This window comes from Flavobacterium sp. RHBU_24 (assembly GCF_046613695.1).
Lineage (GTDB): Bacteria > Bacteroidota > Bacteroidia > Flavobacteriales > Flavobacteriaceae > Flavobacterium.
Genome location: NZ_JBKJHD010000011.1, coordinates 57,672 through 144,604 on the forward strand (window position 1 = coordinate 57,672; position 86,933 = coordinate 144,604).

At 41.7% G+C, this 86,933-nt stretch carries 73 protein-coding genes, 1 tRNA gene and 1 pseudogene; 33 read left to right on the plus strand and 42 right to left on the minus strand.

Going from position 1 to position 86,933, the window contains the following annotated elements:
* Nucleotides 1-198: 198 nt before the first annotated feature.
* On the minus strand, nucleotides 199-2,997 hold the full coding sequence (locus ACLI09_RS11945; RefSeq protein ID WP_411419857.1) for a triple tyrosine motif-containing protein: 2,799 nt from the start codon (nucleotides 2,995-2,997) through the stop codon (nucleotides 199-201).
* Between the two features lie 124 nt (nucleotides 2,998-3,121).
* The gene (locus ACLI09_RS11950; RefSeq protein WP_411419858.1) at nucleotides 3,122-4,570 is read right to left on the minus strand and encodes a T9SS type A sorting domain-containing protein; all 1,449 of its coding nucleotides are present in this window, start codon (nucleotides 4,568-4,570) and stop codon (nucleotides 3,122-3,124) included.
* Nucleotides 4,571-5,122: 552 nt separating this feature from the next.
* Here ACLI09_RS11950 and ACLI09_RS11955 point away from each other — a divergent pair.
* The gene (locus tag ACLI09_RS11955) at nucleotides 5,123-5,653 is read left to right on the plus strand and encodes a hypothetical protein (RefSeq protein ID WP_411419859.1); all 531 of its coding nucleotides are present in this window, start codon (nucleotides 5,123-5,125) and stop codon (nucleotides 5,651-5,653) included.
* 46 nt (nucleotides 5,654-5,699) lie between these two features.
* On the opposite strand, the gene ACLI09_RS11960 is transcribed toward ACLI09_RS11955, so the two are convergent.
* Entirely contained in the window at nucleotides 5,700-5,969 is a 270-nt protein-coding gene (locus ACLI09_RS11960; protein WP_411419860.1) for an ATP-dependent Clp protease adaptor ClpS, read from the minus strand.
* An 18-nt stretch (nucleotides 5,970-5,987) separates the two neighbouring features.
* Nucleotides 5,988-6,824 (minus strand): 50S ribosomal protein L11 methyltransferase, encoded by an 837-nt coding sequence (gene prmA, locus ACLI09_RS11965; RefSeq protein ID WP_411419861.1) that lies wholly within the window; start codon nucleotides 6,822-6,824, stop codon nucleotides 5,988-5,990.
* A 154-nt stretch (nucleotides 6,825-6,978) separates the two neighbouring features.
* Here prmA and ACLI09_RS11970 point away from each other — a divergent pair, with 154 nt between their 5' ends.
* The 3 genes from ACLI09_RS11970 to ettA all read left to right on the plus strand — a co-directional run bounded on the left by ACLI09_RS11970 (nucleotide 6,979) and on the right by ettA (nucleotide 9,839).
* On the plus strand, nucleotides 6,979-7,812 hold the full coding sequence (locus tag ACLI09_RS11970; protein WP_411419862.1) for a S1 RNA-binding domain-containing protein: 834 nt from the start codon (nucleotides 6,979-6,981) through the stop codon (nucleotides 7,810-7,812).
* 68 nt (nucleotides 7,813-7,880) lie between these two features.
* Nucleotides 7,881-8,057, plus strand: coding sequence for a CAL67264 family membrane protein (locus tag ACLI09_RS11975; RefSeq protein WP_411419929.1), 177 nt, complete (start codon nucleotides 7,881-7,883; stop codon nucleotides 8,055-8,057).
* Between the two features lie 90 nt (nucleotides 8,058-8,147).
* The gene (ettA, locus tag ACLI09_RS11980) at nucleotides 8,148-9,839 is read left to right on the plus strand and encodes an energy-dependent translational throttle protein EttA (RefSeq protein WP_411419863.1); all 1,692 of its coding nucleotides are present in this window, start codon (nucleotides 8,148-8,150) and stop codon (nucleotides 9,837-9,839) included.
* A 106-nt stretch (nucleotides 9,840-9,945) separates the two neighbouring features.
* Here the strand turns inward: ettA and ACLI09_RS11985 are convergent, their stop codons facing one another.
* The 4 genes from ACLI09_RS11985 to ACLI09_RS12000 form a co-directional block, all read right to left on the minus strand.
* Nucleotides 9,946-10,551, minus strand: coding sequence for a hypothetical protein (locus ACLI09_RS11985; RefSeq protein ID WP_411419864.1), 606 nt, complete (start codon nucleotides 10,549-10,551; stop codon nucleotides 9,946-9,948).
* Between the two features lies 1 nt (nucleotide 10,552).
* Nucleotides 10,553-11,233 carry an FRG domain-containing protein gene (locus tag ACLI09_RS11990; RefSeq protein WP_411419865.1) on the minus strand — a complete coding sequence of 227 codons (681 nt, stop codon included), beginning with the start codon at nucleotides 11,231-11,233 and terminating at the stop codon, nucleotides 10,553-10,555.
* A gap of 76 nt (nucleotides 11,234-11,309) precedes the next feature.
* Nucleotides 11,310-11,906, minus strand: a complete 597-nt coding sequence (rsmD, locus tag ACLI09_RS11995) for a 16S rRNA (guanine(966)-N(2))-methyltransferase RsmD (RefSeq protein WP_411419866.1) — start codon at nucleotides 11,904-11,906, stop codon at nucleotides 11,310-11,312.
* On the minus strand, nucleotides 11,903-12,706 hold the full coding sequence (locus ACLI09_RS12000; RefSeq protein ID WP_411419867.1) for a DUF3822 family protein: 804 nt from the start codon (nucleotides 12,704-12,706) through the stop codon (nucleotides 11,903-11,905). The genes rsmD and ACLI09_RS12000 overlap by 4 nt, the downstream gene beginning before the upstream one ends.
* 208 nt (nucleotides 12,707-12,914) lie before the next feature.
* Here ACLI09_RS12000 and ACLI09_RS12005 point away from each other — a divergent pair, with 208 nt between their 5' ends.
* Nucleotides 12,915-14,339, plus strand: coding sequence for an ATP-dependent RecD-like DNA helicase (locus ACLI09_RS12005; RefSeq protein ID WP_411419868.1), 1,425 nt, complete (start codon nucleotides 12,915-12,917; stop codon nucleotides 14,337-14,339).
* A 36-nt stretch (nucleotides 14,340-14,375) separates the two neighbouring features.
* On the opposite strand, the gene ACLI09_RS12010 is transcribed toward ACLI09_RS12005, so the two are convergent.
* Both ACLI09_RS12010 and ACLI09_RS12015 read right to left on the minus strand, forming a co-directional pair.
* Complete coding sequence (locus ACLI09_RS12010) at nucleotides 14,376-15,080, minus strand: LytR/AlgR family response regulator transcription factor (protein WP_411419869.1); 705 nt, start codon at nucleotides 15,078-15,080, stop codon at nucleotides 14,376-14,378.
* On the minus strand, nucleotides 15,077-16,105 hold the full coding sequence (locus ACLI09_RS12015; RefSeq protein ID WP_411419870.1) for a sensor histidine kinase: 1,029 nt from the start codon (nucleotides 16,103-16,105) through the stop codon (nucleotides 15,077-15,079). Before ACLI09_RS12015 ends, ACLI09_RS12010 begins: the two co-directional genes overlap by 4 nt.
* 150 nt (nucleotides 16,106-16,255) lie before the next feature.
* Here ACLI09_RS12015 and ACLI09_RS12020 point away from each other — a divergent pair, with 150 nt between their 5' ends.
* From ACLI09_RS12020 to ACLI09_RS12030, 3 genes are read left to right on the plus strand one after another with little or no spacing between them, the layout of a single operon-like run.
* A complete protein-coding gene (locus ACLI09_RS12020) occupies nucleotides 16,256-17,638 on the plus strand; it encodes a TolC family protein (protein ID WP_411419871.1) in 1,383 nt (460 codons plus the stop codon).
* A gap of 13 nt (nucleotides 17,639-17,651) precedes the next feature.
* Complete coding sequence (locus ACLI09_RS12025) at nucleotides 17,652-20,888, plus strand: efflux RND transporter permease subunit (RefSeq protein ID WP_411419872.1); 3,237 nt, start codon at nucleotides 17,652-17,654, stop codon at nucleotides 20,886-20,888.
* 1 nt (nucleotide 20,889) lies between these two features.
* Nucleotides 20,890-21,975 (plus strand): efflux RND transporter periplasmic adaptor subunit, encoded by a 1,086-nt coding sequence (locus ACLI09_RS12030; protein ID WP_411419873.1) that lies wholly within the window; start codon nucleotides 20,890-20,892, stop codon nucleotides 21,973-21,975.
* A 107-nt stretch (nucleotides 21,976-22,082) separates the two neighbouring features.
* Here ACLI09_RS12030 and ACLI09_RS12035 read toward each other — a convergent pair whose 3' ends face one another.
* The 4 genes from ACLI09_RS12035 to ACLI09_RS12050 all read right to left on the minus strand — a co-directional run bounded on the left by ACLI09_RS12035 (nucleotide 22,083) and on the right by ACLI09_RS12050 (nucleotide 26,314).
* Nucleotides 22,083-24,353 (minus strand): cation:proton antiporter, encoded by a 2,271-nt coding sequence (locus tag ACLI09_RS12035; protein WP_411419874.1) that lies wholly within the window; start codon nucleotides 24,351-24,353, stop codon nucleotides 22,083-22,085.
* A 129-nt stretch (nucleotides 24,354-24,482) separates the two neighbouring features.
* Complete coding sequence (locus ACLI09_RS12040) at nucleotides 24,483-25,211, minus strand: LytR/AlgR family response regulator transcription factor (RefSeq protein WP_411419875.1); 729 nt, start codon at nucleotides 25,209-25,211, stop codon at nucleotides 24,483-24,485.
* Complete coding sequence (locus ACLI09_RS12045) at nucleotides 25,180-25,926, minus strand: sensor histidine kinase (protein ID WP_411419876.1); 747 nt, start codon at nucleotides 25,924-25,926, stop codon at nucleotides 25,180-25,182. The genes ACLI09_RS12040 and ACLI09_RS12045 overlap by 32 nt, the downstream gene beginning before the upstream one ends.
* A gap of 1 nt (nucleotide 25,927) precedes the next feature.
* A complete protein-coding gene (locus ACLI09_RS12050) occupies nucleotides 25,928-26,314 on the minus strand; it encodes a rhodanese-like domain-containing protein (protein ID WP_411419877.1) in 387 nt (128 codons plus the stop codon).
* Between the two features lie 173 nt (nucleotides 26,315-26,487).
* On the opposite strand from ACLI09_RS12050, the gene ACLI09_RS12055 reads away from it, so the two are divergent.
* The gene (locus tag ACLI09_RS12055; RefSeq protein WP_411419878.1) at nucleotides 26,488-26,919 is read left to right on the plus strand and encodes a response regulator; all 432 of its coding nucleotides are present in this window, start codon (nucleotides 26,488-26,490) and stop codon (nucleotides 26,917-26,919) included.
* A 7-nt stretch (nucleotides 26,920-26,926) separates the two neighbouring features.
* Here the strand turns inward: ACLI09_RS12055 and ACLI09_RS12060 are convergent, their stop codons facing one another.
* From ACLI09_RS12060 to ACLI09_RS12080, 5 genes are all read right to left on the minus strand, one after another.
* Nucleotides 26,927-27,715 carry an alpha/beta hydrolase gene (locus tag ACLI09_RS12060; RefSeq protein WP_411419879.1) on the minus strand — a complete coding sequence of 263 codons (789 nt, stop codon included), beginning with the start codon at nucleotides 27,713-27,715 and terminating at the stop codon, nucleotides 26,927-26,929.
* Between the two features lie 32 nt (nucleotides 27,716-27,747).
* Nucleotides 27,748-28,029 (minus strand): GNAT family N-acetyltransferase, encoded by a 282-nt coding sequence (locus tag ACLI09_RS12065; RefSeq protein WP_411419880.1) that lies wholly within the window; start codon nucleotides 28,027-28,029, stop codon nucleotides 27,748-27,750.
* Between the two features lies 1 nt (nucleotide 28,030).
* Entirely contained in the window at nucleotides 28,031-28,933 is a 903-nt protein-coding gene (locus ACLI09_RS12070; RefSeq protein WP_411419881.1) for a pirin family protein, read from the minus strand.
* Between the two features lie 87 nt (nucleotides 28,934-29,020).
* Nucleotides 29,021-29,644 carry an alpha/beta hydrolase gene (locus ACLI09_RS12075; RefSeq protein WP_411419882.1) on the minus strand — a complete coding sequence of 208 codons (624 nt, stop codon included), beginning with the start codon at nucleotides 29,642-29,644 and terminating at the stop codon, nucleotides 29,021-29,023.
* A gap of 72 nt (nucleotides 29,645-29,716) precedes the next feature.
* On the minus strand, nucleotides 29,717-30,652 hold the full coding sequence (locus ACLI09_RS12080; RefSeq protein WP_411419883.1) for a ring-cleaving dioxygenase: 936 nt from the start codon (nucleotides 30,650-30,652) through the stop codon (nucleotides 29,717-29,719).
* A 135-nt stretch (nucleotides 30,653-30,787) separates the two neighbouring features.
* Between ACLI09_RS12080 and ACLI09_RS12085 the strand changes: the two genes are divergently transcribed.
* From ACLI09_RS12085 to ACLI09_RS12105, 5 genes are all read left to right on the plus strand, one after another.
* Complete coding sequence (locus ACLI09_RS12085) at nucleotides 30,788-31,357, plus strand: Crp/Fnr family transcriptional regulator (protein ID WP_411419884.1); 570 nt, start codon at nucleotides 30,788-30,790, stop codon at nucleotides 31,355-31,357.
* A gap of 195 nt (nucleotides 31,358-31,552) precedes the next feature.
* The gene (locus tag ACLI09_RS12090) at nucleotides 31,553-32,293 is read left to right on the plus strand and encodes a 3-oxoacyl-ACP reductase family protein (protein ID WP_411419885.1); all 741 of its coding nucleotides are present in this window, start codon (nucleotides 31,553-31,555) and stop codon (nucleotides 32,291-32,293) included.
* 130 nt (nucleotides 32,294-32,423) lie between these two features.
* Entirely contained in the window at nucleotides 32,424-32,660 is a 237-nt protein-coding gene (locus ACLI09_RS12095) for a hypothetical protein (RefSeq protein WP_411419886.1), read from the plus strand.
* An 89-nt stretch (nucleotides 32,661-32,749) separates the two neighbouring features.
* A complete protein-coding gene (locus tag ACLI09_RS12100) occupies nucleotides 32,750-32,953 on the plus strand; it encodes a hypothetical protein (protein WP_411419887.1) in 204 nt (67 codons plus the stop codon).
* Between the two features lie 102 nt (nucleotides 32,954-33,055).
* The gene (locus ACLI09_RS12105; RefSeq protein ID WP_411419888.1) at nucleotides 33,056-33,301 is read left to right on the plus strand and encodes a hypothetical protein; all 246 of its coding nucleotides are present in this window, start codon (nucleotides 33,056-33,058) and stop codon (nucleotides 33,299-33,301) included.
* Nucleotides 33,302-33,363: 62 nt separating this feature from the next.
* Here ACLI09_RS12105 and ACLI09_RS12110 read toward each other — a convergent pair whose 3' ends face one another.
* From ACLI09_RS12110 to ACLI09_RS12130, 5 genes are all read right to left on the minus strand, one after another.
* Complete coding sequence (locus tag ACLI09_RS12110; protein WP_411419889.1) at nucleotides 33,364-34,068, minus strand: carboxypeptidase-like regulatory domain-containing protein; 705 nt, start codon at nucleotides 34,066-34,068, stop codon at nucleotides 33,364-33,366.
* 43 nt (nucleotides 34,069-34,111) lie between these two features.
* Nucleotides 34,112-34,960 carry an alpha/beta hydrolase fold domain-containing protein gene (locus ACLI09_RS12115; protein ID WP_411419890.1) on the minus strand — a complete coding sequence of 283 codons (849 nt, stop codon included), beginning with the start codon at nucleotides 34,958-34,960 and terminating at the stop codon, nucleotides 34,112-34,114.
* 73 nt (nucleotides 34,961-35,033) lie between these two features.
* A complete protein-coding gene (locus ACLI09_RS12120) occupies nucleotides 35,034-35,795 on the minus strand; it encodes an NlpC/P60 family protein (RefSeq protein ID WP_411419891.1) in 762 nt (253 codons plus the stop codon).
* A 143-nt stretch (nucleotides 35,796-35,938) separates the two neighbouring features.
* Nucleotides 35,939-36,187: a four helix bundle protein gene (locus ACLI09_RS12125; RefSeq protein WP_411419892.1), complete on the minus strand. Its 249-nt coding sequence runs from the start codon at nucleotides 36,185-36,187 to the stop codon at nucleotides 35,939-35,941.
* A gap of 80 nt (nucleotides 36,188-36,267) precedes the next feature.
* Nucleotides 36,268-37,446 (minus strand): acetyl-CoA C-acyltransferase, encoded by a 1,179-nt coding sequence (locus ACLI09_RS12130; protein WP_411419893.1) that lies wholly within the window; start codon nucleotides 37,444-37,446, stop codon nucleotides 36,268-36,270.
* Nucleotides 37,447-37,640: 194 nt separating this feature from the next.
* Here ACLI09_RS12130 and ACLI09_RS12135 point away from each other — a divergent pair, with 194 nt between their 5' ends.
* From ACLI09_RS12135 to ACLI09_RS12145, 3 genes are all read left to right on the plus strand, one after another.
* Nucleotides 37,641-38,003 carry a hypothetical protein gene (locus ACLI09_RS12135; RefSeq protein WP_411419894.1) on the plus strand — a complete coding sequence of 121 codons (363 nt, stop codon included), beginning with the start codon at nucleotides 37,641-37,643 and terminating at the stop codon, nucleotides 38,001-38,003.
* 226 nt (nucleotides 38,004-38,229) lie between these two features.
* On the plus strand, nucleotides 38,230-38,481 hold the full coding sequence (locus ACLI09_RS12140) for a hypothetical protein (RefSeq protein ID WP_411419895.1): 252 nt from the start codon (nucleotides 38,230-38,232) through the stop codon (nucleotides 38,479-38,481).
* Nucleotides 38,482-38,485: 4 nt separating this feature from the next.
* The gene (locus ACLI09_RS12145; RefSeq protein WP_411419896.1) at nucleotides 38,486-38,833 is read left to right on the plus strand and encodes a hypothetical protein; all 348 of its coding nucleotides are present in this window, start codon (nucleotides 38,486-38,488) and stop codon (nucleotides 38,831-38,833) included.
* Between the two features lie 78 nt (nucleotides 38,834-38,911).
* Here the strand turns inward: ACLI09_RS12145 and ACLI09_RS12150 are convergent, their stop codons facing one another.
* Nucleotides 38,912-39,334: an OsmC family protein gene (locus ACLI09_RS12150; RefSeq protein ID WP_411419897.1), complete on the minus strand. Its 423-nt coding sequence runs from the start codon at nucleotides 39,332-39,334 to the stop codon at nucleotides 38,912-38,914.
* A 130-nt stretch (nucleotides 39,335-39,464) separates the two neighbouring features.
* Nucleotides 39,465-40,493: an alpha/beta hydrolase gene (locus tag ACLI09_RS12155; protein WP_411419898.1), complete on the minus strand. Its 1,029-nt coding sequence runs from the start codon at nucleotides 40,491-40,493 to the stop codon at nucleotides 39,465-39,467.
* A 146-nt stretch (nucleotides 40,494-40,639) separates the two neighbouring features.
* Here ACLI09_RS12155 and ACLI09_RS12160 point away from each other — a divergent pair, with 146 nt between their 5' ends.
* Nucleotides 40,640-41,620: a hydrogen peroxide-inducible genes activator gene (locus ACLI09_RS12160; protein ID WP_411419899.1), complete on the plus strand. Its 981-nt coding sequence runs from the start codon at nucleotides 40,640-40,642 to the stop codon at nucleotides 41,618-41,620.
* Nucleotides 41,621-41,684: 64 nt separating this feature from the next.
* Here the strand turns inward: ACLI09_RS12160 and ACLI09_RS12165 are convergent, their stop codons facing one another.
* The 4 genes from ACLI09_RS12165 to rpsF form a co-directional block, all read right to left on the minus strand.
* Entirely contained in the window at nucleotides 41,685-42,152 is a 468-nt protein-coding gene (locus ACLI09_RS12165) for a DUF6495 family protein (RefSeq protein WP_411419900.1), read from the minus strand.
* Between the two features lie 408 nt (nucleotides 42,153-42,560).
* A complete protein-coding gene (gene rplI, locus ACLI09_RS12170; protein WP_411419901.1) occupies nucleotides 42,561-43,022 on the minus strand; it encodes a 50S ribosomal protein L9 in 462 nt (153 codons plus the stop codon).
* 15 nt (nucleotides 43,023-43,037) lie between these two features.
* Nucleotides 43,038-43,334: a 30S ribosomal protein S18 gene (gene rpsR, locus ACLI09_RS12175; protein ID WP_116787420.1), complete on the minus strand. Its 297-nt coding sequence runs from the start codon at nucleotides 43,332-43,334 to the stop codon at nucleotides 43,038-43,040.
* Between the two features lie 2 nt (nucleotides 43,335-43,336).
* Entirely contained in the window at nucleotides 43,337-43,681 is a 345-nt protein-coding gene (gene rpsF / locus ACLI09_RS12180; protein ID WP_411419902.1) for a 30S ribosomal protein S6, read from the minus strand.
* A gap of 179 nt (nucleotides 43,682-43,860) precedes the next feature.
* On the opposite strand from rpsF, the gene ACLI09_RS12185 reads away from it, so the two are divergent.
* Nucleotides 43,861-44,559 (plus strand): LytR/AlgR family response regulator transcription factor, encoded by a 699-nt coding sequence (locus tag ACLI09_RS12185; protein WP_411419903.1) that lies wholly within the window; start codon nucleotides 43,861-43,863, stop codon nucleotides 44,557-44,559.
* A gap of 241 nt (nucleotides 44,560-44,800) precedes the next feature.
* Here the strand turns inward: ACLI09_RS12185 and priA are convergent, their stop codons facing one another.
* The 5 genes from priA to prfB form a co-directional block, all read right to left on the minus strand.
* Nucleotides 44,801-47,254 carry a primosomal protein N' gene (priA, locus tag ACLI09_RS12190; RefSeq protein ID WP_411419904.1) on the minus strand — a complete coding sequence of 818 codons (2,454 nt, stop codon included), beginning with the start codon at nucleotides 47,252-47,254 and terminating at the stop codon, nucleotides 44,801-44,803.
* A gap of 71 nt (nucleotides 47,255-47,325) precedes the next feature.
* A complete protein-coding gene (locus ACLI09_RS12195; RefSeq protein ID WP_411419905.1) occupies nucleotides 47,326-47,781 on the minus strand; it encodes a hypothetical protein in 456 nt (151 codons plus the stop codon).
* 117 nt (nucleotides 47,782-47,898) lie between these two features.
* Entirely contained in the window at nucleotides 47,899-48,084 is a 186-nt protein-coding gene (locus ACLI09_RS12200; protein ID WP_411419906.1) for a hypothetical protein, read from the minus strand.
* A 10-nt stretch (nucleotides 48,085-48,094) separates the two neighbouring features.
* Nucleotides 48,095-48,547, minus strand: coding sequence for a group I intron-associated PD-(D/E)XK endonuclease (locus tag ACLI09_RS12205; RefSeq protein WP_411419907.1), 453 nt, complete (start codon nucleotides 48,545-48,547; stop codon nucleotides 48,095-48,097).
* A 91-nt stretch (nucleotides 48,548-48,638) separates the two neighbouring features.
* Nucleotides 48,639-49,737 (minus strand): peptide chain release factor 2 gene (gene prfB, locus ACLI09_RS12210; RefSeq protein WP_411419908.1). Its coding sequence is split into 2 segments (ribosomal slippage): nucleotides 48,639-49,673 and nucleotides 49,675-49,737, totalling 1,098 coding nucleotides; the frame shifts between segments, so codons are not numbered across the junction.
* A gap of 55 nt (nucleotides 49,738-49,792) precedes the next feature.
* Between prfB and ACLI09_RS12215 the strand changes: the two genes are divergently transcribed.
* Entirely contained in the window at nucleotides 49,793-50,815 is a 1,023-nt protein-coding gene (locus tag ACLI09_RS12215) for a threonine aldolase family protein (protein WP_411419909.1), read from the plus strand.
* 88 nt (nucleotides 50,816-50,903) lie between these two features.
* On the opposite strand, the gene ACLI09_RS12220 is transcribed toward ACLI09_RS12215, so the two are convergent.
* The 3 genes from ACLI09_RS12220 to ACLI09_RS12230 all read right to left on the minus strand — a co-directional run bounded on the left by ACLI09_RS12220 (nucleotide 50,904) and on the right by ACLI09_RS12230 (nucleotide 53,053).
* Nucleotides 50,904-51,458, minus strand: a complete 555-nt coding sequence (locus ACLI09_RS12220) for a DUF4274 domain-containing protein (protein WP_411419910.1) — start codon at nucleotides 51,456-51,458, stop codon at nucleotides 50,904-50,906.
* Nucleotides 51,459-51,845: 387 nt separating this feature from the next.
* Nucleotides 51,846-52,520 (minus strand): tRNA (guanosine(37)-N1)-methyltransferase TrmD, encoded by a 675-nt coding sequence (trmD, locus tag ACLI09_RS12225; RefSeq protein ID WP_411419911.1) that lies wholly within the window; start codon nucleotides 52,518-52,520, stop codon nucleotides 51,846-51,848.
* A gap of 80 nt (nucleotides 52,521-52,600) precedes the next feature.
* On the minus strand, nucleotides 52,601-53,053 hold the full coding sequence (locus ACLI09_RS12230) for a DUF1569 domain-containing protein (RefSeq protein ID WP_411419912.1): 453 nt from the start codon (nucleotides 53,051-53,053) through the stop codon (nucleotides 52,601-52,603).
* Between the two features lie 161 nt (nucleotides 53,054-53,214).
* Here ACLI09_RS12230 and ACLI09_RS12235 point away from each other — a divergent pair, with 161 nt between their 5' ends.
* Nucleotides 53,215-54,144 (plus strand): peptidylprolyl isomerase, encoded by a 930-nt coding sequence (locus ACLI09_RS12235; protein WP_411419913.1) that lies wholly within the window; start codon nucleotides 53,215-53,217, stop codon nucleotides 54,142-54,144.
* A gap of 120 nt (nucleotides 54,145-54,264) precedes the next feature.
* Here ACLI09_RS12235 and ACLI09_RS12240 read toward each other — a convergent pair whose 3' ends face one another.
* A complete protein-coding gene (locus ACLI09_RS12240) occupies nucleotides 54,265-54,444 on the minus strand; it encodes a hypothetical protein (RefSeq protein ID WP_411419914.1) in 180 nt (59 codons plus the stop codon).
* A 208-nt stretch (nucleotides 54,445-54,652) separates the two neighbouring features.
* Here ACLI09_RS12240 and ACLI09_RS12245 point away from each other — a divergent pair, with 208 nt between their 5' ends.
* From ACLI09_RS12245 to ACLI09_RS12265, 5 genes are all read left to right on the plus strand, one after another.
* Nucleotides 54,653-55,192 (plus strand): AAA family ATPase, encoded by a 540-nt coding sequence (locus ACLI09_RS12245; RefSeq protein ID WP_411419915.1) that lies wholly within the window; start codon nucleotides 54,653-54,655, stop codon nucleotides 55,190-55,192.
* Nucleotide 55,193: 1 nt separating this feature from the next.
* Nucleotides 55,194-57,086 (plus strand): ATP-dependent DNA helicase RecQ, encoded by a 1,893-nt coding sequence (locus ACLI09_RS12250; protein ID WP_411419916.1) that lies wholly within the window; start codon nucleotides 55,194-55,196, stop codon nucleotides 57,084-57,086.
* A complete protein-coding gene (gene fmt, locus ACLI09_RS12255; RefSeq protein WP_411419917.1) occupies nucleotides 57,086-58,033 on the plus strand; it encodes a methionyl-tRNA formyltransferase in 948 nt (315 codons plus the stop codon). The genes ACLI09_RS12250 and fmt overlap by 1 nt, the downstream gene beginning before the upstream one ends.
* Before the next feature lie 188 nt (nucleotides 58,034-58,221).
* Entirely contained in the window at nucleotides 58,222-58,497 is a 276-nt protein-coding gene (locus ACLI09_RS12260) for an HU family DNA-binding protein (RefSeq protein ID WP_411419918.1), read from the plus strand.
* Nucleotides 58,498-58,617: 120 nt separating this feature from the next.
* The gene (locus ACLI09_RS12265) at nucleotides 58,618-59,178 is read left to right on the plus strand and encodes a YqgE/AlgH family protein (RefSeq protein ID WP_411419919.1); all 561 of its coding nucleotides are present in this window, start codon (nucleotides 58,618-58,620) and stop codon (nucleotides 59,176-59,178) included.
* Here the strand turns inward: ACLI09_RS12265 and ACLI09_RS12270 are convergent.
* On the minus strand, nucleotides 59,175-60,014 hold the full coding sequence (locus tag ACLI09_RS12270) for an aminotransferase class IV (protein ID WP_411419920.1): 840 nt from the start codon (nucleotides 60,012-60,014) through the stop codon (nucleotides 59,175-59,177). The two genes, ACLI09_RS12265 and ACLI09_RS12270, sit on opposite strands and share 4 nt — an antisense overlap.
* 51 nt (nucleotides 60,015-60,065) lie before the next feature.
* The gene (locus ACLI09_RS12275) at nucleotides 60,066-60,458 is read right to left on the minus strand and encodes an START-like domain-containing protein (protein ID WP_411419921.1); all 393 of its coding nucleotides are present in this window, start codon (nucleotides 60,456-60,458) and stop codon (nucleotides 60,066-60,068) included.
* A 148-nt stretch (nucleotides 60,459-60,606) separates the two neighbouring features.
* Here ACLI09_RS12275 and ACLI09_RS12280 point away from each other — a divergent pair.
* Nucleotides 60,607-60,680: transfer RNA gene (locus tag ACLI09_RS12280), tRNA-Met, on the plus strand.
* Nucleotides 60,681-60,945: 265 nt separating this feature from the next.
* Here ACLI09_RS12280 and ACLI09_RS12285 read toward each other — a convergent pair.
* A complete protein-coding gene (locus ACLI09_RS12285) occupies nucleotides 60,946-61,131 on the minus strand; it encodes a recombinase family protein (RefSeq protein ID WP_411419922.1) in 186 nt (61 codons plus the stop codon).
* A gap of 358 nt (nucleotides 61,132-61,489) precedes the next feature.
* On the opposite strand from ACLI09_RS12285, the gene ACLI09_RS12290 reads away from it, so the two are divergent.
* The 6 genes and pseudogenes from ACLI09_RS12290 to ACLI09_RS12315 all read left to right on the plus strand — a co-directional run.
* Nucleotides 61,490-61,846, plus strand: coding sequence for a hypothetical protein (locus ACLI09_RS12290; RefSeq protein WP_411419923.1), 357 nt, complete (start codon nucleotides 61,490-61,492; stop codon nucleotides 61,844-61,846).
* Nucleotides 61,830-62,435, plus strand: coding sequence for a hypothetical protein (locus tag ACLI09_RS12295; protein WP_411419924.1), 606 nt, complete (start codon nucleotides 61,830-61,832; stop codon nucleotides 62,433-62,435). Before ACLI09_RS12290 ends, ACLI09_RS12295 begins: the two co-directional genes overlap by 17 nt.
* Entirely contained in the window at nucleotides 62,432-68,077 is a 5,646-nt protein-coding gene (locus ACLI09_RS12300; RefSeq protein WP_411419925.1) for a hypothetical protein, read from the plus strand. The genes ACLI09_RS12295 and ACLI09_RS12300 overlap by 4 nt, the downstream gene beginning before the upstream one ends.
* Before the next feature lie 136 nt (nucleotides 68,078-68,213).
* A complete protein-coding gene (locus ACLI09_RS12305; RefSeq protein WP_411419930.1) occupies nucleotides 68,214-75,641 on the plus strand; it encodes a PKD domain-containing protein in 7,428 nt (2,475 codons plus the stop codon).
* A gap of 3 nt (nucleotides 75,642-75,644) precedes the next feature.
* Nucleotides 75,645-76,358 (plus strand): LolA family protein, encoded by a 714-nt coding sequence (locus ACLI09_RS12310; protein WP_411419926.1) that lies wholly within the window; start codon nucleotides 75,645-75,647, stop codon nucleotides 76,356-76,358.
* A gap of 181 nt (nucleotides 76,359-76,539) precedes the next feature.
* Nucleotides 76,540-86,933, plus strand: a pseudogene (locus tag ACLI09_RS12315) (hypothetical protein); the annotation flags it as partial.

Below are 86,933 nucleotides of genomic sequence, written 5' to 3' on the forward strand. Positions count from 1 at the left end.
TAGTAATATCAAAATTAACCCCTACAAAAAATATACAATCTGTAATTTTTAATGAATAAGTAGCAGAAAAGCCTGTTAACGCACTGTTAACAGACTTTTACATAAATTTTAATGTTCTCAATATCGAAGCGAAAACCTTGTAATTATACAATCTGTATAGGTGTTGTATAGGTAAAATGCAATACTGTTGAGTTTTTGTCAAATTGACAATATATACTCAACAAGCCCCAGTTCGTGCGCTAAATCCATTTTTTTCCTCAAACGATATCGCTTTATCTCAACACTACGCACTGAAATGTTTAGTAAAGGGGCTATTTCCTTAGACGAAAGGTTAAGCCTGAGGTAAGCACACAGCCTTAAGTCATTTGGTGTAAGTGCGGCATGTTCTTTTTTAATCTTCTTTAAAAAGTCTTTATCGGCGTTATTAAATGCCTCTTTAAACATATCCCATGTATCATCTTCATTAATATTTTTATTAATGGTTGTGATAACTGATTTTAGGCTACGGTCGCCCTCGGTAGTTTTTTTAAGGTCGTCTTTTATGGCACTGAGCAACTCATTTTTCTTTATAAGGTTCATGGTGCTTACTGCAAGCTCGCGGTTTTTGTTTTCAAATTCCTGCTGTAGCTGTTCATTTTTAAGTCGCATGAGTTCCTGGTCATTCTCAAGCTCTTTAATTTCCAGTAGGCGATTGTTTTCTTCAATCAGTTTTTCACGCTGCTGCTGATAATAGTTTTTATATGCCCGGTTAACCATGTAGGCGGCAATAAGCGCAATAATAAGGTAAATTATGAGCGCCACGGTTGTAGCATACCAAGGTTTTTGGATATAAAACGCATATGCTGCGGTATTTACCGACTGGGAATTACCTGTTTTTGCACGCACTTTAAACACGTAGTAGCCTGACGAAAGGTTTTTAAAGTTCACGGTAGAGCGGCCATTCCATTCGCTCCAGTCCTCCTGCAATCCCTCCAGCTTATACTGAAATTCTGCATTTACATACTTACTGTATTCCGGCAGCGTAAAGGCGAAAGTAAGGTTGTTTTCGCCATGTTTAAGGTTGCCTTCTTCGGCTACATTTACGTTAAAAGCGTTTTTGTTTACCGCATTGGCCGTGATGTTAGTAATATAAACCGAATATTTTTTAAATTTAATGTCTTTAATATTAATGGTATAGTAACCGTCTGTAGTGCCTATAAGGTATACACTTGGCGACACCTGCGTTATGTTTTCATAGCCCAGCATAGAGTTTGTAATGGATGAAGGTATGGGTATAACGCTGTGCTTAAGATCTGAATTTAATTTACCACAGGACAGGTAATTGATGTAGTTTTTTGTAAAGAACCACAGTTTGTTGGAGTTATCCGGTATCAGTTTCCCGGAAGTATATTCATCATTACCAAAGATTTTTGACAGCTGCTCCTGTTTTTCAAACTTTTTAGTAGTATCATTAAGTTTGTAAATACCTTCTTTACCGGCATAATATACGCTGCCGTTAAAACTGGCCAGGCTTACATTACGCCCTTTAACAGGTTCTTTATATGCGGTTATCTTTTTGGCTTTGGTAAAACCGTCGTTCACATCTACACGGTAAATGCCCTTATACTCATGGCTTACGTAGATTTCGTTGTTTCTGCGTATCGCAAAGAACCGGCTCGATTTGTCAAAACCATCAATACGATTGCGGTATTTCCAGCCTTCGGGCGTTTTCTCCAGTACTGATAACCCCAGGTAATTGCCCTGTACAATAAGGTTTTTATTAGTAGGGTGTGGTTCAAATTTCCATGTACCTATATTAGAATAAATAGATTTGGAAACCATGCCGTTTATTATAAACGTGCCATAATCATGGCCGCAAAAAAGCGTATCGTCATACAAAAAAAGCGACCATACCTGCCCTTTGGTGCCAGCTACAAATTTAAAATCCTCAGATGACTGGTAAGGTTTGCAAAAAAGCCCCTGGTTTGTGCCTATATACATTATGCCGTGGTAAAGCATGGCGGTGTATACCGTGCCTAAAAAACCCGAATCGTCTACATAGCCATGCACCGCGCTTTGCATATTGATGCAGTTGATGCCATTATCTAACCCCAGCCAAAGGTTATTGTCAGAATCTTCAAACATTGAAAGTGCCGTGTTGTTGCTAAGTCCCTTGCTTTGGGTAATGTGATATTTAACCGCACCCTGCGGCGAAAGTATAAATATGCCATTGCTTACGGTGCCCATTGCAAAACTGCCGTCGCTAAGCAGTTGGCTGCTGTATATGCTGGTATTTTTAAGTTCGGCATCGGCGGATATTTCCCACCGTGTAAGCACGCCGTTCTTTAGCTCGTAAAAGCCTTCATATTGTGTGATTATAAGGTAACTATCGTCTTTCCCGAAAATGTTTACCACTTTGCTGTTTAAAAAGAGTGGAGCTTTACTGAGCAGTTTACTTTGCCCGTTCTCAATTTCATATAGGCCGGAGTTAAACGTTTGGTACAATATGGTATTGTTTACGGTAAAGACCTTGTTCATGCCCGTATCAGAACTGATAATATTAAACTCACCTGATTTTGTGTCATAAATAAAAATCTGCGAAAGGCTTTGAAACATTACCCAACGGTCGTATTGTGCTATATTCCAAAACTGTTCATCGTCTATGATGCGGTTCCTGATTTTTTTTGTTAGCGAAGTATAGGCCAGAGTACCGTCGGCTTTACGGGTCCAGTAGCCAAAATCCATGTAAAACCCGCAATAAATTTTATTACCTATAACCTTGACCGACCTCATTATGGTTTCATTTGGCGTAGGGTAAAGGCTCCAGGCGGTGCCGTTATATTCCAGCAGGCCCTCATTATTGGCAAAATACAGGTAGCCGTTAGTATCCTGGCTTACCATCCAGTTCTGGTTACCGGCGCCATAGGTTGTCGTGCTGTATTTTATAATGGGAGGGAGGTCTTGCCCTAAAGCCGTAACAAATGAAAAAATGATTAAAATAAGGGTAATCTTTTTCAAAATATATATTTATTGAGATTTGGTTGTACGAATATACAAGAAAAAGCAAATAAAAAACCGCACCGCTGGTGGCGGTGCGGTCATAAAAACTATCGACTTTCAGAAAACTAATATGGATATCAAACTATTGTTTGATGAATTTTGAAGTACTCGTTTTGCCGTTTACCGTAGTGTTTACCATGTACACCCCGGCTTTCAGGGCGCTAACATTTACAGTTGCAAGGGTAGTATTAGGTGTTACATTAATAACCTGCTGGCCTATAAGGTTGTATACTTGTATAGTGCTTATTGCATCGTTTTGAGATGCTACATTAAGCACATCGGTAGCCGGGTTAGGGTAAACCGATATTGCTTTTTTGTTAAAATCCTGTACTGATGCAGCCTGTTGGCCAATAACAACATTTCCGTTTTGCGCCATGAAGGCCGGGTTAGCATTTAAGCCTCTTACCATAAAGCCATATTGTAAGTGTGCAGCATTTGGGAACGCGGTAGCGTCATAATTTACAGCAAAATCGCCCGTTGTTGTAAGGTCTGTCGTTTGCTCGTTTATAAGCCCGTAGCCCGCATCCAGTACTTTTACAAATGCCTTTGCCGTGTATCCGCTCGCAAGCGTATAGCTTGATACGTTGCCGTTAAAGTTAACTTTTTGGTTCAGTAGTGTGTCATCTAATATATAGCTGATTGCAAGCATTATTTTATTTCCTTGATCACCATTGGTCCAGTAGGTTGGGTCATCGCCTGTGCCGTAAACATTATAGTTAGGGTATAAGGTTACCGTGTTAGCCTCGGTATTTCTTACAGTTTTAATATCATCAATACCCCAGTCGCTATACCATAGGTAGGGTTGTTCCGGAGTGTTCTCATAAACAAGCATGGCACCCAGCCATGTTGCATTTGCATCTACCGGTACGTCAACACTGTCTCCGCCGGGGTTTGTTACTTCTGGCTCATCAGCTCCCACCACTACATTTCCGTTAGCTTCCATAGCTGCGGGGTTACCATTTAGGCCTTTTATAGAAAAGCCGTACTGAATGTGTGCCGCGCCCGGGTACTGAGCTGCGTTGTACGATATAGTAAAGTTTCCAGGATCAAGAACCGCAGTAGTTTCATTTATAAGCCCCCAGCTAGCGTCAAGTGCCTTTACAAACGCGGTAGCCGTATAGCCCGAAACCAGGGTATTGCTCAATACATTACCGCTAAAAGTAAACTGCTGGCCTACAAGCGCATCGTTAATAACAAGACTCATTCCCTGCATTATTTTATTGCCCATTTCTCCGTTAGCCCAGTAAGTAGGGTCATCGCCCGTACCATATACATTATAATTTGGGTAAAGAATTAACGTATTATCAGTTGTATTTCTTACAGTTTTAATATCGTCTATACCCCAGTCGCTATACCATAAATAAGGTTGTTGGGGCGTGTTGTCATATACAAGCATTCCGCCTACCCAGGTAGCACTCGCGTCAACAGTAACGTTTGTTTGCGCCTGTGCATTAGTAAATGATAACAATGATAAGCCAGCTAAAGCTATTCCTTTGCACAACTTATTATTAAGTAATTTTTCTAAATTCATAAAAAGTAAAATTAAGGTTCGTAGGGTAAAAGTAGTCAAACTACGAAAACGATATAATTTTAATGCCTATATAGAAACTATACATTAATAAAGGTTTGTTTATGAATGGTGCCAAGCCTTGAATTTACTATAGATTATTTAAGGGTCATAACGACAATAAGCCACATAGTGCAACGTTATAGTTTTGCAATTGTATAGGTAATGTATAGTTGTATTACTAAATTTTAGAGAAATGTTGTAGTGTGTTTTTTAATGCTACAATTGCGAAATTGCCTGGTTTTATAAATATAAAATTTGAAAACTTAATATTAGGATGAAACTAACTTAAAACATTATTGTGTTATGCCAGGTTAAATTTATTGTTAATTTTGATTGGTATTGTTATAAAATTAAAACTTGATAGTTTATGGAGTATGGTGCTGAAGTTGAATATTTTGCAATATAATTTAACTTTTTTAATGAGTTAAAGTTTTTTTAAAGTCAATTTGTTGTGATTGTTGATGATAATTCATTTATAGTTTTGGGGTACTAACACACAAAATTTTAATTGAAATGAAAAAGATGCATTATTTATTAGGCGCACTGGCACTGGGTGCTATTACATTAACTTCATGCAGTGATGATGACAACGAAAGTAACGATGTAGGTATTGCCGGTACCTATGAGCTTGAAGCGGTTAATACTGAAACCGCAACTGATTTTAACGATGATGGTACAGAGCATAGTAACCAGATGGAGGAATCTGGCTGTTATGATGCAGGGAGGATAAAGCTAAACAGCGACAGCACATTTACCTATACCATTACGGGTATCCTTATTGATACTTCAGATGGATCGGTAGGGTGTAAGGAGTCGTTTCAGGCATCTGGTACATGGGAGATACAAACCGGTACCAGTAACAATGCTGTAATATCTGCAGCCTATGAAGACCAGAATGGCGACGACCAGGTAATAACATTAGTAAAAGCGGGAAACCAGCTTACCTATACCGAGGATAATATTTTATCAACATACCCTGACAGGAATGATGATGGTGAAGCTTTTTATAATTCAGGAAGCACTACTTATGTGTTTGAGAAATAATAGCGAAGGGCGCTATAATAAAAAGGGATGCAACTGCATCCCTTTTTTATATTATCTCCGCGCTAAGCCCGGCCTGAAGCAGCGAACTGCATTGTGGCTCTAAATCGGCTATTGCACCGGTTTTTACGGTGCATTTGCCCTTATAGTGTACCAGTAAGGCACACTGCTCTGCCTGTTCTGCGGTATGGCTGCAAACCCGTATAAGGGTTTCTATAACATGGTCAAATGTATTTACATCATCATTAAACAACACAATTTCGTTGTTAGTAGATACGGCTTCTTCAACCTGTACTTCTTCTAATACTTTAGTGCTCATCTTCAATTATTTAAAATGCTAATTTACATATTTTAGCGCAACCCAATTATTTTTTTGCAGCTTTTTTACAAACGTAAGCCCCTTTTCGGTACACGATGCATCTATAAAAGGGATGTCTTCTTCATAAAAACCGCTCAGTAATAATATGCCGTCTTTGTTAAGGCAGTCCACATACTGCTGCATATCGTTAAGCAGAATGTTACGGTTTATGTTGGCTATTATCACATCATAATTTTTACCTTTAAGTAATGCTGCGTCACCTTCATATACGGTAATGTGTTTACAGTTGTTACGCTCGGCGTTCTCTATCGAGTTCAGGTAGCACCAGTTGTCAATGTCTATGGCATCAATGGGCTGGGCACCCTTCATTTCGGCAAGTATGGCGAGTATGGCGGTACCACAGCCCATATCAAGCGTTTTTTTACCGGTAACATCGGTTTCAAGCAGGTGCTGCGCCATCATAAAGGTGGTTTCATGGTGGCCTGTGCCAAAGCTCATCTTAGGCTCTATAACAATATCATATTGCACGTCCTTATATTCGTGGAAGGGAGCACGTATGCGGCAGGCATTGCTTACCTCTATCGGCTCAAAATTCTTTTCCCACTCTTCGTTCCAGTTTACCTGCTCGATATCCTCAACAGTATACGTAATTTTAAACTCCGGCGACTGTAATATATAAATGTCGTTAAGCACATCCTCCGTCCAGAACTGTTTTTGTATGTAGGCGCTCAGGCCGGTTTCGGTTTCCTCAAAGCTTTCAAACGGGGTTTCGCCCAGTTCGGCCATCAGTATCTCGGCGGCAGGGTCTTTGGGTTCGATGGTAAAATGGTAACCTATATATGCTAATTCAGCCATGGGGTAAAAAAATTTGGGCAAAGTTACGAAGTAATTTATCAATGTAGCAATTGTTTAATGGATCAATTCTCGTGAGTTTTCCGGCCTTCAATTTTTAAATCTTTCAATCTTCAATAGTTAAATCATTACCTTTGCGCCTTATAATGATTTTTGGATGATTGAGATAGGAAAATTTAATACTCTTACCATAGCCCGGGGTACCAGCGTAGGGCTTTACCTTACCGATGGCACTACCGATGTGCTGTTGCCTAACAAATATGTGCCTGAACAATGGCAGGAGGGCGAAGCATTTACCGCCTTTGTATACCTTGACCAGGAGGAACGTCCTGTAGCTACTACATTAGAGCCTTATATAAAGCTGAACGACTTTGCATTGCTTCGCGTAAGCTATGTAAACAACGTGGGCGCGTTTATGAACTGGGGCCTTGAGAAAGACCTTTTTGTGCCTTTCCGTGAGCAGGCCAGGCCCATGGAGCAGGGCAAACGCTACCTGGTGCATATGCATATCGACGAAAAAAGCAACCGCCTGGTGGGCAGCAGCAAGCTGAACCAGTTTATTAAAAACGAAAACCTTGATGTAACCGAAGGCGAGGAGGTAGACCTTATCGTGTCGCATTTTACCGACCTTGGTATTAACGTAATCATCAACGGAAAGTATAAGGGCCTGCTGTACCAGAGCGAGGTGTATGACGATCTTCGCCTGGGTGACCGCATAGTGGGTTATGTAAAAACCATACGCCCTGATAATAAGATAGACGTTACCCTGCAAAAACCCGGCTTTGAAAGCATAGAGCCTAATGCTGAAAAAATACTCGACGAACTGCGCGCCAGCCGCGGCTTCCTCCGCCTTACGGACGACAGCCACCCTGAGGATATAAAGACCGTGCTTAAAATGAGTAAGAAGTCGTTCAAAAAAGCGATTGGAACACTATACAGGCAAAGGCTTATCGAAATAAAAGAAGACGGTATATACCTGGTTAAGTCTTAAAATAAGCGCCATTTTCAAAATAATTAAACTTTACCGATATTTGCTTTTTAAATAGATAGAACAGGATGATGAACAAGAATACAGTATTGGGTTGGGCTACATTTATAATGATGGTGATGGGGGTATTGCTTATTGGCCTGGGCGCATTTAGATATGATGACATAGCCGGTTATGGCTTCGGGGCCGTGGGCATAGGCTTTTTCGCCATTGCCTGGGTGTTTAACGCTCTTAAGGGGCGCGTGTGACCGACCGATTAAGCAACCTTACCCGAGGCCTTTGCCGAACTGGCGAAGCAAATCTGAAACTTTAAACCAAAAAACAATCAAACATAACATATGAGCGACGATAAGAAAGTAATATTCTCCATGTCCCGCGTTAATAAAACGTATCAGGGGGCACAGAAACCCGTGCTTAAGGACATTTACCTTAGCTTTTTTTACGGGGCAAAAATAGGCATCCTGGGCCTTAACGGTTCAGGTAAATCATCACTGCTAAAGATTATTGCCGGGGTAGACAAAAGCTACCAGGGCGATGTGGTATTTTCTCCCGGGTATACCGTGGGCTACCTGGAGCAGGAACCGCAGCTTGACGAAAACAAAACCGTTATTGAGGTAGTGCGCGAAGGCGTGGCCGAAACGGTAGCGTTGCTGGATGAGTTCAACAAGATAAACGACAGCTTTGGCGACCCGGAGGTATATGAAGACCCCGATAAGATGGATAAGCTGATGGAACGCCAGGCACTCCTTCAGGATAAGATAGACGCCAGCGGCGCGTGGGAGCTCGACACCAAGCTTGAAATAGCTATGGATGCACTGCGCACACCAGAGCCCGATACCCCTATAAAGGTGCTTTCGGGTGGTGAAAAGAGGCGTGTGGCCCTGTGCCGCCTGCTGCTTCAGCAGCCGGATGTGTTATTATTAGATGAGCCTACCAACCACCTTGACGCCGAGAGCGTACTGTGGCTGGAGCAACACTTGTCGCAATATGCGGGTACGGTTATCGCCGTAACACACGACCGTTATTTCCTTGATAACGTAGCCGGATGGATTCTTGAACTTGACCGTGGCGAGGGCATCCCGTGGAAGGGTAACTACTCTTCATGGCTTGACCAGAAAGCCAAACGCCTGGAGCAGGAGGAGAAAACCGCCTCTAAGCGCCGCAAGACCCTTGAGCGTGAGCTTGACTGGGTGCGCCAGGGCGCTAAAGGCCGCCAGACCAAGCAAAAAGCGCGTTTGCAAAACTACGACCGACTATTAAATGAAGACCAGAAAGAACTGGACGAGAAACTGGAAATATATATACCGAACGGGCCAAGGTTGGGTACGAATGTTATCGAAGCTAAAGGCGTTGCCAAAGGTTTTGGCGACAGGCTGTTGTATGACGACCTTAACTTTACGCTGCCGCAGGCGGGTATTGTGGGCATCATCGGGCCAAACGGTGCGGGTAAAACTACCATCTTTAAAATGATAATGGGCGAGCTGGAGCCTGATAACGGCGAGTTTGTTGTAGGCGAAACCGTGAAGATTGCCTATGTAGACCAAAGCCATTCTAACATCGACCCTAACAAGTCGATATGGGAGAACTTTGCCGACGGGCAGGAGCTGGTAATGATGGGGGGCAGGCAGGTTAACAGCCGCGCGTATTTGAGCCGCTTTAACTTTGGCGGCAGCGACCAGAACAAAAAGGTGAACACCCTTTCGGGTGGGGAGCGCAACAGGCTGCACCTTGCCATGACGCTTAAGGAAGAAGGCAACGTGCTCCTGCTGGATGAGCCTACCAACGACCTTGACATCAACACACTGCGCGCGCTTGAAGAGGGCCTTGAAAACTTTGCCGGCTGTGCCGTGGTTATCAGCCACGACCGCTGGTTCCTGGATAGGGTGTGTACCCACATACTGGCGTTTGAAAACAACTCGGAGATCTACTTTTTTGAAGGCAGCTTCTCTGAATATGAGGAGAACCGCAAAAAACGCCTTGGCGGAGATTTAACACCGAAGCGTATTAAGTATAAAAAGCTTATTCGATAAGTCTAAAGTTTTAAGGTCGTGAAGTCGAAAGGCATGACCGACCGGATAATTATAGAGAACCCCGCTCGTGAAGAGTGGGGTTTTGTATTTGATAAATATAAATTTGTTAAATCCTAAAAGTTATCGAAGCTGAACTACCAATGAATTCGCCTGTAATTTCTAGTAAAGATTTACCTAGGCTTGATATATCAACCCATTTTATCGCATGTGGACAACTAATTTTTATGTTTTTTGGATTTATGTCAATTTCTGATGTTGTCACAAGCAAGTCAAAACTATAATAATCTTTTCTATTAAACGGGAGTAAGCTTACATCAAAATTTTCTATTTGATTATTTAGAGATGGCTTATTGCTAAAATTGATTTGATGATGTCTGTCTTTGGAATTTCCTTTTATAGATATAAATTTGGCATCTTTTGCTCCCGTTATACCAAAACTAAATTTTTCAAAATCATGTAATCCTGAATTAATAATTTTTATACTACAAATAAAAATTCTTTCGAACTTATAATCGTCACTTCCATCGGATAGTACAATACTAGAATTAAAAATTTCATTATTAGAAGAATCGTAAAATGGTTTTATTTCAACAGATTTCGCAATGGGTTGAAGTCTATTTCTTCTGTTATCAAAAAATTGTTTTATTAAAGCTCCAAAAGCTCCTCCACTTAAAAAGCCTAAACCTAATTGTATCCAATTAATTTTTTCCATATTAATGTATATCGGTTCTTAACCATTTTATATGTTTAGCAACTCCATCTAAGTCAGGATAAACTGTTCCTGGATTTATTCCAAATCTATTCAATGTAATCTTAATAGATTTTCGTATATCTTTATGAATAAGTATTTTTTGTAAATCCTTTGGAACCCATTCATCGTAAGGGTTATTGTGTACTGTGAAAAGTCCACCTTGAGAAATAATTCTGTTATCCCAATGTTTAGGAACATATCGTGTAACATTTTTAATGTCAAATGGATCAAAATTTTGGCTTAATTTAACGAGAGTATCGGTCTTGTGTATATATACACAACTATAGTCAGTTTCCTCATTATTTATAAATGGCTCTTCGACAGCAAAATATATTGCGATTAAAGGGTTTTTTGTCCAATCAAGTAATCTTGTGGGCAATCCGTGATGTTGTGCAATTGACAGTATTTCTAAATCATCATCTTTATAATCTTTAAGGTACGGATAGGCTCTATGTTTGAAAATATCAAGCATTCTTTTTTCGGCTATAACATCTAAAGCCTTTCCTTTTTGACTTTTCAGTCTTCCAATGGATGGAATTAATTTGAAATTTGAACTTTGAACACCTCTGTATATTAAGTTGTCCTTTGTTTCTGTATAGGTTTTTAGAAAGATATAAAAATCTTCAATAGTGTAGACTTGCATTCAAAATTTTAAAATTGGTTCCTTCAAATCTAACAAAAATATCCCCACAAAAAAAATACGGCCCTAAAGCCGCATCTTAGATCTCATCCTCTTCGGTATCAGTATCTTTATAGGAGGGTTCCTCGCTTACATCCTGGTCAAACTCATAAAACGTAAACACGCTGCCGCCGTATTTCTTTTCGAACGAAAAATTCATCAGGTGGTTCATTTTAGTATGCTTGCTGTGCTCTATAATCATCATGCCATCTTCGTTAAGGAGCTCACTCTCAAATACCAGCGTAACAATATCTTCAAACTGCTGCTGGGTAAAGTTGTAGGGTGGGTCTACCACAATAATATCGTATACGGCCTTGTGCCCTTTCAGGAATTTATACACGTCATTTTTTACGGCCGAGATGTTGAACCCAAAGCCCGCCGCCGTTTGCTTAATGAATTTTATACAACCAAAGTCGGCATCTACAGCCGTAATGGCCACAGCCCCGCGGGAAGCGAACTCATAGCTTAGGTTGCCCGTGCCGCTAAAAAGGTCGAGCACCTTAAGGCCTTCAAAGTCAAAGCGGTTGCCCAGTATGTTAAACAAGCTCTCCTTGCTCATGTCGGTAGTGGGGCGCACCGGCAGGTTTTTGGGTGCCATGATGCGGTGCCCCTTATATTTTCCGGAAATAATCCTCATGCGTTCAGTAAGATAAAGTTGGTTAGGGCTTCCTCGGGGGTAAGCTGCCATTTGGCTGCCAGCGCCGATGCATCATATAACGCCAGGTTGCGAATGTAGGTATACGCCAGTGCATACAGCGTGCTTTCGGCAGAAATGTTGCCCAGCAGCCAAACACTTACCGTTTCGGGGTTTAGCGCAAGCTGCTCCATGGTAAAGAGCAGGTAGTATAAAAAATCTTCGGGGCTTGCATATTCAAACGAGTTGAAGAGCAACAGCTTTTGCCCGTGGGTAATTACAATTTCAAAATGGCCGGGCTGTATGTGTACAAATACCTGTTTTTCAACTGCGTTTGCCGAGGCATCCAGTAGCTTTTCAATAAGGATGCTGTTGGTATTTTTATACTCAAAAGCGCCGAGGCGGTCAATTAGGTAGTTGTTGATGTTCATGAGCGGCACATACACATTGGTAATGTCATAGCTGCCCAAGGCATCCCAGGCATATACGTCGGCCTCAAACACGCGGGTGCTGTATTGCAGGTAACTGCCGGGATAGGCTTCGTCAAACAGTGCGGTAGGTACAGCGGTATTAAAGGCATTGTCGTGCAATACTATGATTTCGTCATACCGCAGGCGCATTTCGGGGAACTTCATAAACAGCCGCCACAGCTCATCGTCAATTGGCGCGGTTTTTATAAAGGGGAAGTGCTCCAGCTGCTTTACCTCATGGTTAAGGGTATCGAGCACACAAAATGACACACCCGATGCCGCAGCCTGCAGCACGAGTTTTTTGTAATTTTTTGTGGTAATGCCGTTATCCATAAGTAAGCGCGATTGGTTGCAAATTTACATTCTTTTTAGTTTAAGGAGCAGATTATTTTGCCACGAATTGCACGAACTGCACTAATTTATAGAGGATGGCTAAATTCGTTAAATTAGTGCAATTCGTGGCTTATCAAAACAATTCGGCAAACGGCAATTCCGAAATATAACCCTATCTTTGGGCTACAAAATATAACACTTCCTATTAATGAACGATGCGCTGTTTTATAAGATACTGAGGCAAAACTTCCCGTTTAGCCCCACGGTAAAACAGGACATTTTCTTTCAGCAGATTGCCCATTTTGTGGTGAGCGGCAACCGCGATAACCTATTTGTGCTTAAGGGTTATGCCGGTACGGGCAAGACTACCATAATTGCCACGGTGGTAAACCACCTTATAGATGCCGGTAAAAAATATGTGCTCCTCGCGCCTACGGGCCGTGCAGCTAAGGTAATAGCGGGCTACTCTAACAAGCCTGCATATACCATACACAAGCGCATCTATTTTCCCAAGAAAGGCAATGGTGGCACCATGGGTTTTACCATGCAGCAAAATAAGTTTAAGGACACCATTTTTATTGTCGATGAGGCCTCTATGATATCTGACACGCCTACCGATTCTAAGATGTTTGAAAGCAACTCGCTTTTGGACGACCTGATGAGCTATGTATACAACGGACAGAACTGCAAGATGATTTTTGTGGGCGATACGGCACAGCTGCCCCCGGTAAACTCCGACCTTAGCCCAGCACTCGACGAACGCCAGCTGGCACAAACGTATTTTAAAGATGTACAGCATATTGAATTGGACGAAGTTATGCGACAGGGTGAGAAGTCGGGTATATTATACAATGCCACCGAACTGCGGGAACTGCTCAAGACCGCTTTTTTTGACACGTTTAAATTCAACCTGCGCGGGTTTAAGGATATTGTGCGCCTTAGCGACGGTTACGATATTCAGGATGCCATACACAGCGCCTACAGCAATTACAGCATAGAAGATACTGCGTTCATAGTGCGGTCTAACAAGCGCGCCAATGCCTACAACCAGCAGATACGCACCCGAATACTTGACCGTGAGAACGAACTTTCTACCGGAGATTTTTTGATGGTGGTAAAGAATAACTATTTCTGGCTTGATGAAAAGAGCGAAGCCGGCTTTATTGCCAATGGCGACATTATAGAAGTGCTGGAGATTTTCCGCATGGAGGAGCTGTACGGCTTTAAGTTTGCAAGAGTGAAAGTCCGCCTTGTAGATTACCCCAGCCAGCCTCCGCTGGAAACCTACCTGCTGCTGGACACGCTTACGAGCGAGTCGCCCTCGCTAACCTATGAAGACAGCAACCGCCTGTACCAGGAGGTGCTGGCCGATTTTGCCGATGAGCCTACCCAGTTCAAACGTTTTTTAAAGATAAAGGCCAATCCGCATTTTAATGCGCTCCAAGTAAAATTCAGTTATGCCATTACCTGCCACAAAAGCCAGGGTGGGCAGTGGAACACGGTGTTTATAGAGCAGCCCTACCTGCCGGAGGGTATTGACCGGGATTATATCCGCTGGCTGTACACTGCGATTACAAGGGCTAAAGACAGGCTGTACCTGATAGGGTTTAAGGATGAGAGTTTTGAGGAGTAGCAATGCGCTCCATTCACCATTCAAAATTTAAAATAATTACTTAAGCCTCTCAATAAGTTCCCTCCTGTAGGTTATACCTATGGGCACTTCGGTACGGCGGATAACAAGGTGGTCTTTATGCACCTCGTCTACTTTGTCAAGCGCGACTATGTATGATTTATGCGCCCTCATAAAATGGGCAGAGGGGAGTAAACGTTCCAGTTCATTTGTGGTTATGGTAGCCAGGTAGTAGCGGCGTGGGGTAAATATCTTTACATAATTGCCAAAACTCTGCGCATAAAGTACCTGTTCAAGCTCTATTTCAATAATGTCGCTGTCTACCTTTACCGAAATTCCTCCGGTTGCAGGTGTATCATCTACAACTTCATGCTGCGTAGTAAGTTCAAAAAAGCGTTTCAGGCTTTTTACAAACCTGGGATAATAAATAGGTTTCAGCAGGTAGTCCATCACGCCATAGTCATAACTTTCAAGGGCAAACTCGCTGTAGGCCGTGGTAAGTACAGTGCGTGGCGGGTTGTTTAGCTTTTTAAGCAATTCCATACCGCTCAGGCCCGGCATATCTATATCTAAAAACATTAACTGCGGGTTATGGCTTTCAAGGTATTGTAATGCTTCGAGGCCATTATATGCCTCAAATACTAATTCCAGCTCTTGATTTTGCTTAATATAATTTGCGAGCACATAATGTGCAGCAGGCTCATCGTCTACAATAATGCACTGTATTTTAGCGGCACTGCTCATAGGCGTTTTAGCTGTAATTGTAAATGTACTTCAAATGTTCTGCCCTCCTTTATGTCCAGCGAATAGTTGCTGCCATATTGCAGGTTAAGGCGCTCTGTAGTATTGCGGATGCCTATTTTTGTAGATACCACTTCACTTTTATTTTCAGGTACCGAGTTTTTAACCACAAGGTTCAGTTTGCCGTCTTTCACCATGATATTAATATCCACAAAACACTTTTCTATAGTGCAGGCTCCGTGCTTAAAGGCGTTTTCAATAAAACATATCAGCAGCATCGGCGGTATTTTGTAGGCGCCTTCATCGTCAACATCAGTGTTCATGGTAATAGCGCAGCGGTAGCCTACACGTTCTTTTTCAAGCTGCACGTAGCTGCTTATAAAGTTAATTTCGTCTTCCAGGGGTACACACTGCCTCTCGTTGCTTTCCAGCTGGTAGCGCATCAGCTGCGATACGTGCATAATAAGCTCGGGCGTGCGTTCAGGGTATTGCAGGCTTATGCCGTATAGGGTATTAAACGTATTAAATAAAAAGTGTGGGTTAAGCTGCTCCTTAAGCGAGTTAATCTGTGCCTGGTTGTACAGCAGTTTTTCGCTGTCGAGCTTTTTGCGGTCCCTGTAGAATTTTAAAATTATAAGCACAGAAAGTATGCAGATTAGCGTAGCCACAAGTGTAGCAGACTGGAAAAAGTAACTTTGCTGCTCACTCGATTTGTAGAGGAAACAGTTTTTATAAATCCACAGGTTAGTAACCTGGTACATTAACAGCGAAAATACAAATACCAGCCCGGCACTTGCCATAGCATACAGCAGCGGCTTATGCTTTTTAAGCAATATGGGCAAAAGCAGCCAGCGGTTAAGCTGCGCATGGCCGTACAACAGCAAGAAGTATAAAAACCCGCTCCATACGCCTTTCCAGGATTTTATCAAAATCCAGTCGTTTAGCGTAAAGAGTATAAAGCTGAATACAAGTATAAGCACTTCCTGCCACCACTTGTTATCTATAATATTCTTAAATGTTAGCTTCATAAGTATATTAATACACTACAAAGTAAATACTTATTGCACTAACAGTACTAAAATGTGTGATGAATTGCATTCATCACTTTAAACGTTTGTTTAAATATTTGCTGTTATACCTTTGTACTACAAAAAAATTGTTTACTTAAAATAATTTACATGCGCCTTACGAGAATTATGTTGCTTCTTTTAATCGTCGCCGTGCAGGGCTATAGCCAGAACCTTTCCCTTAAGGACGCTATAGCTACCGGTATGGCAAACTACGGTTTGGTAAAAGCTAAAGGAAAATATGCCGAAGCCGCTGCCGAAACCGTAAAACAAACCCGGCGTGAGTACCTGCCGAACCTTAACCTTGCTGCCCAGCAGGATTATGGTACTGTAAATGGGCAAAATGGCCCGCTTTATGGTTTTGGCGGCCTCGGCGTCGCCTCATCAGGATTGCCGCTGCCGGAGCAAAACTGGAACGCCGCATTTGGTGCCCTGTACCTCGCTAACGTAAACTGGGACTTTTTTACTTTCGGGCGGATGAAACAACGCATTAACCTGGCTAAGGCCGATGTAGAGCGCCAGACGAAGGATTTTGAGCAGGAACAATTTCAGCAAAAGGTGCGCATTGCTGCCGCCTACCTTAACCTGCTTGCGAGCCAGAGGTTGTTGATTTCCCAGCAAAAAAACCTGGACCGCACCACAGTAATACTTAACAATGCCGCGGTGCGTGTACGCACAGGCCTGTTACCGGGCGTAGACTCCACACTCGCTTCCGCTGAGGTATCCCGCGCCAGGATAGCCCTGAACCAGCTTCGCGAACAGGTAAAAATGCAAAATGCCGAATTGGTGCGCCTCATGGGAGTAGCCCCGGCCGATTTTACTGCCGATACCACACTTGTGGCACGCGTGCCTAAGGCTACGCTGACAGGGGAGGAGCTGCCTGCCGAAAACAACCCGATTCGACAGTTTTATAAAAGCCGTATAAATTACAGCAACCAGCAGGAAAAGCTGTTCCGCCGTGAATACTGGCCCACCATGAGCCTGTTTGGCGTGTTCCAGACAAGGGCATCAGGGTTTAACGCGGATTATGCTTCTAATCAAAATTCATACACTCAAAATTACTTTGACGGTATAAATCCTACCCGCCAAAACTACCTTATGGGCGTTGGCATTACCTGGAACCTTACCACCATAGCCCGCTCGTCTAAAAAAGTGAGCGCCCAAAAGCTGATATCCGAAGGGCTTGAAGAAGAATATAAGGCCATAGACACCCAGCTTGCCGCGCAGCTTGATGCCGCCAATGCACGCTTTGGCTTCGCGCTCGAAAATTATGCCGAAGCACCACGACAGGTACGCGCCGCGCAACAGGCCTACCTGCAACGCACCACCTTATATAAAAACGGGCTAACCAATCTGGTAGATGTTACCCAGGCGCTCTATACGCTAAACCGTGCGGAGACTGACCGTGATGTTATTTATACCAATGTGTGGCAGGCATTGCTGATGAAGGCGGCTGCGTCGGGTGATATCAACCTGTTTATAAACGAACTATAATTACCTTACTGAAATGAATTTAATACGTTTTGCACTACGCAAACCCATATCAATACTGGTGCTGGTGGCCGGGCTCTTTTTCTTCGGGATAAGCGCCGTACGCACCATCAAGGTAGATATCTTGCCGCAGATGAACCTGCCGGTTATATACCTTGCCCACCCGTTTAGCGGCTATACGCCAGACCAGATGGAGTCGTACTTTGCTAAGAACTATATTAACATCATGCTTTTTGCCAATGGCGTTAAAAGCATAGAGACAAAAAACATACAGGGCCTTACCCTGATGAAGGTAAGCTACTATGAAGGCACAAATATGGCACAGGCTGCCGCTGAGCTTTCGGCATTAAGTAACCGTATTCAGGCCGCTTTCCCGCCGGGGTCGCAGCCGCCGTTTGTCATCCGTTTTGATGCCTCATCATTACCGGTTGGGCAGTTGGTACTCAGCAGTAAGATACGTACCAATAATGAGTTGCAGGATTTGGCTAACGTATATGTGCGTGCCAGTTTTACCAGCATACCCGGCCTGCTTTCGCCGCCACCGTTTGGGGGCAGCCCGCGTACTATTGAAATAAACGTAGACCCCGCCAAGCTAAACTCTTTTAACCTCACACCCGACCAGATTGTGGAAGCGCTGCGTTTGAATAACCAGACCGCCCCCTCGGGCAACGTGCGCATAGGCGATAAAAACTACCTTACCCCCACAAACAATACCATACATACCATTAAGGATTTTGAAAAAGTGCCTATTTTTAAGGGCGCGGTGCAAAACCTTTACCTGGGTGATGTAGCCACCGTTAAAGACGGTGCCGACGTTACTAACGGCTATGCCCTGATTAATGGCAAGCGGTCGGTGTATGTAAGTATTGCCAAAGCCGGCGATGCCTCAACCTGGGATGTGGTAAAAAACCTTAAGGCCAGCCTGCCGAAAATACAGAGCACCTTACCTCCGGACGTAACCATTTCGTATGAATTTGACCAGTCGGTTTACGTTATCAACTCAGTTAAAAGCCTCATTACCGAAGGTGCAATAGGGGCGGTGCTTACCGGGCTTATGGTTATCCTGTTTTTGGGCGACCGCCGTGCCGCGCTTATCGTTATCCTAACCATACCTATCTCGGTAATATCAGGGGTATTGTTCCTTAAATTGTTCGGGCAAACCATCAACCTTATGTCGCTGTCGGGCCTTGCGCTTGCCATAGGCATACTGGTAGATGAAAGTACCGTAACAATAGAGAACATCCACCAGCACCTGGATATGGGCAAGCCCAAGGCGCTCGCCATCTGGGAGGCCTGTAAGGAAATTGCACTTCCTAAATTGCTAATCTTACTCTGTATACTTGCTGTGTTTGCCCCGGCCTTTACCATGGGCGGCATACCGGGCGCGCTGTTTCTGCCATTGGCACTGGCTATTGGGTTTAGTATGATCATCTCGTTTTTGCTTTCGCAGACGTTTGTGCCTGTTATGGCCAACTGGGTAATGAAATCGCACCACGACAAAAAACATCACAACAAAGAACTTACCGTTCCTGCCGAAGAGGTATATGTGCATAAAGATGCGCTTTCCGAAAGGGAAGATTATGACAACAACGGCAAGGTAAGCGGTTTCGAAAAATTCCGTATCCGTTTCATGAGGCTTATCGACCGATTGCTGCCAAAGCGTAAATTCATCGGCATAGCTTATTTAATAGGTATTACCGGTATTGCGGTACTGCTTATAAACGTAATAGGCCGCGATGTGTTCCCTAAGGTAAACAGCAGCCAGTTCCAGCTGCGCATCCGTGCGCCCTACGGTACCCGTATGGAGCGCACCGAAGAAAAAGCCCTCAAGGTGCTTAAAGAAATTGAGAACACGGTAGGCAAGGAGCACGTGGGCATATCATCGGTATATGTGGGTATGCACCCGTCGCTATACTCGGTTTCGCCTATATATTTATTCATGTCGGGCCCTCATGAAGCGGTGTTTCAGGTGGCGCTAAAAGACTACCACCATGATATGGATGAGTTTAAAGACGAGCTCCGCAAAAGGATAGCCAAAGTAGCTCCGGACCTTAAAGTATCATTCGAGCCGATAGAGCTAACCGATAAGGTACTGAGCCAGGGTTCGCCCACTCCAATAGAGGTGCGCTTTGCCGGCAAGAATAAGGCAACCAACGAGCAATATGCCAATAAGCTGATTGCCGAACTGAAACAGAAACCATATTTCCGGGATATACAGATAGCGCAGCCCATACATTATCCGGCCCTTAATATAGAGATAGACCGTGTGCGTGCGGCACAGCTGGGTGTGGATATGAGCGACATTTCGCGCTCGCTGATTGCCAGTACGTCTTCATCGCGCTATACCGAGAAAAATACCTGGATTGACGAAAAAGCCGGCCTGTCGTATAATGTGCAGGTGCAGGTGCCGCTCGACCAGATGAGTACTGAAGAAGATATCAAAAATATTCCGCTGCTTAAAAACCAGCTGCGTCCCGTACTGGGCGATGTAGCTACCATAACACACGTAGATACGCACGGCGAAAATGACAACGTAGGTGCCATGCCCTACATTTCGGTAACGGCGAACATCGACCACACCGACCTTGGCACCGCATCTAACGACGTAAAGAAAGCCATTGGCGGCCTGGGTGAACTGCCACGAGGCCTGTTTGTAAACCCCATCGGATTGGGCGTAGTGCTCGAAGAAACCATGGGCAGCCTGGAAACGGGGCTACTTGTGGCGGTTATTGTTATCTTCCTGATGCTGGCCGCTAATTTCCAGTCGTTCCGTGTGTCGCTGGTTATCCTTACGGCTGTTCCGGCGGTGGTGCTGGGGTCGTTGCTGTTATTACTGGCAACCGGCTCTACGCTAAACCTGCAATCGTATATGGGTATCATTATGTCCGTTGGAGTATCTATTGCCAACGCGGTATTGCTGATTACCAATGCCGAACACCTCCGAAAGGAGAATGGCGGTGATGCCCTTAAAGCAGCACGGGAGGCTGCCTCTATACGTCTGCGCCCCATCATCATGACATCAGTAGCCATGATAGCCGGTATGTTACCAATGGCCATAGGCCACGGCGAGAGCGGCGAGCAGGTATCGCCACTGGGCCGTGCGGTTATCGGTGGACTATTATTCTCTACCATAACCGTACTGGTCATACTGCCCGTTATTTTTGCATGGGCGCAAGGCAAGGCCAGCACACAATCACCATCATTAGACCCGGAAGACGAAGAAAGTAAACATTATATACCCTCACACCAATAATATGAAAAAGTTCACCCTACTTTCATCTGCAGCCTTAGCACTGCTTTTATTATACAGCTGCGGCGAAGAAAAGAAAGAAGCCGCACCTGCACCTGAAACACCAACAGAAACATTTAGCCTTCAAAAACAAAAAATGTCGAGTGAGGTACGCCTTCCGGCAGAATTACAGGGCTTTCGCCAAACGGATATTTATGCTAAAGTAAGCAGCTTTGTAAAAGAGCTTAAGGTAGACATAGGCAGCCAGGTTAAGGCCGGGCAGTTGCTTATTGTGCTCGAAGCGCCGGAGGTAAGTTCGCAGCTTGCCGCCGCCGAAAGCCGCCTGCACGCTGCCGAAGCTGTTTATACAGCCAGTAATGCCACCTACAACCGCGTTTTAGAAACCAGTAAGGTAGAGGGTACCATATCTAAAAACGACCTTGATGTTTCGCTTTCACGCAAAAGCAGCGACTATGCCCAGCTACAGGCCGCTAAAGCCGCTTATAAAGAGATACAGGTAATGCAAAGCTACCTGCAGATACGCGCGCCTTTTGATGGGGTAATATCAGCCCGTAATGTAAATACGGGTGCTTATGTAGGCCCTGCCGGCGCCGGAAGTACAGCGCCATTGCTTACCATACAGGATCAGCAAAAACTGAGGCTGGCGGTATCGGTACCGGAAATGTATACCGCTTACCTGGGCGACAACGACGCGGTACAGTTTAAGGTAATTCCGTTGCCTAACGAAACCTTTACTGCCAAGATTGCCCGCCGTAGCGGTGCATTAGACCAAAAATTACGCAGCGAGCGTGTGGAGATGGACGTTATAAATAAAGACAAAAAGCTGTTGCCGGGTATGGTGGCCGAGGTTATACTGCCGCTTAACGCTAAAGACAGCACCTTTGTAGTGCCTAAAACAGCCGTGGTTAGCAGCAGTGAGCGTACCTATGTGGTAACGGTAGACGGCGACAAGCTGCACCGCACCGGGATAGTTAAAGGCCGCGAGTATGGCGACAATATAGAAATATACAGTGACAGCCTTACTGTAAACCAAAAGCTGGTAAAAGCCGCAAGTGAGGAAATGCGAGATGGCGACACGGTTATTAAGTAAAGATTTTTAGGATTTTACTTCATAGTAATTTTTGTTTGGTGAGGAGTCCCGCAGGGTGAGTGCGGGGCTCCTCTTTTTTAGTCAGGATTAAGAATTTTTAATCCCTGCTACTTTTTAATGATGAGCAGCGATGGTGTATCATTTAACCAGGGGCTGCGGGTATCTACCAGTTTCTTCCAGCTTTCTACACTTATCATCATGAGGCCCTGGCTTTGCAGGAAGTTTTTATCCAGCTTTTTCTGGTTGAGCAGTTGTATGTGGTTAGGCACTACATGCTCTATGCTACGGATAGTTTCCTTTATTTGAGGATTGTTTTTTACACGCCCGGAGGCATCAAGAATGGTTACCTGCGACCCGGCGTTTACAATCAGTTTTTGTGCGTATTCAATCAGGAAAGCATCATCTTCATCAAAAATTGAAACAAAAACCCGTTCAGTATTTTTAAAGTCCTTGTCTACAAGAATCCCTACCGGTGTATGGGTTTTGGTAAGTACCTGCTGGGTTTTTTCGTCAAAAGGCGAATTTTCAAACAGTTTTTCCTTACCGGTAAAGGTATTAAGCAGGTTTTCGGGGTTGATAATACGCGTAGTAAATCCCAGTATTTTGCCCAGCAACGTACCCTCAAATATCGACTGGCCTATGTCTATCAGCACCAGGTCAAATTCGCCTTTGTTTGCTACCGTGGGTATGTCGCTGTCTACATCACTGGTAGCCTTAAACAATGTGGTAACCTTTTGCCCAAGTAGTTCGGCTTCAGCTAAAACGGGCTTAAAGCTTTCTTTTTCATACTCCTGAAGGTTAAAGGTATGTATCTCGCTGCTTGGCGATACGTGCATTGCCGTAACCATGGCATTGCCCTTCATTTTTGCCACAAAGGCATTGGCCAGCCGCAACAGGCTTTTTCCGCCGTCGGGGCTGTCAAAAGATACCAGTACCTTATAGCGGCTTGCCTGGCGTATTTCCGAGGGGATGTAGTTTTTACCCCGGTTAAATATAAATCCTATCAGGTCGAGCGCAGGGCCGGTCATAAATGTGGTTGCCAGCGCCATAATAACCATCATAGAAAATATTTCGGTAGAAAGTACCTTGAGTTCCAGCCCGATATTAAGCACGATGAGCTCCATAAGCCCACGCGTATTCATCAGCGCGCCAATAGTAAGGCTATCGCGCCAGTTTTGGCCTACATACCGTGCTGTTATGGCACTGCCTATAAATTTACCCATTACAGCTACCAGGATAATAAGCCCGCATATTTGCCACATATATGGCTCGTTTAATAAGCCTATATTTGTGTTAAGGCCCGTAAATACAAAAAACAGCGGCAGCAGCATAACCTGGCTCACATCTTCTACCTTCTCAATAAAAATACTGCGGAAACGCATGTTTTCCGGCATTATGGCACCTGCCATAAACGCACCAAACAGTGCATGGATACCTATTATTTCGGTGGTATAAGCAGATATTAACAGCGTGAGGAAGAATATGCCTATTACAGGCTTTGTAATATTTTCGCGTTGCGAATACAAGTCGCCGATGCGCTTAAGAAACGGACGGACCACAACCAGCATGAGCAGTACATATATTATAGACAGCCCGATGATGTATAACGAACTTACAAATGAACCCGCCTTTACAATAGCTATAACCGCTGCAAGTATGCACCATGCGGTAATATCATCTGCGGCGGCGCAGGTTATTACCATGGCGCCTATACGGGTGCGGTGCAGGCCACGCTCCTGAACAATGCGTGCCAGTACCGGAAATGCTGTAATGCTCATGGCAATGCCCAGGAACAGGCCAAACGAACTAAAGGCTACCCCTGGCGGTGCAAATTGGGCATATATAAAATAGGCAAGGATAAGCCCCAGGGTAAAGGGTATGATAATGCTTGCATGGCTTATGATAACCGCATCTTTCGCCTTGTTCTTAAGTACGCTGAGGTCGAGTTCCATACCTACCACATACATAAAGAGGATAAGGCCAAGCTGGCTAAAATATTTAAGGTTAGTAAGCGAGCCTTTGGGAAACAGCAAACCTGAATATTCCGGGAAATAATGCCCTACGAGCGACGGCCCCAGCACAATACCGGCTATCATCTCGCCTATTACACTTGGCTGGCCCAGCTTGCGGCATATCCACCCGAAAAACCGGGCCACAAAAATTATAGTTATAATTTGCACAAGTAGCAGTGCAAGCGGATCGGCAAGGTTATCAAATAGCGAATTTGTAAAGTCGTTCCATTGCCCGTTACCGGTGGTTTTGGTTACAACGTTCCTCCCGGCTTCAAGCGATTTACCGTTTTTTAGCGCCCAGTAAATAAGCCCCGAAAATACGGCTATTACCAAGACGTAAAAGATACTGTTCCTAAACTTTTTCATTTAGCGTTTATTTAAGGCAGCACAATATTACTCTGTTTTTTTACAGTAAAAGGTAGGTGTATCGGGTTTTGCGCCAAGCACGGGTAAAATTGTAACAAAACATTAAATTAAATAAAAAGCTAATAGGTGCTACATTTTTACTTTTTTTATAAAATCGCTTCGGTATATTTCGCTCAGCGGAAAGGTATAGTGGCTGCCATCAGGCTGTAGCATATCGGCGGTAATGATGTCGTGTGTATAAAACTGCACATGCTTAAGCGCAATGATTGCTTTTTTATTGATGCGGCAAAAGTGGGTTTGCGGCAGCAATTCCAGCAGCTTTTCAAAAGGGCAGTTCTTTACGGTAACCTTAGTGTTGTCGTTAAGGAACAGTATTTTATCGCGGCTGTCTATCTTGCTGGGTACCACTACAAATATTTTTTCTACCGCTATAAGGGCCTTGCCCTTGTCAGTATTAAGCTGTATTTGTTTTGGCGCGGCTACCGGTTGGGGCAGGGCGGCCAGTTTTTCGGCTACCTTTTCTACGGCTTGTTTAAGCCTTTCCGGGCGTATAGGCTTCACAACATAGTCTACTGCATTACGGTCAAATGCATCTACGGCAAAGTTTTTATAAGCGGTAGTAAATATAACGGCTTTGCCTTTTAGGGCATCGGCAACCTGCAAGCCGTTCATATCCGGCATTTCTATGTCGGTTATCAGCAGGTCAAAATCCAGCGACGGCGCTTCTTCAAGCAATGTAATGGGGCTGTTAAAGGCTTTAATAACCTCAAGTTCCGGCATTTGTTCACAAAGCATTTTAAGCAGTGCCAGTCCGGGCAACTCGTCATCAAGCAGTAAGCATTTTATTTTTGTGTTCAAGCAGGTTAATTTTTAGTTGTGCTACATAAACCTCGTCTTCGGCATAGCGTTCCAGCTTGTAGCACTGGTTGTAAAGTATTTTAAGGCGCTGGTCGAGTGTAGTGGCGCCTATACCACTGTTTTCTTTAAGAAATGCTGATTTTCCCGAAATTTTGTTATGAACAATAAGGGTAAAAATACCGTCTTTAAATTCAATAACTATCGATATAAACGCGTCGGCACTTTGCAGGTCTGCGTGCTTAAAGGCATTTTCAATCAGGTCTATGGAGATAAGCGGCGCCAGTATCTTTTGCTCATAAAGCCCATCGGTTTCATCTATCTTTTTCTTTACCGATATTGAAAAAAGCGGGCTTAGCTTTATTTTGTTTATTTCGATAAGGTTGAGGGCAAAGTCTATTTCTTCCCTTGGGCTAACATAGCGGTTCTGGCTTTCGTAGAGTATATAATCAAGCACATTGCTAAGCTTATCCATAGCAAAATAGGTTTGGTAAGCATGGCTTTGTATACTGTTCAATATGTTCTTAAAAAGGTGTGGGTTAAGCCGGGACTCCAGCGTTTGTAACTGCAGGGTGTTGTTGCGGGTTTCCAGTTCCATAAAGCGGCCTTCAAGTTCCTTCCTTACCTTTTCTGTCCTGCGCATGCGCACAAAAAGCCAGCCGACTATACCGAGCAGCAGCAGGGCAATACTAAGTAAAATGATTATGGCCGGGCTCATTTTATTCAGTTACAGGTTTTCCGGCGCCGTTCCACGCATCAAGGCCTCCTTCAAGTTCTACAATATGCTTAAAGCCTTTTTGTTCCAGCGTCTCTACGGCTTCGGCACTGCGGCCGCCGGCTTTACAGTATACATATACTGTTTCATTTTTATCAAGGCTATCCAGCCGCGCACCAAAATCCTGGTCGTATATGTGCAGGTTTTTTGCGCTCTCAATGTGCCCTGAAGTAAACTCCTTCGGCGTGCGCACGTCTATAACCTGCCCCGGGTTATCAATCATTTCCTTTTCAAAGGCAGCAGGCGGAATTTGCTCAACGCCCGTTTTTTGCTCTTTTTTGCACGAAAAAAGTGCAGTTGAAAATAGTAGGGCTATGAATAATTTTTTCATTTCTCAGTATTTTGCTTTATTTTGCATGCAAGTTACTAAAAAGTATCCTGACAGTAGCAACCAAACTTTTGGTTTGAATTAACAGGATTTTGTAACTATTTTGTAATATATAATAACATAATTTATATTTTTAAAACGTTATTTGCACTCGATAATCAGAACCATAGCCAAATATGAAAATGCACAGGGATATCCTTGTTATAGAGGATGATGAAGATGACAGGGACATATTAAAAGAGATTTTCAGAGACCTGGGTTACCGTAATAATATTGTTTTTTTCTCTGATAGCACAGAGGCCCTGGCATACATCCGTAAGCCGGGTATAGAGCCCTTTATTATTATATCAGATATCAACATGCCAAAACTCGGCGGTTTTGAGCTGCGTAACATTATCCTGGAGGAAGAATTGCTGAGTGATAAAAATATACCTTATGTTTTTATAAGTAATGCCCAGGACGACTACTCTGTAAAACAGGCTAATAAACTTGCTATACAGGGATACATACACAAAGGCACTGATTACAACGTGTATAAGGGCAAAATTAAAAACCTTATTGATTTTTGGAAAGAAAATATTAACTCGTTCAGTTTTAAAAGGGATTAATTTCAGGTTAATTATCGCTTATAATATCAATCCACGATACTATGTAGTCTGCCTCATCATGCCAGGTGGGCAGGCCGAGTACAAAATGGTTTTTGCCTTTAAATTCTTTATAATCAGTTACCGAATGATTCTTGTTGTATTTAAGGTAATTTTCATACACAAGTGAATTTGGCGTTATATGGTCGGTCGTGCCGGTTATAAAGAGCAGGGGCGGATGAGGTTTCATAAAGTCGACCATAGCCATACTGGTAAGCGCGTCTCTTAGCACCTGCTTGCTTTCCGGTATGCAGTATGTCTCATAGCCTGACACCTGTTGGGCTTCATCCATACCATTAGTAAAGGCATATTTCCATTCCCTAAGGCTCATAAGATGTGTTTTTTTTACGGATGAAAAAAAGCCTAACGGTTTCCAGATTGATTTAAGGAATGACCATTCAAACGAAAAAACACCTTTTGGCGGTACGCTGTGTATGGCTACACCTGCGGCGGCAAATTCACGATTTACCAATATCTGCGCAATGAGCCCGCCAAGCGAATGTCCTATAACTAAAGGCTTTTCGGCTAAATCAGCCACTATTTTTATATAATGGTCTGTAAGCTCAGATAGCCTTAGCTTGGCCAGGGCAGTATCGTTAGGCTGCCTGTTGCGTAGTTCCTGTACAGAGGCATCTTTATAGGGCCATGGCGGAGCGAGGGTTGTAAAACCCTTATCTTCAAAATAACGTTTCCAGTTATCCCAAACATGGTGCGATACAAAAGCGCCGGTTATAAATACTATTGTTGTGGGTTTTTTCATGGGGGTGTTTGTGTGTCCTGTTTTTCAGTACGCTAATAATGTGCAAGCACATCGCCAAGTTCAGGCTTGCGCTCAAACATTTTTTTTGCAAAGGGGCATTGGGGAATTATTTTTAATCCTTTATCCCGCGCAAAGCTTACAGCCTGGTCTAAAAGTTTTATACCCACTCCTTTAAAATCAGGGTTACCTATAGTGTGTTCTATGGTAAAGGTGTGTGCATCGTTCCGGGTATAGGTCATTATACCTGCTTCAACTTCGCCTTCCATAGCCCTGAAAGTTCCTTTTGTGCCGTTGTCGATTTGTGTAATTTCCATCTCAGGGTTTATTTTTAATGTTAAAGTTGTGGTGTTGTTCTGGCAGGGGAACAAACCCGGTTTCTCCTTCTATTTTTGGGAACTCCTGCCTAAGCCAGCGCTCTTTAGCTTCCTCAATACGTTCGGCACTTGTGGCTACAAAGTTCCAGTATATGTGCCTTGGCTCTGCAAAGGGTTCACCACCAAAAATGTATACCGTAGTATTTTCATTTATGGTAAATTCGCACAGTGAGCTGTCTTTGGCCACCATAAGTTGGCGCGGCTCAAAGGTATGGCCTTCGGTTTCTATACTCCCGTCAAGTATATAAAGGCCGCTCTCGCCATACAACCCGCTGCCTAAGGTTACTTTTTGCCGCACAGTACTCTTTAACTCTAAAAAATAAAGCGGGCTATGTACCGGCACCGGCGATTTTTTGCCAAATGCCTCGCCGGCTATAAGCTTTATGGTTATGCCACCTTCCTGCCACACCGGAAGTTCATTTTCATTAGTGTGGGAAAATGAGGGTTCCATTTGCTCCAGGTGTTTAGGTAATGCCACCCATATTTGTAATCCATGAAGCTTCTTGTCTGATGTGCGCAGCCTTTCGGGCGTACGCTCAGAGTGTACTATGCCGCTGCCGGCTGTCATCCAGTTTACCTGCCCCGGTACTATTTCTACTTCAGTGCCCAGGCTGTCTCTGTGTATAATATTTCCCTCAAAAAGATAGGTAAGTGTAGATAGCCCGATGTGCGGGTGCGGGCCCACATCCAGGTTTTCATGGTCGCTAAGCGCTGCCGGACCCATATGGTCTATAAACGCAAAAGGCCCCACCGTACGCTTTTCGCGAAACGGCAGTAGCCGCCCGACAAGAAAATTGCCAATACTGGCGGGCCTTTCTTCAATAATCAGGTTAATATTTGACATATTATGGTTTAAGGAACTAAAATACGTAAAAATATAAAGCACTAACGATTGCGTGATGTTAAATCGATAAAATGAATGTTATTTGTCTTACAAAATAGTACTAAGCCATTCTGCGGCAAGGCTTATATCCTGTTGTACAAGGTTATGCCCTGTAGGCAGGTTATTGAAGCTTACCTTAAATCCTGCTTTTTCAAGGCTTGTAATGTAATTTTGTATTTCTATTGAATTCACTGTGGGGTCTGCGCTGCCGGAGCTTATAAAAACCGGGACCGCACGCTTAACCGAAAATTCAGGAAGCTGCCTGTAAGGCTGCATGGGCCTGTACAATATGGCCCCGGCCAAAAAATCAGGATACTGTACCAGCGTTGCGCCGGCAATATTAGCTCCGTTTGAATAACCAAGTGCTATCAGCTTTTTAATGTCAAAACCTTCGGTGTCAGCTATGCTTTGTATAAAATGCACCAGCTCATTGGTACGGAAGCGAAGGTCGTCTTCATCGAAGATGCCCATACCCAAACGCTTAAAAAAGCGGGGCATTCCGTTTTCACTTACGTTACCGCGAACACTAAGGATGTTGTAGCCGTCGCCAAAGTTTTTAGCCAAAGGGATAAGGTCATTTTCATTGCCTCCGGTGCCATGTAATAATAGTAGGGTATGAGCACCCGGTGTAGCCAATGGCGTATAAATGTATTTTAAGGCAGAATATTCCATAAATATAGCTTTTAATTAGCCTGCCGCAATTGTTACGGCAGGCAGTAGTTGTGTTATTTAGTTGAGCAGTAATTAATTTAGCGGTGCAAGGTGTGCCTCAATGTCTTCGCGGATGTTCTCATATTTTGCAGGCAGTTTCAGCCCTTTGCCCAGGTCTTCAAGTGCTTCATCTATCATAAAGCCGGGATTATCGGTAGCAATTTCAAACAACACGCCTCCCGGTTCCCTAAAGTAGAGGCTGTGAAAGTAGTTACGGTCTATCTGGGGTGTAATGTTAAGCCCGGCAGCTACCACTTTCTCACGGAGGTACATTAGAGATTCGTCATCAATAACCCTGAAGGCCACGTGGTGCACGGTACCGTTGGCTACATGGCCCAGTTTTTCATCTTTCAGTTCTACGAGGTCTACAAGTGCAGCCTGGTCTACGGTATCTACGGCATAGCGGTAGCGGTTGCCATCCTGGCCTATAAGTGTATAGCCAAATATATCGGTCAGTACGCCGGCGGTGCCTTTAATGTTATTCAGCGTAATAGTGACGTTATGAAAACCCCTTGTAGCAATATCTGCTTTTACCTCGTCGGTTTCCCAAGGTTTGCGGGTGTCGTTCTCAACTTCGTAAAATTCAAGTTTTAAACCATCCGGGTCAAGGAAGGTAAGGTAACGCTGGCCAAAACGTTCAGACGGTTTGTTGTATATCACGTTATATTTTTCAAACCGCTCTACCCATTTTTCAAGGCTGCCTTTAGGCACTGAGTAGCCTATTTCGGTAGCCATACCGCTGCCCCTCCGGCCTTGTGGTATGCCTGCCCCCCACGGGAAAAAGGTAAGTATGGTACCTGCGCTGCCTACCTCGTCGCCAAAATAAAAATGGTAGGTACCGGGATCATCAAAATTCACGGTTTTTTTAATAAAGCGTAAGCCAAGTACGTTAGAATAAAAATCGAAGTTGCGTTTGGCATCCCCTGCTATTGCAGTAATGTGGTGCATGCCTAAAATTGTATTTTTCATGGTGTAATTATTTTTAATTTCTATGATGTAAAGGTATAACCCATTTATAATGCGGGCATTGAACTAAGACAAGAAAATCATTTACCAGTTTTTTTAAAATTTTATATAGTTCAGGATTTTAATACCTTTATACCGATGGTAGAAAACCTTATAAAATACCTGCAGGATAAAATAGTTATTACCGATGCGGAAATAGCCATAATAAAAAGCGTATGCCGTGTAAAGAAATTGCGTAAGAGGCAGTACCTTTTGCAGGAAGGCGATATGTGGCGCTACAATGCGTTTGTATCATCTGGCCTGGTGCGTACGTATAGGGTAGACGACAAAGGGCAGGAGCACATTATACAGTTCTCACCGGAAGACTGGTGGTGCGGCGACCGTTACAGCTATGTATATGATGCCCCGGCACGCAGTAATATAGATGCGCTTGAAGATAGCGAAGTAGTATTGATATCTAAAGGCGATTTTGAAATGCTGTACCGCGCCGTACCTAACCTGAGTATTTTTATGCTTAACCTTGTAGAGCGCAGCTTTATAGCCTCACAAGATCGTATACATGCGGGCATAAGCCTTTCGGCAGAAGAAAAGTATATTGGCTTTGTAAAGACCTACCCATCAATATTAAGCCGTGTGCCCCAGCACATGATAGCCTCCTTTCTGGGCATTAGCCCTGAAACCCTTAGCCGCATCCGGGCCAGAAAATAGGCATAGTCTACTATCTTACGTTTTTCGGTCGAACAACCGAAAAATCTATGTATTAAAAAATCCCTTGACAAATATCAAGAGTTTTTTCTGCGTTTTATCAATGTTTTGAGGTGTGTTATGGGTGCAACTTTGTAACATCAAAACGGATTAATTGTTTTGGTAAAAAACAAAGTTTAATACATAACATATTTTATCATGAACACTTTAGTAAATAAAACTGCATTAGTAACCGGAGGCAGCCGCGGAATAGGCGCGGCAATTGTAAAACGCCTTGCGGCAGAAGGGGCAGATGTGGCCTTTACCTACGTTAGCGCAAAAGATGAAGCCGAAGCACTTGTAAAAGAAGTTGAATCAACAGGCAGAAAAGCGCTTGCCCTACAAGCCAATGCCGCCGATGCCGATGCCGTAAAAGGTGCGGTAGATGCCACCGCAGCGAAATTTGGCAAAATAGATATATTGGTAAACAACGCCGGCATAGGTATTATGGGCGCACTGGACCAGCTAACTCTTGACGATTTCGACAAAACATTCAACATTAATGTACGTGCGTTGTTTGTAGGCATAAAACAGGCAGTGAAATACATGGCAACCGGCGGACGCATTATAAACATTGGCAGCACTAACGCTACCCGAATGCCTTTTGAGGGTGGTGCAATTTATGCGGCCAGCAAAGCAGCGGTGCAGGGGCTTACCCTGGGCTTATCACGCGATTTTGGCCCACAGGGCATTACTATAAATAACCTGCAGCCTGGCCCTATTAATACCGATATGAACCCTGAAAACGGCCCGTTTGCTGATTTTTTAAGGACACAACTACCGGTAGGGCGCTATGCACAGCCCGATGAGGTGGCTGCCTTTACAGCTTTCCTGGCAGGGCCTGAAGCCGGGTATATTACCGGGGCAAGCCTTAATATAGATGGCGGATTTAAAGGCTGATTCTTTAAAACTTTCAGACACTGAACACAAAAGGCGGGATTTTCTGCCTTTTGTGTTTTCTTTAAGGGTAATTTGGTAAAACGCTAACACTACTGTGTAACTGTACGGCGTACCTTTAATAAAAAAAAGCATGAAAACAACAGTTACATTCATAGCTATAGCGATGGCGGCGCTCACGCTACAGGTTTCATGTATGGCCGGCCAATCCGGCACCGGTGAGGGCGAAGCAATTACTACCGGTGCGCCGGAAGGCATACGCACCTCAAGCGATATGAATATATCGCCGTCTAACATGACTACAAGCGAACCTGCGATACGCTATGCGGATACCACTAAAACACCTAAACCGGCGGTGAATGTGGAGTAATAATTTATGATTTTTTTAATAAAAACAGCGAGCATTATCTTACTATATAGATTTACATTTGAACAAAAACAAGTAAAACCAGTAAGTTTATGAAAAAAGTAATTTTAGCAGCAGTGCTGCTTGCAGGATTAAGCATTACATCATGCAAAACGACAACCGATACCGAAACAGTGGTAACGCCTATTGATGGTGATACGGTAGTAACAGATGTTGATACCGTGATGTCTACCGATACAATATCGGTAACAACAGATACGGTGCGATCAGTACAGACAGATTCGATTACAGAATAATGTAAAGCTGCTGAAAGGCAGCTTTTTTATGCTTTATTTAGTATAATGCTAAGGGTTTTTGGTAAACAAAACGTTAACTTTTAATACATTTTAAAACCGGTTATGAAAACACATTTTTTAAAAGCGATACTTTTTACCGGCTTGCTTATAGGCAGCCTGGGCTTTAGCTCTTGTAAGGGTAAAGAAACTGAAACAACTACGGAAGCCAGCGATACTATTCCTGAAGAAGGAATGTCATCAGTACCTGTAGCAGACACTGTTGTAAAAGATAACGACACTATAGTTGATATGGGAGATAATGGGGGCAATAGCGTAAAAGAAAACCCTGTAGGTACCCAGGTGCCTTAAGGAATGATTTAAATTTGGTTGATTATTATAAGGCAATCTGCAAATAGCAGGTTGCTTTTTTGTTAGCGGAATAAGTTGCCAATGCGGTAAAATATCCTGCCAAAAAATGTGCGCCTTACCGCAATTTCGCCTAAAATAACCTCAGATGTGGAGTAGATTATCAACGGCGTTGTAAAATCCCGTTGGTTAACAATAACTTTAAGGGGTTCATATCCTAAACAACTTATCTCCAATACATCGTGTTGATTAGCATCTACGTTAAATTTTCCGTCTAAATCGGTAATCACTGTCTGCGTGGTGCCCACCTTTACTATATTGGCACCCGGTATAGGCAGTTTGTTTTCATCTACAACCGTTCCGTTTATAATATTAACAGGTGTAGCCGCTACTTTACCTAATATTTCATAATCGTGATCCACTGGCTGCTGTTCTGTCTCCACCGGCGTTTGTGCATAACCTACCGCCGGACTTGCTGCCAGTAGCGCAACCGCTGCAATAGCCGCCGCGTGGTTTTTCCTGTAGTGAGGTATAATGAGTTCCCTGTCTGCCTGTGATGGTTTTATCCTTGCGCAAACATTGCTATCCTTTTTAAGGATACCGGCTATTTCCCTATCGCCCATACGGGTAAAGTCCATAACCTGCTTTTGGCAGGTAGTACAAAACCTTCCTTTTTCTACGGGTGTCATCGTTGCCCAGTTTTCATGGCAGGGTTTGGGTATAGATATTGTGAGGCTGTCATTTTTCATAAAATTATCCTTTATACTCATAAGGATAACTTTTTAGTGCAAAAGGTTGGGAGCCGCACAAAATTTACTCAAAGTGCGCCTCAAAAAATGATGTTATCCTGAGATATACATCTTCATAGGTAGCATCATCCCAGTCGCCATGGCCTCCGGTAGCATAAAAGTTGAATTCGTTAACCACGCCGGCTTCGTCAAGCGCAGCTTTAAGGCGTGGCCCCTGGGTAGCGGGTATTAGTGGGTCGGCACCTCCGTAAAATGATAGGGTAGGTGGCGACTGTGCTGTTATGTGTGCTATAGGGCTTACCGACTCTATCTGTTGCTGGGTGGGGGTAGTGGTGCCCAGTAAGTATTGCGCCGCAAAAGGATATAGCGGATTTGAAACATACTCGGGGTCAAAAAAATCAGCGGGGCCTACAATGTCGCAAATGGCTTTTACCTCGTGGGCGGTATCATATTCATAACCATATAGCATGGCCAGGTGCGCGCCCGCGCTGGCACCTATAAGTGCGTAGGTATTATCAATAACATAGTCGCTGTTTTTTAGAAAGGCAATAACCTTTTGCAGGTCTTCCATTTGCTTGGGGAAGGCAGCGCTTGTTTCGGTGGCCAGCCTGTAGTTGATGTTTACAATGGCATCATCTGGAAATTCCTGTTTAATTACGGGAATAAAATCGGCAAAATCTTCCTTGCTGCCTGCTATCCACGCGCCGCCATGTATCAATATAATAACCTTGGTATCAGCGGTGCGCCCAGCGGGAAGGTAAACGTCCATGGTTTGCCCAGGGTCGGTACCATACTGCACGTTAGCATATTCTGCGGCGGCTAAAGGGGCCTGCTGCTGGTTGTTATTATCATCTGACGAGCACGCGCTGAGCAGCCCGGCAAAAATAAACAGGAGTAAAAACTTCGTTTTCATATAGCTTTATAGTTTTTTTGGTTCCATAAGATACAAAAACCGTGCGAAAAAAAAGCGGGACTAATATCCCGCACTAAATTATCTTTTTTATCACCCTGAGTTTGTGGCTGTGGCGTTTGGTGTCTACATTATAAATGCCCAAATGGTCAAGCCGGTCTATGCGTACTTTGCCATGCGCGTGGATGATGTGGTTATCTTCCATCATGATGCCCACATGGATGATACGGCCTTCTTCGTTGTCAAAAAAGGCAAGGTCGCCGGGTTCACTTTCTTCTATAAAGCTAAGCGTTTCGCCCTGGGTGGCCTGTTGGCTGGCGTCGCGCAGCAGCTTATAACCGTTTAGCTTATATACCATCTGCACAAAGCCCGAACAATCAATGCCAAAGGGTGTTTTGCCGCCCCACAGGTAAGGCGCGTTGAGGTAAAGGTAAGCGGTATTTACAATATTTTGTTTAGAAGAGATTCCTGTAGCCTTAAGCCCGTCAAAAGCGAACTGTTCTATGTTAAGCAGCGGGTTATCAAGGTGGGTAACACTGGCGCCTATGGGTATGGTTAGCAGCTGGTTATTGGGGGAGGCCATATACTCTATAAGGTCGCCGTTCATAACCGGGGCAGCATCATTAAGAAGGTTATATTCATCCTCGCTTATGCTGCGGAACTGCTTGTTATCTATCCAGCCGTTGTAGCTGTCGTAGCCAAGCTCTATGCGGCTCCAGTTAAGGGTTTGTTCCAGTATTTTAAAATGTTCACCAAACAGCACCTGGGTTACCAGTTCGCTGCGGTCAGACGGTTCAAGCCTTAACGGTACAATGGCGAGGTTACAAATACCAAACATCCTTTTATTTTTTATTTTCTGTTTTTTATTGATTATTTGAGCTTAGCCCGACAATGGCTGTTTTTCTTGATGCTACAAATATAGCAGTTAATTCTGAGGCTTCCTTATGCAACGGCATACATAAATCAAAGGGGAGTAATTTTTCATCTATTGCAAATTCCACCCAAAAATGCCGACTCATCAACTTCTTCAATTACAATACTTAACTTTGAAATAAAGCTTTTTTTAGTTTGTGCGATGCAACTTGCCCTATAGTTTGCCCCTACAGAAGTTGAGCATCTGATAAGTTGGCCTTTAATATGGTTGCCTAAATATGTGTTTGGGAGTTGTAGCGATAGTTTAACACAATTGTGGGCGAAACTTTTAGTTCGCTGAAGAAAGACATTTTTCACTGGCTAATTGTTTGAAGACAAATTAAGCAAATTTGCATTAACAATTAGCCAATAAAAAATAGAAAATAATCAATAAAAAATTAACTGCGTTCTATAACAATAGCCGAAGCCCCGCCGCCGCCGTTGCATATAGCCGCGGCACCGGTTTTTGCATTGTTTTGTTCCAGTACGTTTATAAGTGTAACAATAATACGCGCCCCCGAAGCCCCAAGCGGATGCCCTAAGGAAACCGCGCCACCGTTAACGTTTACTTTTTCGGCATCAAGGCCCAGTATTTTACTGTTGGCAAGGCCTACTACGGCAAAGGCTTCGTTAAACTCAAAAAAGTCTACGTCGTCTTTACTGATGCCTGCTTTATCTAAGGCTTTTGGCAATGCCTTAGCAGGAGTAGTGGTAAACCATTTTGGCTCCTGCTCTGCATCGGCATAGCCTTTAATGTAGACAAGTGGTTTAAGGCCAAGTTCATTAGCTTTCTCCTCGCTCATTAATACAAGGGCAGCAGCACCATCATTTATGGTGGATGCATTGGCCGCCGTTACCGTACCGTCTTTAGTAAAAACGGCATTAAGCGACGGAATTTTATCCAGCTTTACATTAGTATATTCTTCGTCTTTGCTAATTATTATGGGTTCGCCACGGCGTTGCGGTACCGCTACAGGAACCACTTCATTATCAAATTTGCCGGCATCCCACGCGGCGGCTGAACGCTGGTACGATTTTATGGCAAAGTTATCCTGCTCTTCGCGGGTTATGTTATATTCGGTAGCGCAAAGGTCGGCACATACGCCCATGGCGTTATTGTCGTAGGCATCGGTAAGGCCGTCTTTTTGCAGGCCGTCTATCATAGTAGCAGGGCCAAATTTATAACCGTTCCTCATGTGCACATAATGCGGAATCTGGCTCATGCTCTCCATACCGCCTGCCACTACAATTTCGGCATCGCCACACTGTATGGCCTGTGCTGCCTGCATTACGGCTTTCATACCGCTGGCACATACCTTATTTATGGTTGTGGCAATTACGTTATCAGGAAGGCCGGCAAAGCGCGCTGCCTGGCGTGCGGGTGCCTGGCCTACACCGGCCTGCACCACATTTCCCATAAGCACTTCGTCTACCAGTTCAGGCTTAAGGTTTATTTTTTCGAGTGCGCCTTTAATGGCTGCGGCACCCAGCTGCGGTGCAGTAAGGGTAGAAAGCCCACCCATAAAACTGCCTATGGGCGTGCGCACGGCAGATACTATGACTACTTTTTTATTCATGGCAGAAATATCTATATATGTTGTTTGTATTGCGAATTTAATGAAATTTTATCCATAGAAAATATTTTATTAAAATATAATTATAAATATGCCCTAATTGATGAATATTGCTGAATTTTATTGTAAAACGTGTCTTTATTGCAGTATGCATGCTTTAATCAGTTAATATTGTAAATTATTTTACATTTAACCTTATGAATATTATTGCAGTTCTTATGGGAGTGGCTGGTGCCGTTTTTATTGTGAATAAAATATACAGCACGCCTGCTAAAGTTGTGTTTACTGAGAGTGATAATGAATTTACGGCTGTACTTACCGATACTAAGCCCGAGCTTATAAATGGGTTAGGCCTAACTATAGGCGAGCAGCTTGTACTTCAGGAAAGCGCAACGGCGGGGGATGTTATTGTAAAAGCGAAAGGGAGTTCTGAAGGCTTTACGAATATAGGTATAGTAAGAAATGCAGAATTTTATAAAAAAGTACAGCAAAAAAGGGCGCGGGCCAAAATTGAGGAGGTTTCAGGCGATACTATAACTATTGCTTACAGTTATTCGTAAATTTTTAGATGTAAGCCGGTTACGGTAGAAGTTGATATTTTTTTTAAATTGACACAACATATTTGTGGATATTCAATTAAAAATGTATTATTGCCGTTATTATCAACCAATTAATTTACATATGGCAAGTGAATACCGTTTAGCAATACGCGTTGGACTTTTTGTCCTTTTTTTTGTAATCCGGCAGGTTTATAAAAGCAGCAGCAAAGTGCCAAAGGAGTTTAGTATGAGTTCTACTCTTTCGGTCGACAATGCCCTTATTGAAAAATTACAGCTAAAGCCGGGCGAACTACTGTCTTTAGTAAACCGTCCTGAAACTTTTGAAGTATTGGTTAGCGCTAAAGGAATTTCTGACCGCTACGAACAGATAGGCGTTATAGAAGACCGCGAACTTTCTGAAAAAGTAAAAACCGGCAAGGCGCGTGGTACTGTAGAGTATATTGACGGTAATGATGTAAAAGTTACCCTTACCTACTAACCGTATGTGGGTTGTTATACTTTCGGTTATATCTATAGTGGCCTTTGCCATAGGCCAGATTGCCCGTACTAAAGTTGAAACAATACTGGTTAGCCAAACAATTACGGTAAGCGAAGCGTTGATTAAAAAGCTTGGGCTCTATCCCGGCCTGGCACTGCATCTAACCCGGTCTGAAGAAAATAATGTAATACTGGTTTGGGCTACAGATGCGGCAGGGGTGCATACACTGATAGGGCATTACACCAGCCCGGTAGAATATGATATATTGAGAAAGAAGGACATACGTGCGTTTGTATATTCTGTATACGGCGATGCTGTAGTTGTAGAAATAAAACTGAACGAAGCGCTGTAAATTATAAAAAAAAACAGGCTGTACTGCTTTCCGGTAGGAGAAGCGGTACAGCCTGTGTTTATTAGCAGCCGTTTAAAATTATCCTACAAGCGTAGCAGATAAGGTAATTTCGGCTGCTTTTAGCAGTTTAGATACCGGGCAAATTTCTTTTGCTTTAGTAGCAAGCTCCTGGAAATCCTGCTCACTAAGGCCGGGTACGTTAGCCTCAAGTTTCAGGTGAATTTTTGTAATGGTACCATCTTCAAAAGTTACCTGGGCCTCGGTGGTAAGGTCTTCTGGTGTAAAGCCTTTTTCTGAGATAAGGAAACTAAGCTGCATGGTATAACAGCCTGAGTGTGCCGCTGCTATAAGCTCTTCAGGGTTTGTGCCCACACCATCGGCAAAACGGGTTTTAAACGAAAGCTGCGCGTTATCAAGTGTAGTACTCTCAGTACTTACAGTACCCTTTCCTTCCATTCCTGTACCTTTCCAGTTGGTGTGTGCTTTTCTTGTAAATTTCATGATAAGAATTTTTTAAAGTGATTATTTATTTGTTATTGTCTTTTTTTAAAGATAGTGCTTAATTCGTAAATTTATTTAATCTGTAAGCTGAAACTTGTTAAGCCATTGTTATTTTTAGCGTTATGGCTGCTTAGTTCGCAAGTTTTTCTTTTAGCTCATCAACTGCCTGTTTTATAGCAGCGCGAGGTGCGGGCGTGTTGGTAATAGGGTTCAGCATCACAAAGTCATGTATGGTGCCTATGTAGCGGGTGGCAGTAACTTTTACACCTGCTGTATTCAGTTTTTTAGCATACGCTTCGCCTTCGTCGCGCAGCACATCGTTTTCGGCGGTTATAATAAGTGCCTCCGGCAGGCCTTTCAGTTGGTCAAAGTCCGCCCGCAGTGGCGATGCGGTTATTTGGTCACGGTCTGCCCTGTTTGGCGCATACTGGTTCCAAAACCACACCATGGCATTCAGTGTAAGGAAGTGCCCGTTAGCAAACTGCTGGTATGATGCGGTATTAAAATTAGAATCTGTAACGGGGTAAAACAATAACTGGAAGTCTATTTTAGGGCCTTTACGGTCTTTAGCCATAAGGGTTACGGCTATTGCCATGTTGCCACCTACACTGTCGCCACCCACGGCAAGTTTATCAGTATTGAGGTTCAGCTGCGCTCCGTTTTGCTTTATCCATTTGGTAGCTGCATAGGCTTCTTCGTTTGCCTGGGGGTAGCGCGCTTCGGGGGTGGGGGTGTAGTTTACAAACACAACGGCTACATTAGCGCCCACTGCCAGTTCCCTTGCCAGTCGGTCGTGGGTAAAGGCATTGCCCAGTATCCATCCGCCACCGTGAAAATACATTAATACGGGTAGTTTTTCCTTGCTGCCTTGTGGCCTTACAATCCGTATGGAAACGGTGCGCCCATCCTGTGTAATCGTGCGTTCCTGTATTTCGGCAGGTTGTTTTTTGTAATCGCCGGTTTGGGCGCTAATCAATACGTTGCGTGCATCCTGTATAGAAAGTTCATACAGTTGTGGGCCATTGCCACCGTGTACCGCCTTAAGGAACTCGAGGGTATTTTTTTCAATACTGTAGTTGCCGGCTAATGACGTGTCAGTTTGTGCTGTGGCTGTGTTTAATCCTAAAATCGCTAATGCCAGTGTTGCTAATTTTTTCATGGTATTAAATTTTTATACTTTTTACTTAATAAATTGTTCTTTTCGGTCAGGAGGTTTTTTCCTCATTTTGACAAGACAAATTTATTTCAAGGTGGTATATAAATCAAATTAATAATTTTTTATCTTTATAAAATAATTTTATAATCATGACCCTCCAGCAACTCCGTTTTATTGTAGCACTTGATGAACATCGCCATTTTGCAAGGGCTGCCGAAGCATGCATGGTTACCCAGCCCGGGCTTACCATACAGCTAAAAAATCTTGAAGAAGAGATAGGAATAAAGATTTTTGACCGCACAAAAGTGCCTTTAACGCCTACTTTGGCCGGCGCTGATATAATAGGACGGGCTAAAAAAGTGCTGCGGGAAGCCGATGCCATACGTGATTATGTGGTAAATAAAAAGAATGATCTTAAGGGTGCGGTTACACTTGGGGTCATCAGTACGCTGTCGCCCTATATAATACCATTGTTTATAAGTGCCATGCGACATGCCGCACCACACATGCATTTTACCATTAAAGAAATGGGCACCGGCTACTTAATGCACGCGCTTGAAACCGGTACTATTGATATTGCACTCATGGCCACGCCTACCGCCCATCCCGGGTTTAAGGAATACCCGGTGTTCCAGGAGCCGTTTGTGGCCTACCTCAACCCCGGACATCCTATGGAGGGTAACACCCACTACGAATTACAGCCTCAGGACATGCCCGAACTGCTGCTGCTGGAAAGTGAATATTGCTTTAATGCACAGCTGCTGGATATTTGCGGTTTAAAAAATGAGAAGCTTAAGGCGGAACAGTTTCAATATGATATTAATTCAATAGAAACGCTGAAAAACCTGGTTAGGGCAGGGTTGGGGTTTGCGCTGGTACCGCAGTTATCGGTGGCAAATGAGCCGGCATCTGCCATATACAAGCCATTTAAGGAGCCCGTTCCCATACGCGAGATAAGCCTTGTGGTGGCTGATACCTTTAACCGCAAATTATTACTCGAAAAAATGAGCGAAGCATTATGGAAATGCCTTCCTGAAGATATGAAACAGGATAAGCCTTATAAAAAAATACGCTGGAATGATTCGCCTTATTTTATTGAAAAGGTAAGTGAGGTGATGAAAGGAAAGTGATTTTTTTCATTTACTTATCAGTTCTGGCAAGCCCTCGCATCTCCTTCGTCGAAATGGAAGAGTGCTAAAACATATCTTCGAATTGTTTATACAGCACACCGTCGCTTAGTATGGCGCCCTGCTCTATAAGGCTAAAAATTTCGCCATTTCGGTCATCGCCAAAATCTTTTTTGCCGCGGCTCAGGTGCACCTCGCTGCTAAAAATATTTTCGTTAAGCCATTGCAGGCCACCTTCAGTTAAGAAGTCGGCGAGTGGGGTGTGGGCATGTATCACTATGCTTTCCATACTTTCCTTACCCAGCTTAAACAAAAATATGTGGTTTTTAGAGTAGTGCTCCAGCCATTCGGCCTTATCCATTACATTTTCCCAAATCAGGTCGCTAAACACGTCTATTTCCTGTTCGGCAACTTCCGGTTTCTCTGTTTTAAGTGTGTTCCACTCATTTTTATCTATTTGCTGCGATGCCAGGAAGCGGGCGAACTCTTCGTGCAGTTCTTTAAGCTGTTCTTTTGTAAGGCGGGTATATTTCATTATAAGTTGAAAAGTTTTAAAGTAGCAAAGTTACAACGTAGTATCGGGTATATAAAACAAAAAGTGCGTGCTGCGTACTTCGAAGGGCTATTTTCAGGATGTAATTAATCTAAATGCCATTAGCTGTGATTTATACCTCAGGTATTCCCAGAGCAAGCGCGGGGATACACAGGGTTCTTTAAATTTTAGATTGCGCTTACAGCGCGAGATTACAAAGTTGTATGGGTATTAGTATACATATCGCATTGTGATCTCACACCAAAGGTGTAAATCTTTTTTTCTCAAGAAACTCTGCGCTTGCTCTGTATGTCTCTGTGCTACAAAATATGTGTCTACAGATAGTTGTTTAGATGGAGGGAAATGAAAAAAGCCTCCGAAAGGAGGCTTTTTAACGTATGTTGTGCAAAATTAGTTAGCAGGAGCAGCAACAGGTTGCTCAGCTACAATTTCGTAAGGAAGGTCTACAATTACATCACGGTGTAACCTGATGCTTGCGTTATATTTACCGGTACGTTTAACAATACCACTGGTAATATATTTCCTGTCAATTTCCTGTCCGTTTGCCGCAAGTGCCTCAGCAATATCAGCATTAGTGATAGAACCAAAAAGTTTCTCCCCACCGGCTTTTACAATAAGTTTAATTTCAAGAGCTTTAAGTGCCTCAGCAGTTTGTTTTGCATCGTTTACTATTTTTTGCTCTTTAAAAGCCCTTTGTTTAAGGTTTTCAGCAAGTACTTTTTTTGCTGAAGGCGTTGCAACCTGTGCAAAACCCTGAGGGATAAGGAAGTTACGGCCGTATCCGGCTTTAACGGTAACTACATCATCTTTAAAACCTAAGTTTTGTACGTCTTGTTTAAGTATAAGTTCCATAATATTGCCTCCTTTTTATTTTAATAAATCAGCCACATATGGCATTAATGCTAAATGACGTGCCCTTTTAACGGCTACAGATACTTTTCTCTGGTATTTTAGTGAAGTACCGGTAAGGCGACGAGGAAGAAGTTTACCCTGCTCGTTTACAAATTTTAATAAGAAATCAGGATCTTTATAGTCTACATATTTGATACCTGATTTTTTGAAACGGCAATATTTTTTTTGCTTGTTTGTTTCGATGTTCAAAGGCGTAAGATATCTGATATCTCCGTCTTTTTTGCCTTTAGCAGATTGCTCTATTGTTGACATAATTAGTTTGCTGCTTTAGTTTTTAGTTTTTCCCTTCTTCTTTCTGCCCAAGATACAGCGTGTTTGTCAAGTGCTACGGTTAAGAAACGCATAACCCTCTCGTCGCGGCGGAACTCGGTTTCAAAACCCAGTAGGATTTCGCCGGGAGCTGTAAATTGGAAAAGCGTATAAAAGCCGCTTTTTTTGTGCTGGATCTCGTAAGCCATTTTTTTAAGGCCCCAGTCCTCTTTTGATACCATCTCGGCACCCCTTGAAGTAAGGTAATCTTCAAACTTACTTACTGTTTCCTTTACCTGTACTTCAGATAAAACGGGATTCAAGATGAAAACAGTTTCATAGTGATTCATAATACAATATATTTTGTTATAAAAGTGGGTGCAAATTTAGTTATTTTTATTTAATACACAATCCTAAAATTTTAATTTTTTACAAGTTTCATTAAACGTTTTTTTTGTTTATATTTGTGTGCATTCCAACAAAATTAGTCATATAATTACTAAACATTTTATAAAATATCTAATATCTGATGAAACTTAACTGTGTTGTTGTTGATGATAGCACAATACAAAGAATCACTCTTGCCAAGCTGGTAAACGAACACCCGAACCTTACCCTGGTGGGCGATTTTTCAAATGCTTCGGAAACACGGAACTGCATTTTGAACAAACAGGTTGAGCTCCTGTTCCTCGATATCGAAATGCCGGTACAAACCGGGTTTGACCTCCTTGATGGGCTTAAAGTACGCCCACAGATTATCTTTGTATCGTCTAAATCCGATTATGCCCTCAAAGCTTTTGACTATGCCGCCCTCGACTACCTGCACAAGCCGGTAACCAAAGACCGTTTTAATAAAGCGGTGCAAAAGGCGATTGACATGAAACAGATGCAGAAGGAAAATACGGAAGAGGAAGGCGAGTTTATCTTTGTAAAGAGCAACCTTAAAAATTTTAAAGTATACATTTCAAAAATCCGTTGGGTAGAGGCTTTTGGTGATTATATTAAAATAAATACAGAAGATGAAACCCATTTGGTACTCAGCACGATGAAGTCGTTTGAAGGGGAACTTCCGGCAGATAAGTTTATGCGGGTACACAAATCATACATTATCAACATAGACCGTGTAGAGCGGTTTAACAGTAAGTTTGCCGAGATAAGTGACACCAAGATACCACTGAGCCGCAACAAAAAAGAAGACCTTGTAAAGGTGCTTAACAGGCCACAGTAGGGGATTGAAAATTAGAAATTTCAAAACACAATAATCAGGGAAACAAGGATTGTTAAAAAAAACCAAAGCACACACATAATATACTAAGGGCTGCAGCAATGCGGCCCTTTTTTATGGGTTTCACCTGGTCATTGCGAGGAACGAAGCAATCTCATAGGGAAGAGCTGCTCGTTAGTTACTTTATCAGATTGCTTCGTTCCTCGCAATGACTGAAATGCTATCCTGCCTAGAATGAGTCCGTTTAATACGGGTCGGCGTTTACCGTAATTTTTACCGAACGGTATTGCGGCACGGCATCGAGGCTTTCAATCACCCGGCTTATGTTGCGTTTGGTACTGCCCAGAGCGGCTCCCAGCGGGATTTTTACCATAATGGCGCGTATGTACTCATTGCGGATGCGGCTTATACCCGGCTCTTCAGGGCCCAGCACGGGGATGTTGAGCTTTTGAACCAGTACATTATACAGCCAGAATGAAGCATCCTTTAGCTTTTCATAATCCTTATGCTTTAAGATGATGCGCACCATTCGGAAGTAGGGCGGGTACTTAAAGTTGCGCCGCTCATACAGTTGCTCAGTAAACATACCTTCATAATCATTCTCTGTTACCTGCCGGATAATGTTGTGCAGCGGGTTGTAGGTTTGTATGTACACGGTACCGCGCTCGTCCTTACGGCCGGCGCGGCCTGCTACCTGCACCATCATTTGGTAAGCGCGCTCAAACGCACGGAAATCAGGCTGGTAGAGCATATTATCGGCATTTAATATACCCACCATGCCCACATTGTCAAAATGCAGCCCTTTGGCCAGCATCTGGGTGCCCACCAATATATCAATCTCCCGGTTTTTAAACGAATCTATTATCTTTTCATAGCCGTGCTTGCCGCGCGTGGTATCCTGGTCCATACGCCACGAGTTCTTTGCGGGAAACAGCGTTTTAAGTTCGAGTTCTATCTGCTCGGTACCAAAGCCCTTAGTGCTCAAATCGGTACTGTGGCACTGGTGGCAGTGCGTAGGCATGGCAATGTGGTAGCCGCAGTAGTGGCAGCGCAGCGCGTTTTTATACTTATAGTAGGTGAGGCTCACGTCGCATTGCGGGCACTGGGGCACGTTGCCGCAGGTCATGCACTCTACCCACGGTGAAAACCCCCTCCGGTTCTGGAAGAGTATTACCTGTTTGCCCACGGCCAGCGTTTCGGCAATGGCTTGGGTAAGAGTGTCGCTAAAGTGGCCGGTCATCTGCTTTCGTTTGTACTTGTCCTTAAGGTCAATCAGCACAATTTCAGGCGGCAGCACTTTGCCAAAACGTTCTTTCAACTCAGCAAGGCCATATTTTCCGCTTTTAACGTTTGTGTAGCTTTCAATACTTGGCGTAGCCGAGCCCAAAAGCACCTTTGCGCCAAAGTTATTTGCCAACACAATAGCCGCATCACGGGCATGGTAGCGTGGGGCGGGGTCCTGCTGCTTAAAGGTTTGCTCGTGCTCTTCGTCGATAACGATAAGCCCCAGGCTCCGGAAAGGCAGGAACAACGCCGACCTTGCCCCAATAACCACCTGCGCCTTATCTGACGCCTGTAATACCTGCTGCCACACCTCTACACGCTCGTTGTTAGAGTATTTAGAGTGAAAGACAGCCACTTTGTTGCCAAAGTAAGCCGTAAGCCGGTGCACGAGCTGTACGGTAAGGGCAATTTCAGGGAGGAGGTAGAGTACCTGCTGGTTGCTTGCTATATATTCTTCAATCAGTTTGATGTATACCTCGGTTTTGCCGCTGCTGGTAATGCCGTGCAGCAGGGTAACCGGATGCGTTTCAAAACTTTGTTTTATCTGGGTAAAGGCTTCCTGTTGTTTTTCGCTTAGGGCAAAGCCTGCATTGTCGCTGCCGGTAAAGCTTACGCGGTCTTCTTCGATATAATATTCTTCAAAGATACCTTTGTCGATGAGCGATTTGATAACCGTGGCTGTACCGCCCGAAGCCTCTAATAATGCCTTAACGGTAATAGGTTTGCTGCGGTCGCGTGCCTGTAGCTGGAAGTACTGCAGTACTACTTCGCGCTGCTTTTGGGCACGGCTTAGTAGTTCCAGCAATTCGCTGAGCTGCTCTTCCTTTAAGAATTCTTCCTGCAGGCGTATGTAGCGTATTTTTTTCGGTTTGTACTTCTCGGAAACCTCTTCCTGTAGCGATATTACGTTTTTAGAGATCAGCCGGTTGAGTAGGGGTAGTACGGTTTTTTTATTGAGTATCGCCGTAACCTCCTGCACTTTGAGGGCGCTTTGTTTTTGCAGCGCTTCGTATATCAGGTATTCGTCGTCGGTAAGGTCGCCGGCATCGGGGTTAAAGCCTTGCTGTGCCGAAATTATCGTTTCGCTCTCCAGCAGCAGTCCACTGGGCAGGGCGGACTTATACACCTCTCCAATAGTACACATATAGTAGGCCGCTATCCACTGCCAGTGTTGCAGCTGGTGGGCGGTAACTATGGGTGTATCGTCAAGTATCTGGTGGATGTCCTTCGCTTCGTATGTCGACGGCGGGTTTTGGTGCAGCGCGTGCACCAGCCCGGTATACAGCTTATTTTTACCAAAGGGCACCGCTACCCGCATGCCGGGCTGCAAAAAGCCATACTCTGCGGCGTTTACCGCATAGGTAAAGGTACGCGGCAGGGCAAGCGGCAGGATTACTTCGATAAAATAGGGCATGTAGGAGTGTTTAAGGCAAAGATAAGCCATAATCACGGCTTTGCAAAACCAAGGATTTGTCTGGTTATAGATTAATCGCGTACAATACCGCCCACAGCACCATCGTTATATTTCCATTGAAAAGCCTCAGCCTTTTCGGGGTTAATGGTACCGTCGACGTTAAGCACTTTAAGTTCGTAGAGCCAGTTTAGCAGTTTCTCAGCATTTCTGGCTTTGTCGATACCAAATGCAGTCGACAGGTGAGGATTAAGGTCGCAGGTTACTTTGATGCGCTCCTTCAGGAAATTAATAACTACATAATGCTCATCATACTGCGATGATGAAGCTACGTTTTTTATAAAGTACGCTATTATTTCCTCACCTTGCAGGTTGTAAATCGACAGTTCTTTAGCGTTTACTTTTTCATAGCGCAGTATGGGTGTACCGTTTAAAAACACCTGTTCTTTTTTAATGGTAATCGGGTCTTGCTGCGCAAAACCGGCCATCGAAGATAAAAAAATCAGGATAACGTAAAGTTGTTTTTTCATGATGTACTTGTATTGGTTCAATTAAACGTGATACAAGTTTTGTGCCTGAAAATATTTATGAATAAAAAACCTGTAACTGAAGAGCTACAAGTTTTAAGATAAGATATTTTTAAACAATTATTTCACAGATAATTTGGCCCCCAAGGCTCTTGAATTTTTTTCATTGCCAATAAATTTGGCAGCGATATCCATTTTAGTTTTCTCAAAATTTTCATCAAAAGAAACTCTCTTCTCTTTTCCTTCAAAAGAAACGGTTGTTTTCTTTCCAGATTTGTCTAAATATATTTTTAAAGTGCTGTTCATGAAAAACTATTTATTTGAATATATTGAAATCCGTATGAGCATATTTTTCAAAACGCGGATGTGCATGTTCAGATTGATTTTTATTATTTCTTCCATTAAACCAAATAGACCGTTTACCAATATTTTTTCCAGTTTTATTTTGCACAGCTTCTTTTATAAAATCTTCAGAGGACATTATCCAAATTTTATCTAAACGATGTGAGTAAAAAACAAAGTAATAGTTCGCTCTATGCTCATGTGTTATTGCAGCAAATAATGCTGCGTCACCAAACGTTACATCGCTTGAACGAGCTTTAATTTGAATCTCGACAAATGTTCCATCTTTTTTCCTGACTATGGCGTCGATTGCGAAATCATCGATTAATGGAATGTAAACATCAAGTCCTTGTTCAAGCATTTTACTTATTACAAAGTATTCCATCCGTTTTCCAAAACCTGCATTATGTCTAAAAGTTTCGCCCATATTTTTTTGTTACGCAATTTAACAAAAAAACCTGCAGCTCCCGCCGCAGGTTTCAATATAAAATATCAATCAAAAAATAGTAAACCAAAAATCACTCCTCCGTTCGTTGTCCCATCATCATCAGGAATGCCTTTAAAAAGCCGTCTATTTCGCCGTTCATAACACCATCAACATCGCTGGTTTCGTGGGCGGTGCGTACATCTTTAACCAGTTTGTAGGGGTGCATCACGTAATTGCGTATCTGCGAGCCCCACTCGATTTTCATCTTGTTGGCCTCTATTTCATCGCGCACGGCCTGGCGTTTTTTAAGCTCAATTTCATACAACTGCGATTTAAGCAATTGCATGGCCTTTAGCTTATTATCAAGCTGCGAACGCGTCTCAGAGTTTTCGATAATAATGCCTGTAGGGTGGTGGCGCAGGCGTACCGCGGTTTCTACCTTGTTTACGTTCTGGCCTCCCGCGCCGCTGCTTCGCATGGTTTCCCAGCTAATGTCGGCCGGGCTTATCTCTATCTCAATGGTATCATCGGCAAGCGGGTATACATAAACCGATGCAAACGAGGTGTGGCGCTTGGCATTACTATCAAACGGACTGATGCGCACCAACCTGTGCACGCCGTTCTCGCCCTTAAGCCAGCCAAAGCTATAATCGCCCTCAAACTCCAGCGTTACGGTTTTAATGCCCGCAACCTCACCGGCCTGAAAGTTAAGCTCCCTTATCTTGTAGCCCTCTTTTTCGCCCCACATCATGTACATGCGCATCAGCATGGCGGCCCAGTCGCAGCTTTCGGTACCACCGGCACCGGCTGTAATCTGTACCACGGCACTCAGGCTGTCGCCCTCGTCTGATAGCATATTTTTGAATTCGAGGTTTTCAATATGGGTTATGGTGGCTTTATACTGCTCGTCGAGTTCTTCCGCGGTAACGTCGCCTTCCTTATAAAAGTCGTACATTACCTGCAGCTCCTCGGCCATAGTGTTGCCCTTTTCGTAGTCTTCTACCCACTTTTTCTTGCTGCGCAGGTTGCGCACAATAGCCTCGGCCTCTTTGGCGTTATTCCAAAAGTCCGGTGCATAGGTTTTCTCTTCCTCGTTGGTAATTTCTATTAACTTCCTGTCGACGTCAAAGATACCTCCTCAGTGCTCCCAGGCGCTCTATAATACCTTTTATTTGTTCGGTATTTGTCATAAAAACTGTAGTTTTGTATTTGCTTACGCAAAAATAAGCGATACTTTTTAATTATATGGAAATTAATTTAATAAGCGATACGGTTACGAAGCCCGGCCACGAAATGCTGCAGCAAATGTTCCGCGCAAAAGTAGGCGATGACGTTTATAAACAGGACCCTACGGTAAATGAGCTGGAAGAATCTGTTGCCGGATTATTTGGCAAAGAGTCCGGATTATTTTTTCCGAGTGGCACGATGGCGAACCAGGCAGCTATTAAATTACACACCCAGCCAGGCGATGAGCTTATTTGCGACAAGTGGGCGCACGTATATAATTATGAAGGCGGCGGCATAGCGGCTAACAGCGGCGTGCAGGCAAAACTGCTGGATGGCGACCGTGGCATGATAACCGCCGCACAGGTGGCCGAGGGCATTAACCCGCCAGATTTTTACCACAGCCCGCTTACCAAACTGGTGTGCATAGAAAATACAACCAACAAAGGGGGAGGCGCGTGCTACGACCTGCAAACCCTTAAAGATATAAAGAATGTGTGCACCCAGCACAACCTTAAATACCACCTTGACGGTGCGCGTATATGGAATGCCCTGGTTGCAAAGCGCCAGCACCCCAGGCAGTTTGGCGAACTGTTTGATACCATTTCAGTTTGCCTGAGTAAAGGGCTGGGCGCTCCGGTAGGTTCGGTACTTTTAGGCAGCAAGGCTGATATGGCTAAGGCGCTGCGCATCCGTAAAGTTTTTGGCGGAGGGATGCGGCAGGCAGGATATCTTGCCGCTGCCGGATTGTATGCCCTGCAACACAACGTAGGCCGCCTGGAGGAAGACCACCGCCGTGCCAAAGAGCTTGGGAAGTTACTGACCCAAATGCCCTGGGTAAAAAGCGTGGAACCTGTGGAAACCAATATCCTTATTTTCTCCCTTAAAGACGGCTATAGCGAAACCGGCCTTATCGAAAAACTGAAGCAAAAGAGCATTTTTATAAGTTCGCTGGGCAAAGGCAAACTGCGTATTGTTACCCACCTTGATTATAAAGAGGTAATGCACCAGTATGTGCTGGAAGCGTTTAGTAAGCTTGCTTAAAAATTTGTTTCAAGTTTCAGGTTAGCCTCACCCCCGGCCCCTCTCCGAAGGAGAGGGGAGGAGCTTCACTCGGATGGGATGAAAATAATTATCTTCGTTTTTTACGTGCTTCACGCTTTGCGAGTTTTCTTTTTCGCTGCCATTCCCATATCATATACCTGATAGCACCAATGCTTAAGGGTATTGAACCTTTAATTTCATCTTTTAGCGATATAGGTAAGTCCCAACCTTCATAGTTTTTATTCCAGTCGATAGTGTTGACTTTTGCTCCCGGGTTAAAACGGAATTTCGCAGTCTTAAAATCATTCTTCCTAAAACGTTCAGTTATCTTTTGCAATAAACTAAAGGTTTCTATTTCATAGTCAGGAATTGTTTTTTCAGTTTCCTGAATATAATCAATAGGCTCTGCACTCCAGAAAATCAGCAAGGCTGTACCTTTATCACATTTGGGGCTTTCAATTATCCAGTTGAGTACAGTAGCACCATCATCCCAGTTAAAGTTTTGTGCCAGATAATATTGCTCTGCCGGACTAAGCGTCTTGAAAAGATTATAGTCAGGAACAAAATCTATATCTTCGGTTCTAAATGAATATTCGATAAAATTTTTTTGAATGAAATGCTCTCTCCAAGGAAGTATTATCATAGTAACGTTTTTTGGTAGTTTGGTAAATATAATGAAAATTAACAGTTATAAATTTTTTCCTGATTCATTCCTGCAAAATTACAACGGTTTTTAACCCGGAGTACTGAACGCGTTTCTTCAGTAAAATTTACGCAAGAAATAGTTGCTGATTTCTCTTTACAAAACAAACAGGTATAAAGTACTGAAGCGGCTCCTTCAGTAAAAATGATATTCCACAGCTGTGGAATATGGTAAAATATAAAGTGGAATACCTGAAAATTAAATTACTGATTATCAGTGGATAGTGAAAACGTATTCACTACAGCTTTTGATGATTTATGTAAGATTATTAACCAAAAGTGGAACATCAGTTGAACATTAACTGTTGATAACTTTTTTCGGACTTAATTATTCTAAAAGATCCGGCCTCCTCGTTTTTGTATGTTCGTAGGCCATATCTTCCCTCCATTTATCAATATTGGCAAAGTTGCCGCTTAATAAAATATCGGGTACTTTCCAACCCTTGTATTCAGCCGGGCGGGTATAGATGGGAGGCGAAAGCAGGTTATCCTGAAAGCTATCAGTAAGTGCTGAAGTTTCGTTGCTTAACACACCCGGAATCAGGCGGATAATAGCATCGGCCACTACAGCCGCGGCAAGCTCACCACCCGAGAGGACAAAATCTCCAATAGAGATTTCTTTAGTGATGAAATTATCCCTAACACGCTGGTCTACACCTTTGTAATGCCCACAAAGGATGATGATATTTTCAAGCAGCGACATCTGGTTGGCCATGCCCTGGTTAAGGGTTTCGCCGTCGGGGGTCATATAGATAACCTCGTCATACTCGCGTTCTGATTTTAACTTACTGATACAAAGGTCTATAGGTTCTACCATCATTACCATACCGGCACCACCGCCAAACTGGTAGTCGTCTACGTTCTTGTGCTTGTTAGTGCTGTAATCCCTAAGGTTGTGCAGGTGTACTTCTACAATGCCCTTGTCCTGGGCACGCTTAAGTATCGAAGCCTCAAACGGGCTGCGAAGCAATTCAGGAAGTACGGTAATGATGTCGATGCGCATTTCTTAAATATATCAATTTTATAATGTGCAAATGTAGCAATTGAAAAATTGATATATTATAGAATTGTTCAATTGTTATATTAAACCCCAAACTGCTTCAGGTGGTGGTCCAAATGCTTCCATTGCGCCACGTCAATTTCCTCGTAGGTCATTTTTCCAAATAAGGGGTGATCAGTCACTTTAATGCCCTCTTTACCCTCACGGCTAAACTTTTCTACCAGTTCTTTGAGTTCACGTTTTGCAGTTTCAAAATCAGGCTCAAAGTTTACTTTAAATTCCTTGGCGGTAGGCATGCCTTTGCCAAATGGGTGTGCGCTGGTAAACTGCTTTTTAGCCCTACGGCCAAACAATAATTTAATAAGCGGGTTTACTTTTATATGCTTTGTGCCATATACCACCTGAAGCGGCATTTTACAGTGTTCCATCATCTGGCTTACGGTCATTACGCCCCATTCAGATAGCTTAATAGGTGTTAGTTTATCAATGCGGTCAAGTATATGTTGGTTCCCGGTAGGGTGAAATAGGCTTTCCATAGTATGTGTTTATTTTCCGTATCAAAATTAGTAATAAAACTTACACGTTTATACCGCGATAATATTTTATATACAGGGGCTTTCTCCAAAATTACCGTTTTGTTATGATACGCCAGCACGATAAAATTTGTAAATTTGCCCTTTCAAACAAAACAAAAACAATGGAAAACGGAATTTACGCGAAATTCGATACTACTAAAGGTGAGATACTTGTACAGCTTACCTATGATAAAACCCCCGGTACTGTGGGTAATTTTGTAGGCCTTGCAGAAGGTAACCTTGAAAACGATGCCAAGCCGCAGGGCAAACCGTATTATGACGGACTTATATTCCACAGGGTTATAGCCGACTTTATGATACAGGGCGGTGACCCACTGGGCAGGGGTACAGGTGGCCCGGGCTACAGCTTTGACGATGAGTTTCACCCAGACCTTAGGCACGACGCGCCTGGCGTACTGAGTATGGCTAATTCAGGCCCCGGCTCTAACGGTTCGCAATTTTTTATTACGCACGTAGCTACACCATGGCTTGATGATAAGCACACCATATTTGGTAATGTTGTAGAAGGCCAGAATGTGGTAGATGCCATCCAGCAAAACGATAAAATAAACAAACTTGAAATTATACGCGTAGGCGATGATGCTAAAAACTGGAATGCAATTGAGGCGTTCCGCACGTTTGAAGGCTCGCGCGAAAAAAGGATTGCCGAGCAAAAAAGGCTTGCCAGCGAAAAATTAGACAAACTTGCTGCCGGTTTTGACAGCACCGAAAGCGGCCTGCGTTATAAAATTATACAAAAAGGCGACGGTAAAAAAGCTGAGAAAGGTAAAACCGTATCGGTACACTACAAAGGTGCCCTTGAAAACGGACAGGAATTTGACTCGTCTTACAAACGAAGCCCAATCGACTTCAGGCTTGGCCAGGGCCAGGTTATTGAAGGCTGGGATGAAGGCATTGCCCTGCTACAGGTAGGCGACAAAGCCCGTTTTGTTATCCCTTCTCACCTGGGTTACGGGTCGCGTGGCGCGGGTGGTGTTATCCCACCGGATGCTACACTTGTATTTGACGTCGAGCTGATGGACGTGAAATAAAATATTAAGTAATTAGTACAAAGTATTAAGATAGAAGGCTGCCGGAAACGGTGGCCTTTATTTTTGCAACAAAGCCCGCTAAACAGTTGCTTAGCGGGCTTTGTTTTTTGCAATTTACTATTAATTCGAGAAATAAATCTGCGAAAAAATAACTATTGCAGTCGCGGCAATAACGCCGGCCTGTATAAATTTAATTATCGCGTTTTTGCGTTCAAGCGAACGGTAATGCGCGTATCTTTTTTTGTTGTCGTTTTCGGCATGTGGGTACTCAAACCCGGCCAGGGTCATAAACTTCTTCATAGCTCATCGTCATTTAAATAGGTGAATGTGGTAAAGTTAAATAACATTATCTGTTCGTGAAATTATTTTAACAATAATTTTTAGTAAAAAAACTAATTTTAACATTTTTAATCTGTTTTAAGTGATTTCATTCCATTTTATTGAATAATCAATCTCATTTTTTTATCGGGAAATGTTTATTTATTTTTGACACTTATTAATTAGCATAGTGAGTAAAGAAATTGTTGTACTTATAGGAGGCCCCGGAAGCGGAAAAACGACCTTAATAGACCGGCTAACAGAAAAGGGCTATTTGTGCTATCCTGAAATTTCGCGCGAGGTAATCATGGAGGCACGCGCCCAGGGTATAGAGCAGCTTTTTCTGGAAAATCCGTTACTGTTTAGCGAACTTCTGCTGGAAGGCCGTAAAAAGCAATTTCATACTGCTGTAGCCGAAACAGCCGATGTAGTATTTATAGACCGTGGCATACCCGATGTGCTTGCATATATGCACTATATAGGTGATGCCTATCCTGCATTTTTTGATGCGGCCTGCCGGGAGTATGTGTATACAAAAATATTTTTCCTGCCGCCGTGGGAGGAGATATATACGGCTGATGAAGCCCGCTATGAAAACTATGAGCAGGCAAAGCTGATATCGGGCCACCTGCAGGAAACCTACAAAAAATATGGCTACAACCTGATAGAAGTGCCCAAAGACACGCCCGATAACAGAATTCTCTTTATATTAGGGCATCTTAACCAATAGTATGCAGCAGCCCTTAGATATCCTGAAAAAATACTGGCAGCACGATGCGTTTCGTCCCTTTCAGCAGGATATTATAAATACCGTGCTGGCTGGTAATGATGCCTTTGCGCTTATGCCTACCGGCGGGGGAAAGTCGGTATGCTTTCAGGTTCCCGCGCTTGTAAAGCCGGGTATCTGCCTGGTTGTTTCGCCCCTTATCGCCCTGATGAAAGACCAGGTGCAAAACCTCCAGAAAAAAGATATTAAAGCCATGGCACTTACCGGCAGCCTTAGCGCAGACGAAGTAAGCGACCTGCTGGACAATTGCCGTTTTGGCAACTATAAGTTTCTCTATCTTTCGCCCGAACGTTTAGAAAACGACTGGATTGTAGAACGCATAAAAGAACTCGATATTAACCTTGTAGCCATAGACGAGGCTCATTGCGTATCGCAATGGGGGCACGACTTTCGTCCGGCGTACCTTAAAATAGGCGCCTTGCGCAAGCAACTGCCCGATGTGCCTTTCCTTGCATTGACCGCATCGGCTACAAAACGGGTACAGCAGGATGTGGTAACGCAGCTTGGCCTTATAGAGCCTTATGTTTTTAAGCAGTCGTTCGCCAGGGAGAACATAGCCTACATGGTCTTTGAGTGCGAAGACAAGCTGTACCGCCTCACACAGATATTTAAAAAGAATATTGGCCCGGCCATTATATATGTACGCAACCGCCGCGCCTGCCATGAAGTTTCGTCCCAATTGCAATCGTTGGGTTTTAGCGCGACGTTTTACCATGGTGGGTTAAAGGAAAATGAAAAACAGTCCAATATGGAGGCATGGCTTAATAACCGCTGCCAGGTTATGGTGGCTACCAATGCTTTTGGCATGGGTATAGACAAGCCTGATGTAAAAGTAGTGGTGCATTTGCAACTGCCCGAAAATATAGAGAGTTACTATCAGGAAGCGGGCAGGGCAGGGCGTAACGGTCAAAAAAGCTTTGCGGTAATGCTGGTTAACCCAAGCGATGTGCTTACGGCAAAAAGCCAGTTCCTGAGCGCGCTGCCCGATAAAGTATTTTTAAAAGAGGTTTACCTGAAGCTGAACTCCTTTTTACAGATAGCGTACGGTGAAGGGCCAGGAGTGGTATATCCGTTCAACTTTAACGACTTTTGCCATAAGTATAATTTCCCTTCGGCAAAAACATATAATGCATTACAATTTTTGGACAGGCAGGGCATACTTACACTGTCGCGGGAATTTACACAAAAGCTCAGCCTTCAGTTTTTAATTCCTAGCAGGGAAGTGGTACGCTACATAAGCCTGAACCCGGCAGACGAGGAAGCTGTACTAACCATATTACGTAACTACACGGGCGTATTTGATATGGAAATGAGTATCAACACAGGGCTCGTAACCTCTAAAGCAAAAATCACCGAGGAGCAGTTGCTTAAAATGCTAAAGCGCATGGAAGGGCAGGGGATGATAACGTTGCGGGTGTCTGGTGATGATAGCAACATCGTTTTTCAAGAAGTGCGCGAAGATGAGCATACTGTGAATCGCATCTCTAAGTTTTTAACCCAGCAAAACAGTATAAAGGTTGCCCAGTTGGAAAGCATGCAAAAGTACGTTACCGATACTACACATTGCAAAAGCAACATGATACTACAGTATTTTGACGAAGAGACCATGGCTGATTGCGGAACATGCTCATACTGCCTCGCGCAGAAAAAAATCAGCCTTACACCCATAGAAGCTGCTACAGCTATACTTGAAGTGTTAGCGGAAAAGGCGGTATCTTCGCGTGATGTAGAACAAAGCCTTGGCTTAGGGCCTAAAGAAACGGTTATAGCTCTTCAGCTGTTGCTGGATGCGGGCCGGATAAAAATTAATGAAAACAATCAATACATATTGAGGTAATGAACAAGTTGAAAATTGTATTTATGGGTACCCCTGAGTTTGCCGTGGGGATACTTGATGCCATATACCAGCGCGATTACGATATTTTGGGCGTAATAACAGCCGCTGATAAGCCAGCCGGCAGAGGCCAGAAAATAAAATACAGCGCCGTAAAAGAATATGCCCTTGAAAAAGGCTTACACCTTTTACAACCCACTAATCTTAAAGATGAAGGTTTTTTGGCAGAGTTGAAAAGCCTCGGTGCCAATTTGCAGGTGGTGGTAGCGTTCCGTATGTTGCCCGAAGCGGTATGGAAAATGCCTGAGCTGGGCACGTTTAACCTGCACGCATCATTGCTGCCGCAATACCGTGGCGCGGCGCCTATAAACTGGGCTGTAATAAACGGGGAGACGGTAACGGGCGTTACTACCTTTTTTATCGACGAGAAAATTGATACCGGCGCCATGATACTTAAAGAAGAAATAGCAATAGGCGAAGATGAGAGTGCAGGCGCGCTGCACGACCGTCTTATGGAGCTTGGTAAAGGTGCCGTGATAAAAACACTTACATTAATAGAGGCAGGTAATGTACAAACAACCCTGCAGCCGCATGAAGGTAACATAAAAACAGCTTATAAGCTTAATAAAGAGAATTGTAAAATAGACTGGACAAAACCCGGGATAGAAATTTACAATCTTATACGCGGCCTTAGCCCTTACCCCGCCGCGTGGACTTTCTTGCAGGACAGGGGCCAGGAATGGAATGTAAAAATATATCTATCTGGATATAGCAACGAGGTACACAATAATGAGGTGGGGAAGGTAGTTGTTGAGAACAAGCAGATAAAAGTGGCTACAATTGATGGTTTTATAATCCTAATACGCCTTCAGATGCCCGGGAAAAAGCCAATGGCCGCCAATGAATTGCTAAACGGGATGGCATTTAGCCAAAATGCAAAGGCCTATTAGTGCGAATTTTATGATTTTTTTATATTATTTTGATAAAACAAGCATCATTATTAACAATATGAAAAAAGTTATTAACAATTAAAACGAAATCGTTATAAATTAGTTGCGTGGTATGTAAATCCTGCTAAATTTGTAGGACAGGAGTGGGAAAAACAATAATTTTAACCAAACAATAATTTCAATTTATTATGAACAAATCAGAATTAATCGACGCAATTGCAGCTGATGCGGGAATATCTAAAGGTGCTGCTAAAAAAGCACTTGAATCTTTTGTGTCTAATGTAAGTGAGTCGCTAAAAGGTGGCGGAAGGGTTTCACTTGTAGGCTTTGGCTCATTCTCTGTATCAGGCAGGGCTGCCAGGGAAGGAAGAAATCCTCAAACCGGAAAAACTATTAGCATTGCTGCTAAAAACGTAGTTAAATTCAAACCGGGAGCTGAACTTGACGGGCATGTTAACGGCTAGTATTATTTTGATTAATAAAATTCAGGCTCTTCAATTACAGAAGGGCTTTTTTTTTAAAAATAGGTGAAATTTTTTTCGGGTTCATTTTTTTTTGTTAAATTTAGTTCAAATTGCAAGAAGATGATTTCATTAAAGCCCAAAAAAGGTTACCTGCTGGTGGCAGAGCCTTCCACCATAGGAGATCTTTCTTTCAACAGGTCTGTAATCCTCATTGCCGACCATAATACTGAAGGCTCTATAGGTTTTATACTTAATAAGCCCTTAGGGTATACCATACATGACCTTATTCCTGAAATTGACGCTACGTTTAAAATATACAATGGGGGGCCAGTAGAGCAGGATAACCTGTATTTTATACATAATGTGCCGGATTTGATTCCCGGCAGTATCGAAATTTCTAACGGTATTTACTGGGGGGGCGATTTTGAATGTGCAAAAGACCTCATTAACGCAGGCCTGATTAAAAAGAACAATATCAGGTTTTTCCTGGGCTACAGTGGATGGAATGCTAACCAGCTTGAAGAAGAACTTGAAGATAATTCGTGGATAGTTTCCCACAACAGGTATGATAATAAGATAATAGCTAAGTCGAGTACTTCATTCTGGAAAGAAAAAATAATAGAACTGGGGGGTAATTATCTTATATGGAGCAACGCGCCTGAAAATCCTGCGCTTAATTAACCTAACCTTACCTTTGCATTTAGCCGTTTTACAAGCTCAAGGGAAAATAAATTTGTATATTCCTTTTTACGGTATTTGGTTATGGGCTGTATGCCTGCAATAACATTTGTTAGAAAAAGTTCATCCGCTTTTTGAAGTTCAAATGGTGATATTGATTTTTCAATAACCTCAATCCCCTCAATTTTTTTAGCAATCTCTAAAATTTGTTTACGCATTACCCCGTTAAGGCATCCGTCTGAAATGGGCGGAGTAATTAACAGCGTGCCGCTGAGCATAAATATATTGCCCTGTATGGCCTCAATTACATTCTTTTCATCATTTATAAGCAGGCAGTTATTATAGCCATTTTCAGCAGCAAAAATGCTTGCAAGGGTATTTACAATACGGTTGTTTGTTTTAAGGGTGCTTAGCAGTTGTTTTGCAACAAAAAAGTCTTTATACAACTCCACTTCATAAGGCGTTGTATTTATGCTGTACAGCGCTGCTGTAAGCGGCTCTGCGGTAATAATAAACTCCGTTTCCCGGCTTGAAGGCAGGTAGCGCCCGCCCGGCCTGCGGTAAAATGAGATGCGCGCCCGGTATGAAGGCGCCCCTTCAAGTGTTTCGGTAAGCTTTATAATCTCGCTTTCCATATAGTCCAATGTAAAGTCCATGGCAATATCCATACGAGCAATGCGCAGCGACGCCATAAGCCTAAAGTAATGATCTTCGCTAAACAATACCCGGCCGTTAAGGGTTTTTACAGTATCAAAAATTGAATCGCCATATAAAAAGCCCCTGTTTTGCTCTACCTGGAGCCCGGATTGTGTAATAATGTCGCCGTTATAGTTAATCATAAAAAAGCCCTGAAAAATTCAGGGCAAATATACTTTATAAAATTGGAAACATTAAACTGATCCCAGAACATGTTTTAAGTCAGATACCTGGTTCTCCCACAATTGTTTACTCTCCTGTAAGTCATCTTCTTCGGCAAAGTCTACCACAAGGAGCGATACATCCTTAGTAATTTCATCAACTAAAATACGCAGTTCAAAATAGTATTCGCCGTCTTTATTTTGCTCATCAATCCATCTGAATTTTACTTTTTCGCCTGTTTTTTTTGACGACAGCCTTGCTTTTTCTTCAGAGTCATTCCAGATGAATGTAAAAAACTCGCCTCGTGAATTAACGTTATCGGCAAACCACTCGGACAGGCCTGAAGGCGTAGATATATATTGATATAATAGTTGAGGAGAAGATGTTATAGGAAATTCTATCTCATACTTAATTTTTTCATCCATTGGTATAAAAATTTTTGGAAATATATAATTTTTAACACTCATAAAAAAACAATATTGAAAATAATTTTTTTGAGTAAAAATATATTTGGATGATAGTAATATAATTATATCTTTGCACCCGCATTCAAGGAAATGCAAAAAAATTTTTGGCGAGGTAGCTCAGTCGGTTAGAGCGCAGGATTCATAACCCTGAGGTCACGGGTTCAACTCCCGTCTTCGCTACGAGGCCGGACAAATCGAAAATTTCTTCGTTTGTCCGGTTTTTTTATTGGTAATTACTGTTACAAAAAGATATCCTTTCTCCTTCCTTATATATAACTTAGGTGTTTGTAAGTCAATTTATTGCATCTTTTGGGCTGCCTTAATATCTTTCCCACGCGCCCTTTTACCTGCAAACTATTGGATAGTTCAACTTTAGATGGGCTGCCGGTTAAGTTTTTACCGCATTTAGGACAAAATAAGGAAGCCGTGCGGAAAGAAATTGTCATCAGCTTCTATTATTGTTGACGGCCGCTTTTTTGTAGAAAAGATACCCTGAAATAAGCGGTTTGTGTTGGTCTCTCACAAGATGGGCTTCTTCTTCGTCATACTTTTCAATAACAGCTTTGCCACAATACACAGGATTTCGAATTGCAACATGGAAAGTACTCGATGAACTCCAGATATTCCGCATTCGTTATAAATGAAGATGCAATTTTAAAATTCTTAAGATACACTTTGTGCCGCATTGGTTATTTATCAAACTAAATCCTTCCTGTTTTGGCTAAAGCAAACTACAAAAATGATTTACATAATTTTTACGAAAATTTACTTTTTTTTTGTAAGTGTTAAACTTTTGTTTATATATTTGTCATGTCAATCTTTCTAACCAAAAGATACACCAACCAATCAATCATACCGTGAATAAATTTACTAAAGGATTACTCGCCTCGCAAGTAATATTTTTCTTCTGTTTATTATTTATAGTTAACTACTCTTTTAGTAGTAAGTTCGTTTGCATAAACTATTCAAAGGTTTATGACGCTTTCTATATGTCAAAAGAAATTAATTCTAAAGGTAATATCCTCCTCGAAAAAAAGAAAAATCGTCTTGATAGTCTTAATGCTTTATTTGAAAAAACATCCCAGTCTGACGTTAAATTAGCTTTAATGAAAGAGATTATTAATGGCAGGCAAGAAATTGAGGCCTTTAGTAATAATTATATGTTAGAGGAGTCTCAAAAAATTAATGACCGTTTAAGGGGTTACGGAACAGATTTTATAAAAGATAAAAAATATAAAATTATTCTTGGGACGGATTCTCATACGCTTATTGCCTATGATGATGCCTTAGATGTAACGGATGAATTTATTATTTATATAAATTCCAGATATGAGGGTAACAGGTAGTGCTATATTAGTCTTGATTTTGTTTATGATTACATGCTGCGGCCCTAATAAGGAGGATGCATTAAAGGTAGGATCGGCCATTAAGGCAAAATATTTTAAGATGGAGCAGAATGGATGGAAATCGTTTACGCACACCCAGAATATTGATGAAATTAATTATACGGCAACTCAGGTACCACTTGATTACTACATATTGAAAAAAGAGGGTATAGATGACCTTAATAAGGCAGACTCGATATCAAAAGCAAACGAGGAAGAGCGCATTATTGAATTTGAATTTTTGCATGAAGAAGAGCAAGACCTTTTGAAAGACGAAAAAGCACGTTTAGATTATGAGAGTGCTATTAAATACATGTCATTTAATATTAAGGATGATTTTTATTTAGTTACGGCAAGCCATGATACAATAAGGAGTGAAGGTGTATTATTTGAGCGTACTTTTAATGTTTCGCCATCAAACAAGCTTTTGATATTTTTTAGTGGCGTAAAAGCAAATCAACCAGTTCAATTAGTATATGATGATAAATTATTTGGCAAGGGTGTGCTAAAATTTAATTTCAAGGAAAAAATTACAAAAATATTATTATGATCCAAAAAATCCGAAAAAGCAAAATAAGAAAATTTATAGCTTTCTATTTGGCATTTAGCATTTTAGTAGAAATAATTGCTCCTGTAAGGGCATATGCTTTAACAGGTGGGCCTGCACAGCCGGAGTTTAATTCATTTACTCCAATTGCTACCTCTGATATGGTAGACTTATCAAGCGGAGATTTCAACTACAATATACCCATAATGGATGTGGGCGGCTATCCTATTAATATGGCATACTCATCAAATGTTTCTATGGATCAGGAAGCATCATGGGTCGGGTTAGGATGGAACCTAAGCATTGGTCAGATTAATCGTCAGATGCGGGGTTTGCCAGATGATTTTAATGGTGATGAAATGATTTACGAAAATAATTTGAAAGATAATATTACTGCGGGTGGACAATTTGCGGAAACTTTATCTTTTATTGGATTAGGAGAAAATGATGAAATAGGTGTTGAGGTTTCGCAAGGTTTTGGAGTAACTATTAATAACTATACTGGATTTGATTTTTCTTTACAAAACTCAGTTGGTTTAAATTTGGCAGGGACCATGAACGTTGGCATGAGCTTTAATTCAAGCGGATCTGATGGTGTATCGGTTTCGCCCACTGTTAGCCTTGGTACAAAGTTTTTATCATATGGCAATTTTGGAACCAGCCTTGGTATAAGTGCAGGAACTACTTATAACAGCAGAAAAGGCGTTGAGAATATTTCAATCAATAAATCTATCGGTTATGAATATAACCGATATAATAGTAAAGGGCATTCAGCAGGTACTACAGGATCTTACAAAATTAATAGTAATATTTCTTTTGTTGATGCTTCATTTACTCCTACAAAGCGCGTTGGGATGCGCTCTTCCAGCTATACTTTCAGCGCACAGATAGGGGGTGAGATTTTTGGTATTGAGCCTGATCTTAAACTCGTCGGTTTCAGGTCGAAGCAGGGAGTAAGGCCAGATCAGAAGATAGTTACTGAACATGCTTTTGGTTATGAAAACACTTGGAATGCAAAAGATAAAGATATACTCGATTTTAACAGAGAAAAAGACCGGGCATTTGGAACGAATACACGCTCATTGCCTGTTACTAACTATACATACGACATTTATTCTATAGAAGGACAGGGAGTAGGGGGCATGTTCCGGGCATATAACGGCCAGGTAGGATATGTTTATGATCGCTATGTTGAAGACGATTCTGAAGGAGGGTCATTAGGAGTTGAAGTAGGATACACGTCTCCTACAAATTTCCGGGTGGGGGTCGATGGCGATATGACTTCGACTGATGGCTATAGTTCTGTTTGGAAATCGAATAATCCAGTACTGGAGAAATTTAAAGAAAGTACAAATGGCAATAAGCCAAGTTATGAGAAAGTATACTTTAAAAATATAGGAGGAAACCACGTAGATAACGATTATACTACCCTCTTTGAGAATGGAATAGGTGGGTATAAAGCCGTAAAGCAAGGTATAACAGGTAGTGCTTTCAATTGGAAAACAAATGGAAAATTTGAATTTAAAAATGGACCTTCTACTCCTTCATCTATAAATATTTCTACTCCGCTTAAGAGAACAGATCGTGTAAACAGGGGACAGGTTATACAGAGATTAACAAGGTCAGAAGCAGTTAAATACGGTTTTAATACAATATTTAGCCCTTATTCGAAAGTAGGTAAACATGACAGCCATACTTCAGAAATAAGAATTTTAAAAGATGGTGGTGAGCAATATATTTATGGGAGGGCGGCATATAACATCAAGAAGAAAGAAGTAACATTTGATGTAAGTGGCCGCGCACATGATGGCCATGCTGGTCTCGTTACATATAACCCAGGCAGTGACAATTCAATAGGTAATAAAGCCTATGGTGATCGTTATTTTAATGCCGTGACTACACCTGCATACGGTCATAGTTTCTTATTAACATCTGTATTGTCAAACGATTATTCTGATTTAACTGGTGATGGCCCCACAGATGATGACTTAGGTAGCTATACACGGTTTTCGTATAATCATCAAAAAACTATAACTGCGCCTTATAAGTGGAGATTACCGTATGCAAGAAATAAGGCTAATTATGATGAAGGGCTGAAATCGAGCCAAAAGGATGATAAGGGCAATTATATATATGGCGAAAAGGAATTGCTATATCTGGACACCATAGTTACTAAGACGCATATAGCGATTTTTGAAATTTCTCCTAGAAAAGACGCATATGGTGTAGACGGTGAAAATGGTGGAGGCAGTATTAGCACTCAATCTAAAATGTATAAGCTTGATAAGATTACATTGTATTCTAAGCCTGAGTTTTTAGAAAAAGGAACTGATGCTACTCCTATAAAAGCCGCTCATTTTATTTATGATTATAGTTTGTGTACTGGTGTTCCAAATAATTTCGCGTCGGCACTGACTGAAAATGAAAAAGATAACCAAGGCGGAAAACTTACATTAAAAGAGGTATATTTTACCTACGGAAAATCTAATATGGGCAGGTATACACCTTATACATTTAATTATGCCAACAACAAACCCTATGACCAGAGAGCTGTTGACAGCTGGGGTAATTATAAGCCTAATGTCTTAGGAAGCGGTACAACTACCTATGATACTGCTACCAATGCAGAATATGCGTTCACAAGCCAGATAAAGGAACAAGCGGATGATTACAATACATCATGGCTTTTAAAAGAAATTTTCATGCCTTCAGGAGGTAAAATTAATATTGATTTTGAATCTGATGATTACGGCTATGTTCAGGATAAGGAAGCAATGCAAATGTTTAAGGTAGCAGGAGTAGGTAGTAATATAAATGCTGCATCAGTTTCTGATATGTCAAAAAATGATCTTTATACAAGTGCTTCTACAGTAAACGATGTTTTATATCTTAAACTTACAGGTAGTAATGATGCTGGAGTAGTTAACAATGTAAATTCGATAAATGACTTTAAAAATAAGTATATAAAACAGCTTACTAAGCAGCCCATATACTTTAGGTTTTTACTCAATATGGCAAAACCACATACTTATGATGACCGGTATGACTATGTTACAGGATATCTTGAACTGGCAGATGAATACAACTTTGTTGATCTAGGTACAGAAGGAAAATATGTTGCCATAAGGATAAAAAAGGTTAATAAAGGAGATGGATTTAATGCAGGCAATGATGTAAACCCTATTTCTAAAGCAGGGTGGAATTTTGGCAGGCAGTATTTAAATAACCTGGTTTATAATAATCCTTCTGATGAAGTAACAGATGATTTGGAAGAAATATTAAATAACATTGTCGATTCGTACACCAGTAGATTTGCAATTTTTAAAAGCCCTAACCGGCAGTTAATAGATCATGAAATAGCAAGTAAGTTTGTTATTGGTAAAGGATGGATACGGCTTATGAACCCCTCTATGAAAAAATATGGTGGAGGTAGTAGAGTAAAAAGAATTAAAATTTATGATAACTGGGATATAATGACATCTCATAATGGAGATGAGGACTATTTACAGTACTATGGACAGGAATATACATATGGAGATGGTACAACTACTTCGGGCGTTGCTACTTATGAGCCTCTTGGGAATAAGGAAAATCCACTGGTTCAGCCATTTTATGATACTACGAAAACAACAGGCCTTTTAGGCCCGGATGAACAAAATTATGTAGAAAAACCTTTTGGAGAATGTTTTTATCCATCCCCAAAAATTACTTATGGTTCCGTAACTGTCAAAAATTTGTCGAGGGAACGTACAGATAACAATACCCTAATAAAGGTTAAAAGGCATGCTACCGGTAAAGTGGTTACCCAGTTCTTCACTTCCAAAGATTATCCCACGCTGGTAGAATATACTGATATGTTCTCTAAATATAACCCCACAAATAAAACCTATGGATTATTTAATATCAGTTCTAAAAACCATCTTACTTTATCCCAGGGTTTTCTAGTACATACCAATGATATGGATGGAAAATTAAAAGCGCAATATGTTTACGCTGAAGGAAAAGATGATGCTCCCATTTCGGGATCTGAATATTTTTACGAAGACCTTCCTACCCAGACAGATGCCAATAATGGTGCGCGAGGAAAGCTAAATAATACCGTTACAACTATTGATTCTAAAGGTAATGTAATACAAAAACTTGTGGGTGTGGATTATGATTGTATCAACGATTTCAGGGAAAGTAGAACTACAACAACTACTGGCGGTGTTAGTGTAAACGTAGCGGTAAACTATATATATGTTCCGCCTCCGGTTGCTATAATCATACCTACTCCTTTGCCTAATAAGACGGAGGTAGATAATTTACTCAGGTCTGCAACGGTTACTAAGGTAATACATACCGCCGGGATTTTACGAAAGCAACGCGTTTTTGATGCTGGCTCTAACGTATACACAAAAAACCTTGCTTGGGATGCTGAAACTGGGGAGGTATTGTTAACCGAAACAATTAATGAATTTAATGATAAATACTATTCATTCTCATATCCTGCTTACTGGGGATATGAACAAATGGGTCAGGCTGCTAAAAATATTGACCTTAAGTGGAAAATAAAGTTTACAGGTGGTACTGATTATCGTTACAGCTTTGACGGTGCCGGCTACAGTGCGGCAAATTATCTTTCTGAAGGTGATGAAGTATGGATAGAACCTAAAATTATGCCTACAGATGAGCAAAATGAAATTTACAGGGAAGAACTTAAAGCATATGTAGTTAACATAAGCAATAATGTATTTACCCTTATAACAGAGAACGGACAGTTTGTTAAAAAAGATGTTGTAGACCAGGGTACTATTAAGATAATACGCTCCGGACGCAGAAATTTATATACGGCTACCATGGCATCTATCACTTCAATGGTAAACCCGCTTGATAAAGTATTAAATAATAAGCTGCCTGTTGACCTTTACAAATCTAATACATGGCAGGAATATCGTATTGTTAATGCTTCGGCAGTTGAATATAAAGATGAGTGGGCAGCACAATGTGAATGCTATCTTCCAAAAATGAAATATAAGGATGGGCATTTAGATTTTGACTATAGCAGTTCAAATGAAAATGCCTTACAGTCCTACAATCCGTATAAATATAATGTTAAGGGTAACTGGCGTGCCAATAGATCTTTTGCATACCTCACTGCAAGAAATTCTGAAACTGACGCCAGCATACGTACCAGCGGATTTTATAATGCTTTCAGGCCATATTATGTATACAACGGTACCGCAAAAAAATGGGTAGTTTATAATACTGCGCCCGGATATGTTGCAACCGATGCTTTATACGTTAAATGGAAGTTTGCCTCGCAAATAACACAGTACAGCCCCTTTGGCTTTGAAGTTGAAAATAAAGATGCATTAGGCAACTACTCTTCTGCAGTTTATGGATATAATTATAGGTTTCCTGTGGCGGTTGCTGCCAATACAAAATACAGCCAGCTTGCAGCAGATGGGTTTGAAGATTATGGCTTTAGCAAGTGCGATACAACTGCACACTTTAGTACGCAGGGAAGTTTAATACCTTACCAGGTTTATACTACCTCAGAACAATCCCACACAGGCACTAAAAGCCTGAAGGTATTGCCGGGCATGAAAGCCTCTGTGATAAAACAAATAGAACCGTGTACCGATAATTCAGGGAATGAGTAATTAGCCATTCATACCAACTTCCAATTTTATGAAAAAACTTAGTCTCTTTTTAGTGTTCTTTTTTTGCATACAGACATTTTATTCCCAAACACCTGCTCTGTATGAAAATTTTGAGTCTGGAGGTGCAGTGCCTACAATGTCATCTACACTACCAGCCTGGGGTACATGGCCACAGGCAAGTGGCAACTGGACTATAATTAATAAAACCGGGTCACAATACTGGGGTTATAATACATCCGTTAATCCAATACCTAAAGCATATGAAGGACCCGGTACTCCACCAGATAACCATAAATGTGCCTATATTCCAGGAACTTTCCCCACGCTTGCTACAGATTGGCTAATTAGCCCTCAGTTTACTGTGCCAAATCAAGCGCAGTTAAGATTTTGGTGCTTAGCTTATGGTTGGATAACTTCCGGTACAAGTTTAAAGGTTTATATAGGTACAAACCCATCAGATATGGCATCCTTTACTGAAATAGGAAACCTTGGTAATAATTGGGTGTCTAGCAGTTATTATCAGGAGGTTGTTGTTGATTTTCCAGCAAACACTATTGGGACGCAGCGCTATGTGGCTATTGTATGTACAGGTGGGCAATGGTTAGTCGACGAGTTGTCTGTTGCCAGCGCCCCGCCCTGTAACAAACCAACGAATATTAATTTTTCGAATGTTACATCTTCCTCATTTGATGTATCTTGGAATCCCGGTAATGCTATACAATGGGAAGTGCAAATAGATGATTCTAGCGATGTTACCCCAGGTACTAATACGATAGTAGTAAACCAGCCAACGCTGTCAGTTACATCTACTTCAAATGGACAAAGTCTAGTTCCTTCCCATACTTATTACGTAAAAGTTCGTGCAATATGTAATACAAGCCCTAGTAAAAGCCCGTGGTTAAACAATGCCGCTGTTCAGACTTATCCTGTCGGTACATTATGTTCAGCGCCTTATGTGCTCTCTACGCCTTCGCTTCCTTTTGTAGGTACAAATTACGTTTACCTGCCAACTGGTACCTATTATTCTGATAATGATATCCAGTCTGGTTGCAGTGCGGATTCTAACAGTGTTTTTACAGGGTTGCAGGATGTGTATTCATTCACAGCTCCTGTAACTGGCGATGTTGATGTAAGCATAATAGGCGAAAGCCCTGGCATGTCGTTATATGTATATGGTAGTTGTAGCGATATTGGTGTGAATTGCCTGGGTGGCGATACCGGCGAAACTTCGCTTGTCAATACAGTTTATAACCTCCATGTTACAGCCGGCCAAACCTATTATATAGTAACCCAATTTGACGGATCGCCTAAACAGGGCCACTATAGCCTTACAATAACACCTAGTAATTCATGCACTTCAAATATAGTATCGGGATTTGGGGTTACTAATTGCACAGGAACTCAGTTTAACGCAACAGCGTACGTTCAGAGTACAGGTACTACCCAGCCTATTACGGCAACAGCTTATAACAACGGTGTAGTAGCTGGTACACAAAATGTAACAGGCGCAGGCCAGGTTCAGTTTGGGCCATTTAGCTCCAGTGCAAATGTTACAATAGTATTGCAAAATCAGCAAAATCCTAATTGTTTCCTGATTAGTGGTACATTGAATACAAACGATTGTACCACATTGTGTACAGGTGCACCAACTATTACCGTTGGGGCAACGGGCAATTGTAATTATATTGCAGGCAGCTTATCAGGTGCCCCGGTATCGACCATACCGCTGGCAAATTGTACTCCTGCGCCCTTAGCAGAACTTTGGTATCAGTTTACGGCAACTTCATCAACTGAACATATACAGGTTACGGGTCCTAATGGTAATTATACTAACCTTAAATTTGCTGTATATACAGGTGCCTGCGCGGCTGTAACCCAAGTATATTGTGGCAATAGTGCGCAAAATACAGTAACCGGCCTTACTGTTGGCCAAATATATTACGTTAGGGTATATGCAACTTCTTTAACAGATGATCTTGATTTTAATCTTTGTGTAATTGCCTCCGCGGATACGTGTGCCAATACAAATGCATTATCTCCTACTGTTAAATCATTATTTACCAGCCTTATTAATCACTTGTTTGCCAATAGGGCGCAGATAACCACATTAGTTGACCCTTATACCTGCAGCGAGTTGACAGCTTTGGCACCTTATATATCAGATGCAACTCCAAAAATTTATAATTTTACGGCCACGCCAACTACAATATCATTCAACTTTGCCAACCATGGAACGCAAAGTTTTGATGTTGTTGCTGTTTTAGACCAAACCGGTCCGCTGTCAACAATAGAATTTACAGGGACATATGCTGCAGGAAGTTTTTCTAATGTGGCTTACATACAAAATAACAGTACTACATCTGATGATTACTTTACTAACCCGGATACGTCTGGTCATGTAAGGCATATTGATTTTTGCCCCACCAGTAGCCTGTGCGTTCCTGCAATAGCGGGTAGTTTAGATATACCCGTAACGCTTTCGTGCATTGTTGCAGGGCAGGCAACAACCATTAATTTTAGTTCAACAGCTACCGGTATAAGCGGCTATGTATGGAAAGTTTATAAAGCAGACGGCACATTGTTTTCAACTACTTCTAATACGTCTCCGTCAGTTTCTGTTACCCTGCCTACAGCCGGTTATTATACCCTTGAGTTAAAGGTTACAAAATCTACAGGATGTTATACAATGTTTTATAAAACTATAATTGTAAAACAAACCTGTACAGGTGCTGGGTGTACAGAAAGTTATACTAATTCTAATACCATTAAAAACCTCTATATGGCTCTGGTTAACCATCTTTTGGGGCTTTACCCCGGAAACCAGGTTACACTGCCTTATACATGTAATGAACTAACAGCACTCGCTCCTTATCTGTCAGATCCAAATCCTAAAATTTATAATATAGATTATAATTATTCAACCAACACCTTATATTTTTCATTTGGTAACCACGCTGAATTTGATGTAATTGTAAAAGATTTGGGAATACCTGTTGCAGATGTTGATATATCTTCTTTCGCATCATCGCAAGATGCGTTTTCTGCCTTTACCGTTTACCAAAATGGTATGACTACCACAAACCACCAAATCTCGCATATCAAGTTTTGTAATACGAATGAATGCCCTGATTTTAGCGCTGCTATATTACTGCCGGATGTGGCTACATGTGTTCTGCAGGGTACTACACCTCAAATTAGCTATGTAACATCTGCTCCTTCGGTAAGTAGTGTGTTATGGCAGGTTTTTGCGACAGGGAGTTCTACGCCCTTATATACTTCACCTAACGCATCTGCCGGTGCAAACCTGGCATATACTTTTGGCGCAGTAGGCAACTTTACAATAAAGCTTACCATCAATTATTCTGCGCAATGCAGCAAAACATTTGCAAAAAATATTACTGTAGTTTCATCAACTGGGTCATGCCCTCCACTTTGCGAAACTCCACCGACCGTAAACGTTAATTTAGTAGGTAACTGCCAATATACTGCTGGTAGCTTTGTTAATGGTACATTATCATCTGTTCCACTAACAAACTGTACACCCGCACCGGTTGCAGATGTGTGGTACCAGTTTGTGGCCACTTCATCTACACAGTACATTCAGGTTACCGGATTTAGTGGGATTGATTCCGGAATAAAATTTGCAGTTTATCAGGGAGAATGCAACGCGCTGTCACAGCTATACTGCAGTAACCTTCCGCAGGGTAGTGTGGGCAGTCTTGTACCGGGTGCTACATACAAACTAAGGGTTTATGCCACCTCGGTGCTTACCCCTGTTACTTTTCAATTGTGTATAACAGGGACAAATCCCGGACCTATAGTTGTAACTAATCCACCAATAACATCATGTATTAATGAGCCTCAGAATGCCGATGTAAAAACATTATTTGTAAACCTTGTAAATCACCTTATTCAAAATAGTGCTACTATATTATCTGCAGGTACTCCATACAACTGCACAGAGCTGGTGAATTTATCGCCTTATATTACAGATACTAACCCAAAAATATATAACTTCTCAGTTATAGGAAATAACTTGTATTTTAATTTTAGCAACCATGGTACACAGAGTTATGATGTAATTGTTAAAAGGCCAAATTCAAATACAATTTCTAATGTTGTAGGTACCGGAACTTTTGATTTTAATAACCCATCAACTGTTGTATATATTCAGGGTAATGCAGATTATTCGGATGATTACTTTGTTTCTGCAAATAATACCGGCCAGGTTAAGCATATAAACTTCTGTCCACCGGTGCCATGCGATATTGTCGGTACAGTAGATATAAACCCAGGCTTATCGTGTGTTTTGCCTAACACTAATGCACTATTTTCATTCGTTTCAAATACAGCAGGTATAAACCAGTGGAGCTGGTTGTTTTATGATTTTGATGGAAATATAATATACACAGCCAATACCCCGGAAGTAACAACATCTTTTTCATATCAGGATTCATATTACCTTACCCTTACTGTGACATTAAGTTCAGGGTGCCAGAAAACTTTTTATAAAATGTTTTCAGTTTCACAATCATGCCCTAGTAGTTGTACAGAGCAGGATTATCAATCAGTTACCGTTAAGAACTTATACATTAATTTAGTTAATAAGTTACTGGCACTATATCCTCAAAGCCCGGTTACGGCGCCATATATATGTGATGAGTTAATAGCCCTGTCTCCTTACCTTGATGAAACGAATCCAAAGATTTATAACATTGCATACAATACAACTACTAAGATGCTTACTTTCGCTTTTGGTAACCATAGCGGATATGATGTGTCTATATACGATTATGGCCCATTGGTTAGTGACATAGATATCAGCAATTTTACAGCATCGGGTACTCAATTTAGTGCTAATGCAATACGCGAAAACGGAACAGCAAGTGGAACTCATACAATAAAGCACGTAAAATTTTGTCCCGGTACCGGAGTGCCGTGCCCGGATATAACTGCAGAAATTTTTCTTGACAGTGCTGTTTCGTGTGTATTACAAAATTCGTTACAAACATTTTATTTCCTTACAGCGGCAACAAATATCAATAGCTATCAGTGGACATTTTTAGCGGCTGATAATACAACACCCTTATATTCAGTTTCAAACGTGTCGCACCCAAGTTATACCTATACAACTGCCGGGAATTATCTGGTTAGGCTTGTAATTAATTACGGTAGTAACTGTACTAAAACGGTATATAAAAATATTACAGTATCTGCTCCCGGCACCTCGGCCTGTGCAACATATTGCACGGAAAGTAATGAGCTTTCCCAGGAAGTTAAGGCTAAGTATAAGGCTTTCCTAAATAAAATATTGATGATGCATTACACAAACAACAGCATCCAAAATGGTACCGGTTTTGCGCAACTAACCGCGCTTGCGCCCTATATAGCAGATAACCAACCAGCAATTTTTAATAAAACATATATCAGCGCTACAAATACCATAAGGCTATCTTTTGGGCAGCACGGTACCAGCTATGATGTTTCTTTGCCGGTCCCCTCACCTTATGCGTTTGTAAGCGATATAAATATCATGCCTTACAGCGCTACAGCAGAAGGGCTACAGACATTAACCCTGGTATATACTAATGGAACAACTTCATCAGCTCACCAGGTAAGGCACATCAATTTCTGTCCGCAGGTAGAGTGCGGCCAGTATCCCGGATATATAGCTATAGCAGATGGTATATCATGCGTTTCTACAGGCCAGCCTGTTGAATTTTCATATGCCGGAAATAACGCAAATATTGAAACATACCTTTGGTCTTTTTATGATCAGTATGGGCATCCTGACGGAAATAGCTCTTTGCCATCTTTTGAAAAGACATACGGGCAGGTGGGAACTTATAAGATAAACCTGACAGTAACTTTAGATAACGGTTGCAGCACAACCTATACAAAAACTATTACTGTTAGTACTAACTGCCCTTCAGAATGTACCGAAACAAATGAGCTTACCGAGACTGTGCGGGGAGGCTTTATGTCTTTGATTAATAATTTATTTTCGTTGACTAGCGCCCCGGAGGATGGTTACTTAAGTTCTCAGGTAGATGATCTGGCACCCTTTATAACCGATTCTAACCCGCGCATTTATAATGCATCTTACAGTGGGCAAACATTGTCCTTTTCATTTTCGGATGCAGAAACCCAGCCGGATGTGGTTATAAAAAATTATGGCAATGTAACAGATGTTAATCTTGTAGGCTTTTCTTCTGAAACGGGAAATACAACCATACTTATTGGGTATTCAGACGGTACTTCTGAGTATGCTACCGTTAAGCATATCAAGTTTTGCCCACCGGTACCTCCATGTAATAAACATATTGCTTTTGTTATAGACGAGTCTGGTTCTATCTCGGCAGACGATGCACTTAAAATAAAGTTTCAATTAAGCGAGTTTGTACGCCAGCAAAAGGAAATGGATGCAGGAACATACATTTCTTTCATAGGCATGTCAGACTCTGATAATGATACCCGACAAGACCATGTTTATCAAATACCATCTACAGATGCTGCAATTGAGGCTTTTGATGCGTGGTTAGCTAAATATAAAACAGCCTACACACCATCCAGGAAATTAATTGGTATAAGCTCTAATGCTGATTATTGGGCGAGTGGCCTTAAAGCTGCAATGCAAATGGAAATAAGGCCGGAGCTTGTTGTTGTAATTACAGACGGCTCTGAAACATCAAATCTTAACGGGTTAAAAGAAATAATTTCAGATATCAGGCAAAATTCTCACCTCTATGTTTATGGCATTGGTACAGGATCTTACGTAAACCTTAATGCACTAACAGCCAGTGCCAGTAATCAGAGTACTACTAACCAGCCCATTAGCGAAGTTACAGGGTTTTTAAAGAGTTCGCTTAAATACCTCTTTGACTTACCAACAACCCAGTTTCCTATAGCTGACCAAAGTACCATAGGTACGGCTGACTATTTTGAATACCCAGACTTTAACCACTTAGCAGCCGACGCCCGTTATTTTTCTGATAAAATTGCCGCTGCCGGCTTTGGTTGCGGCGGGTATGTGGTACCTAAAAGTTACTGTAATGACTGCGAAACCTTTCAACCTTCGCCAGGACAGTACTACATAAGCGGATGGGTTAAGGAACAGCACAACATCCAGGTTAAAAACTATGAGTATGCTACTGTCAAACTGTTGTTTGAAGATAGTGCAGGCACTGTACTTGGAGATTATCCTAACGGTTTGTTATTGCATGGTTCGGGAGATATAATAGAAGGATGGCAACGATTTGCATCTGTATTTACAATTCCTTCCGGATGTTCAATATTAAAAATGGAGTTTCTTAATCTAAGTCCTAATATCCCCGTTTATTTTGATGATATACGGCTGCACCCTGTAAATGGAAGTATGAAAACGTATGTATATGATCCGGAAACGTTTAAGCTTGTTGCTGAGCTTGATGATAATAATTACTCTACATTTTATGAGTATGATAAGGAAGGTGGTCTTGTAAGGATTAAGAAAGAGACTTCACAGGGAGTAAAAACAATACAAGAAAGCCGTTCAGGTAGTGTTATAACACCAGTTCAAAATTAGCATATGAATAGTTTTAAATATTTTATTACATTATTTGTATTTGGCACTACTTTAATTGCTAACGCGCAAAAAGGCGAGCCTATACTTGCTGCGGTATTAAAAAAGTATTCTGAACCATCTCAATATGAGTATACTACAGCATATAGGTTATATAAAACGCATACTTCACAAAATGTAGAAGAATATCATAGTGGGCTTTACCAAAAAAAGAGTAAGGCTGAACTCTACTTTAAGCTTCAGGATATTGAATTTTTTTATAAGGGAAACACTTATGTACAGCTTAACCACGACACAAAATCGATTATTATAAGCACGTCGTCCGATAAAGTTATTGAATATGATTTGTCGGCTATAACAAAGGATTTCACGGTTGCCTCGGTAAAAGATAATAAAACAAACTGGCAACTGGAGTTGCATGCAAAGAAAAATGTTTCTTATCCTTATTCTTTGATAATGCTATATGTAAGAAAAGATTATACGATTGAGCGAGAAATTTTTTACTATAATACAGGTATAGATTTTTCCCAGGATTATACCAGGAAGGATATAAGCAGGCCCAGGCTGGAAATTGTATATAGCAACATTTTAAGCCTTAAAAAGTTTAAATCATTTAATTTGTCTGACTTCTTTGTTGAGAAAAACAGGAAAAAATACCCAACAGAAAGTTATAAAGAATACCGCATAGTTGATAACCGAAAAACCAACCAACAAAACTAATTTTATGAGCATCAGAAATCTTATATTAGTTTGCTATTTATTGATTCATGCTTCAGTTTTTGCACAAACTGAAAGCGTTGTTTCAACACCTGTTTATTTACACACGTCGAGTAATCCTAACCAATGGCCGCCAATACCGATAACAGATGCAAAAATTTCTGTGGCCGGAAATGTGAGTCAGATGGCTTCTGTAGATCCTGTTGTTATGCTATATCTTGGTATAGACCCGCTTCAGGAAACAGCCGTCTCAAAAAATCAGATATATTTTTGTTTCGTTTCTGTAACGGTTACTACTTTTGGCCTTACAGGTCCCGGTACAACTTTACCCCAACCTGTAAATCTTGTAATAAAACATGACCTGGTTAATTCCGGTGCTGTGGTAAACCTTACGGATCTCTCGGTTTATAAAATCCCGGGAATTCACAGGGCTTCTTTTAAAATAAATTCAGTTACCTACGCTACTGATGAGGCAGGTACTCTGCCTATTACCATATCATCCTCGCCAGTTTACTTACAGGCAAAATTTACAACTGAACGATATTACAATCTTTCTACGTCATCTATAACGCCTATTACTAACGTGCTAATAACCTATACTGGTAATACGGCTACAGAAACTGTTGCTAATGGTAATATTGGTAATCAAAACGAGTTATCTATAAGATGGACGCAGGATGCTGACAGTCCTGCTTCAGAGTATGAACTTGAATGGGTATGGGTAGATAATTTCGGACCTGATAATGATGAACTCTCCCAAACCGATATTTCGCTTACTGAAGATGAGTTCAGGCGTAACTCTACGCGCATACAGACAAAGCAAACTTCTTATAATATTCCGCTCGTCTTTTCCAAAGGCTACCTTATATATCGAATTAGGCCTGTGGGACGTTTTCTCGACAATATATCAAAAATTTACTACGGCGGATGGTCAAGCGGTGTAGGGCCGAAAAATAACATTTCTGACTGGCCTAATGTACTAAAAATTAGTCAAAATTATGAAGCAGGCAAGAAAAACTGGCAGTACCAGGCTTCATATGCAGAGGAAGGGAAGAAAAAAGAAGTTGTAAGTTACTTTGACGGCTCTTTAAGAAACAGACAAACCGTTACCCGGATGAATACCAATAAGCAAGCTATTGCCGGGGAAACAATATATGATAACCAAGGAAGGCCTGCTATTGAAGTTTTACCGGTTCCATTAGAGGAGTCGGCAATAAAATTTTATGATGCGATTAATAAGAATAATACAGGATCTATTTTTACACATTATGATTTTGACTGGGATTTATTACAAAATTGTGTTATATCGCCAGCCGTACCAATGGCCGCATCTAGTGGTGCTTCAAAATATTATTCAGGTTCGAGCGCACGTAAAAATAACTATCAAGACTATGTGCCAAATGCTCTAGGATACCCCTACAGCCAGGTAGAATATACACCGGATAATACAGGCCGCATCCGTAGGAAGGGTGGGGTTGGCTCCGCGCACCAGATAGGCAGTGGGCATGAAATGACCTATCTTTATTCGCAGCCTTTTGATGGCGAACTAAATAGGCTTTTTGGTGCCAATGTTGGGTTATTTAACAGGTATCAAAAAAACACTGTAGTAGATCCTAATGGACAGGTAAGTATTAGCTATGTAAGTCCGCAGGGGAAGACAATAGCCACTGCAATGGCCGGGGAAAGCCCAACGAATTTAGTACCTTTGGCAGATACAGCCACCGTAGGGCAAACTGTAACAAACAATTTGATAACTACAGGTGAAGACAACAATAATAAAAAAATTGCCACTGGCGCTTTTGGTATCGAAAACGACAGGATAGAACTTGCAACTGAATTAAGTTTTGTTACAGCAAGCGCGTCAGTAAATGCCGGAATCTCTTTTAATTATGCAATTTCAAGTACCGCATATACTGATTTATGTATGCCTTCTGTTTATTACCCATTTGTATACAACTGGCAGTTATCGTTAACAGATGATTGTGCTACAGAACTCTTAACAGGTACAAGGTCTGGTACGCTGGGTACATTTAGTCTTACCTCTACATCTAATACTACAAGTACGGCAACAGCAACACCTACTATCACTTCACTGGCGACCGGAAGCTATACATTTAATAAAAAAATAACAGTCGACCAGCAATCTGTAGATAAATATGCTGACGATTATATCGCGCGACTATCCAATTCTGCATCGCCGTGTTATGTAGACCCTTCTAAATTTGCACCTAGTGCCTCATTAAATAATTGTAACTCTACATGTACATTATGCGAGGTAGATGTGGTTAAAAATTATCTTAGTGAGAGTGCCTTTGCCTCTTATACAAGTTTGATAAATGCTATACCCGGTAATGCTAATAATGACCAGTTAGGCGATACCGATGCAAGGCAAAGTTACATTATCATGGCCCAAAACCAGTATGTAGCCCTTAACCTGCAAAACGTTTATAGCAACAGCACATTTACTTATGATGGCACTAATGCTAATTATCAGGATGCCGATACAGGTATGGACTATAGTGAAATACCTCTGTATATAAACCGCTTTAAAACCGAATTTACCGGCCTTATAAATAATTGCAGGGAACTTTGTGACAGGAACCTTTCTGAAGGTGAAGTATATGAAAATATGCTTCTTGCAGACATTAAAAAAGGTGGGCAGTACGGCTCTACTACAGGATTAGAAAATGATCCGTCATTAACTGAAGATGAAGCCGAGAATGTAGTTATAGACCCACTTAGTATTTATAATGATGAAAATTCATTTTATTACGGTGGGTATACGACCGAAGCTGTAACTGCGTTAGACCAGGATGACAATGGTTTGCTTTACCTTAGTAAGTTTTCATGGAGAAATCCTTCCACGCCTTACCTGGATGAAGACGGCAATCCGGCAAAAGTTTTAGTTACTTTAAATGATAATAATGCCTATAACCCGCCTATTATTAGCGGTGGCACATTACAACCTGGGGAAAACGAAGGCCAGTTTTACGTAAGTCCTCAGCAGCTTGAAAATGTTGCAGATTTTCTTTCAGAATATAAGTCTTCATGGGCTAAATCTTTATTACCATATCACCCCGAGTACCCGTATTACTATTACTATAAGGTTGTATCAGATACAGAGAACAGCAGCGGGAAAACATCTGATGATTTTGATAATCTGCTAAAGAGTACGGATAAATATTCTGAGATTTATAATACTGTAAGCTACAATGGTATGAGTATTAGCTTAAACCAGCTTATTGGTTCCGGTACCATTGACCCTTTTTATAACATTACCTATCCTGGCATAGAAGATGCGACAATATTTGGCCAAAAAACCACATTATTAAAGCATAGTAAATCGATAGGGGCCGGAAGCGTTACACCCGCCTATGATGGTATTTATATAAATAACCAGCCAATGAATATGTTTTCTGCGGCAGCATACCAGGTGCTTTATGGCAATAATCTTACATCAACAGGAGTAAATTTAGCTAATTTAACTCCAAGTATTATCTTTAATGATAATACCATACCAGTTGCTAAAAAAGACCAAATATGGCAATTGTACAGGCAATCTTATTTTGGACTGAAAAGTAGGATAAAATATGTATATTCAAATGTTTATGCAGCAAAAAATGGCCGATATAATGCTTGTATTGGTACAGAAACGTATACTGATTCTTTTGTTACAACTTTCGCCGCCTATACTGTAGATAATTTATATGCACAGATACTTAATAATGTAATAACACCCGCATTAAATACCAACCCTATTAATCCTAATGATGCTACTGCTACTGCTATTTGTAGTGCTTCAACAGCGTCATTATATACAGGAAAAATGAAGAGGTTTATTCCAGTTGATTACGGGTACGATTCAGGTGCACAAACTTCGGGTTCCGGCGGCGATCCGTTATCCGGGGGGGCAAACATGGCCAGTGATGCCCAGGCGGCTGTATTTCTTGCCACAGGAAAATGCCCTATGGCATTAGCTATGGAGAGTTTCCTTGACGCTTTGATAAATCCATCATACCAGGCACAAGGGCTATTACTTTCTGTACCTATAACAACAATCCCGGCACTTACCCCTGGTTTGTATGCGGGTTTTGGTGGTACTCCGGGACTTACCAATGCAACAATTATTGGCAGTATAAGTAGTGGTACATTAAATATAAAGATAGGCAATACAGGTATGCTTCCTCTTACAATTGTTGGCGCAGGAACAGGAAACTCAGGCTGCGGCCCTATACCTACCTGGACCAATTACGGAAGCAATCAATTTACCATTACAGATTTTAAAGACATTTATTATGTACCTGGGTCTTACAACCCTTCGACGTATACATACACATTTAGGGTTGTAGCTACTATAGTGCGTAGTTCGGGTGGGTGTGGCATCCCTGAAGAAATTATTATTGAAGGCACATCTAAAGTGGCGGTGGGTGAATGCACCCTTGATCCTGATAATACCTCAAATGGTACCACACTATTAAGTAATGAATCGTCTTCGGGCATAGGTACACAAGGCTGTACTAAAAGGGCACGATTTGAAACAGGCCTTGTTCGTTTTTTTAATAAATTGTTAGGCGCGTCTAAGCTAAACAATACTACTGCAGTATTGGTAGGTCAGACGGCTACTATGCCGTTGCCTATTGATACTTATGGTTACTCTTCGAGTATTTTTCCTGAACTATTGCTTGATAGTGGTACTACCACACCTACGTGGATTCGTGTATCGTCTTCATCGGGAGATTACAAACTTACCGGAGCAATAAGTGTTACCTTCCATTTCTCTTCGGCTTTCGTCCCTGCTAATATTACTAAATTTACAAGTGTATCTATTGATGGGGGCGTTATTAAGGTTACCTACCTTAGTAGTACTACAAATGCTTTAGTTACAGTAACGGGCAATTTTATATATCCGACGGAATTTAGTCTGGAGTGTTACTGTACAAAAATGGTGCCTTTTGAAACACAGGCTGCTGCAAGTATGGAAGCGCTCATAAATTATGCATTTGACAACTATAATTCTGGAGTTTCGCCAATGACGCCTCAGCCGATAATGCAAAATGTGGCGCCGTTTATTAGTACCGATCCTAACTCGATAGGTATTTACGGTGTATCTATCAGTCAAAATATACTTTCATTCTACTTTGACAAGAATAGAGCATGCAAGTTCACGCTGACATTACCAAAATATTTTTCACAAATTACATCTTTTAGCAATTTTATATACAACAACGACGGTACTTTTAGTATCGAGGCATATCATCTGGAATTTAATGATGGCGGCACCAGGGTGCCAGCAGGAACAGACATATTACGTGGTACAATACAGTGTTTTACCGGGTCTTGCACTGCTGACCCAAATTTAACTGTTGACTTAAAGAAATTACTTGATTTAGTTATCAATTCTTACAACAACGGAGTATATTCTTTTACCACTCAAACCATGTATAATTTCAGCGATAATAATACGTCGGTCGAACCTACCGATGAGATAACAAATATTGCTATAACTGAAACTTATTTTAATGGAAATCCTACAACAACCGTTAGTTTTATGATAGGTAATACAGGTTGTAAAATATCTGCTGTTTTTATAAATTTGAAAAAAGAGGAAATAAGCGATTTTTTATATTATTCGACTTATAGCAACTTTGATATTAACAGTTCAACCGTTTCATTTTATAAAAACAATCCTGCAAGTTTTAATTTTAAAAGGGATCCGGTATGTAATGTAAAGATAGGATGCCTTTATGTACAAGGCTGTATGGTTGAAGTAAAAACGCCTTGTACAAGCTGTATACCGCAGGTGCCAGTAGCGATTACATGTGCTGATGGGTATAGTAAGTTTACTAATGCTATGCAGTATGCCCATTATGTTGTGCCTACATATTTTACAGCAGAATTTTTCTGTAATTCTAGCCTTCAGTATGTTGTACAGGATTATAAAAACTATTTAACGGTATTCGGCGTAACTTCTCCGGATAATGTTTATTTCATGACAATTGAAGATTTTGCTGCAACAAAACTAGGCTATGGAAATCCTGATACAGCAAATGCGGTTAATTCTTATTTAACGTATGTACAGGCGGGTGGTACTTTAAACTGGCCTGATTATATTGCGGATGAGTTTATGGTGGAAAATGATGTATGCCCTTCGCGAGCAGTACACCCTACAAATAACTTTGATATAGGCGCACAACCAGACCCTTGTGCACAATTTGCAAATACGGTATACGAGAGTTACTCTCAGGCGTTGTGGCAAGAATACCTTAACCAGCAAAAAGAATTGTTTAAGCAGCGTTATCTGGAACAGGCTTTAACTCAGTTAACAGAACAGTTGTCTGTTACTGCCCCTGATAAAGAATATCAATATACGCTATATTATTATGACCAGGCTGGTAATTTAATGCAAACTGTTCCGCCTGAAGGGGTTAAAAGGTTGGCTCAGGGTGCTTCCGGCCTGCCTGCACACTCTTTAAAAACACAGTATAAATACAATTCCCTAAACCAACTTATCTGGCAAAAAACCCCAGATGGTGGCGAATCACGTTTTGCATATGACGATAAAGGCAGAATAATTGCCTCTCAAAATGATAAGCAAAAAATAAACAGTGATACTTTCCCTTCGTTTACATTAGATAGCGGTTTAAGTGTTACTAATAATACAATTATAAAAGCATCAGGTACAACTTCTGCTTGGATAAATGCTAATACCGGTGTTGCAATTACAGGAAATGGTTTTGTGGAAACAACCGCTAACGCCACTCTTGCATCATATTACAACACGAGGATTGGCTTAGCATATTCTAATAACGCAACAGTTTCTAACGTTGGTTTTGGCATATTTATAAGTGGTAGTGGTATTGTGACCTGTACCGATGGAACCGGAACTGTATTTACCTCTACAATTTTAGTTTTAGGCGATGTTTTAAGGGTAGAGCGCATAGGCACAACAATTTATTACAAGAGAAATGGTGTTGCTATGACAACACGCCCTTGTACTACTGCTCCCCTTATTATTGATGCAGCACTTTATAGCCCCAGCGTGAGGATAGGTAATATAAGGGCAGTAAACTATAACAACGGCGATACCTTTAGTTATACTAAGTATGATGGATTAGGAAGAGTATTTGAGGCTGGGCAAATATCGTTTACAGGCAGTGGATCTGCAGCTTATACTATTAATAACGAAGGTAAACTTATATATAATAATGCTGAAGCAGTTGAATTTAATGAGGCGCTAAGTTATACTAAAAAAGAAGTTACGAAAACAATATATGATGTGCCTTTTGGAACTTCAGCATCATTATTTACACAATATTCTAATAATTCGCGTAACCGTGTTACATCAGTATTATCTTATGATGAGATAATTTCGTCGTCTTTTAATGAGAATTCATACAAATCGGCCCTCTACTATGATTATGATATTCATGGAAATGTTAGGGAATTAGTAACATTTATAAATGATGAAGATTTGCCAGAAAATCAAAGGGCAAAAAAAATTGTATATGATTATGACCTTATTAGTGGTAACGTAAATAAGGTAACTTATCAGCCAGCCCAAAAAGACCAGTTTATACATAAGTATTCTTACGATGCCGATAATCGAATAACAGAGGTTTATACCAGTAAAGACAATGTAATCTGGGAAAAAGATGCAAACTACCAGTATTATGAGCACGGGCCGCTTGCAAGGCTTGTGTTAGGTGATAAAAAAGTACAGGGTTTAGACTATATATATACACTACAGGGCTGGCTTAAAACAGTTAACTCTGAGCGATTAGGGTCAGTTTACGACGCGGGTAAAGATGGTAGTGATGTTGCTAAAGATGCCCTTGCTTTTGGATTGAATTATTTTCAGAATGATTATAAATCACGTTTTGATTCTGGAAGCACACCTGTAGACAGTTATTTGCTGAATTTTTCTAGGGCAAAAAATATGGAGGGTACCTACAATCTTTACAATGGCAATATTAAAGAAATGGTTACCTCGTTTGGCGACCTGGCAGAAAATAATTTTAGCAGCCAGTTTAATACTTACAGGTACGACCAGCTTAACCGTATTAGTAGTATGACCTCGCGAAACATTGCATATAATGCGTATGACCAATCATTATCTCCTACAACATCATATAGTAATGCATTTACTTATGACCGTAATGGTAACATAAAAACGCTACAGAGAAAAAGTACTGACGGTGCAACTTTCGACCAACTCCAATATACGTACATAGAGGGGACAAACAAATTAACACATATTGCTGATACTGCAACACCTTTATCCGGAGCGAATGACTTAACCAACCAGAATTATTTTAACTATGTATATGATGATATAGGCCAACTTACAAAAGACTATGGCGAAGGTATATCTATAGAATGGAGGGTTGACGGAAAAGTAAAACGTGTTACAAAATCGACAGGCACTATTATTGATTTTAAGTATGATGGTTTAGGAAACCGTATTATAAAATCGGTTACTGATACTTCTGGAAAAGTAGAAAGCACCTATTACATTAGGGATGCTCAGGGTAATGTTATGAGTACATATAAACTTGTTGATGTACCCCAGCAGGCGCTCAGCTTCCGTTTACAGGAACAGGATATTTATGGCAGTAGCAGGCTGGGTGTAGAAAATGCAGACAAAGATATGCTCACTACAACTATGCCGTCTTCGGCAAGGATGTCTGCTAATACGACTAACTCAACGCAATCAACACCTGAAACAATAACCGCAGGATTATTATTTACAAATAACAACAGTAGTAATATTGTTGATATATATAGTAAGAACGCAAGTTGGTCAGATACTGATGCAAGCCTTTGTTTTGACGGTGAAGTAAGTGCAAAAACTAAAAAAGTTATAATTTCAACAAATTTAAAACTTACTGATCTTAATATAGGTAATGGAGAAATCGGGAATTTATGCGATTTACAGGGTGGTGGATATTCTGATGGAGATGTGGAACAGGAATATCTACATAAAGAGTGGTACAGGAGCAACTTGAAGGTACAAGTAAAACGTTTGCCAAGTGGCGAGTTTGTACCGGTAATAATACTAGAGAAATATCATAGGCATAACGAACGTTACAGGAGGAAAAGAAAAAAACTTTTTGGGGGCAGGCCTCATGTAAACAAATTTCATATTACAGTAGATCAGACTACTTATGAACTAAAAGAAAATTTAGGCTTACCAACAGGTGAGTGGAATATGAAACTCGAACTCAGAGAGGCGGGAGGCACTTATTCGCCGTTCCTTACCATAAATGAAAATAACTATGTTATTGCAGATTTTAATGTTACAAATACTGCATTTCTTGATAAGTGGAAAGAAACAGGTACCTCTTATGAAACCCCGCCTGTTATACGAAATTCAATGGGTGCGAGGATGTTCAGCTATTATTCTGACCAGCTTCCTAGTATGAGTCCTTCAATAAAGGCGGAAGTATGTGATTTTGATTATAAATATTACAATCAGGGTGTTCCGTCTAACCAGCCATATACTCAAGAGTTTAGTTTTGATGATTTTACAGGTAACACTTCTTTATCTACATATTCTCAAAACAATGTAGTAATGAGTAAGCAATATGTACCATTTAGTATTGTTTATTGCGGGGACGGTGCGCTTGACTCTGATGGCGACGGAATAACAAATGATGTAGATAATTGCCCTTTTACATTTAATCCGTTGCAGGAAGACGGAGATCATGATGGAGTGGGAGATATTTGTGATAACTGCCCCACCACTCCAAATCCGAGGCAGTATGATGAAGACCACGATGGTATAGGAGACAGGTATACAGAGAATGGTGTCTTGTATGGCTGTGATAACTGTAACCTTGTGCCAAACAACGACCAGGCAAACAGCGATACTGATGATATAGGCGATGTATGTGACAATTGTATTTATGAAGCAAACCAAAATCAGGCCGATGCTGATAATGATGGTGTAGGGGATGTGTGCATGGGTGATGACCAGGGTGCAGGCAGCCTTGCCATTATGGGCACACCATCTACAACCGGCAGGAGGGTAGGTGATAAAAACTATGAACTATCAAACCACCTGGGCGACGTTATGAGCGTAATTACTGACCGTAAGCTTGTGGGGGGTAACCTTACAGAAACCGTTGTTTACAATGGCACTTTTACAACAAATACCGAAGGATGGGTGAAAAGTAATAATAATGTACAGCCCCTCGTTATGCAAAACGGAAGGCTTATGTTAACTACCATGCTTGCCGGAGGCGCATATAAAGATTTAGTCCTTACTGCGGGGAGTACCTATAATGTTTCGTTTGAGTTAGATAAAAACAATTCTACAAATATATTTAGCTACTTTTTCAGGAAAATTAGTGGTACTGTAGTTACAATATCTTCTACTACAATAGTAGGGTCTACTATGTCGTTTGTAGTAACTGTGCCTTCAGATACTGCTAACCCTGCCGGAACATCGGCTACCTGCAGGATTCAAATATACCTAAATGAAAATGCGGCATCGACCATTAATTTTTACATAGACAATGTAAAAGTAAGTAAAGTAGAATCAGGTATTACCGATGGCTTTAAACCAGACATAATTGC

Bases quoted from the DNA above. Each gene is read 5' to 3' on its own strand.
- ACLI09_RS11950 (WP_411419858.1), bottom strand. From the start codon at position 4,570: ATGAATTTAGAAAAATTACTTAATAATAAGTTGTGCAAAGGAATAGCT.
- ACLI09_RS11955 (WP_411419859.1), top strand. From the start codon at position 5,123: ATGAAAAAGATGCATTATTTATTAGGCGCACTGGCACTGGGTGCTATT.
- ACLI09_RS11960 (WP_411419860.1), bottom strand. From the start codon at position 5,969: ATGAGCACTAAAGTATTAGAAGAAGTACAGGTTGAAGAAGCCGTATCT.
- prmA (WP_411419861.1), bottom strand. From the start codon at position 6,824: ATGGCTGAATTAGCATATATAGGTTACCATTTTACCATCGAACCCAAA.
- ACLI09_RS11970 (WP_411419862.1), top strand. From the start codon at position 6,979: ATGATTGAGATAGGAAAATTTAATACTCTTACCATAGCCCGGGGTACC.
- ACLI09_RS11975 (WP_411419929.1), top strand. From the start codon at position 7,881: ATGAACAAGAATACAGTATTGGGTTGGGCTACATTTATAATGATGGTG.
- ettA (WP_411419863.1), top strand. From the start codon at position 8,148: ATGAGCGACGATAAGAAAGTAATATTCTCCATGTCCCGCGTTAATAAA.
- ACLI09_RS11985 (WP_411419864.1), bottom strand. From the start codon at position 10,551: ATGGAAAAAATTAATTGGATACAATTAGGTTTAGGCTTTTTAAGTGGA.
- ACLI09_RS11990 (WP_411419865.1), bottom strand. From the start codon at position 11,233: ATGCAAGTCTACACTATTGAAGATTTTTATATCTTTCTAAAAACCTAT.
- rsmD (WP_411419866.1), bottom strand. From the start codon at position 11,906: ATGAGGATTATTTCCGGAAAATATAAGGGGCACCGCATCATGGCACCC.
- ACLI09_RS12000 (WP_411419867.1), bottom strand. From the start codon at position 12,706: ATGGATAACGGCATTACCACAAAAAATTACAAAAAACTCGTGCTGCAG.
- ACLI09_RS12005 (WP_411419868.1), top strand. From the start codon at position 12,915: ATGAACGATGCGCTGTTTTATAAGATACTGAGGCAAAACTTCCCGTTT.
- ACLI09_RS12010 (WP_411419869.1), bottom strand. From the start codon at position 15,080: ATGAGCAGTGCCGCTAAAATACAGTGCATTATTGTAGACGATGAGCCT.
- ACLI09_RS12015 (WP_411419870.1), bottom strand. From the start codon at position 16,105: ATGAAGCTAACATTTAAGAATATTATAGATAACAAGTGGTGGCAGGAA.
- ACLI09_RS12020 (WP_411419871.1), top strand. From the start codon at position 16,256: ATGCGCCTTACGAGAATTATGTTGCTTCTTTTAATCGTCGCCGTGCAG.
- ACLI09_RS12025 (WP_411419872.1), top strand. From the start codon at position 17,652: ATGAATTTAATACGTTTTGCACTACGCAAACCCATATCAATACTGGTG.
- ACLI09_RS12030 (WP_411419873.1), top strand. From the start codon at position 20,890: ATGAAAAAGTTCACCCTACTTTCATCTGCAGCCTTAGCACTGCTTTTA.
- ACLI09_RS12035 (WP_411419874.1), bottom strand. From the start codon at position 24,353: ATGAAAAAGTTTAGGAACAGTATCTTTTACGTCTTGGTAATAGCCGTA.
- ACLI09_RS12045 (WP_411419876.1), bottom strand. From the start codon at position 25,926: ATGAGCCCGGCCATAATCATTTTACTTAGTATTGCCCTGCTGCTGCTC.
- ACLI09_RS12050 (WP_411419877.1), bottom strand. From the start codon at position 26,314: ATGAAAAAATTATTCATAGCCCTACTATTTTCAACTGCACTTTTTTCG.
- ACLI09_RS12055 (WP_411419878.1), top strand. From the start codon at position 26,488: ATGAAAATGCACAGGGATATCCTTGTTATAGAGGATGATGAAGATGAC.
- ACLI09_RS12060 (WP_411419879.1), bottom strand. From the start codon at position 27,715: ATGAAAAAACCCACAACAATAGTATTTATAACCGGCGCTTTTGTATCG.
- ACLI09_RS12065 (WP_411419880.1), bottom strand. From the start codon at position 28,029: ATGGAAATTACACAAATCGACAACGGCACAAAAGGAACTTTCAGGGCT.
- ACLI09_RS12070 (WP_411419881.1), bottom strand. From the start codon at position 28,933: ATGTCAAATATTAACCTGATTATTGAAGAAAGGCCCGCCAGTATTGGC.
- ACLI09_RS12075 (WP_411419882.1), bottom strand. From the start codon at position 29,644: ATGGAATATTCTGCCTTAAAATACATTTATACGCCATTGGCTACACCG.
- ACLI09_RS12080 (WP_411419883.1), bottom strand. From the start codon at position 30,652: ATGAAAAATACAATTTTAGGCATGCACCACATTACTGCAATAGCAGGG.
- ACLI09_RS12085 (WP_411419884.1), top strand. From the start codon at position 30,788: ATGGTAGAAAACCTTATAAAATACCTGCAGGATAAAATAGTTATTACC.
- ACLI09_RS12090 (WP_411419885.1), top strand. From the start codon at position 31,553: ATGAACACTTTAGTAAATAAAACTGCATTAGTAACCGGAGGCAGCCGC.
- ACLI09_RS12095 (WP_411419886.1), top strand. From the start codon at position 32,424: ATGAAAACAACAGTTACATTCATAGCTATAGCGATGGCGGCGCTCACG.
- ACLI09_RS12100 (WP_411419887.1), top strand. From the start codon at position 32,750: ATGAAAAAAGTAATTTTAGCAGCAGTGCTGCTTGCAGGATTAAGCATT.
- ACLI09_RS12105 (WP_411419888.1), top strand. From the start codon at position 33,056: ATGAAAACACATTTTTTAAAAGCGATACTTTTTACCGGCTTGCTTATA.
- ACLI09_RS12110 (WP_411419889.1), bottom strand. From the start codon at position 34,068: ATGAGTATAAAGGATAATTTTATGAAAAATGACAGCCTCACAATATCT.
- ACLI09_RS12115 (WP_411419890.1), bottom strand. From the start codon at position 34,960: ATGAAAACGAAGTTTTTACTCCTGTTTATTTTTGCCGGGCTGCTCAGC.
- ACLI09_RS12120 (WP_411419891.1), bottom strand. From the start codon at position 35,795: ATGTTTGGTATTTGTAACCTCGCCATTGTACCGTTAAGGCTTGAACCG.
- ACLI09_RS12130 (WP_411419893.1), bottom strand. From the start codon at position 37,446: ATGAATAAAAAAGTAGTCATAGTATCTGCCGTGCGCACGCCCATAGGC.
- ACLI09_RS12135 (WP_411419894.1), top strand. From the start codon at position 37,641: ATGAATATTATTGCAGTTCTTATGGGAGTGGCTGGTGCCGTTTTTATT.
- ACLI09_RS12140 (WP_411419895.1), top strand. From the start codon at position 38,230: ATGAGTTCTACTCTTTCGGTCGACAATGCCCTTATTGAAAAATTACAG.
- ACLI09_RS12145 (WP_411419896.1), top strand. From the start codon at position 38,486: ATGTGGGTTGTTATACTTTCGGTTATATCTATAGTGGCCTTTGCCATA.
- ACLI09_RS12150 (WP_411419897.1), bottom strand. From the start codon at position 39,334: ATGAAATTTACAAGAAAAGCACACACCAACTGGAAAGGTACAGGAATG.
- ACLI09_RS12155 (WP_411419898.1), bottom strand. From the start codon at position 40,493: ATGAAAAAATTAGCAACACTGGCATTAGCGATTTTAGGATTAAACACA.
- ACLI09_RS12160 (WP_411419899.1), top strand. From the start codon at position 40,640: ATGACCCTCCAGCAACTCCGTTTTATTGTAGCACTTGATGAACATCGC.
- ACLI09_RS12165 (WP_411419900.1), bottom strand. From the start codon at position 42,152: ATGAAATATACCCGCCTTACAAAAGAACAGCTTAAAGAACTGCACGAA.
- rplI (WP_411419901.1), bottom strand. From the start codon at position 43,022: ATGGAACTTATACTTAAACAAGACGTACAAAACTTAGGTTTTAAAGAT.
- rpsR (WP_116787420.1), bottom strand. From the start codon at position 43,334: ATGTCAACAATAGAGCAATCTGCTAAAGGCAAAAAAGACGGAGATATC.
- rpsF (WP_411419902.1), bottom strand. From the start codon at position 43,681: ATGAATCACTATGAAACTGTTTTCATCTTGAATCCCGTTTTATCTGAA.
- ACLI09_RS12185 (WP_411419903.1), top strand. From the start codon at position 43,861: ATGAAACTTAACTGTGTTGTTGTTGATGATAGCACAATACAAAGAATC.
- priA (WP_411419904.1), bottom strand. From the start codon at position 47,254: ATGCCCTATTTTATCGAAGTAATCCTGCCGCTTGCCCTGCCGCGTACC.
- ACLI09_RS12195 (WP_411419905.1), bottom strand. From the start codon at position 47,781: ATGAAAAAACAACTTTACGTTATCCTGATTTTTTTATCTTCGATGGCC.
- ACLI09_RS12200 (WP_411419906.1), bottom strand. From the start codon at position 48,084: ATGAACAGCACTTTAAAAATATATTTAGACAAATCTGGAAAGAAAACA.
- ACLI09_RS12205 (WP_411419907.1), bottom strand. From the start codon at position 48,547: ATGGGCGAAACTTTTAGACATAATGCAGGTTTTGGAAAACGGATGGAA.
- ACLI09_RS12215 (WP_411419909.1), top strand. From the start codon at position 49,793: ATGGAAATTAATTTAATAAGCGATACGGTTACGAAGCCCGGCCACGAA.
- ACLI09_RS12220 (WP_411419910.1), bottom strand. From the start codon at position 51,458: ATGATAATACTTCCTTGGAGAGAGCATTTCATTCAAAAAAATTTTATC.
- trmD (WP_411419911.1), bottom strand. From the start codon at position 52,520: ATGCGCATCGACATCATTACCGTACTTCCTGAATTGCTTCGCAGCCCG.
- ACLI09_RS12230 (WP_411419912.1), bottom strand. From the start codon at position 53,053: ATGGAAAGCCTATTTCACCCTACCGGGAACCAACATATACTTGACCGC.
- ACLI09_RS12235 (WP_411419913.1), top strand. From the start codon at position 53,215: ATGGAAAACGGAATTTACGCGAAATTCGATACTACTAAAGGTGAGATA.
- ACLI09_RS12240 (WP_411419914.1), bottom strand. From the start codon at position 54,444: ATGAAGAAGTTTATGACCCTGGCCGGGTTTGAGTACCCACATGCCGAA.
- ACLI09_RS12250 (WP_411419916.1), top strand. From the start codon at position 55,194: ATGCAGCAGCCCTTAGATATCCTGAAAAAATACTGGCAGCACGATGCG.
- fmt (WP_411419917.1), top strand. From the start codon at position 57,086: ATGAACAAGTTGAAAATTGTATTTATGGGTACCCCTGAGTTTGCCGTG.
- ACLI09_RS12260 (WP_411419918.1), top strand. From the start codon at position 58,222: ATGAACAAATCAGAATTAATCGACGCAATTGCAGCTGATGCGGGAATA.
- ACLI09_RS12265 (WP_411419919.1), top strand. From the start codon at position 58,618: ATGATTTCATTAAAGCCCAAAAAAGGTTACCTGCTGGTGGCAGAGCCT.
- ACLI09_RS12270 (WP_411419920.1), bottom strand. From the start codon at position 60,014: ATGATTAACTATAACGGCGACATTATTACACAATCCGGGCTCCAGGTA.
- ACLI09_RS12275 (WP_411419921.1), bottom strand. From the start codon at position 60,458: ATGGATGAAAAAATTAAGTATGAGATAGAATTTCCTATAACATCTTCT.
- ACLI09_RS12285 (WP_411419922.1), bottom strand. From the start codon at position 61,131: ATGCGGAATATCTGGAGTTCATCGAGTACTTTCCATGTTGCAATTCGA.
- ACLI09_RS12290 (WP_411419923.1), top strand. From the start codon at position 61,490: ATGTCAAAAGAAATTAATTCTAAAGGTAATATCCTCCTCGAAAAAAAG.
- ACLI09_RS12295 (WP_411419924.1), top strand. From the start codon at position 61,830: ATGAGGGTAACAGGTAGTGCTATATTAGTCTTGATTTTGTTTATGATT.
- ACLI09_RS12300 (WP_411419925.1), top strand. From the start codon at position 62,432: ATGATCCAAAAAATCCGAAAAAGCAAAATAAGAAAATTTATAGCTTTC.
- ACLI09_RS12305 (WP_411419930.1), top strand. From the start codon at position 68,214: ATGTCATCTACACTACCAGCCTGGGGTACATGGCCACAGGCAAGTGGC.
- ACLI09_RS12310 (WP_411419926.1), top strand. From the start codon at position 75,645: ATGAATAGTTTTAAATATTTTATTACATTATTTGTATTTGGCACTACT.